Origin of the sequence: Sneathiella sp., from assembly GCF_002694385.1 — a bacterium.
Lineage (GTDB): Bacteria > Pseudomonadota > Alphaproteobacteria > Sneathiellales > Sneathiellaceae > Sneathiella.
This window is the reverse complement of record NZ_NZMB01000012.1, coordinates 516,755-631,504: the sequence shown is the minus strand read 5'-3', so window position 1 is coordinate 631,504 and position 114,750 is coordinate 516,755. Positions and strand designations below refer to the sequence as shown.

108 protein-coding genes, 1 tRNA gene, 1 pseudogene and 1 riboswitch (2 of these 111 only partly in view) are annotated in these 114,750 nt (G+C 57.7%); of the genes and pseudogenes, 42 read left to right on the top strand and 68 right to left on the bottom strand.

Translation table 11 applies throughout. The features are described from left to right. Together CMN55_RS09680 and ccrA are read right to left on the bottom strand one after the other, a co-directional pair. Positions 1-94 carry the start of an acyl-CoA dehydrogenase family protein gene (locus tag CMN55_RS09680; protein ID WP_293949588.1) on the bottom strand. 1,601 nt of this gene lie to the left of the window's left edge, so only the first 94 of its 1,695 coding nucleotides appear in the window; its start codon is at positions 92-94; the stop codon falls past the left edge of the window. Between the two features lie 29 nt (positions 95-123). After that, on the bottom strand, positions 124-1,428 hold the full coding sequence (ccrA, locus tag CMN55_RS09675) for a crotonyl-CoA carboxylase/reductase (RefSeq protein ID WP_293949587.1): 1,305 nt from the start codon (positions 1,426-1,428) through the stop codon (positions 124-126). Positions 1,429-1,696: 268 nt separating this feature from the next. Here ccrA and CMN55_RS09670 point away from each other — a divergent pair, with 268 nt between their 5' ends. After that, a complete protein-coding gene (locus CMN55_RS09670) occupies positions 1,697-3,709 on the top strand; it encodes a protein meaA (RefSeq protein ID WP_293949586.1) in 2,013 nt (670 codons plus the stop codon). 41 nt (positions 3,710-3,750) lie between these two features. On the opposite strand, the gene gluQRS is transcribed toward CMN55_RS09670, so the two are convergent. Then, entirely contained in the window at positions 3,751-4,596 is an 846-nt protein-coding gene (gluQRS, locus tag CMN55_RS09665) for a tRNA glutamyl-Q(34) synthetase GluQRS (RefSeq protein ID WP_293949585.1), read from the bottom strand. 140 nt (positions 4,597-4,736) lie between these two features. Between gluQRS and CMN55_RS09660 the strand changes: the two genes are divergently transcribed. The 4 genes from CMN55_RS09660 to CMN55_RS09645 all read left to right on the top strand — a co-directional run bounded on the left by CMN55_RS09660 (position 4,737) and on the right by CMN55_RS09645 (position 8,187). Continuing rightward, a complete protein-coding gene (locus tag CMN55_RS09660; RefSeq protein WP_293949584.1) occupies positions 4,737-6,029 on the top strand; it encodes a S41 family peptidase in 1,293 nt (430 codons plus the stop codon). Next, positions 6,026-6,664: a DNA-3-methyladenine glycosylase family protein gene (locus tag CMN55_RS09655; protein WP_293949583.1), complete on the top strand. Its 639-nt coding sequence runs from the start codon at positions 6,026-6,028 to the stop codon at positions 6,662-6,664. The genes CMN55_RS09660 and CMN55_RS09655 overlap by 4 nt, the downstream gene beginning before the upstream one ends. 148 nt (positions 6,665-6,812) lie before the next feature. Then, positions 6,813-7,364: an HNH endonuclease gene (locus CMN55_RS09650; RefSeq protein WP_293949582.1), complete on the top strand. Its 552-nt coding sequence runs from the start codon at positions 6,813-6,815 to the stop codon at positions 7,362-7,364. A 94-nt stretch (positions 7,365-7,458) separates the two neighbouring features. Beyond that, the gene (locus CMN55_RS09645; protein ID WP_293949581.1) at positions 7,459-8,187 is read left to right on the top strand and encodes a hypothetical protein; all 729 of its coding nucleotides are present in this window, start codon (positions 7,459-7,461) and stop codon (positions 8,185-8,187) included. Between the two features lie 19 nt (positions 8,188-8,206). Here the strand turns inward: CMN55_RS09645 and CMN55_RS09640 are convergent, their stop codons facing one another. Genes CMN55_RS09640 through CMN55_RS09630 form a run of 3 tightly spaced genes read right to left on the bottom strand, consistent with a single transcriptional unit; the run spans position 8,207 to position 9,896 of the window. After that, entirely contained in the window at positions 8,207-8,779 is a 573-nt protein-coding gene (locus CMN55_RS09640) for a demethoxyubiquinone hydroxylase family protein (RefSeq protein ID WP_293949580.1), read from the bottom strand. A gap of 9 nt (positions 8,780-8,788) precedes the next feature. Further along, positions 8,789-9,277, bottom strand: coding sequence for a disulfide bond formation protein B (locus CMN55_RS09635; protein WP_459253651.1), 489 nt, complete (start codon positions 9,275-9,277; stop codon positions 8,789-8,791). 37 nt (positions 9,278-9,314) lie between these two features. Next, complete coding sequence (locus CMN55_RS09630) at positions 9,315-9,896, bottom strand: YqaA family protein (protein ID WP_366931999.1); 582 nt, start codon at positions 9,894-9,896, stop codon at positions 9,315-9,317. A gap of 161 nt (positions 9,897-10,057) precedes the next feature. Here CMN55_RS09630 and CMN55_RS09625 point away from each other — a divergent pair. Both CMN55_RS09625 and CMN55_RS09620 read left to right on the top strand, forming a co-directional pair. Further along, positions 10,058-10,143 (top strand) — tRNA-Leu (locus CMN55_RS09625). 111 nt (positions 10,144-10,254) lie between these two features. Continuing rightward, positions 10,255-10,776 carry an A24 family peptidase gene (locus tag CMN55_RS09620; protein ID WP_293949577.1) on the top strand — a complete coding sequence of 174 codons (522 nt, stop codon included), beginning with the start codon at positions 10,255-10,257 and terminating at the stop codon, positions 10,774-10,776. 22 nt (positions 10,777-10,798) lie between these two features. On the opposite strand, the gene CMN55_RS09615 is transcribed toward CMN55_RS09620, so the two are convergent. From CMN55_RS09615 to CMN55_RS09605, 3 genes are read right to left on the bottom strand one after another with little or no spacing between them, the layout of a single operon-like run. Continuing rightward, complete coding sequence (locus CMN55_RS09615) at positions 10,799-11,230, bottom strand: response regulator (RefSeq protein WP_293949576.1); 432 nt, start codon at positions 11,228-11,230, stop codon at positions 10,799-10,801. Between the two features lie 13 nt (positions 11,231-11,243). Next, a complete protein-coding gene (gene hpt / locus CMN55_RS09610; RefSeq protein ID WP_293949575.1) occupies positions 11,244-11,789 on the bottom strand; it encodes a hypoxanthine phosphoribosyltransferase in 546 nt (181 codons plus the stop codon). Between the two features lie 54 nt (positions 11,790-11,843). After that, positions 11,844-12,530, bottom strand: a complete 687-nt coding sequence (locus tag CMN55_RS09605) for a DUF3426 domain-containing protein (RefSeq protein ID WP_293949574.1) — start codon at positions 12,528-12,530, stop codon at positions 11,844-11,846. Between the two features lie 123 nt (positions 12,531-12,653). On the opposite strand from CMN55_RS09605, the gene ftsE reads away from it, so the two are divergent. The 5 genes and pseudogenes from ftsE to CMN55_RS09595 all read left to right on the top strand — a co-directional run bounded on the left by ftsE (position 12,654) and on the right by CMN55_RS09595 (position 18,534). After that, the gene (gene ftsE, locus CMN55_RS09600; protein WP_293949573.1) at positions 12,654-13,352 is read left to right on the top strand and encodes a cell division ATP-binding protein FtsE; all 699 of its coding nucleotides are present in this window, start codon (positions 12,654-12,656) and stop codon (positions 13,350-13,352) included. Positions 13,353-14,235: 883 nt separating this feature from the next. Then, a complete protein-coding gene (locus CMN55_RS17200; protein ID WP_366931998.1) occupies positions 14,236-14,781 on the top strand; it encodes a D-glycero-alpha-D-manno-heptose-1,7-bisphosphate 7-phosphatase in 546 nt (181 codons plus the stop codon). Next, a pseudogene (locus CMN55_RS17195) lies at positions 14,726-15,388 on the top strand (YdcF family protein). The gene CMN55_RS17200 and the pseudogene CMN55_RS17195 overlap by 56 nt, the downstream one beginning before the upstream one ends. 53 nt (positions 15,389-15,441) lie before the next feature. Continuing rightward, positions 15,442-16,113: a lysophospholipid acyltransferase family protein gene (locus CMN55_RS17190; protein ID WP_366932020.1), complete on the top strand. Its 672-nt coding sequence runs from the start codon at positions 15,442-15,444 to the stop codon at positions 16,111-16,113. Between the two features lie 87 nt (positions 16,114-16,200). After that, on the top strand, positions 16,201-18,534 hold the full coding sequence (locus CMN55_RS09595; RefSeq protein ID WP_293949572.1) for an adenosylcobalamin-dependent ribonucleoside-diphosphate reductase: 2,334 nt from the start codon (positions 16,201-16,203) through the stop codon (positions 18,532-18,534). Between the two features lie 6 nt (positions 18,535-18,540). Here the strand turns inward: CMN55_RS09595 and CMN55_RS09590 are convergent, their stop codons facing one another. Together CMN55_RS09590 and CMN55_RS09585 are read right to left on the bottom strand one after the other, a co-directional pair. Further along, on the bottom strand, positions 18,541-19,140 hold the full coding sequence (locus tag CMN55_RS09590; RefSeq protein ID WP_293949571.1) for a gamma-glutamylcyclotransferase: 600 nt from the start codon (positions 19,138-19,140) through the stop codon (positions 18,541-18,543). Continuing rightward, entirely contained in the window at positions 19,140-20,048 is a 909-nt protein-coding gene (locus CMN55_RS09585) for a DMT family transporter (protein ID WP_293949570.1), read from the bottom strand. The genes CMN55_RS09590 and CMN55_RS09585 overlap by 1 nt, the downstream gene beginning before the upstream one ends. A gap of 97 nt (positions 20,049-20,145) precedes the next feature. Between CMN55_RS09585 and CMN55_RS09580 the strand changes: the two genes are divergently transcribed. Next, a complete protein-coding gene (locus CMN55_RS09580; protein ID WP_293949569.1) occupies positions 20,146-21,189 on the top strand; it encodes a DUF2125 domain-containing protein in 1,044 nt (347 codons plus the stop codon). Positions 21,190-21,212: 23 nt separating this feature from the next. On the opposite strand, the gene CMN55_RS09575 is transcribed toward CMN55_RS09580, so the two are convergent. From CMN55_RS09575 to CMN55_RS09565, 3 genes are read right to left on the bottom strand one after another with little or no spacing between them, the layout of a single operon-like run. Continuing rightward, positions 21,213-22,139 (bottom strand): prephenate/arogenate dehydrogenase family protein, encoded by a 927-nt coding sequence (locus tag CMN55_RS09575; RefSeq protein WP_293949568.1) that lies wholly within the window; start codon positions 22,137-22,139, stop codon positions 21,213-21,215. Positions 22,140-22,147: 8 nt separating this feature from the next. Further along, positions 22,148-23,236, bottom strand: a complete 1,089-nt coding sequence (hisC, locus tag CMN55_RS09570) for a histidinol-phosphate transaminase (protein WP_293949567.1) — start codon at positions 23,234-23,236, stop codon at positions 22,148-22,150. Positions 23,237-23,264: 28 nt separating this feature from the next. Further along, positions 23,265-24,122: a chorismate mutase gene (locus tag CMN55_RS09565; protein WP_293949566.1), complete on the bottom strand. Its 858-nt coding sequence runs from the start codon at positions 24,120-24,122 to the stop codon at positions 23,265-23,267. A 161-nt stretch (positions 24,123-24,283) separates the two neighbouring features. Here CMN55_RS09565 and metX point away from each other — a divergent pair, with 161 nt between their 5' ends. Beyond that, positions 24,284-25,429, top strand: a complete 1,146-nt coding sequence (gene metX / locus CMN55_RS09560; RefSeq protein ID WP_293949565.1) for a homoserine O-acetyltransferase MetX — start codon at positions 24,284-24,286, stop codon at positions 25,427-25,429. After that, entirely contained in the window at positions 25,426-26,064 is a 639-nt protein-coding gene (gene metW / locus CMN55_RS09555) for a methionine biosynthesis protein MetW (protein ID WP_293949564.1), read from the top strand. The genes metX and metW overlap by 4 nt, the downstream gene beginning before the upstream one ends. An 8-nt stretch (positions 26,065-26,072) precedes the next feature. On the opposite strand, the gene CMN55_RS09550 is transcribed toward metW, so the two are convergent. Next, positions 26,073-26,837, bottom strand: a complete 765-nt coding sequence (locus CMN55_RS09550) for a class I SAM-dependent methyltransferase (protein WP_293949563.1) — start codon at positions 26,835-26,837, stop codon at positions 26,073-26,075. 69 nt (positions 26,838-26,906) lie between these two features. On the opposite strand from CMN55_RS09550, the gene gloB reads away from it, so the two are divergent. Both gloB and CMN55_RS09540 read left to right on the top strand, forming a co-directional pair. Beyond that, the gene (gene gloB / locus CMN55_RS09545; RefSeq protein ID WP_293949562.1) at positions 26,907-27,677 is read left to right on the top strand and encodes a hydroxyacylglutathione hydrolase; all 771 of its coding nucleotides are present in this window, start codon (positions 26,907-26,909) and stop codon (positions 27,675-27,677) included. 2 nt (positions 27,678-27,679) lie between these two features. Beyond that, entirely contained in the window at positions 27,680-28,123 is a 444-nt protein-coding gene (locus tag CMN55_RS09540; protein ID WP_293949561.1) for a cupin domain-containing protein, read from the top strand. Here CMN55_RS09540 and yddG read toward each other — a convergent pair. The 4 genes from yddG to CMN55_RS09520 all read right to left on the bottom strand — a co-directional run bounded on the left by yddG (position 28,120) and on the right by CMN55_RS09520 (position 32,420). Then, a complete protein-coding gene (gene yddG, locus CMN55_RS09535) occupies positions 28,120-29,028 on the bottom strand; it encodes an aromatic amino acid exporter YddG (protein ID WP_293949560.1) in 909 nt (302 codons plus the stop codon). The genes CMN55_RS09540 and yddG overlap by 4 nt on opposite strands. A gap of 80 nt (positions 29,029-29,108) precedes the next feature. Then, a complete protein-coding gene (phbB, locus tag CMN55_RS09530) occupies positions 29,109-29,831 on the bottom strand; it encodes an acetoacetyl-CoA reductase (RefSeq protein ID WP_293949559.1) in 723 nt (240 codons plus the stop codon). Between the two features lie 29 nt (positions 29,832-29,860). Further along, positions 29,861-31,030, bottom strand: coding sequence for an acetyl-CoA C-acetyltransferase (locus tag CMN55_RS09525; protein WP_293949558.1), 1,170 nt, complete (start codon positions 31,028-31,030; stop codon positions 29,861-29,863). 142 nt (positions 31,031-31,172) lie between these two features. After that, a complete protein-coding gene (locus CMN55_RS09520) occupies positions 31,173-32,420 on the bottom strand; it encodes an alpha/beta fold hydrolase (protein WP_293949557.1) in 1,248 nt (415 codons plus the stop codon). 242 nt (positions 32,421-32,662) lie between these two features. On the opposite strand from CMN55_RS09520, the gene phaR reads away from it, so the two are divergent. Beyond that, complete coding sequence (gene phaR / locus CMN55_RS09515) at positions 32,663-33,280, top strand: polyhydroxyalkanoate synthesis repressor PhaR (RefSeq protein ID WP_293949556.1); 618 nt, start codon at positions 32,663-32,665, stop codon at positions 33,278-33,280. A gap of 105 nt (positions 33,281-33,385) precedes the next feature. On the opposite strand, the gene msrA is transcribed toward phaR, so the two are convergent. After that, positions 33,386-33,868, bottom strand: coding sequence for a peptide-methionine (S)-S-oxide reductase MsrA (msrA, locus tag CMN55_RS09510; RefSeq protein ID WP_293949555.1), 483 nt, complete (start codon positions 33,866-33,868; stop codon positions 33,386-33,388). A 174-nt stretch (positions 33,869-34,042) separates the two neighbouring features. Here msrA and pdxR point away from each other — a divergent pair, with 174 nt between their 5' ends. Together pdxR and CMN55_RS09500 are read left to right on the top strand one after the other, a co-directional pair. Continuing rightward, positions 34,043-35,524 (top strand): MocR-like pyridoxine biosynthesis transcription factor PdxR, encoded by a 1,482-nt coding sequence (pdxR, locus tag CMN55_RS09505; protein WP_293949554.1) that lies wholly within the window; start codon positions 34,043-34,045, stop codon positions 35,522-35,524. 12 nt (positions 35,525-35,536) lie between these two features. Continuing rightward, positions 35,537-37,324 (top strand): extracellular solute-binding protein, encoded by a 1,788-nt coding sequence (locus CMN55_RS09500; protein WP_293949553.1) that lies wholly within the window; start codon positions 35,537-35,539, stop codon positions 37,322-37,324. Positions 37,325-37,335: 11 nt separating this feature from the next. Here CMN55_RS09500 and CMN55_RS09495 read toward each other — a convergent pair whose 3' ends face one another. The 4 genes from CMN55_RS09495 to argH form a co-directional block, all read right to left on the bottom strand. Beyond that, positions 37,336-38,334 carry a glycosyl transferase family protein gene (locus tag CMN55_RS09495; protein ID WP_293949552.1) on the bottom strand — a complete coding sequence of 333 codons (999 nt, stop codon included), beginning with the start codon at positions 38,332-38,334 and terminating at the stop codon, positions 37,336-37,338. Between the two features lie 33 nt (positions 38,335-38,367). After that, positions 38,368-40,860: a TIGR02302 family protein gene (locus CMN55_RS09490; RefSeq protein WP_293949551.1), complete on the bottom strand. Its 2,493-nt coding sequence runs from the start codon at positions 40,858-40,860 to the stop codon at positions 38,368-38,370. Next, complete coding sequence (gene lysA / locus CMN55_RS09485) at positions 40,861-42,138, bottom strand: diaminopimelate decarboxylase (RefSeq protein WP_293949550.1); 1,278 nt, start codon at positions 42,136-42,138, stop codon at positions 40,861-40,863. A gap of 143 nt (positions 42,139-42,281) precedes the next feature. Continuing rightward, entirely contained in the window at positions 42,282-43,682 is a 1,401-nt protein-coding gene (gene argH, locus CMN55_RS09475) for an argininosuccinate lyase (RefSeq protein ID WP_293949548.1), read from the bottom strand. A gap of 54 nt (positions 43,683-43,736) precedes the next feature. On the opposite strand from argH, the gene CMN55_RS09470 reads away from it, so the two are divergent. After that, positions 43,737-44,294: a TlpA family protein disulfide reductase gene (locus tag CMN55_RS09470; RefSeq protein ID WP_293949547.1), complete on the top strand. Its 558-nt coding sequence runs from the start codon at positions 43,737-43,739 to the stop codon at positions 44,292-44,294. On the opposite strand, the gene CMN55_RS09465 is transcribed toward CMN55_RS09470, so the two are convergent. From CMN55_RS09465 to CMN55_RS09450, 4 genes are read right to left on the bottom strand one after another with little or no spacing between them, the layout of a single operon-like run. Beyond that, entirely contained in the window at positions 44,289-44,603 is a 315-nt protein-coding gene (locus tag CMN55_RS09465) for a hypothetical protein (protein ID WP_293949546.1), read from the bottom strand. The two genes, CMN55_RS09470 and CMN55_RS09465, sit on opposite strands and share 6 nt — an antisense overlap. Beyond that, positions 44,600-45,184: a TetR/AcrR family transcriptional regulator gene (locus CMN55_RS09460; protein ID WP_293949545.1), complete on the bottom strand. Its 585-nt coding sequence runs from the start codon at positions 45,182-45,184 to the stop codon at positions 44,600-44,602. Before CMN55_RS09460 ends, CMN55_RS09465 begins: the two co-directional genes overlap by 4 nt. 41 nt (positions 45,185-45,225) lie before the next feature. Beyond that, a complete protein-coding gene (locus CMN55_RS09455) occupies positions 45,226-46,101 on the bottom strand; it encodes an SDR family oxidoreductase (RefSeq protein ID WP_293949544.1) in 876 nt (291 codons plus the stop codon). After that, positions 46,094-46,825 carry a hypothetical protein gene (locus tag CMN55_RS09450; protein WP_293949543.1) on the bottom strand — a complete coding sequence of 244 codons (732 nt, stop codon included), beginning with the start codon at positions 46,823-46,825 and terminating at the stop codon, positions 46,094-46,096. The genes CMN55_RS09455 and CMN55_RS09450 overlap by 8 nt, the downstream gene beginning before the upstream one ends. 71 nt (positions 46,826-46,896) lie before the next feature. Here CMN55_RS09450 and CMN55_RS09445 point away from each other — a divergent pair, with 71 nt between their 5' ends. Next, positions 46,897-47,679 (top strand): tetratricopeptide repeat protein, encoded by a 783-nt coding sequence (locus CMN55_RS09445; RefSeq protein ID WP_293949542.1) that lies wholly within the window; start codon positions 46,897-46,899, stop codon positions 47,677-47,679. Between the two features lie 12 nt (positions 47,680-47,691). Here the strand turns inward: CMN55_RS09445 and CMN55_RS09440 are convergent, their stop codons facing one another. The 4 genes from CMN55_RS09440 to CMN55_RS09425 form a co-directional block, all read right to left on the bottom strand. Further along, on the bottom strand, positions 47,692-49,215 hold the full coding sequence (locus tag CMN55_RS09440) for a YifB family Mg chelatase-like AAA ATPase (protein ID WP_293949541.1): 1,524 nt from the start codon (positions 49,213-49,215) through the stop codon (positions 47,692-47,694). A gap of 88 nt (positions 49,216-49,303) precedes the next feature. Continuing rightward, complete coding sequence (gene gshB, locus CMN55_RS09435; protein ID WP_293949540.1) at positions 49,304-50,260, bottom strand: glutathione synthase; 957 nt, start codon at positions 50,258-50,260, stop codon at positions 49,304-49,306. Positions 50,261-50,345: 85 nt separating this feature from the next. Continuing rightward, positions 50,346-50,930: a BON domain-containing protein gene (locus tag CMN55_RS09430; protein WP_293949539.1), complete on the bottom strand. Its 585-nt coding sequence runs from the start codon at positions 50,928-50,930 to the stop codon at positions 50,346-50,348. A gap of 74 nt (positions 50,931-51,004) precedes the next feature. Further along, positions 51,005-51,388: a YraN family protein gene (locus CMN55_RS09425; RefSeq protein ID WP_293949538.1), complete on the bottom strand. Its 384-nt coding sequence runs from the start codon at positions 51,386-51,388 to the stop codon at positions 51,005-51,007. A 136-nt stretch (positions 51,389-51,524) separates the two neighbouring features. On the opposite strand from CMN55_RS09425, the gene CMN55_RS09420 reads away from it, so the two are divergent. After that, positions 51,525-52,970: a penicillin-binding protein activator gene (locus CMN55_RS09420; protein WP_293949537.1), complete on the top strand. Its 1,446-nt coding sequence runs from the start codon at positions 51,525-51,527 to the stop codon at positions 52,968-52,970. On the opposite strand, the gene hemW is transcribed toward CMN55_RS09420, so the two are convergent. Genes hemW through rph form a run of 3 tightly spaced genes read right to left on the bottom strand, consistent with a single transcriptional unit; the run spans position 52,967 to position 55,462 of the window. Next, positions 52,967-54,148: a radical SAM family heme chaperone HemW gene (gene hemW / locus CMN55_RS09415; protein ID WP_293949536.1), complete on the bottom strand. Its 1,182-nt coding sequence runs from the start codon at positions 54,146-54,148 to the stop codon at positions 52,967-52,969. The genes CMN55_RS09420 and hemW overlap by 4 nt on opposite strands. Further along, positions 54,126-54,749, bottom strand: coding sequence for an RdgB/HAM1 family non-canonical purine NTP pyrophosphatase (gene rdgB, locus CMN55_RS09410; protein WP_293949535.1), 624 nt, complete (start codon positions 54,747-54,749; stop codon positions 54,126-54,128). The genes hemW and rdgB overlap by 23 nt, the downstream gene beginning before the upstream one ends. Then, positions 54,746-55,462: a ribonuclease PH gene (gene rph / locus CMN55_RS09405; RefSeq protein ID WP_293949534.1), complete on the bottom strand. Its 717-nt coding sequence runs from the start codon at positions 55,460-55,462 to the stop codon at positions 54,746-54,748. Before rph ends, rdgB begins: the two co-directional genes overlap by 4 nt. A 124-nt stretch (positions 55,463-55,586) precedes the next feature. On the opposite strand from rph, the gene hrcA reads away from it, so the two are divergent. Both hrcA and grpE read left to right on the top strand, forming a co-directional pair. Further along, on the top strand, positions 55,587-56,615 hold the full coding sequence (gene hrcA / locus CMN55_RS09400) for a heat-inducible transcriptional repressor HrcA (RefSeq protein WP_293949533.1): 1,029 nt from the start codon (positions 55,587-55,589) through the stop codon (positions 56,613-56,615). Between the two features lie 24 nt (positions 56,616-56,639). Then, positions 56,640-57,266 (top strand): nucleotide exchange factor GrpE, encoded by a 627-nt coding sequence (gene grpE / locus CMN55_RS09395; RefSeq protein WP_293949532.1) that lies wholly within the window; start codon positions 56,640-56,642, stop codon positions 57,264-57,266. 13 nt (positions 57,267-57,279) lie between these two features. On the opposite strand, the gene rarD is transcribed toward grpE, so the two are convergent. Then, positions 57,280-58,257 (bottom strand): EamA family transporter RarD, encoded by a 978-nt coding sequence (gene rarD, locus CMN55_RS09390; RefSeq protein WP_293949531.1) that lies wholly within the window; start codon positions 58,255-58,257, stop codon positions 57,280-57,282. 279 nt (positions 58,258-58,536) lie between these two features. Between rarD and dnaK the strand changes: the two genes are divergently transcribed. The 3 genes from dnaK to dapB all read left to right on the top strand — a co-directional run bounded on the left by dnaK (position 58,537) and on the right by dapB (position 62,586). Beyond that, a complete protein-coding gene (gene dnaK, locus CMN55_RS09385; RefSeq protein ID WP_293949643.1) occupies positions 58,537-60,456 on the top strand; it encodes a molecular chaperone DnaK in 1,920 nt (639 codons plus the stop codon). A 98-nt stretch (positions 60,457-60,554) separates the two neighbouring features. Then, the gene (dnaJ, locus tag CMN55_RS09380) at positions 60,555-61,691 is read left to right on the top strand and encodes a molecular chaperone DnaJ (RefSeq protein ID WP_293949530.1); all 1,137 of its coding nucleotides are present in this window, start codon (positions 60,555-60,557) and stop codon (positions 61,689-61,691) included. A gap of 91 nt (positions 61,692-61,782) precedes the next feature. After that, positions 61,783-62,586 (top strand): 4-hydroxy-tetrahydrodipicolinate reductase, encoded by an 804-nt coding sequence (gene dapB, locus CMN55_RS09375; protein WP_366932018.1) that lies wholly within the window; start codon positions 61,783-61,785, stop codon positions 62,584-62,586. Here dapB and CMN55_RS09370 read toward each other — a convergent pair. After that, positions 62,550-63,059 carry a DUF2244 domain-containing protein gene (locus CMN55_RS09370; RefSeq protein ID WP_293949528.1) on the bottom strand — a complete coding sequence of 170 codons (510 nt, stop codon included), beginning with the start codon at positions 63,057-63,059 and terminating at the stop codon, positions 62,550-62,552. The genes dapB and CMN55_RS09370 overlap by 37 nt on opposite strands. 84 nt (positions 63,060-63,143) lie before the next feature. Between CMN55_RS09370 and nth the strand changes: the two genes are divergently transcribed. Further along, positions 63,144-63,779, top strand: coding sequence for an endonuclease III (nth, locus tag CMN55_RS09365; protein WP_293949527.1), 636 nt, complete (start codon positions 63,144-63,146; stop codon positions 63,777-63,779). A gap of 27 nt (positions 63,780-63,806) precedes the next feature. Here nth and CMN55_RS09360 read toward each other — a convergent pair whose 3' ends face one another. From CMN55_RS09360 to CMN55_RS09350, 3 genes are all read right to left on the bottom strand, one after another. Continuing rightward, positions 63,807-64,307 (bottom strand): hypothetical protein, encoded by a 501-nt coding sequence (locus CMN55_RS09360; RefSeq protein WP_293949526.1) that lies wholly within the window; start codon positions 64,305-64,307, stop codon positions 63,807-63,809. Next, positions 64,304-64,993: an EI24 domain-containing protein gene (locus CMN55_RS09355; protein WP_293949525.1), complete on the bottom strand. Its 690-nt coding sequence runs from the start codon at positions 64,991-64,993 to the stop codon at positions 64,304-64,306. The genes CMN55_RS09360 and CMN55_RS09355 overlap by 4 nt, the downstream gene beginning before the upstream one ends. A gap of 72 nt (positions 64,994-65,065) precedes the next feature. Further along, a complete protein-coding gene (locus CMN55_RS09350; protein ID WP_293949524.1) occupies positions 65,066-66,493 on the bottom strand; it encodes an amidase in 1,428 nt (475 codons plus the stop codon). Between the two features lie 96 nt (positions 66,494-66,589). On the opposite strand from CMN55_RS09350, the gene CMN55_RS09345 reads away from it, so the two are divergent. Both CMN55_RS09345 and CMN55_RS09340 read left to right on the top strand, forming a co-directional pair. Further along, a complete protein-coding gene (locus CMN55_RS09345; protein WP_293949523.1) occupies positions 66,590-67,594 on the top strand; it encodes an adenosine kinase in 1,005 nt (334 codons plus the stop codon). Between the two features lie 52 nt (positions 67,595-67,646). Beyond that, entirely contained in the window at positions 67,647-69,320 is a 1,674-nt protein-coding gene (locus tag CMN55_RS09340) for an adenylate/guanylate cyclase domain-containing protein (protein WP_293949522.1), read from the top strand. Between the two features lie 19 nt (positions 69,321-69,339). On the opposite strand, the gene CMN55_RS09335 is transcribed toward CMN55_RS09340, so the two are convergent. The 8 genes from CMN55_RS09335 to CMN55_RS09300 all read right to left on the bottom strand — a co-directional run bounded on the left by CMN55_RS09335 (position 69,340) and on the right by CMN55_RS09300 (position 73,759). Beyond that, positions 69,340-69,708, bottom strand: coding sequence for a histidine triad nucleotide-binding protein (locus tag CMN55_RS09335; protein ID WP_293949521.1), 369 nt, complete (start codon positions 69,706-69,708; stop codon positions 69,340-69,342). A gap of 2 nt (positions 69,709-69,710) precedes the next feature. Next, on the bottom strand, positions 69,711-70,052 hold the full coding sequence (locus tag CMN55_RS09330) for a phosphoribosyl-ATP diphosphatase (RefSeq protein WP_293949520.1): 342 nt from the start codon (positions 70,050-70,052) through the stop codon (positions 69,711-69,713). Beyond that, positions 70,049-70,822, bottom strand: coding sequence for an imidazole glycerol phosphate synthase subunit HisF (gene hisF, locus CMN55_RS09325; RefSeq protein WP_293949519.1), 774 nt, complete (start codon positions 70,820-70,822; stop codon positions 70,049-70,051). Before hisF ends, CMN55_RS09330 begins: the two co-directional genes overlap by 4 nt. Next, positions 70,815-71,549 (bottom strand): 1-(5-phosphoribosyl)-5-[(5-phosphoribosylamino)methylideneamino]imidazole-4-carboxamide isomerase, encoded by a 735-nt coding sequence (gene hisA, locus CMN55_RS09320; RefSeq protein ID WP_293949518.1) that lies wholly within the window; start codon positions 71,547-71,549, stop codon positions 70,815-70,817. Before hisA ends, hisF begins: the two co-directional genes overlap by 8 nt. A 5-nt stretch (positions 71,550-71,554) precedes the next feature. After that, positions 71,555-72,100 (bottom strand): GNAT family N-acetyltransferase, encoded by a 546-nt coding sequence (locus tag CMN55_RS09315; protein WP_293949517.1) that lies wholly within the window; start codon positions 72,098-72,100, stop codon positions 71,555-71,557. Further along, positions 72,100-72,741, bottom strand: a complete 642-nt coding sequence (hisH, locus tag CMN55_RS09310) for an imidazole glycerol phosphate synthase subunit HisH (protein WP_293949516.1) — start codon at positions 72,739-72,741, stop codon at positions 72,100-72,102. Before hisH ends, CMN55_RS09315 begins: the two co-directional genes overlap by 1 nt. A gap of 41 nt (positions 72,742-72,782) precedes the next feature. After that, a complete protein-coding gene (gene hisB, locus CMN55_RS09305; RefSeq protein WP_293949515.1) occupies positions 72,783-73,382 on the bottom strand; it encodes an imidazoleglycerol-phosphate dehydratase HisB in 600 nt (199 codons plus the stop codon). A gap of 110 nt (positions 73,383-73,492) precedes the next feature. Next, positions 73,493-73,759 carry a hypothetical protein gene (locus CMN55_RS09300; protein WP_293949514.1) on the bottom strand — a complete coding sequence of 89 codons (267 nt, stop codon included), beginning with the start codon at positions 73,757-73,759 and terminating at the stop codon, positions 73,493-73,495. A gap of 173 nt (positions 73,760-73,932) precedes the next feature. Here CMN55_RS09300 and hslV point away from each other — a divergent pair, with 173 nt between their 5' ends. After that, the gene (hslV, locus tag CMN55_RS09295; RefSeq protein WP_293949513.1) at positions 73,933-74,493 is read left to right on the top strand and encodes an ATP-dependent protease subunit HslV; all 561 of its coding nucleotides are present in this window, start codon (positions 73,933-73,935) and stop codon (positions 74,491-74,493) included. Further along, positions 74,486-75,796, top strand: coding sequence for an ATP-dependent protease ATPase subunit HslU (hslU, locus tag CMN55_RS09290; protein ID WP_293949512.1), 1,311 nt, complete (start codon positions 74,486-74,488; stop codon positions 75,794-75,796). Before hslV ends, hslU begins: the two co-directional genes overlap by 8 nt. A gap of 18 nt (positions 75,797-75,814) precedes the next feature. Here hslU and CMN55_RS09285 read toward each other — a convergent pair whose 3' ends face one another. After that, positions 75,815-76,570 carry an enoyl-CoA hydratase/isomerase family protein gene (locus CMN55_RS09285; RefSeq protein WP_293949511.1) on the bottom strand — a complete coding sequence of 252 codons (756 nt, stop codon included), beginning with the start codon at positions 76,568-76,570 and terminating at the stop codon, positions 75,815-75,817. Between the two features lie 107 nt (positions 76,571-76,677). On the opposite strand from CMN55_RS09285, the gene CMN55_RS09280 reads away from it, so the two are divergent. Then, complete coding sequence (locus CMN55_RS09280; RefSeq protein WP_293949510.1) at positions 76,678-77,532, top strand: class I SAM-dependent methyltransferase; 855 nt, start codon at positions 76,678-76,680, stop codon at positions 77,530-77,532. Between the two features lie 16 nt (positions 77,533-77,548). Here CMN55_RS09280 and CMN55_RS09275 read toward each other — a convergent pair whose 3' ends face one another. The 10 genes from CMN55_RS09275 to CMN55_RS09230 all read right to left on the bottom strand — a co-directional run bounded on the left by CMN55_RS09275 (position 77,549) and on the right by CMN55_RS09230 (position 89,157). Beyond that, entirely contained in the window at positions 77,549-78,733 is a 1,185-nt protein-coding gene (locus CMN55_RS09275) for an ABC transporter permease (protein ID WP_293949509.1), read from the bottom strand. Beyond that, positions 78,730-79,758 carry an ABC transporter permease gene (locus CMN55_RS09270; protein ID WP_293949508.1) on the bottom strand — a complete coding sequence of 343 codons (1,029 nt, stop codon included), beginning with the start codon at positions 79,756-79,758 and terminating at the stop codon, positions 78,730-78,732. The genes CMN55_RS09275 and CMN55_RS09270 overlap by 4 nt, the downstream gene beginning before the upstream one ends. 152 nt (positions 79,759-79,910) lie before the next feature. After that, positions 79,911-81,800 carry an ABC transporter substrate-binding protein gene (locus CMN55_RS09265; protein WP_293949507.1) on the bottom strand — a complete coding sequence of 630 codons (1,890 nt, stop codon included), beginning with the start codon at positions 81,798-81,800 and terminating at the stop codon, positions 79,911-79,913. Beyond that, complete coding sequence (locus CMN55_RS09260) at positions 81,800-83,692, bottom strand: ABC transporter ATP-binding protein (protein WP_293949506.1); 1,893 nt, start codon at positions 83,690-83,692, stop codon at positions 81,800-81,802. Before CMN55_RS09260 ends, CMN55_RS09265 begins: the two co-directional genes overlap by 1 nt. Next, a complete protein-coding gene (locus tag CMN55_RS09255) occupies positions 83,689-84,183 on the bottom strand; it encodes a hypothetical protein (RefSeq protein WP_293949505.1) in 495 nt (164 codons plus the stop codon). The genes CMN55_RS09260 and CMN55_RS09255 overlap by 4 nt, the downstream gene beginning before the upstream one ends. 23 nt (positions 84,184-84,206) lie before the next feature. Then, on the bottom strand, positions 84,207-85,016 hold the full coding sequence (locus tag CMN55_RS09250; protein WP_293949504.1) for a polysaccharide deacetylase family protein: 810 nt from the start codon (positions 85,014-85,016) through the stop codon (positions 84,207-84,209). Beyond that, on the bottom strand, positions 85,009-86,175 hold the full coding sequence (locus CMN55_RS09245; RefSeq protein WP_293949503.1) for a glycosyltransferase family protein: 1,167 nt from the start codon (positions 86,173-86,175) through the stop codon (positions 85,009-85,011). The genes CMN55_RS09250 and CMN55_RS09245 overlap by 8 nt, the downstream gene beginning before the upstream one ends. Then, a complete protein-coding gene (locus CMN55_RS09240) occupies positions 86,172-86,753 on the bottom strand; it encodes a histidine phosphatase family protein (RefSeq protein WP_293949502.1) in 582 nt (193 codons plus the stop codon). Before CMN55_RS09240 ends, CMN55_RS09245 begins: the two co-directional genes overlap by 4 nt. Beyond that, complete coding sequence (locus CMN55_RS09235; protein WP_293949501.1) at positions 86,753-87,880, bottom strand: glycosyltransferase family 4 protein; 1,128 nt, start codon at positions 87,878-87,880, stop codon at positions 86,753-86,755. The genes CMN55_RS09240 and CMN55_RS09235 overlap by 1 nt, the downstream gene beginning before the upstream one ends. Next, complete coding sequence (locus CMN55_RS09230) at positions 87,877-89,157, bottom strand: glycosyltransferase family 4 protein (RefSeq protein WP_293949500.1); 1,281 nt, start codon at positions 89,155-89,157, stop codon at positions 87,877-87,879. Before CMN55_RS09230 ends, CMN55_RS09235 begins: the two co-directional genes overlap by 4 nt. 196 nt (positions 89,158-89,353) lie before the next feature. Here CMN55_RS09230 and CMN55_RS09225 point away from each other — a divergent pair, with 196 nt between their 5' ends. The 4 genes from CMN55_RS09225 to CMN55_RS09210 are packed head-to-tail and all read left to right on the top strand — an operon-like array spanning position 89,354 to position 95,395. Then, on the top strand, positions 89,354-92,008 hold the full coding sequence (locus CMN55_RS09225; RefSeq protein WP_293949499.1) for an ABC transporter ATP-binding protein/permease: 2,655 nt from the start codon (positions 89,354-89,356) through the stop codon (positions 92,006-92,008). A 21-nt stretch (positions 92,009-92,029) separates the two neighbouring features. Continuing rightward, positions 92,030-92,491, top strand: coding sequence for a cyclic nucleotide-binding domain-containing protein (locus CMN55_RS09220; protein WP_293949498.1), 462 nt, complete (start codon positions 92,030-92,032; stop codon positions 92,489-92,491). A 48-nt stretch (positions 92,492-92,539) separates the two neighbouring features. Further along, the gene (locus CMN55_RS09215; RefSeq protein WP_293949497.1) at positions 92,540-93,838 is read left to right on the top strand and encodes an AmpG family muropeptide MFS transporter; all 1,299 of its coding nucleotides are present in this window, start codon (positions 92,540-92,542) and stop codon (positions 93,836-93,838) included. 21 nt (positions 93,839-93,859) lie between these two features. Beyond that, a complete protein-coding gene (locus CMN55_RS09210; RefSeq protein ID WP_293949496.1) occupies positions 93,860-95,395 on the top strand; it encodes an acyl-CoA synthetase in 1,536 nt (511 codons plus the stop codon). Here the strand turns inward: CMN55_RS09210 and CMN55_RS09205 are convergent. From CMN55_RS09205 to CMN55_RS09190, 4 genes are all read right to left on the bottom strand, one after another. Beyond that, the gene (locus CMN55_RS09205) at positions 95,381-96,007 is read right to left on the bottom strand and encodes a hypothetical protein (protein ID WP_293949495.1); all 627 of its coding nucleotides are present in this window, start codon (positions 96,005-96,007) and stop codon (positions 95,381-95,383) included. The genes CMN55_RS09210 and CMN55_RS09205 overlap by 15 nt on opposite strands. A 36-nt stretch (positions 96,008-96,043) precedes the next feature. Next, positions 96,044-96,508 carry a MarR family winged helix-turn-helix transcriptional regulator gene (locus tag CMN55_RS09200; RefSeq protein ID WP_293949494.1) on the bottom strand — a complete coding sequence of 155 codons (465 nt, stop codon included), beginning with the start codon at positions 96,506-96,508 and terminating at the stop codon, positions 96,044-96,046. Positions 96,509-96,647: 139 nt separating this feature from the next. Next, positions 96,648-97,244: a DedA family protein gene (locus CMN55_RS09195; RefSeq protein ID WP_293949493.1), complete on the bottom strand. Its 597-nt coding sequence runs from the start codon at positions 97,242-97,244 to the stop codon at positions 96,648-96,650. A 278-nt stretch (positions 97,245-97,522) separates the two neighbouring features. After that, positions 97,523-100,117, bottom strand: a complete 2,595-nt coding sequence (locus CMN55_RS09190) for a CHASE2 domain-containing protein (RefSeq protein ID WP_293949492.1) — start codon at positions 100,115-100,117, stop codon at positions 97,523-97,525. A 229-nt stretch (positions 100,118-100,346) separates the two neighbouring features. Here CMN55_RS09190 and CMN55_RS09185 point away from each other — a divergent pair, with 229 nt between their 5' ends. After that, positions 100,347-101,126, top strand: coding sequence for a VOC family protein (locus tag CMN55_RS09185; protein ID WP_293949491.1), 780 nt, complete (start codon positions 100,347-100,349; stop codon positions 101,124-101,126). A 44-nt stretch (positions 101,127-101,170) separates the two neighbouring features. Here the strand turns inward: CMN55_RS09185 and CMN55_RS09180 are convergent, their stop codons facing one another. From CMN55_RS09180 to CMN55_RS09170, 3 genes are all read right to left on the bottom strand, one after another. Then, positions 101,171-101,521, bottom strand: coding sequence for a VOC family protein (locus CMN55_RS09180; protein WP_293949490.1), 351 nt, complete (start codon positions 101,519-101,521; stop codon positions 101,171-101,173). A gap of 47 nt (positions 101,522-101,568) precedes the next feature. Next, positions 101,569-102,519, bottom strand: a complete 951-nt coding sequence (locus CMN55_RS09175; protein WP_293949489.1) for a hypothetical protein — start codon at positions 102,517-102,519, stop codon at positions 101,569-101,571. A gap of 73 nt (positions 102,520-102,592) precedes the next feature. Then, a complete protein-coding gene (locus tag CMN55_RS09170; RefSeq protein WP_293949488.1) occupies positions 102,593-103,813 on the bottom strand; it encodes an MFS transporter in 1,221 nt (406 codons plus the stop codon). Positions 103,814-103,985: 172 nt separating this feature from the next. After that, positions 103,986-104,085: riboswitch (TPP riboswitch) on the top strand. Between the two features lie 50 nt (positions 104,086-104,135). Between CMN55_RS09170 and CMN55_RS09165 the strand changes: the two genes are divergently transcribed. The 3 genes from CMN55_RS09165 to CMN55_RS09155 all read left to right on the top strand — a co-directional run bounded on the left by CMN55_RS09165 (position 104,136) and on the right by CMN55_RS09155 (position 106,988). Continuing rightward, on the top strand, positions 104,136-104,870 hold the full coding sequence (locus CMN55_RS09165; RefSeq protein ID WP_293949487.1) for a hydroxyethylthiazole kinase: 735 nt from the start codon (positions 104,136-104,138) through the stop codon (positions 104,868-104,870). Next, complete coding sequence (locus tag CMN55_RS09160; protein WP_293949486.1) at positions 104,870-105,958, top strand: TRAP transporter substrate-binding protein; 1,089 nt, start codon at positions 104,870-104,872, stop codon at positions 105,956-105,958. Before CMN55_RS09165 ends, CMN55_RS09160 begins: the two co-directional genes overlap by 1 nt. Before the next feature lie 187 nt (positions 105,959-106,145). Beyond that, on the top strand, positions 106,146-106,988 hold the full coding sequence (locus CMN55_RS09155) for an alpha/beta hydrolase (RefSeq protein ID WP_293949485.1): 843 nt from the start codon (positions 106,146-106,148) through the stop codon (positions 106,986-106,988). On the opposite strand, the gene CMN55_RS09150 is transcribed toward CMN55_RS09155, so the two are convergent. Together CMN55_RS09150 and CMN55_RS09145 are read right to left on the bottom strand one after the other, a co-directional pair. After that, positions 106,978-113,160, bottom strand: coding sequence for a type I polyketide synthase (locus CMN55_RS09150; protein ID WP_293949484.1), 6,183 nt, complete (start codon positions 113,158-113,160; stop codon positions 106,978-106,980). The two genes, CMN55_RS09155 and CMN55_RS09150, sit on opposite strands and share 11 nt — an antisense overlap. Before the next feature lie 89 nt (positions 113,161-113,249). After that, positions 113,250-114,750: the final stretch of a MupA/Atu3671 family FMN-dependent luciferase-like monooxygenase gene (locus CMN55_RS09145; protein ID WP_293949483.1), read on the bottom strand. It continues 3,008 nt past the right edge of the window; only the last 1,501 of its 4,509 coding nucleotides appear in the window; its start codon lies off the right edge, out of view; its stop codon occupies positions 113,250-113,252.

Below are 114,750 nucleotides of genomic sequence, written 5' to 3'. Positions count from 1 at the left end.
AGGATTCGGCAGCGTTCAGCGCCTTTTCACAAAGATCGTCCAGCCCGTCCAGAACCAAGGCTCCGGACGCCGCAACCATTTCAGATGTTGTCATTCTTGTTCTTCCTTTTGGGGTCTGGCTGATTACTCGTTGCCTGCCTCGATCGCATCCTCAATCGTCCGCATCCCCGGATATTTGGCAGAAACCAGCACGGCCATATTGCCCGGCTTATGTTCATTGTTCATCATTTTTGTATGAGCGCGTGGAATATCATCCCAGGAGAATACTTCCGACATGCACGGATCAATACGCCGTTCCACAACCAGATTATTCGCCTGTGACGCCTGTTTCAGGTTGGCGAAATGGCTTCCCTGAATACGCTTCTGCCGCATCCAGACAAAACGCGCGTCCATTGTCAAGTTAAAGCCGGTTGTTCCGGCGCAGAAAACGACCATGCCGCCGCGCTTCACGATGTTACAAGACACGGGGAAGGTCGCCTCTCCGGGATGTTCGAACACGAAATCGACGTCATTGCCCTTGCCGGTGATCTCCCAGATCGCCTTGCCGAATTCGCGGGTCTTTTTCATATAGTCGCCAAAACCTTCGCCATTGACCGTCGGCAGTTGGCCCCAACAATCAAAATCCTTGCGATTAAGCACGCCCTTGGCGCCGAGAGACATCACAAAGTCCCGCTTGCTTTCATCGGAGATCACGCCGATGGCGTTGGCGCCGGCCGCCGCGCAAATCTGGATGGCCATCGAACCAAGTCCGCCTGACGCGCCCCAGATGAGAACATTATGACCGGGCCGCAGGATGTGCGGGCGATGACCGAACAGCATGCGATAGGCTGTCGCAAGCGTCAGAGTGTAGCAGGCGCTTTCTTCCCACGTCAGATGTTTGGGGCGCGGCATCAGCTGGCGGTCCTGCACCCGGGCGAACTGAGCAAACGAGCCGTCTGGCGTCTCATATCCCCAAATCCGCTGGGACGGGGAGAACATCGGATCGCCGCCGTTACATTCCTCATCATCACCATCATCCTGGTTGCAATGCACGACAACCTCGTCACCGATCTTGAAGCGCTTGACCTTGTTGCCAACGGCATAGACAACCCCGGACGCATCGGATCCGGCAATGTGGTATGGCTGCTTGTGATAGTCAAAAGGGGAAATGGGCTCGCCAAGCGCCGCCCAAACGCCATTATAGTTGACGCCGGCCGCCATGACCAGAATCAGAACATCGTGACTGTCGAGCTCGGGCGTATCTACAATCTCGACCTGCATTGCCTTTTCCGGGACGCCATGGCGTTCCTTGCGGATTGCCCAGGCATACATTTTGGAGGGCACATGACCGAGAGGCGGAATTTCTCCTACCTCATACAGGTCCTTGATTTCGCCAGCCGGTAGGGTGGTGCCTGTTTCCGACAGGGCTGCAGCGTGCGTATTTGACATCAAAACATCCTTCGCATTTTGTGGGGTTTCTATATTATAGGGCGTAGATATTTAGAATTTACAAATTCCCGATTCTCGCCATGATATATCGCATTGCATCAAAAATTGGAACTGAGACCTTTACTTTGGCCCACTTTGTGAGAAGATTACTGACCTTTGAGCAGATAACAAGTATTTTTTGCATTGCAGCACGACGATATGTTATTACGCATGGCAATTACGCCGCGTAACAACTGGTCAGTTTTGAGCTGAAAAACGAAAGAAAATTATGAAGAAAGACGACAAGGAAGCCCGAAATTCCGCCGCTTCAAAGAAAGACCGGCCTTGGCTTTTCCGCACCTATTCGGGCCATTCTTCGGCCAGCGCATCGAATGAGCTGTATAAGACAAACCTTGCGCGGGGTCAGACGGGACTGTCTGTCGCTTTCGATCTGCCAACACAAACCGGCTATGATTCGGATCATATTCTCGCCCGCGGCGAAGTCGGAAAGGTGGGTGTTCCCATCTGTCATCTGGGGGACATGCGTACTCTTTTCGAGGGAATACCGCTCGAAAAGATGAATACTTCCATGACGATAAACGCCACATCGGCATGGCTGCTCGCGCTTTACATTGCTGTCGCAGAGGAACAGAACGCCGATATTTCTGCCCTGCAGGGGACGGTCCAGAACGATATCATCAAGGAATATCTCTCGCGCGGGACCTATATTTTCCCGCCGCGACCGAGCATGCGGCTGATCACCGATGTTGTCAGCTATACCTATCGTGAAATGCCGAAATGGAATCCGACCAACGTCTGCTCCTATCACCTTCAGGAAGCGGGCGCGACGCCGGTGCAGGAACTTTCCTTCGCACTTGCAACCGCCATCGCGGTGCTGGATGCGGTAAAGGAAGGCGGGCAGATTTCCCCCGAAGATTTCCCGGAAGCCACCGGGCGGATCAGCTTTTTTGTGAATGCAGGCATCCGATTCATCACTGAAATGTGCAAAATGCGCGCCTTTGTCGATCTATGGGACGAAATTCTGCTGGAACGCTATGGCGTTCAGGACGAAAAATTCCGCCGCTTCCGCTATGGCGTGCAGGTCAATTCCCTCGGCCTGACCGAGCAGCAGCCGGAGAACAATGTCTATCGTATCCTGCTGGAAATGCTGGCCGTGGTCCTGTCCAAAAAGGCGCGCGCGCGGGCCGTCCAGCTTCCTGCCTGGAACGAAGCTCTCGGTCTGCCGCGCCCGTGGGATCAGCAATGGTCCCTGCGCCTGCAACAGATCGTCGCCTATGAGACCGACCTGCTGGAATTCGGCGATATTTTCGAAGGCTCCATTGAGATTGACCGCAAGGTGGAAGAGTTGAAGGCCGCCGCGCGCGAGGAACTCCGCCTGATCGAGGAAATGGGCGGCGCCATCGCCGCTGTCGATACGGGCTACTTGAAAGAATCCCTCGTCAACTCCAACACGGCGCGGGTGCAATCCGTCATCGCCGGTGAATTGCCCGTCATCGGCGTCAATCGCTTTACAGAGTCCGCCCCCTCCCCGCTGACGCAGGAGGCTGACGGTGGTATCATGACCGTTGATGAGGCGGCAGAGGCCGAACAGATTGCAGGGCTGAAAGCCTGGCGCGCTAGCCGCGATGACGCGGCCGTCCGCCGCGCCCTGGACGCCCTGTCCAAGGCAGCCCGCGATGGCAGCAATATCATGCCTCCCTCCATCGCTGCGGCAAAGGCCGGTGTCACCACCGGTGAATGGTCCGAAGCCCTCCGTCAGGTATATGGGGAATATCGTGCGCCCACCGGGGTCGGCATTGCCGTCTCCAACGCCGAAAATGATATTCTGGAGCCCGCCCGCGAAAAAGTTGCTATCGCCGCCGGAGAGCTGGGCCGTCCGCTGAAGGTGCTGGTTGGCAAGCCCGGCCTTGATGGCCATTCCAACGGGGCGGAGCAGATCGCCGTCGCCGCGCGCGATAGCGGCATGCAGGTTGTATATGAAGGCATCCGCCTGACCCCGGAGCAGATTGTCACCGCCGCCAAGGCGGGTACCGTTGATCTTGTCGGGCTATCGATTTTGTCCGGATCGCACATTCCGCTGGCCACCGAAGTCTGTGAACGCCTGAAAGACGCGGGGCTGTCGCACATCCCCGTCGTTGTCGGCGGGATTATTCCCCAGGAAGATGCCGTCCGGCTCAAAAATGCCGGGGTCAGCGCGGTCTACACACCGAAGGACTTCAACATGTCCGGGATCATTATAGATATGGTGGATATTATCATGAAATATGAGGATGTCGCCTGATGTCCTCATCCCGTTAAAGATTCGCGCCTTCGTGCTGAATGTTAACTATAATCCACCATTTTCAGCACTTCTTCAGGAGAATATCCCTCTTCACGGAGGGATCTGACCGTTGCTGCCTTATCGCGTTTTGAGAGCCGTTTTCCCTGCGGATCGGAGATCAGGCCATGATGCATGTAACGCGGCGTTGGCAATTCCAGCAGCGCCTGCAATAGACGATGAATATGGGTCGCCGCGAACAGATCCTGCCCCCGCACGACAAGATTGACCCCCTGCAACGCATCATCAAAGGTAACCGCCAAATGATAGCTTGTCGGCGTCTCCTTGCGGGCCAGAACAATATCCCCAAAAGGCGCCGGATCACACTGTATGATCCCCTTGCCCACCTCCTCGAACCGCAGGCTTGAAAGCGGCACGGACGCCATCGCCTTAACCATATCCAGACGTAATGCATATGCATCGCCCCGGGTAAATCGCTCCTGCCTCTGCAGATCGCTCAAATGTCGGCAAATGCCCGGATAGATGGGGCCTTCGGGGCCCTGGGGGGCGCTATTGCTGCGGGTGATTTCCGCCGCAATTTCCTTGCGTGTGCAGAAACAGGGGTAGATCAGATCACGATCACCAAGCTTCTCCAGCAGCGCCGCATAATCATCGAAATGATCGCTCTGCCGGCGGATGGGATAATCCCATTCCAATCCCAGCCAACGCAGGTCTTCAATGATCCCTTCCTCAAATTCGGGGCGACATCGGGTGGTGTCAATATCTTCAATCCGCAGCAGAAAATGCCCGCCCTCCTCCCGCGCCGCCTTTCGGGCGAGCCTTGCGGAATAGACATGTCCCAGATGCAGAAATCCGGTTGGGCTGGGCGCAAAACGCGTTATAGTTACCATATCGTTAACAAGGAACGGGTTCGGAAAAAATTATCAAAATACACCTAAAATTTTATCTGTTTTTCTTGTCAGTCATCCGGCCCGACGCTAGCCTTTGTTAACAGTTTTTTAATTATAAAAAAGATCAACGGGCGAGACAAATGTTTAGACGGATATTGATCGCGTTGAATATTCTGATGCTGGTGACGGCTTGCGCCATTCCGATTACCCGCAATCACGATATAAATGTGGCAATGGAACGTTACGAGGCCGCCTATCGCGAGATTGTCAGAAATGACCCTCTGATGGCGCAGAATATTGGCGTTATGGCCGATGTCCTGGAAACAGTTGATCGCCGTTATGTAGATAACGTCAATCCGGAACGGCTTGTCGACAAAGCGATAGAGGCGCTGCAAGCGACTGCCGATGATAGTGACGGCCCGTTTGAAAAAGATCCGACCACCCGTGCGTTGAACGCCATGCTGTCCTCCATGGACCGTTTTACCGGCTATATGGCGCCGCAGAGCTTTTCGAGCTATCGGGAAAGTCTGGACGGGCATTTCATCGGCCTTGGCGTGCATATCCGGATGATTGACGACAGCCTCACCATCATGGATCTGCTGAAAGGCTCCGGCGCAGAAGCGGCGGATCTTCGCAAGCAGGACATTATCACTCATGTCGATGGCGCCCCCATCAAAGGCTTGACCCTGCACGAAGCCCGGGCATTGTTACGCGGACCGGAAAATAGCGTCGCCAGCCTAACCATCCGTCGTCCGTCCATGAACGAGCCGCTGCAAATTGCCGTGACCCGCAAAGAGGTGGACATCACCTCTGTTGCCCATCATGTGGAAGGCAATATCGGCTATATCCGGATTTATTCCTTCACCCGCAAGACAGGCCCCGGCGTCACCGTCGCGCTTAAAGATATTGACCGGCAGCTCGGGGACGGCCTTTGCGGCATCGTCCTTGACATGCGCGACAATCCGGGCGGGCTGGTCTCTGCGGCGGAGATTGTTGCCGATGCCTTTCTGGATGGCGGCAATATTTACGCCGTCGAAAATCGCGGTCATATGATGATTGCGCGCGATGCAGACCGGGGCGATGAAGCACGGGGAACGCCCATTGTTGTCATGTTGAACAAGAAATCCGCCTCCTCCTCCGAAATTGTCGCCGGGGCACTGAAATATCAGGCTCGCGCGAAGCTGTTTGGCGAACAGAGTTTTGGTAAAGGGCTCATGCAGTCTCTCATGCCGCTACGCAATGGTGGCGGGCTCAGGCTGACGACAGGCCGGTTTACTACGGGTGGCGGCCCCACTTTCCACGGAGTCGGATTAACACCGGATATTCCCCATAAGGATGTTGTGGGGGAAAGCGATGCCTATCAGATTTCCCTCGCCGCCAAGAGCCTGAACTGTAACACAAGCCTGACAACCGCGCTTAACACGGCACAATGACAAGCGGCGGCAATATCAACGACGCCCTCGCCTTCATAACTGCGCAGGACCCGGATTTTGCCCGCGCCCTCCCGCTTATAAAACCTCTGCCGGACCGGGGCCGACCCGCCGGCTTTGAACATCTGTCCAAAATCATCGTCGAGCAGCAAGTCTCCCTCGCCAGCGCGGAAGCCATCTGGAAACGCCTTTCTGAAGCGGTCGCGCCTTTTACGCCGGAGATGATGGTCACTTTTGATGAGGCCGGCCTCCGCAGCCTCGGCCTCAGCCGCCAGAAAGCCCGGTACTGCCGCGCCCTTGCCATAGATATTGTTGAAGGCCGGTTATTGCTTGACCGGCTGCATGAAGAAGAGGATGCAGCCGTGCTGGAGCAGTTGACGCAGGTCAAGGGTATCGGCCGCTGGACTGCCGAAATCTATATGATCTCCTGCCTTGGCAGGGCCGATGTCTGGCCTGCCGGGGATATTGCCCTGCAGAACGCCCTCGGCCATCTGAAAAATCTGCCGCAGCGGCCCGATGCAAAGGCGATGGACCTGCTTGGCGAACCGCTGCGCCCCCATCGCACTCTCGCCGCCCGGATCCTTTGGCGCTATTATGCCGATGTGGTTCAGGCCGCAACGCGCAAAAGCGGGAAATAGCATCCCGCCACAGAATTATGCGGCCATTTCATCAAGATACGGTGGTGTAATATTTATTTCACACAAAATAATGTAATAGCATTTGCAATTTCACGGAGGAAGCGCCACACTTTATGAGCGGAGATCGCTTCGGGAGAGTGAAAAGCCAGTGCATGCATCCGTTGAAAAATATCCGGCCCTCGTGCTGAATGCCGATTACAGGCCGCTCAGCTATTTTCCCCTGTCGCTGTGGTCCTGGCAGGACGCCCTTAAGTCTGTGTTTCTGGAACGCGTCAATATTGTTTCGGAATATGACCGGGTTATCCGTTCCCCCAGCTTCGAAATGCGCCTGCCGAGCGTGATCTGCCTGAAACAGTATGTTCGGCAAAGCAAACAGCCTGCTTTCACCCGCTTTAACCTGTTCCTGCGTGACGGATTTCGCTGCCAGTATTGCGGATCGGCGGAGGAGCTGACCTTTGATCATGTCCTGCCGCGCCGTCTCGGCGGCCGGACGAACTGGGAAAACATCACCACGGCCTGCGCCCCGTGCAATATGAAAAAAGGCGGCCGCCTGCCGCGTGAGGCGAATATGTTTCCTGAAATAAAACCTTATATCCCGACCCCGCAAATGCTCAACCGGCAGGGCCGCGCCTTTCCGCCAAACTATCTTCATGAAAGCTGGCGCGACTATCTCTATTGGGATACCGAGCTGGAACATTAAGGATTTTCCCGCACCCACTTGCCTTACCCGCCCGTCGCCGTCTATATAGGAACCGGTTTCATTTGAACGGTTTCAAGTCGAGATGTGATGTAAAATGAGTTACGGTCTTGGTCTTTCGGAGAAAAAGCAGGCGCGGCAACGGCGTAACCGCTTTTTCAAGATTATTTTCTATATCGCCCTGATCGCCGGTGCGGGGATGTATGGCTATTATGAAGGGCAGGCCACCGCAGAGCGCCGCATCGCCGATATCGAAGGTCAGGTTATCGCCCTGACAAGTGAGAACGACCGGCTGAACGATCAGGCGCGCGCGGCGCTGGACAAACAAAGTGCCGCCCTTGCGGAAGCCCGCGCCTGGCGCGACAAGTTCGAAAATGAAATTCCAACGGGGCCTGTCCGGGATATTTTGACCCTGGTCCAGCAGCGGATCGCCGACGGGCTGGAGCCGGAACGGCTGAATTCCCTGATCACCCTCGCCCAGAACAGCCAAAATTGTGATCCGGCCCCGGAAACCAAACGTTTCATTGTTAATACGCCGATTTTCTCAAGCCCCGGCAATTCGGTCAGTCTCGGCAATGGAACCATCACTGTCACCGGTAACGGGAAATCCGTTGTCAACGAGCAGAACAAGGTAGAAGCCTGGTATGATCCGAACGAAGAGGTGGAAATCACCTTTACCCAGCTCGGCGGCCAGACGGAAAAAATGACCGGCGTCCTGCCGCTTCACAAAAGCGTTGTATTCGGCGCAAATGAATATCGCTTCAGCATTCTTGCCGGAAAACAGAGCTTCGCAACCATTTCGGCGACCCGCTGCGATTTTCCGTAAAGTCAGCGACTGGCTGCCTTCAGATGCGTGATGACAGCCAGATAGCCAGCTTTGATCCGGCCTTGACCGCCGTCGTCAGCAACTCATAGGCCGGCGCCTCACTGGCGCCTGCCTCGCGCGCGGTATCGCGATGCTCGATTTCCTCATCGCGAAAGCGGGAAATTGTTTCTTTGAGCTCGGTTTCATCTTCGCCGAGCGTGTCGAGCTGCTCACGGTAATGGGCATCAATCACTTCTTCGACCGCCTCGGTGCAGGCCATTGCCGCTTCCTTGCCGAGCAGGGCCGTCCCGGCGCCGAGCGCAAAACCCGCCACATGCCAAACCGGGCCGAGCAATGTCGGCCGCACACGCCGCTCAGCAAGAAGCTGCTCGAATTTCTCGCGATGAACGAGTTCCTGATCTCTCATATGACGAAGGGTCTCACCGGATTCCGTCTTGCCCAGAACCGCAAGCTGTCCTTCATATATCCGGACGGCGCCAAACTCTCCCGCATGATCAACCCGGATAATCCGTTCAAGCTGCTCTCGCGGATTGAGATCGCCAGGCTGGCGGCCAAAGGGTGGCTTGTCGTCTTGCGAAGATTTGTCGATCATAAACGTCTCCTACTTGCGCTTCCCTGAACCTAGCGCAGCGATGAGACAAAAGACAGCCATAACTACCGCCAGCATGACATTGTAGCCAGCCATGGAGATGCCGAAAAGAGACCAGGCCACCTCGTTACAGCGAACAATCGGTGTCGACATGATCCTGGCTTTCAGATCCTCAATATTCGAGACAGCGCCGGTATCCCCGACGCATTCGGCCGTGCCTTCCCACCACCCCTGCTCCACCCCGACGTGATAGCCGCCAATGGCCGCCGTTGTGAGAAAAGCAAAAGCACAAAAAAGCAGGAAAGGGGTCGCGCCAAACCGTTTGCTCAACGCAATTCCGGCAAGCGCAATTGCAATGACCGCCGCATAGGGCCAGCGCTGATATAGGCAGAGAACACAGGGCCAGAGGCCGAAGACATACTGAGATGTGAACGCAAAAACGAGCGCCCCCGCGGCGGCGGCAAGGGCAATCCACAAAGCATTCTTGTATAACAAGACCATGTTCCCTTGCTTTTATCCGACAATATTTCCCTGATGATTACAGCAGATACTTAATCGCCACAAAACCACCAATCAACAGGACAAAGAAAAGAATGGTGAGCAAGCCGAGATATTTCTCGATAAAGACCTGGATTGGCGCGCCAAATTTCCACAACAGTCCGGCAACAATGAAGAAACGCAGGCTGCGGGACATGACAGAAGCGAAAATGAACACAAATATATCCAGATGCGTCACGCCGCTGGCAATCGTAATCACCTTGTAGGGAAAGGGCGTTAGCCCGAAAAAGGCAACAATCCAGCCCCCCCATTCGTTATAGGCGGCACTGAATTCGATGAATTTGTCTGCGTAACCGTAAAAATCAATGATGGGCGCGCCAATCAGCTCGAAAAAGAAAGCGCCCACCAGATATCCGAACATCCCGCCAAGCACCGATGTCACACTACAAATGAAGGCAAGCCGCCAGGCTTCCGCCCGGTTGGCGAGGACCATGGGAATGAGCAGGACATCAGGCGGAATCGGGAAGAAGGAGCTTTCAATAAAGGAAACCCCACCAAGAAACCATTTTGCCCGCGGCTTCGCCGCCAGACTCATCGTAAAATCATACAAACGTCGAAGCATAATCGGGCCAGAAAATGTAATATTACCATGTTGAGATTTGGCTTTTTAGCCGCTTTCCCCCATTTCTACAATCGCTATCCTTAAAATTTGATAAACTGGGGTCTGAAGAAGTTCTATTGACCGGCTTAAAATCATCGCTATAGTGCGCATTTTCCACACTGGCCCCTGTGGCGGAATTGGTAGACGCGACAGACTCAAAATCTGTTGTCCTCAGGGCGTGCCTGTTCGAGTCAGGCCAGGGGCACCATCAAATATGCGGCGAATTATCGGATAATCCCGCCCTTTTCATTAACGCATTGATAAGACCTTGCGCGTAGAATTTTCCCAGACCTGACCACGCTGTTGATGGGGAAACGATATGCCAATTCTGATGATGTCGGCCGGCGGCCTGATGGTGGTTGCGGCCATATGGGATGTCTTCTCGCGGCGTATTCCGAATTTGCTTCCTGTCATCATTGCGCTGCTGTATTTCGTCAGCGCCGGAGCTATCGGCGACTGGGCGTCGATTCCCTGGCACCTGCTTTGTGGTCTGGGCGTTCTTGTTGTCGGGATTTTCATCTTCGCACTGGGATGGCTTGGCGGCGGTGATGTCAAGCTGCTGGCAGCCCTGGCTCTCTGGGCCGGGCCGGATCAGCTTCTTCTGTTGCTGCTGATGACCTGTCTTGCCGGCGGCGCGCTGGCGCTGGCTTTTGTTCTGCCTGTTCTGATCCTGCGTAAGCCCGCCCTCTCCGGCCTGATCGACTGGTTCTTTGTGAAAGTCCTGAAACAACCGGCGCCCATGCTGCAAACCGTCAGGAGTATGGGATTACAACTCCCCTATGGCGTCGCCATTGCCATTGCCGGGGCGGTTGTCTTTTACCAGTATTTCAAGGTCCTGTAGTCGGCCAGCCCTGCAAAGGCCGTCAGCTTTTATCCCGCTTCTGTCGTTGCAATCCCTCATCCGACGTGGTTGCGGGGCGTAACGGGCTGCGGTCACTCGTCAGCGCCTCATTCACCTTCTCGCAGATTTCATCAAGCGTGAAGGGCTTGGCAATCACGTCATGGATCAGCATGTCAAGATTATAGGCGCGCTGTCGTTCCGCCGCATAGCCGGTCATCATCAGAATGCGAAGATCGGGAAAATCCTTCGAGACTTTGAGAGCAAGCGCAATTCCGTCCATCACCGGCATCACGATATCGGTCAGCAGCAGATCGAATGGCTGGCCTTTCTGCAAGGTGACAAGCGCGGCGGCGCCATCATTAACGGTAACCACCTCATGGCCATGATATGTCAGGGCGCGGCTGATAAATTCCCGAAGCGCGGCCTCATCCTCAGCAATCAGTATGCGCGCCATTCATGCCCTCCGTTCAGTGCCTGACAATATAACCGATATAGGGCAGTTCGCGAAAATAATGCGCATAATCGAGGCCATAGCCGACGACAAACAGATCCGGGCAGTCAAACCCGACGAAATCCGCCTCGAAATCTGCGACCCGTTTGCCTTTCTTGTCGAGCATCAGGCAGGTCTTGACCATGGCGGCCCCGCGCGCGTAAAGCTCTTTTCTGGCGAAGGCCATGGTTCGGCCCGATTCCAGAATATCATCAATCAACAGAACCTTGCGTCCCTTCACCGTATCAACAATATCCCGGGTGATGACAACATTGCCGCTGCTGACCGTCTTGTCGCCATAGGAAGAGAGCGCCATAAAATCAATCTGCGGATTGACCCCGGCATGGTGCAGCGCGCGGATCAGGTCCGCCGCAAAAACAAAACTGCCTTTCAGAACCGCAATTACCAGAATATCCGACCCCATGGTCGCCGCAATTTCTTCCGCGAGCTCCTGATTGCGCCGTGAAATATCCGCGCTGGCAAAAAGGATTTCAATATCCGGTTTCGTCTCGCCCGCGTTCATCTCGACCCTTCCTTTATGGCAGCGATTAACGTCATCGCCAATACAATCCGACGGTCATCTCTCAGGGTCAATCAGATCGACCTTGACATTTTTTGCCTCCTCGGGCGGCTGATTCATGCTGCTGGAAAACTCCACCTGCCCCCATGGCATGACTTGCGGTTCCTCAACCGTCGTCGTCCAGCTATACACCGTCTGCCCGTCTCCATCGATTAACGCGATCCTGATCCGCGGCAAAGGCTGCGGACTGGCCGTCACATTCTTGATAATGCCGGAGACCGTCAGCGTGGTCACGTCATTTTGCAAAATGGAGCGTGTTTTCAGATCATGAATTTCAAGTCCCAGCATATTGCGGGTTTCCACATCAATGCGCAGGGACTGATAGAGAGGGGCGCTGCCAGGCCAGAGCTGTACGACGATATTGCGGGCAAAATAGGCGCCCGCAACAAGAAGCATTACCAACAGCAGTAGCAGAAACCAGCCGATCCAGCTCCGCTTGCCCTTTTTCTGTGGCGGCGCAGGCGCCTTGCGTGGCGCCGTCATCTGTTCGATACTCAGGCCTTCTTCGGGCTGCGGCTCTGGTTGCGCCGGTTCTGCCGCAGCAACCGGTTTTGGCATGTCATCGGGCTGAAATTCACGCCATTTATGGCCGCATTTGGCGCATTTGACGGCGCGGCCTTCCGGCCCAATGGTAACCGGATCGATGGAATAACGGGTTGCGCAACTGGGACAGGTTAAAATCATCGGCGAGAGTCACCATCTCACGAATTAAAGTTTCTTTTTTATAGGCGTTTGCTTGCACATGCACAAGACTGGCTGATAAATCTATCATAGTTTATGCTCAGACGCGTTTTGCCCGGAGGACGAATGGTCAGGTTTGAAAATGTCGGAATGCGATATGGCCTCGGACCGGAGGTGCTGCGCGATGTCAGTTTTGACCTGCAACCCGGATCCTTTCATTTTCTCACCGGCCCGACGGGCGCGGGGAAAAGTTCCCTGCTCAAACTGCTCGCCCTTTCCCATCGGCCAAGCCGAGGCCTGATTACGTTGTTCAACAAGGAAGTTTCGGGCATTCCGCGCGATGATCTGCCTGCCATGCGCCGCAAGATCGGCGTCGTGTTTCAGGATTTCCGCCTGCTTGATCATCTCTCCGCCCTTGAAAATGTGGCGCTGCCGCTGAAAATCGCCGGGGCGAAGAATGACCAGATTTACAAACATGTGGCGGAACTACTGGAATGGGTCGGTCTTGGCCGCCAGGTGGATGCCAAACCACCGACGCTATCAGGCGGGGAGAAACAGCGTGTCGCCATCGCCCGCGCCGTCATCAACCGTCCGCAATTGCTGATCGCCGACGAACCCACGGGCAGCATGGACTGGGAAATGGGCCTGCGTCTCATGTATCTTTTTCAGGAACTCAACAAAATCGGCACAACCGTTGTCGTCGCGACCCACGATCTCGAACTGATCAAACGCTTTGGCAATCCGGTCATGTATCTGAAAGACGGCCTTCTCGCCATGCGTCGTCAGAATGAGGTGCCCAGTCAGTTCAGCGGGGAAGGATCATGATTCCTTTTTTCGACAAAACCGCAGAACTGCAACTGGAAAAGGATGTCTCCACCCGCTATCTGCCCGTGGTTATTTCCGCCATGATCTTCTTGGCTGCCCTGGCAATCGGCGGGCTGTTTTCCTTCAACAACGCCATCGGCATCTGGTCACAAACCCTGACCGGTAATCTCACCGTGGAAATCGCGCATGACCCGGCGTCTGATCTCGATAAAAAAGTTGCCGATGCCATTGCGCTTTTGACTGCAACGCCCGGGGTCTCCTCTGCGCGGGCTATTGAACAGGCGGAAACATTGAAGCTGCTGGAGCCTTTCCTTGGGCGCAATGCCGCCCTAGGCGAGCTCCCTATTCCCCGCCTGATTGAAGTGGTGATCGCAAAGGGCAGCGCGGTTGATCTGGCCGCCCTCAATGAGAAGTTGGGAGCGGCGGTGCCTGGCGCAAGGATGGATATCTATCGGCCGTGGCTCGATAAAATGGTGCTGCTGGGTCGCTCGGTCCAGCTCCTTGCGGGAGGGATCATGCTGCTGATCGGCGCGGTCACCGTTATCATCGTCATCTTTGCCGTCCGCACCGGTCTGATCATGCATTCGGGAGTCATACAGGTGCTGCATCTGATTGGCGCGCGCGACAGCTATATTGCCGAGCAGTTTCAGAATTACTTTGCCCGACTCAGCTTTCTCGGCTCCCTGCCGGGCCTGATCGTCGCCATCATTGTCATGTTTATCTTCAACTTTCTCGTCGGTTCTCTGGAGGCCTCAATGCTGCCGCCCATGACCATTGGCATTGAAGGGATTGTCGCGCTTCTGCTGCTGCCGGTTNTGGTGGCGCTGCTGACAAGGTTTACCGTGCGCAGGGTCGTGATGCGAACATTGAGCCGGATGATGTAATGCTTGTGATACTGGACAGNGATGGCGTCATAAATGAGGACCGCGCGGATTTCGTNAANACNCCGGNGGAACTTGTCTTCATCCCGAACGCCCTTGANGCNGTNGCCCGGCTGAACAGCCGGGGNCANAGGNTGGTGGTGGCNACCAACCAGTCCTGCGTTGGNCGNGGNATTATCACCGANGAACAGCTTGCCGTCATTCATGGCAAGCTGCTTGATGCTCTGGCCAGNGTTTCCGGACGGCTCGANGACATCATTGTTGCCCCCGACGCNCCTTGGGAAGCCAGTGACAGACGCAAGCCCGGTCCCGGCATGCTGATCGANGCCATGCGNAAGTTTGGGCAGCGCCCCGGGGANACCGTCTTTATCGGCGACAGCCTGCGGGATTTGCAAGCCGCCCATGCGGCAGGGTGCCATCGCATTCTGGTGCAGACNGGCAAGGGTCACAAAACCCTCTCGGCNGGAATTGANCGTAAATTGCTGCCCGTNCATGTNGCGCGCGATCTTGATGAGGCCGCCGACTATATTCTGGACGGGAGATTNTAACATGTTCCGCCAGATCAANCCGNTNCTGATATTNNTTTTNCTGCTNACCTNTATCTGGATCGGNGGCTTCCTCACCTATATGTCGGATGTTGAGGGCCCGCCGCCTGCGCCATCGCNCAAGCTGGACGGCATCGTCATCCTGACGGGAACGCCCGCACGGCTGACCGCCGGATTTGATCTGNTGAAGNAAAATGAGGGCGCGCGGNTGCTNGTCTCCGGCGTCAATTCAAANGTNACNCGNGAGANGCTTCGNCANGCNATGGGCCAGAGTGAGCGGCTGATGGATTGCTGCGTCGATCTCGGGCGACTTGCGCGGAATACGGAAGGCAATGCCTATGANACATATCTCTGGGCGAAAACGAACAATTATAGCAATCTTGCCATTGTCACCAGCGCNTACCATATGCCAAGAAGCCTGATCGAGCTGAAACGCTATATGCCNGNTGTAANGNTGNNTGCCTATCCGGTGGCGAATGATACNCTGGGCTTNGAGGATTGGTGGAAAANNCCGAAATCTTTCCTGATTGTCGCNGGAGAGTTCAATAAATATGTTTTCAGCCTNNTCCGGGCANGTCTGGATGACTGGCAGCAAGAGAGAGATGCGTGACAGCAATAAGATCCNTAGGTTTTTTCATCTGTTTTTTTGTCTGGTCCGTGATCATGAATCTGGTCTTTATTCCNGCGCTGCTGCTGGATAAGAAATGGATCGTGCTGGGTCAGCGGATCTGGTCNNGNGGCATCATCTTCCTGNTGCAAACCATTTGCGGCCTGCGGCTTGAAATTCGCGGGCGCGAATATATCCCCAATGGTGCAGGNATTATNGCGGCCAANCATCAATCNGCGTTCGAGACAATGGTCTTTCACGAAATTACCGACGACCCNGCCATCATCCTCAAGAAAGAGCTGCTCAATATCCCTGTCTATGGCTGGTATTGCCGCAAGACNGAAATGATCGCNGTNGATCGCAAGGGCCATGCCGCCGCCCTCAAATCCATGCTCGCGCANGCCGGAAAGGCAATCGCGAATAACCGGCCGATNATCATTTTNCCGGAAGGCACCCGCTCTCCTCTCGATCAGGACCTGCCNTTTCAGCCGGGAATCGCCGCGCTTTATTCAAAGCTGGATCAGCCGGTGACGCCGGTTGCCCTCAACACCGGGCTTTTCTGGCCCCGCAAAAGCTTNTTCTGCCGTCCNGGCGTGATGGTCATGGAATTNCTGCCGCCNATCGAGCCGGGNCTGGACCGCAAGACCTTCATGGCCGAGCTGAAATNNCGNATTGAAGCGAAAACNGANGAACTGGTTGCGGANGNGCGCGCGAAATACCTCTCGTAACCNNNCNCAATNACAGATAAAATTTTGCGTCCANCCCCTTTCGNCTTATATTCAAAGANTAAGNTANATTTGACAGAAGGTGCCCNCATGTCNCCCGTTGCCCCNATATCGCAACAAATCTGGGACATGAAATACCGNTTCCGCTCNCCGGACGGCGGCGCGAANGAGCGCTCGATCGAGGAAAGCTGGCGGCGGGTCGCCCGCGCCGTTGCCGCGGCTGAGCCGGAAAAGTCCCGCAAAAAATGGGAAGACCGCTTCTATGCATTGCTGGAGGATTACAAATTCCTGCCGGCAGGGCGCATTCTTTCGGGCGCCGGAACGGACCGCAAGGTCACCCTGTTCAACTGCTTCGTCATGGGCGATATCGGCGATGACATGGCGTCCATCTTCGAAAATCTGAAAGAGGCGGCCCTCACCATGCAGCAGGGCGGCGGGATCGGCTATAACTTCTCCACCCTCCGGCCCAAGGGCGCACCTGTCAAGGCGCTCGGCTCCGACGCTTCCGGCCCGCTCAGCTTTATGGATGTCTGGGACAGCATGTGCCGCACGATCATGAGCGCCGGCTCCCGCCGCGGTGCCATGATGGCGACGTTACGCTGTGATCATCCGGATATCCTCAGCTTTATCCGGGCGAAGCAGGATCCGGGCCGTCTTCGCATGTTCAACCTGTCCGTCCTTGTCACCGACGCCTTTATGGAGGCGGTGAAACGCGATGATAACTGGGAACTGCGCTTTGATGGCACCCTGTACAAGACGATCCGGGCGCGTGATCTGTGGGATGAGATCATGCGCGCCACCTACGCCTTTGCGGAGCCCGGCGTCATCTTCATTGACCGCATCAACAACCGCAACAATCTTTATTATGCGGAAACCATTACCGGGACAAACCCTTGCGGCGAACAACCCCTGCCCGCCTACGGGGCCTGCCTGCTCGGCTCCGTCAATCTCACCCGCCTGATCCGCGATCCGTTTGGCAAGAACCCGACCATGGATGTGAAGAAGCTGGATGCGGTGGTGCGCGATGCCGTCCGGCTGATGGACAATGTTATCGATATTTCCGGCTATCCGCTGCCGGAACAGGCCAATGAGGCCCGCACCAAACGGCGGATCGGACTTGGTATCACCGGTCTTGCCGATGCGCTGATCATGTGCGGGGTCCGGTATGGCTCGGACAGGGCGCTCACCCTGACCCGCAAATGGATGGCTGAAATCCAGCGATCTGCCTATCTGGCCTCCACCGACATTGCCGCCGAGAAAGGCAGTTTCCCTCTTTTTGATAGGGAAAAATATCTTGCCGGTGAAACCGTTCAATCGCTGCCCGAAGAGGTACAGCGAGCCATCGCGGAGAAAGGCATTCGCAACGCGCTGCTGACCTCTGTCGCGCCGACCGGAACCATCTCCCTGCTCGCCGATAATATCTCCAGCGGGATCGAGCCTGTTTTCAGCTTTTCCTATACCCGCAATGTGCTGATGCCGGACGATACGCGCAAGGCCGAAGAAGTGACGGATTATGCGCTGCGGCTTTATCGCCGCCTGAAGGGAGAAGACGCGCCGCTGCCCGATTATTTCGTCGATGCACAGGTTCTGACACCACCGGATCATGTCAAAATGCAGGCGGTGGTGCAGGAATTTATCGACAGCTCCATTTCAAAAACCATCAACTGCCCCGAAGATATCAGCTTCGAGAATTTCAAGGATATCTACCTGCAGGCCTATGAGCAGGGCTGCAAGGGCTGCACCACCTATCGTCCCAATGATGTGACCGGCGCGGTGCTGGAGGTGAGCAAGAAATCAGGAGAGGGAGCGGACCCGCAACCCGCCCTGCCACTGGAGGAACCCTATAGCAAACCATCCGACAGTTTCGAGGCCGGTGGCATCGTCTATATGACCAAACCGCTGGACCGGCCCGGCACCCTGCCCGGGCAGACCTACAAGCTCCGCTGGCCCGAAAGCAACCACGCCATATATATAACAATCAATGACATCATTCAGGATGGCCGACGCCGTCCTTTCGAGATTTTCATCAACTCGAAGAATGTCGAGCATTTCGCCTGGACCGTCGCCCTCACCCGCATGATTTCCGCCGTTTTCCGCCGCGGCGGCGATGTCAGCTTCGTGGTGGGTGAGTTGAAAGCCGTGTTTGATCCGCGCGGCGGCGCCTGGGTGCAGGGCAAATATGTCCCCTCCCTTCTTGCCGCCATCGGCGAAGTCATCGAAACCCATATGATCCAGATCGGCTTTCTCCCTGTCCCGGCGGAAAAGGGAGGAGAGCGCGACGCGGTGGCAAAAGTCCGGATGCAGGGGGACGGCAAGCCAATCGAAGGACTGTTGCGTCAATGTCCACAATGCGGGGAGGCCGGGCTGATCCGTCTGGAAGGCTGCGATACCTGCACCACCTGCGGCTATTCCAAATGCAGTTAAGGCGCATCAGCCGCCTGCTTCAATCTTCTGCATGATACGGTGAAGCGGCCCATCGGCAATGCCGAAGGCGTCAAGATGTTCCAGCGTGCTTTTCAGATACTCCACATTCGGCCCGCCGCGCCCGTGCGCGCGGGCGATGATGCGCGCCGCATCTTCCTCGGCCGGTTTGCCGCAATATTGCTCATGCAGCGGATCGGCAACGAAAGTAAGGGCAGAGGCCATGATACCCGTCTGTAAAAGCCGGATACGCACCATTTTCGGACGGTAGACGCTGGTCACCATTTCCCGGCGGTAGAGATAGTCGATCACCGGTTCGCGAATATCGGCCGGGCAGAGGATGCCCTTGCCCCGGCAGGAGCCCCCCCGATCCAGCCCGAGCACGAGCCCCGGATTTTCATGCGTTCCCCGATGCACCACGGATGTCACGCAAAAGGCCCGGTGATAACCGTAAAGCTGCGCATCCTCTATTCCGAGATGTTCGAACCCCGGCCGCCACATCAGCGAACCGTATCCGAAGATCCAGAGATCCTCCCCCTCCGGCAAGTCTGGCAGGGGGTAATCGACAGGCGGCAGATCCGGTTCCAATACAAGGTCGTATTTTCGCATTATACCTTCTTCACTCCGCCTTTTTTGTAATTCACAAGCGCAACGCCGATGGCCGCAATTGCCATCCCGATAAGAGCCAACGTCCCCAGCTGCTCGTCAAACAGCACAAAGGCGACAATCGCCGTACAGGGCGGTGTCAGATAAAAAAGGCTCGACACATTGGCGGCCGCACCGCTTCGCAACAGCAGGTAAAGAAGCGTCATGGCGCCAAGGGAGAGCACAATGACCAACCAGCCGAGAGCAAAAAGCAGCTCACCGGACCAGATAATCTCCCGCGTCTCAAAAAAGAACGACATCGCCGTGAAATAGATTGCCGCCACAGCAAACTGGATCAGGTTACCGCTCTTGATATTCATATCGGAACAGAATTTCTTCTGATACAGCGTGCCCGCCGAAATGCTGATCAGGGCGATAAAGGACAGCCCCATGCCAAAGAATGTTCCCTCACCGATGGCAAGTTTGTTGAACACCACCAGAAACACTCCGGAAAGGCCCAGCAGCAGACCGATCCATTTTTGCAGCGATACCCGCTCCTGCAGCAGGAAGCCCGCGAGCGCGGCAACGATCAGCGGCTGGATTCCGACAATCAGCGCGGACACACCCGCCGAAGTGCCCGCTGCGATCGACATGAAAACAAAGCCGAGATACCCGCCATGCATCAGCAGGCCGCCGATGGAAATATGCAGATAATCACGCTTGCGCACCGGCCAGTGAGTTCGGGTCAGCAGAACCACCGGCAGCATAAGTATCACACAAAGAATGAAGCGGACGGCCAGAAATGTCAGCGGCTCGATATAGGGAAGGCCGAGCTTCGCCCCGATGAAGCCGGTGCTCCACAGAAAGACGAAAACTGCAGGCATTGCCTTGAGAGAGACCGTCTCCGATACCGATGGTGATTTCCCGGTCATGTGACTGAAGGCCCTTTGTCATGAAAATTTGTGACATCCGCCCCTCTTTCTATATAGTCTGCCGGGCAGTGACACAAGCAACCAGCGCGGATTGATAATGCGTATTCTCTACGGCGGAATTCTGGCCCTGATCCTCTTTGTCGGAGGCTATGTTTTCTGGTGGAATCATGTGGCCGAGCAGATGCTTATCCAGGCGGAAAGATGGCAGGCCGCGCGGGTGGCAGAAGGATATGAAATCAGCCACAAGCCCCTCACCACCTCCGGTTTCCCCTATCGAGTTGCGGTAACGGCGGAAGACCTTTCCATCGCCAACCCCGGCCATGAATATGCACCGCGCATGGAGATCCTGCGCTTCTGGGCGATAGTACAGCCGTGGCGGATCAATCATGTGATCTACGGGATTGAAGGAACGGGCAAAGCCGTCTGGCAGGAAAAGGGCGCGACGAGAGAGGTAACCTTCACGGCGGCCTCTATTCTCGGCAGTGCGACCTTCAACCTCCAGGGGCGTATGCAGACCGCCGCCCTCGATATCAAGGAACTGAACGCAACGCCTTCCTGGCGGCCGCCTGTCAGCGCCGGGCGTGTACAGCTTCATGGCCGTCCAAGGCACCCGGAGACGGAGGAAAAATCCGCGCCAGAAAAAGCAGGCGGACAGCAGATCGCCCTCCGGATCCATAATCTTGTTATCGACGGGATGGAGGATTTCCCGCTCGGATCACAAATTGAGGATTTTTCGATTTCCAGCACCCTCCATGGCACCATCCGGCGCTTGCCCGCAAAAGACACACTGGCCGAATGGCGCGATGCGGGCGGATATGTCGATATCGAGGCATTGCAAATAAACTGGGGCCAGGGCTCCCTTCAGGGAGAAGGCCGCGTTACGCTGGATGAACTGTTGCGCCCGCAAGGAACCATCAATGCCCGTATCGCAGGCTACCGGGAAATTTTGGCGGCACTGATATCCACTGGACAGATCAACCCCGATGCCGGTGTCACAATCGGTTTCGGCCTTGATCTTCTGGCTCGGGAAGATGACAGCGGCAGGCGCTTTATCGGCTTGCCGTTATCATCTCAGAACGGCCGTCTCTATCTCGGCCCCGTTTACCTGATGAATGTCCCTGCCGTTACGGGCGCAAGCTGACCGGACCGAAGCGCCCTATCAAGCTATTCTTCCGATTTATGGGTTCGGCCGAAGTCCGGCTCCGGCGTTTCCTGCCCGGCATCGATAATCTGGCGGCGGATCGCCCGCGTGCGCGAGAAAATCTTAAACAGAGTCTCCCCGTCCTCCCAGCGGATCGCGCGCTGCAACTGCGCCAGATCTTCGGTAAACCGGCCGAGCATTTCCAGAACTGCCTCCTTGTTATGCAGGAAGACATCCCGCCACATGGTCGGATCAGAGGCCGCAATGCGGGTGAAATCCCGAAAACCACCGGCGGAGTATTTGATCACTTCCGATTGCGTGACATCTTCCAGATCATCCGCGGTGCCAACGATGTTATAGGCAATCAGATGCGGAATATGTGAAGTGATGGCGAGCACCAGATCGTGATGCGCGGGATCCATCGTCTCAACCTTGCTGCCCATCGCCGCCCAGAACGCGCCCAGCTTCTCGACTGCCGCCTCGCTTGCCTGATCGCAAGGGGTCAGGATACACCAGCGATTGATGAACAATTCGGCAAAACCGGCGGCCGGGCCCGATTTTTCGGTTCCCGCCACCGGGTGTCCCGGAATGAAATCGACGCCCTCCGGAATATGCGGCCCGATCGCCTTGACAACCGCGCCTTTGACGGAGCCCACATCGGTCACAATCGCGCCTTGTTCAAGGTGCGGCGCAATCTGTTCGGCAATCGCCGCATAGGTTCCGACCGGAGTGCAGAGAACAACCAGATCCGCGCCCTTTACCGCCTCAACCGGGCTTTCATAGGCCGCATCGACAACGCCAAGCTCCTTGGCGATGCGACGGCTGTCAGCCGTGCGCGCCGCACAGACGATTTCCTCCGCCAGGCCTTGTTTGCGCGCCGCGCGTGCGATGGACGAGCCGATCAGACCGATGCCGATCAGCGCCAGCCGTTTGAATTTAACTTCCGTCATAACCTTGTCTATGTGCCGAGGAAATCCCTCAGCGCCTCTGTTACCGCGTGGTTTTCATCATCAAGCCCGATGCTCATACGCAGGCAGGTGGCCAGGCCATAGCCCGCAACAGAGCGCAGCAGAAGGCCGCGTTCCGCCAGATAGCTTTCGGCCTCAGCGGCGGTTTTACCACTATCCTCAAAATCAATCAGCAGGAAATTGCCAACACTCGGCGTGACACCAAGGCCCATCCCGCGAAATGCCTGCGTCAGGATCGGCAGCCATTTATCATTATGACGGCGGGCGGTTTCGATATGTGCCTGATCCCTGACCGCTTCAACGCCCCCCGCCTGGGCGAGGCTATTGACATTGAAGGGCCCGCGCACCCGTTGCAGGACATCAATAACGCCCGGCGGACAATAAGCCCAGCCAAGACGCAGCGCCGCCAGACCATAAATCTTGGAAAAGGTCCGCGTCATGACCACATTGTCATGGGCCTCAACCAGTTCGGCGCCCGCCGAATAATCGTTATTGGATACATATTCCGCATAGGCGGCATCCAGTACCAGCAGGATATCATCGCGAAGATGCGCACGCAGGCGCACCACCTCGGCATGCGGAAGATAGGTGCCTGTCGGGTTGTTGGGGTTGGCGAGAAAGACAATCTTCGTCCGGTCCGTGACCGCCGCCAGCAGATTATCGACACTGACCGTCCGGTCAACCTCCGGCGCCTTTACCGGCGTCGCGCCCGCGACCTTGGCCGAAATGGCATACATAAGGAAGCCATATTCGCTGAACAGAACCTCATCACCCGGCCCGACATAAGCGGTATTGAGCAGCGAGATAATCTCATCCGATCCATTACCGCAGACGATGCGTGATGCATCAAGCCCATGCATCTGTGCAATCGCCTCAATCAGTTCATGGGCCCCGCCATCGGGATAGCGATGTGCGGCCACCGCCGCCGCCCGGATCGCCTCAACCGCCTTCGGGCTGGGGCCAAGCGGTGATTCATTGGAGGAAAGCTTCGCCACCTTCTGGTTTTCGCCCGCCTTCGACTTGCCGCCGACATAGGGCGAAATAGTAAGAATGGCAGGTTGCGGAACCGGTGTTGTCATGGATGTTCTCTTGTCTGGGATCGATCAGTTATTTTATCGGCACAGCATAGGCGCCCAGCAGGACAGCCTTGATAAAAACCTCGCCGCTGATACGGCCCAGATCTTCAAGACGTGAATCCCCTTTCGCCACGAATTCCGGCATTTCAATCAGATGCAGCCAGTCCCCGTCATTGCCATCGGGCTGACGGGAATCCACGCAATGACCTTTTAGCCCGGCTTTGCCAAGGTTTTCATTAAGACGCGCCCGGCTGACTTCTTCGCGCGTGATGATGACCATCACCGTCACATCATCGCCCGAGGGCTCCGGTTCCGCCTGACCGATGACAAGGGAGTTGAGATCCTCGAACTCACCCGATGGATTGTCAAGAAACGGCAGGGCGGCGAGGATTTTCGGCACATTCTCCCCCCCTTGCGCAAGATGCGTCCACCAGCTATCCCGCTCCCGCGTCAGCCACGGCAGAACGCCGAGCGTTGACGGGTTGTCATACACTTCCCGCAACACATTGGTCGGGCTCTGATGCAGTTTCATCGGTGTGGCCGAGCCAAAATGAAACCGCGCCAAATCCCAGTATCCTACGGATTTATCAGGCGCGGTTATCGAGACCGAGTAGGGCTTCTGCATCCAGCCCACGGCAGCAATCAATTCACGCCAGATCGCGGCGACCACGGTGTCGGAAAGTTTGCTGGAATGTTTCTCAAGAATTTTGCGCAGGATGATAGCCTCACGGCCGGGACGAAAGGCCAGCGGCTTGCCATCTTCCTTCTTCGCGGACGCAATATCGCCGACGATTGCAATCCGCTTTTCCAGCACTGATAATAGCTCTTCATCCAGACGGTCAATTTCAGCCCGGAGAGCCTCCAATTTAGTATTTTTTATTGTCACCATTGCTACCCGAACTAACAGACAGTTGCGTCAAAATTGGAGCATAAACCCCGCAGTTTGGCAAAGAATATATTGACAGACCTCGCCCCGCCGCACTAGCTAACAGCAAAGTCATCCAAAACAAAGATTTTTCTAATCCAATTGTTACGAAAAGAGAAATAAAAGTGTCCGCAAGCTCTCCAGGATCGGATAGCCATTCCGTCCTTCTCGGAACGGAAACGCCGTTGCAACTTGATTGCGGCGTGACTTTGGGTGCCATCCGGATGGCCTATTGCACATATGGCAGCCTCAATGCGGACAAATCTAACGCCATTCTGATCTGTCATGCGCTGACGGGGGATCAGTTCGCCGCCAGCCGCCAGCCCCTCACCGGCAAGGATGGCTGGTGGGATTTGATGATCGGGCCCGGCAAAATACTGGATACAGATAAATATTTCATTGTCTGCAGCAACGTTCTCGGCGGTTGCATGGGCACCACGGGGCCGTCGGAAACGGACCCGAAGACCGGCAAACCCTATGGCCTTAACTTCCCCATCATCACGATCGGTGACATGGTCAGGGCACAGGTCCTGTTGCAGGATTACCTCGGCATTGAAAGCTGGTTCAGCGTGATTGGCGGCTCCATGGGCGGCATGCAGACCCTGCAATGGGCCGCAGCATATCCCGAGCGGGTGTTCAGCGCCATCCCCATCGCCTGCGCCGCGCGCCACAGCGCCCAGAATATCGCCTTTCATGAAGTCGGGCGGCAGGCGGTCATGGCCGATCCGAACTGGCAGGGCGGCGACTATTACGCGAGCGGCCGCAAACCGACATCCGGCCTAGCCGTCGCCCGCATGGCGGCGCATATCACCTATCTTTCCGAAGCGGCGCTGCACCGCAAGTTCGGCCGCAACCTGCAGGATCGGGAGAACCTGACCTACGGGTTCGATGCGGATTTTCAGGTGGAAAGCTATCTGCGCTATCAGGGGATCAATTTCGTCGACCGGTTTGACGCCAATTCCTATCTCTACATTACGCGGGCGATGGATTATTTCGATCTTTTTACAGATAACAACGGCAATCTTGCCAGCGCGTTCGAGGGAACGAAAACCCGCTTCTGCGTCGTTTCCTTCAGCAGCGACTGGCTGTTCCCGACATCGGAAAACAAGCAGATCGTCCATGCGCTGATCACGGCGGCGGCCAATGTCAGCTTTGTCGAAGTGGAAACGGACAAAGGTCATGACGCCTTCCTGCTCGACACGCCGGAGATGCTGAAAACCATTGATGGCTTCCTGCAATCAAGCGCCAGAAGCCGGGGCCTGGTATCATGAACGAGACAGCAAAATTCGAGCCCAAACGCGACATCCGCGTTGACTGGCAGCTGATTGCGGAAATCGTCGCGCCGGAAAGCCGCGTTCTTGATGTCGGCTGCGATGACGGGCAGCTTCTCGCGCATCTGACGGAGACAAAAAATGTTGACGGGCGCGGGCTGGAGCTCAGCCAGCAGGGCGTCAATATCTGCGTCTCGAACGGTCTCTCCGTTGTGCAGGGCAATGCGGATACGGATCTGATCTACTATCCCGATGACAGCTTCGATTATGCAATATTAAGCAAAACCCTGCAAACAACCCACCAGCCGCATGTGGTCCTGCAACAGCTGTTGCGGATCGGCCGGAGAGCGATTGTCTCATTCCCCAATTTCGCCTACTGGCGCTGCCGCAGCTATCTGGCGCTCAAAGGGCGTATGCCAATGACCAATTCGCTGGATGTGCCATGGTATGAAACGCCGAATATCCATTTCTGCACTCTGCGCGATTTCACGGCGTTGTGCGCACATCTCGATGTCCATATAGAAAAATCGGTCATTCTGGATGCCTCCGGCAAGGTCATGTCTCAGTCTCACGACAGCGCCTTCGCCAATTTTTTTGGTATTGACTGCATTTTCATCCTGTCCCGAAAGAGCTAAGCCCGTCACTACAAATCTTCGCCCATGCGGGGCAGGTCGCGGCCTGCAATCACCGGGCGGGCCGCCGGCAGGATAACGGGGCGGCGACGCGTTTTGCGTTCAGGAAGTTCAGTCAGGGCATAGACCTGCTTTTCCGCCTCCATGATGCGGACGCCGCTGAAATGCCGCCACCATTTGGCGCCCAGATTTTCCCAAGCCCGCGCCAACCGCAAATTCAGACGCCAGTTGCCAGGCGGCATATAAAGCGCGCCTTGCCTGTCGCCCGGTGTAAAACCATTATCCCGGAGCAGGCGGTTGAGCTGTTTGTCGCTATAGGGATGGCCATAACCAAAGGGCGTGTTTTCCGTTCGCGCCCAGAGGCCGCGCCGTCCCGGCACCACAACCATCAGCTTGCCCGTCGACGTCAGAATACGCCAGAGTTCCTGCAGGATGGGGTCAACATCCGTTGTATTTTCAAGCCCATGCACCCAGATAATCCGGTCAATCGACGCATCGGCAAGCGGCAATGTCCGTTCATCCACAAGGCTGACCAGGCTGCCACCCTCGCGCGGCCATTGGATCACGCCCTGTTCCAGCGGCATGAAGGAGATCACCCGCTCCGCCTCCGAGCGGAAGGTGCTGAGATAAGGCGTGGCATAGCCAAGACCGAGAATACGGAAATTTTTAAGATCCGGCCACATCTGCCGGACCTGCCGGGTAATCGTCCGGCGCACCACCTGCCCGAGAGAGCTGTGGTAAAAATTCCGCAAATCAATAACATCAGGTCTGATCATGGTGCTATACTGTCATATAATACGGAAATGGAAACTTAACAGAAAAACGTGAATGCGAAAGATCCCCTTATGAGCAAACTCGAAATTCACCAGATTCCGGTTCTTAACGACAATTATGTCTATCTGTTCCGCGAAAGCGACAGCGGCAAGGTTGGCGTTGTCGACCCGGCGGTTACCGAGCCGGTACTGGAAAAGCTGGCGGAACTCGGCTGGAAGCTGACCCACATCATCAATACCCACCATCATGGTGACCATACCGGCGGAAATCTGGCGCTGAAGGAAAAAACAGGGTGCACCATTGTGGGGGCGAAAAAGGACGCGGCGCGCATTCCGGGCATTGATATCGGCCTTGAAGATGGCGACATCTTTGAATTTGGCTCCGAAACGGCCCGGGTATTTGAAGTGCCGGGACATACAGTCGGCCATATCGCCTACTGGTTTGAAAATTCCGATGCGCTGTTCTGCGGCGATACGCTGTTCGCGCTCGGCTGCGGTCGGCTTTTTGAAGGCACACCTCAGCAGATGTGGCACAGCCTCGAAAAATTCCGCGCCCTGCCTGACAGCACCCGTGTCTATTGCGCCCATGAATATACGGAGGCAAACGGCCGTTTCGCCCTTTCCGTTGAGCCGGACAACGCAGCATTGAAAGAGCGCTTTGCCGAGATTGTCGAACTTCGCAAACGGAAGAAACCGACAGTCCCTTCCACACTTGGGGAAGAAAAGGCAACGAATCCCTTCCTGCGGGCGGATCAGCCCTCCCTCGCGGCGGAATTGCATCTAAGCGCCCATGATCCTGTCGAGGTTTTTGCGGAAACGCGCCGCCGCAAGGATAGCTTCTGATCATGCCCGCCAGGTATTCTGCCCCCGACATCATTGCGGCGCTCGGCATGTCGCCGCATCCCGAAGGCGGCCATTTTGTCGAGACGTTTCGCGATGATCTCACCCAGCCGGGGCAGACACGCAGCCTTTCCACCGCCATCTATTACCTGCTGCAGGCGGGGGAGCGATCCCACTGGCACCGGGTCGATGCCGTGGAAATCTGGCATTATCACGCAGGCGCACCGCTGTCTCTTGCCATCGCGGCAGACGATACAGCAGAGGGGGAGGAGAATACTCTCGGCCCGGACATACTGGCGGGCGCGCGGCCGCAGATCATTGTCCCGCGCGGGTCTTGGCAATCGGCCTGTACGCTTGGGGATTGGACATTGGTCGGCTGCACCGTCGCGCCGGGGTTTGAATTTTCCGGCTTCGAAATGGCGCCAGAAGGATGGGCGCCCGGCCGTTAGCCGCCTCTGCCGGGCCGCACGATGGCGCGGATCAGCTTGAGTGACCCGAGTGCCGCCCCGCCGGTGATCAGCAGGCAGCCAAACAGCAGCGAATAGGAAAAGGCGGCGACCCCCATCAGCAGCAGGATCAGCGTGGAGAGAAGCGGCGAGAGATAGGAGAGAACGCCGAGGGACTGAATATCGCCATGCTTCATGCCCCGGTCCCAAAGAAAGAATGCCGCCCCGACCGGGCCAAGCCCCAATCCGAGAACGGCCAGCCACTGAAGCACCCCCTCAGGCCAGAGAGTTGTTTCAAATGCAAGATGGCAGACCAGCGCCAATATGGCCGTAATACCGCAAAAGAGACCGATGACATCCGATGAAACCGCTGCATAACGGCGGCTCAATACCGAATAGCCGGACCAGATGAAGGCGCAGCAGATCGCCGCGAGATACCCTTTCAAATATTCCGGCCTGAAATCAAACGCGGTCCCTTTTGAGATCAGCAATCCGGCGCCAAGCAGGCTCAGAACCGCACCGGCAACATGGAACCAGTAGAATCTCTCCCCCGGCAGCAACGCGGAAAAGATCACGATCAGCAACGGCCAGAGATAGGCAATCAGGCTTGCCTCCGCCGCCGGGGCGTTTTTAAGGGCCAGAAAATAAAAGAAATGATAGCCGAACAGCCCCGCAACGCCGAGCAACCAGAGCCCGCCCGGAATGCGGAAAAACGGACGGATATCCTGACGATATAAAACCCATTTCAGCAAGACGCCGACAAAGGCAATACCAAAACTCATGGCGGTGAGCTGAAACGGCGGAATATCCGCCGTGCCGGTCGTGAACAGCGCCAGCAGCGCCCAGAGCAAGATGGCTCCAAGTCCGGAGAGGGTCGCAACCGTTTTTCCCGCTGGCTGAGTATTCATGATTGCTTTTCCGATAAAAAAAGACATGAGCCGGTCTCCCGGCTCATGCCCCAGATCCATACCCTTATCCGGCGTATGGATCAATACATATGCTGGCCGCCGTTGATAGACAGGGTCGAGCCGGTAATGAAACCGGCCTCATCGGCGGCAAGGAAGCAGACGCCACGGGCAATTTCGGACGCCTTGCCGAGCCGCCCGACCGGAATCCCGGCGACAATTTTCGCCAGCACATTTTCCGGCACCGCCGCGACCATATCCGTGTCGATATAACCCGGCGCGATGGCATTCACGGTGATGCCCTGCGCGGCACCTTCCTGCGCCATGGCCTTGGTGAAACCATGGATACCGGATTTCGCCGCCGCATAATTGACCTGACCATACTGGCCGGCCTGACCATTGATGGAACCGATATTGATCACCCGGCCGAACTTGGCCGCGCGCATGTCATCAATGGTCACCCGGCACATGTTGAAGCAGGAGCCAAGGTTGGTATCAATCACCTTCTGCCAGCTTTCATGGCTCATCCGGTGCAGCGTCCCATCCCGGGTGATCCCGGCATTATTGACAAGAATTTCAATCGGCCCGAGTTCGGCTTTGACCCGGGCCACACCTTCCGCACAGGCATCGAAGTCGGAAACATCCCATTTATAGGCGGGAATCCCGGTGCGGTCAGAAAATTCCTTCGCCCGTTCGTCGTTTCCGCCATAGTTTGCTGCGACCTTATAACCTTTGTCCTTCAGCATGATGGAAATGGCTTCGCCAATCCCGCGGGTGCCACCCGTAACGATTGCCACTCTTGACATTCTTTGTCCCCTTTTGGTTTCGAACTGCTCTATCTCTCAACACACATGGCGATACCCATACCGCCTCCAATGCAAAGTGTTGCCAGCCCCTTGTGCACATCCCGCTTCTGCATTTCATGCAGCAACGTGACCAGCACGCGGGCACCCGATGCACCAATCGGATGCCCAATGGCGATGGCGCCGCCATTCACATTGACCTTGCCGGTGTCCCAGCCAAGATCCTTGTTCACCGCGCAGGCCTGCGCGGCAAATGCCTCATTCGCCTCAACAAGATCAAGATCATCGGTTGTCCAGCCCGCCTTGGCGAGGGCCGCCCGGCTGGCCGGAATGGGGCCCGTGCCCATCACCGCCGGATCGACGCCGCTCTGCGCCCAGGAAACAATCCGGGCAAGCGGCTTCAAGCCGCGCTTTTCCGCCTCCGCCGACGTCATCAGCACAACCGCCGCCGCGCCGTCATTGATACCGGACGCATTGCCCGCCGTGACCGAGCCATCCTTGGCGAAGGCCGCGCGCAGGGCGCTCAGCTTTTCAACCGTCGTGCCGCCACGGATATATTCATCCTGATCGACAACCGTATCGCCCTTGCGGCCGGAAATGGTGACCGGAACGATTTCATCCTTGAACCGGCCTGCGGCTTGCGCTTCCGATGCCTTGCGCTGCGATTCTGCGGCAAACTCATCCTGCATCTGGCGTGTGATCTGCCAGCGGGCGGCGACATTTTCCGCCGTATTGCCCATATGATAGCCATGGAAGGCATCCAGCAGCCCGTCCTTCAGCATGCTGTCAATAAACTCGACATTGCCCATTTTTTGGCCGTTGCGCAGATGCGCGCAATGCGGCGCCTGGCTCATGCTTTCCTGACCGCCTGCCACAACAATCTTTGAATCGCCATTGACAATCGCCTGATAACCCAGCGCCACCGCCCGAAGACCCGAGCCGCAGAGCTGGTTGACGCCCCAGGCCGGCACTTCGAAAGGAACGCCGGCATTGACCGATGCCTGCCGCGCCGGGTTCTGGCCCTGACCGGCCGACAGGATTTGACCGAGAATGACTTCCGATACGTCGGACGCTTCCGCCTTTGAGCGAGCCAGTGATTCCTTGATGACAATCTCGCCAAGCTGATGCGCTGTCAGTGACGACAGGGCGCCATTGAAGGAACCGACAGGGGTGCGCACCGCACTGGTTATGACAACATCCATGATTATTTCTCCTGTTTCCCGATGAGTAATTTTAATACAAAAAATATCTCATATGAGAAATAATACATCCGAATTATCCTCTCATACGAAATAACGTTAGTTGCGATCCGCCGCAACCTCTTTTTTCGCGATTGTCCGAAATCTATCGGACTGTCGCAATCCAGTCTCCCGCCTGCCGCCATAATCCTTCTTCCGCCTGCCGCCCGGCCATCATGCCCACATGCCCTGACGGCGACGTGATAACAGTGGGGTCCGGCAGCCTTTCCGCCAGCGCCAGCGCGGAAGGGCGCGGCACGATCTTGTCGGTCTCCGGCACGGCAATAAGCGACGGCAATGCAATATCCTGCGCCCGCACCGCGGCGCCGTCAATCATCCATAGATTACGCTGTATCTCATTGCGACCATACCAGCCGTTCAGGACATCCCCCGCGACGCCCCTGACAAGCGGATGCCCGTCGTTCAGCCAGTCTTCAATGGCGACGAACTCCCGCGCCTGCTCCGATTCCATGTCCATGCGGGCGAATCTGCTGAACTTGCGAAGCCCGAGATTGGGATCAAGGCTGGTAAAGATGGTCTGCAACAGATCAACGGGAAGCTCTCCGAACCCCGTGAGGATGCTGTCCCAAAATTCCGGCTGGTCCAGCAGGTTTCTGGCCTCCCCATCCAATCCCGCATGAAAATCCCACGGCGTCGCAATGGCAATCAGGCTGCTGAGCCGGGCCTGCCGACGTTCCGCAGCGGCAACAGCAAGCGTGCCCCCCATGCAATAACCCGCAAGATGCAGCGGCGCCTTCGGAAAAAGATCCGCCACATAATCGAGCGCCGGAAGAATCCGCTGGCAGATATAGCTGGAGGTGTCGAAGCCGCGCTCCTCCTCCCCCGGCGCTGCCCAGTCAAACATCACGGGATGGAACCCCCGCGCCGCCAGATAATCCACAAAACTGCGGCCCGGCATCAGATCCAGCACATAGGACGGATTGACAAGAGACGGCACCAGCAGAACAAGCGGTGCCTCTGCCGGGGCGGACGGCGCGCCATCCAGCAAAGCCGTCGTTCCCCGCTGCCAGAGGGTTGGCCGGGCCCGGTCCACACGCCGGTAAGGATGCGCGTGATAAGCTCTGATCCCGTCAATCATTTCCTGCATCATTCCACTGCCCTGATCGGCCAGCGCCTGCAACAGCTCCGGCGACGCATCAAGTGACGCGCGGCTCGCCATCTCTTCCAGCTCGGTCGGCAGCGGCACCGGCAGGTCAATACGGCCCCGATCGCGCAGCGGCAGGGTGGCGAAGGAAGAGGCGACGGAGGTTGTCGCAAGACCGAGGTGCAGGGCCAGCGGGCGCGGGCCAAGGCGGCGGATCGTCGGCTTCATATGCGGGGCATCTGTCATCATAGAATTATCGGGTTGCGACAGCCGGGCGCACGCCAACAAAGACAATGCGAAATCCCAAACAGACTGCCTGTAGCCTCATCTCATCATATAGGGTCATGGCCTTGGATGCCACCAGGTCAGGACACTTATTTCGATAATAAAGTGCATTTTTTGGAACGGCATTGCACAATAAACTTGCGCGGCGCAACAATTACAGGCGAAAATGCCAAATCAAATCTCTTACAATCAGGTAAGGAGACATTGTGGTTGAAAAAACGACGGATGACAAAAAACCTGTTGTCATAAAGAAATATGCAAATCGCAGGCTGTATAATACGGCCACGTCGTCTTACGTCACGCTCGATCATCTGAGCCGGATGGTCAAGGATGGAACCGAATTTGTCGTTTATGACGCCAAGACGAACGAAGATATCACGCGCTCGGTACTGACCCAGATCATCTTCGAGGAAGAAGCCAAGGGACAGAATCTTCTACCGATCAGCTTTCTCCGCCAGCTCATCGGCTTTTATGGGGACCGGCTGCAAACGGTGGTGCCGGACTATCTGGAAATGTCCATGCGGTCCTTTGCCGACAATCAGGACAAGATGCGCGACCTGCTGCCCGAAAACCTCACCGCGAACCCGATGTTCAAGCAGTTTGAGGAAATGGGCCGCAAGAACATGGAAATGTTCAGCCAGGCCGTCCGCATGTTCTCTCCGCCCTCCTTCTTTGCCGGGACGGAAAGTGACGCTGATCGCGTGAAACCGGCCGCGGCGAGCGAAAAGGGCGAAGCGTCCGATCAGACCGCCGAGATGATGCGGGAATTGCGGGAACAGCTGCAAAGCATGCAGAAGCGCATCGACGAAATGAGCAAAAAGTAGGCCCCGTCTTCCGCGCCTGGCATCATCAGAAAAACAGCAGAGGCCGGAATGAAGTCCGGCCTCGTTTTATTTACAGCGTTTTAACGGGAAGAAGTCCAGGCGCCGTCAGATGTGACAGGTCGCAAGCCCGCGCTTTTCCAGATATTGCTGATGATAATCTTCCGCCGGGTAGAAATCGAGCGCCGGGGAAACCTCGGTCACGATCGGGCGGCGAAAATGACCGCTTTTTTCCAAGGCCGCTTTCGCGGTTTCGGCAATTTTTTGCTGTCCCTCATCGCGATAAAAGACGGCACTGCGATACTGGGTGCCGATATCCGGGCCCTGCCGGTTCAGCGTTGTCGGATCATGGTTCGCCCAAAAGACATCCAGAAGATCCGCATAGCTGACCTGATCGGGATCAAAGGTGACCCGCACCACCTCCGCATGCTGCGTTTGCCCCGTGCAGACATCTTCATAGTTCGGATTGGCAGTAATGCCGCCCTGATAACCGACAACTGTTTCCTTGACGCCCTTCACCTGCCGGAATGCGGCCTCCACACCCCAGAAGCACCCCGCTGCAAAATAGGCAATTTCCGTTGTAGCCGACATTTTCATCTCCTTGACTGAAGATCAATGATACTGGTTATTTTGTGCTTTTCCTGAAGATTACAACAAGGCTCCGGAAAAGGTGATGGTAATCTTGCCTGACAGCATAAATTCGTATCATTGGCCCTGTTATTTTATGTATTATAACAATCTTTACAGAGCCAGTTAGCCTATTTCATGCCCAACCGGATCAAAAATGCACAGCTAAGCACGCTGACCCTCGATGCGAACAGCGGGATGACCCTGCATCAGCAGCTTTTCCTCGCCCTGCGTCAGGCCATTCTGGAAGGCCGCCTGAAGCCGGGCGTGCGTCTTCCCTCCAGTCGGGCACTCGCGGCTGATCTTGGCATCTCCCGCAACACCGTGCTGGGCGTCTATGATCAGCTCACCGCCGAGGGGTATCTTGCGAGCCGCATCGGCGCGGGCTCCTATGTCTCCGATGAGCTGCCCGATGATCTGCTGCAAAGAAAACGGGAGGGCGACAAACGCCGCACCGCGCCGCGGGATGTCTATCGTTCCAGAATGGCCGCCCCCTATCGGGGCAGACCGATCAAGCCCGCGGTGCGGAGCCTGCCCTTTTCGCCCGGCCTGCCCGCGCTGGAGGTTTTCCCCTTTGATGACTGGGCGCGCCTGCTGGCCCGTCACTGGCGCCGTCCCAGCCGGGAAGCCCTGGTCGATAATCCGATTGGCGGCACCAAAGCTCTGAGGGAGGCAATCGCCGCCTATCTCGGGCAGACGCGGGCCGTGCGCTGCCACGCCGATCAGGTGATTGTCCTGTCCGGCTCGCAGCAGGCGATCCATCTGGTGGTCCGCGCTTTTGCTGAACCGGGCGATGCCATCTGGATGGAAGAACCGGGATATCCCGGCTTTCGTGATTCCATTCTCTCCGCCGGGGCGACGCCGGTTTCCGTGCCCGTGGATGCGGAAGGCTTTTCACTTGAAACCGCGCTTCAGCTTGCCCCCGACGCGCGGCTTGCCTGCATCTCTCCGTCCCATCAATATCCGCTGGGCCAGACCATGTCCCTCGCCCGGCGGCTTGATCTGCTCCGCTGGGCGAAGGAGACGGGGCGCTTTATCCTCGAAGATGACTATGACAGCGAATATCGCTATACGGGACGCCCACTGACCTCGCTACAAGGGCTGGATGACGACAATCGCGTGCTCTATGTCGGCACCATGAGCAAGATCATGTTTTCGGGCCTGCGCGTCGGCTACATGGTGGTGCCGGAGGATCTGGTTGATGTTTTTCTGGCCCTCCGGCGGATCATCGACAGCCATTCCCCTTCGGTGCCGGAGGCAGCTCTCGCCGATTTTATCAATGATGGCTATCTCGCCTCCCATGTCCGCCGCACGCGCCAGCTTTATGAAGCCCGGCAGACACGACTTGTCCGCCTGTTGCAGGAAAAGCTCGGCGATCTTCTTCGGGTGGAGCCGCAGGAATCGGGAATGCATCTTGTTGCCTTCCTGCCGCCGCATATCCGTGATAGGGAGATTGAGCAGGCAGCGGCAGAAAAAGGGATGCTGGTGCGGGCGCTGTCGAGCTTTTACAACCTGCCGACCGATCAGACCGGCCTGATCCTCGGGTTTGCGGGAACACGGGAGGAAGACATGCCCGACCTTGTCGACAGACTCGCGTCAATCATACGAGACAGGGCATAGCCAGGAATATTTATGAAGTATTTCCATCTTTTACTCTTCCTTCTGCTCACGGCAACAACCGGCGCCCTGGCAGGTGAGCCCGCGGAAAGGCACGCCATTGCCATGCATGGCGAGCCGAAATACCCGCCCGGCTTTTCCCACTTCGACTATGCCAACCCCGACGCACCGGTTGGCGGACATCTGCGTCTTGGCGCCATCGGCGGTTTTGACAGCCTCAACCCCTTTATCCTGAAGGGGGTTGCGCCCGATGGGCTCACCAATGTTTATCAACCGCTGCTGGAACGCTCTCGCGATGAGCCCTTTACGCTTTACGCCAACATCGCCAGAACCATTATGGTGGCACCTGACAGAAGCTGGATCACCTTCAACCTCGATCCGGCCGCCCGGTTTTCGGATGGAACCCCCATCACCGCCGAGGATGTCCTCTTTTCGTTTGAAACCCTCCGGGACAAGGGCCGCCCCAATGTGCAGAGCTACTACAAAAAAGTGACGGAGGCGGAAATCCTCTCCCCCACCGCGATCCGCTTCGCATTTGAAGAGGCGGGGCGATATGAAATGCCGCTGATCATGGGCATGATGAGTGTTCTGCCAAAGGCCGCCTTCAAGACGACGGAGTTTGAGAGAAGCACCCTCACGCCTTTTATCGGTTCCGGCCCCTACCTGATCGAAAAAGTCGATGCCGGGCGGCGGATCATCTATCGCCGCAATGAAAATTTCTGGGGCTGGCATCTGCCGCAGAATAAGGGACGTTTCAATTTCGAAACACTCACCTATGACTATTTCCGCGATGACGATATCGCGCTTGAGGCGTTCAAGGCGGGCACGATAGATGCCCGCTTCGAAACCGATGCCGGAAAATGGGCCAATGCCTATGGGCAGGCGGGGCAGAAAGCCCCCTTTCTCAAGTCAACACCGCGCCTCTCCATTCCCGCACCCATGCTGGCGCTCGTTTTCAATACACGCCTTGAGAAATTCCGCGACATCCGTGTCCGCAAGGCGCTGACTTACGCCTTCGATTTTGAATGGATGAACGCCCATATCCTGCACGGCCTTTACAAGCGGACGCAAAGTTTTTTTGAAAATTCGCCGCTGGCCGCGACAGGACCCATCCAGGATGCGGAACGGGAACTGCTCATCCCCTTCGCAGATGAATTGCCACCGGAAATCTTTACCGACAGCTTCCACCTGCCGATAACGGATGGCAGTGGCCGGGCCCGCGACAACCTCCGTATCGCCCAGGAACTGCTGTCCGACGCGGGCTATGAAGTTCGCGGAGGGCAACTCGTAAATACCGTGGACGGTCGACCGTTTGAAATTGAATTTCTTATTAATAACAATGACTTTGTTCGCCTGATCACACCCTTTCAGCGTCATCTCGACACCCTCGGGATCAACAGCAAAATACGGCCCGTGGATACGGCAAGCTATCAGAACCGCCTCAATGACTATGATTTCGATATGATCATCAATAACTGGGGGCAATCCCTGTCACCGGGGAATGAGCAGGCCTTTTACTGGAGCCGTCAGGCCGCCAGGACACCCGGCACCCGCAACTATCCCGGCATCCATCTGGCGGCGGTCGATGCGTTGATCGAACGGATTGCAACGGCGCAGGACCGGATAACCCTTGAAACTGCCGTCAGGGCGCTTGATCGGGTGCTGCTGTTCGGATATTACGCCGTCCCGCTTTATTACACGGACCGGTTATGGCTGGCGCACTGGCCGCAAATCCATCTGCCGCCGACACCGTCTTTCTGGGGCACGACGGCCGATCTGTGGTGGTATGACGCCTCCCCGTAAGGAAGGGTCGGTCAGCCAAAGCGCGCCCGATCGCGGCATTCCCAGATATCGCGGGCGCGGGTATCCGCCGCGCGGAAATCAAGCGACGGCTCCGCCATTTTAAGGGCGATGGCCAATGTGCCGATAATCGCCAGCTCCGGCACCGGCAATGTCAGCTTTCCCTGCCACATTTTGAGAAGCTGCATCGGCGACAGATCCTCTTCCCGCCATTTGTAGGTCGTCTCCTCCGTCAGGGCGGGCCATTCCTGAACGATATGCTCCCCCTCAACAAGCGCATCTGCCAGTGCCGGTTTCATGGGATTGCGCAACACCTCTCCGCCACCGCCCTTGAAGATGGCCGTATTGGGCTGACCCAGTGCCATGGCCGTGCCGAGATGCAGGGCCTTATAGGGCGGATGAAACACCCCCTGAAGCTGGTACGGTGCGCGGAACGGATTAAGATCCCGGGCGAAGGTGTTGACCGCCGTCCGCACCCCCAGCATCGGCCGCAGCTCGAACAGCGTCTGCACAGCGGGGCAGAAATTTTCAAGCCCGAGATAGACGAGATTGCTCTCCTCAAGACCAGCCGCGGCATCGGAGAGGGAATGCGCCTGTTTCACGTGAAACAGCTCAATTCCCGGCCGCGTTGGCGCGTAATTTTCGGAAAACCCCGCGATGCCATGCATCAGCACGCGAAACCCCTGATCGGCGAGCAGAATCGCGGCAAGGATGAACCATGGCTGCTGGCGATGACGGTCCGCATAGGAAGGCCAGTCGAAATCAACGGCCGCCGCGACCCCCTGTTCCAGAAAATGCGCCCGCGCCGCCGCGACCATGCCAGCAAACTCTTCCCCGGTCTCCCCCTTGCGGCGCAGCAGCAGCAGAAAGGCGCCCAGCTGCAATGGATCAACCCGGTCGCCAAGCACCATGTCCATGGCGTCAAAGGCTTCCTCGAAGCTGAGGTCACGCCACATTTTCGGGCCCTTGCCGAGGGCTCTCAGATATTGGGCAAAGGGATGATCTGCTGTCATGGGCGGGACTGTAACAGGATTTTTCCGCCCGTCCTAAAAAATGTCCAGCAACCGGCGCAAATAGTCCTTTTCGATCACCGGACGCGCCGGATCGGACAGCCGCCGCTGCAATTCATTGCGGATATCCCGGCTTTTGCTGAAGGCTTCCGTCTCCCCGCGCATGGTGGCGCTGTCAGACACATTCCCCTGGCTGCCTTCTTCCTCGATCGAGCGGCCGAGGGGGTCGCGCCCCTCACCCGGCTGGCCTTGGCCCGCCTGCTGCGGCCCCTGACCTTCGCCGCTCTCAGCGATCTGCTCGGCAAGGTCCTGTGAGCCCTGACGGAGATTTTCAAGTGCATTGCCTTCCTGCTCAATCGCCGGGCGGCCCTGCCCCTGTTCCAACGCGCGCCGCGCCTCATTCATCGACCGCTCCGCCCGGCCAAGGGCATCCGGAATATCTCCCTGCTCTCCCAGCCGTCCCATCAGATCCCCCAGCATCCGGCGCAGGGCTTCCTGCTGTTCGGCCAGGCCCTGCATATTTCCCTGCTGCCCCGGTTGCTGGCCCGGCTGACCATTCTGCGGCTGTTGTCCTTGCTGGCCCGGCTGTCCTGGCTGATTGGGTTGCAGGCGCTGCCCCTGCTGCTCCCGGAATGTCTGATCCAGCAATTCCTGCTGTCGGCGCATCATCTCGCCCAGTTCATTGAGCATTTCCTGCTGTGCCTGCTGGCCATCGGATGGCGCCTGCGGACGGGCGGTCTGCAGATTTTCCATCATGTCCTGTAGCTGGCTCAACAATTCCCGCGCCGCATCTTTCGCCCCGCCGCGGGCAAATTGCTCAATCCGGTCCAGCATCTGCTGCAAATCCTGCGAGCGGACAATCTGATCCCGGCTGTTGGGATCAATCGGTGGTTGATTGTCCATCGGTTGCTGCTCGGCNAGGGCGCTCAGGAAATTCTCCATNGCTTTNCGNAGCTCATCGACAAGCCGGGCGATTTCNTCATCGCTGGCNTNNCGGTTAAGCGCCTCCATCAGGGCTTCCTGCGCCGCNCGCAAGGCCGCCTCGGCGAGTGACAGGCTGCCATTTTCAAGCCGCAATGCCGTCTCCCAGAGNATATCGGAGGCNTCATCAATGGATTTCTGTCCNNNCCCATTTCTCAGGATCGCCCGCGNNGNCGTAAGCGAGAGCATCACCGTCGTATCATGGCTGTAGCTTTCCGGCAGGCCCGCCAGAGTNTCCAGCACCAGCGCCGCNTTATNCCGGTTTCCCTCCGCATCCGTCGCGAGATATTTCCTTTGTTCGATCAGCACCTTGGCGACCGGATGCGTGAAAGTCCGCTCCGGCAGCGTAAAATTNTGNGCGTCCGAATATCCGCGCTGGCCGGTCTGATCCTCGGCATAGAGACGGAGGGTAACGGNAAGTCCCGCCCAGGGATGCGCCGTCAGATCGTGATAGCTTTTGGAAACCACCTGTTTCGATCCGCGGCCCGGCGTCGGCANGGCAATATCCATGATTTCATCGGTATTTTCNCGCGNAATCTCGCCGCCGATACGNANGACGCCATAGTCATCGGCCGCCCTGTATTGCAGCCGGAAGGCGGANCGCTCCGTCACCTCCGGTTCCGATATCAGCTCGACCGTCGGCGCNTCATCCGGGATGACCGTTACCTGCCAGTTGGCGACCGTCTCNCCCTCCTTCTCGATCTTGACGTTTCGGCTGCTGTCAAAGTCGGTCTCGATCTGGAAATTCCGCCCNTCAACGGCAATAAANTCCTGCCGCAGATCATCCGTCACCAGNACCGGTATACCGGANCCNCCNCCAAAAATATGGGCAATAAAATTGCTGTTTGTCGGCACAACAAAGGTTTTTGGCGNCCCCTTATCCTCTCCCGTTACCGGCAGAAGGATGGGGGCCTGCCCCGTGTAGGCGGGCGGCGTGATCCAGGCCGTCACGTCCGCCGGAGCGGCGGGACTTCCAATGCCGGGCGTCAGGGCGGCATACAGACGCTCACCCGCCCGCGGGCCCGCAATGATCCCCGCCGCCACCAGCAGCAGAATGACGAGCGCGCGAACACCATATCCGTCTCCTGCGCCCATATCGAGGCTTGGCAGACCCACCTTGAGGCCGTTGACATGGCGGCGGAGGGACCGTTGATAAAGCCGCCAAAGCCGTCCCGATGACGAATCCCGGGTGGCCTCCGCCTCTGATCGCGCGCCAAGGGACCGCAAGGGACGGTGGGCCAGCGTATTGCGCCGCTCCAGATAGGCAAGGGCGCGGGCGCGGTCAGGCAGGCGAAAATTCCGCACCGCCCGGTAAAGACCATAAATAGCGGCGACGGCAAAAAGAACCAGAGAAAGAATATGCAGCCAGGAGGGAACAACAGACCAGAGATTCAGGAGAGACAGGCCAATAAACAACCCGATGACACAGAAAAACAGCCGTCCCTCGCGCCAAACCCCTTCCAGCAGGAGATTGGCCCTCGCCAGCAGAATGCGGATTTCAAACCCTAATCCATATCCTCTTTGATCGCTGTCATTGCGGCGCTGCATTCATCCTCGATGTCCGTCCAGCCAGGAAGGTATTATATCAAGTTTGAGCATCTCTTCCAAGCTCGGCCGGGCCCTGATCACCGCATATTGATCACCTTTCACCAGCACCTCCGGCACCAGCGGCCGGGTGTTATAGGTGGAGGCCATCACCGCGCCATAGGCGCCGGCGCTGCGAAAGGCAACGAGGTCGCCCTGCGCCAGCCCTTCGGGCATCTCCCGTTCACGGGCGAAGGTATCGCCGGTTTCACACACCGGCCCAACCACATCGGCGGGCGCATACGGCCCTTTTTTCTGGTCCTCCCGAACCGGATCAATATGATGATAGCCGTCATACATGGCCGGACGGATCAGATCGTTCATGGCGGCATCCAGAATGATGAATTTCCGCGCTGTCGCCTGCTTCACGAAAATTACCTCTGAGACCAGCACCCCGGCATTACCGACAATCAGGCGGCCGGGCTCAAAAATGATCTGGCAGCCAAGATTGCCAATGGCCTCCAGCGCAACCGTGGCATAATCTGTTGGCGAGGGTGGAATAGTCCCGTCATAAGGAATGCCGAGGCCGCCGCCAAGATCGACACGGCTGATGTCATGCCCCTCGGCGCGAAGCTGCTGCACCAGTTCCGCGACGCGGTTGAAAGCATTACGATAAGGCTCCAGATCGGTGAGCTGCGATCCGATATGCACATCGACGCCCTTGATCTCGATCCCGGGCAGCGCCGCCGCCTCGGCATAGATACGCGATACATCCTGCCAGGGCACGCCGAACTTGTTCTCCGCCTTGCCGGTGGAGATTTTCGCATGGGTCTTTGCATCCACATCCGGATTGACCCGGAAGGTGATCGGCGCCCGGACGCCCATGCTGCTTGCGACCTCGCTCAGCTGATGGACTTCGGGCTCGGATTCCACATTGAACTGATGGATGCCCATCTCAAGCGCATAGCGCATTTCCTCCCGCTTTTTGCCGACACCGGAAAAGACGATTTTTTCCGGCGGAATGCCCGCCTCGATCGCGCGGCGCAACTCCCCTTCCGAGACCACATCAGCGCCAGAGCCAAGACTGGCAAGGGTGCGGATCACGGCCTGATTGGAGTTGGCTTTCAGCGCATAGCAGACCAGCGCATTCGCGCCNTCAAACGCGCCGGAGAATACCTTGTANTGGCGTTCCAGCGTCGCGGNGGAATAGCAATAAAAGGGCGTGCCCACCTCTTCGGCAATGCGGCGAAGGGGAACTTCTTCGGCGTACAGCTCGCCGTTCTTATAGGTAAAATGGTCCATTATCTGCCCATCTGAAAAGGATCAGCTTTTCTTCTGTTCGCTGGTCGGCGCGTTTGGTGAATATTTGGGCGGGCTTTTCACGCCGCAGGANGCAAGCGTGAGNGCCGCCACCGCAATCACCAGAAAGGAGGTTATTTTCCGCNTCATTTCNTTTCTCCTTCTCCGGCCCGGAANTGGCGCCAGCGGGCAACCTGCTCTCGCACATTTGAAGGTGCCGTNCCGCCGTAACTCACCCGGCTGGCCACAGAATTCTGCACGCCCAGCACCTTATATATATCCTCCGTGATGCCGCTTTCCACGGATTGCATGTCAGCAATCGGCAGATCTTCAAGCCCACAGCCGTTATTTTCCGCCATCTTCACCAGAGTGCCGGTGACATGATGCGCCTGCCGGAACGGCATGTTCAGCTTTTGCACCAACCAGTCGGCAAGGTCGGTCGCCGTGGTGAAACCGGCGCCGGAGGCCGCCGTCATCACCGCGCCATTGACCTTGATGTCACGGATCATCCCGCTCATCGCGGCAAGGCAGAGCTGAAGATTGTCGGCCGCATCGAACACCGGTTCCTTATCCTCCTGCATGTCCTTGCCATAGGTCATGGGCAGGCCCTTCATCATCATGAGAAGCGAGGTGAAGGCTCCCGCACTGCGCCCCGCTTTACCGCGGATCAACTCCGCCGCATCCGGGTTTTTCTTCTGCGGCATGATGGAGGAACCGGTCGAGAAGCTGTCGGAGCATTCTACGAAACGGAACTGCGCGCTCGACCAGATGACAATTTCCTCGGCCAGCCGCGACAGATGCATGGAGCAGATGGAGGCGAAGCCCAAAAATTCCAGCGCAAAGTCCCGGTCCGACACCCCGTCCAGCGAATTGGCCGTCGGCCGGTCAAAGCCGAGCGCCTTTGCCGTCTGTTCCCGGTTGATGGGAAAAGATGTGCCCGCAAGCGCGGCGGAGCCGAGCGGACTTTCATTGAGGCGCGCCCGCGCATCCTTAAGTCGTCCGCGATCGCGCGCGAACATTTCCACATAGGCCAGCATATGATGGCCGAAGGTCACCGGCTGCGCCGCCTGCAGATGGGTGAAACCCGGCATGACGGTCTCCGCTTCGGCCTCCGCCTGATCGAGGAGGGCGTCCTGCAGATCCGCCAGCTCCCCGTCCAGATGGTCCATCGTGTCACGCACCCAGAGCTTGAAATCCGTCGCCACCTGATCATTACGCGACCGTGCCGTGTGAAGGCGCCCGGCCGCATCGCCGATCAGCTCGCGAAGGCGCGCCTCCACATGCATATGGATATCTTCAAGCGCCCGATCGGTTTTGAAATTGCCGGCCTCGATCTCACGAAGAATTGTCTGCAACCCTTCCTGAATTTTTTCCCCATCGGCGCGCGAAATGATATTGCAATCCATCAACATGCTGGAATGCGCCATGGAACCCGCTATATCCTGGGCATAGAGCCGGCGGTCAAAGTCAATGGAGGCATTGATCCGTTCCATGATTTCGGCGGGGCCTTTGGCGAACCTGCCACCCCAAAGCTCATTTGCGCTCATTTTCGGGCTCACTTTGTAACTATTGGACGTTTATTGATCATGATAACCAGACCGATGAAATTCATAAGCCTGCTGTTGCTGCTTACATTTACAGGGCTTGGTGCAACAACATCAACTGCTTTCTCCGAAAATCTGAGCGCGTTGCTGACCGGCGATATGGCGAAGTTCGCCCCCTATGACGCGCCGCGCCCGGTCAAGGATTTCACCTTCCTGAATGCGCGAGGGGAAGAAGAAAAGCTGTCCGATTATCAGGGCAAGGTCGTTCTTGTGAATTTCTGGGCGACATGGTGCGGCCCCTGCCGCGAGGAAATGCCAAGCCTCGACCGCTTGCAGGCGGAACTTGGCGGGGATGATTTTGTCGTCCTCGCGGTCGGACAGGACCTTCAGGGCATGGAAAAAGTCACGCAATTCTTCGAAAAATACGAAATCCGCCATCTCGCCCCGATCAATGACAAATCCAGCCAGTCAAGCCGCAGCGCGGGCGCCTTCGGCCTCCCCTCCACCCTGATCCTGAACGCAGAAGGCAAGGAAGTGGGCCGTCTTGTCGGTCCGGCGGAGTGGGATTCCCTCGAAGCCAAGGCCCTGATCAAATATTATATGACAGGATCATAGGGGCGGCTCGCCCCGCCCCTTGCGGCGTTTCAGCAGGTAAAGCCGGAACAACCGCTCCACGCCCCAGCTCAGTGCTACATAGAAAATCACATTAACGAGGGTCATCAGCGTCAGGTCAATGCCCAGCCCCATATCATCCTGCTGAACGGCCACGTAAATCTGAAAGGCCAGAATTGTGGCAATACCGATTGTGCCAATAATGGCGACGGCAATGCGTGTCCGGCCATCCGTCCAGGGAATGGCCATCAGGCACAGAAAAGATACCGCCTGAAACACGGCAGACCAAAGGCTGACGCTGTAGTCCGTCATTCCTGATCCAGAACCCTCAGCGCCATATCCACCATGGGACGCAGCACCTCTTCCTCCGGTGTTACCTTGCCAATGACGCGCAGGCCCTGCATGACGCAGACGAAATAAGCGGCGAGATCGGCCGGCTTCTGCCGCGATTTGAACTCGCCCTCCGCCTGGCCGCGGGCGATGAGTTCGCCCAGAATGGTTTCAAGTTCATCGAAAAAATCGCGCACACGTTCCGCGCATTCATCATCGCGGGAGCACAGCTCAACCGCCGCATTGGTCATGAAACAGCCGCGCCGTTTCGGATCGGTCACCTGCTTCTGCATGAAAACATAAAGAAATTCGGTCAGCATCTCGCGCGGGTTGCCGTCGCGGCGCAGGCTGTCGGTACGCAGGATGGCCCCGGTACCATATTGGTCCAGCGCTTCCAGAAACAGACGGCGCTTATCGCCAAAGGTGTCATAAAGACTGCCCCGGTTAATGCCCATGCAGTCAACCAGATCCTGGACCGAGGTCGCTTCATAGCCCTTCGCCCAGAAAGCCTTCATGGCTTTCTCCAGCGCTTCTTCCCGATTAAAGCATTTTGTTCGTGCCATTTACCGATCCATCGGGCTCATCTTCGCCCTTCTGTAAACGGTTATATACCCATTTCAGCCGGAAGCAAAGCCGCCAGACCCTCTCTATAAGTAGGGTATTGCAGGGAAATCCCAAGCTCTGACTTGATTTTTACATTGCTGATGCGCTTGCTGTCGTCATAAAAACTCCGCGCCATGGGCGTGAGGTCCGCCGCGTCGAAATCAATCAGCGGCGGCGGCGGCATCTTGAGAAGGTCCGCCGCGTAAGCAACCACATCCTGCGGCGGCGCGGGTTCATCATCCGCAACATTATAGACGGCGCCAGAGTTCGGCCTGTTCATGGAGGCGACAAGGATGGCGGCCAGATCGGCAACATGGATGCGTGAAAACACCTGCCCCGGCTTGTTGATCCGCCGCGCCTTGCCCGCCTTCAGGGAGACAAGCTGATTGCGGCCCGGCCCATATATGCCGGGAAGGCGGAAGATATGCACCGGCAGGCCCGACTTTTCATAAAGGCCGCGCCAGGCCTGTTCCGCCCGCATCCGGCGAAGCCCCCGCACCCCCGAGGGGTTACAGGGGCTGGTTTCATCCACCCAACCGCCATCGAGATTGCCATAAACCCCCGTTGTGGACAGATATCCCACCCATTCCAGCTTCGGCAGGCGAAGAATTTCCTCCACCATCGTATCAAAGACCGGATCCCCCTCCGCGTCGGGCGGAATGGAGAGCAGAATATGGGTGACATCCGCCGCAAGATCCGCAAAACCGTCAATCCCCGCATCGCGCTGGAAGGGATAGAGCGGCAAGCCGTCCGCCGTCGCCTTGCCCGCCGGAGAGCGGCTGGTGCCGCTCACCCGCAAGGCTGGATGATCCGCCGCAATCTGCCGCCCCGTAAAACCGAGGCCAAAACAGAAAAGATGTTTTCCCCGGTTATTCATTTGGCTGGGCAGGCGTATCCGCACGACCAAGGATGATACGGGCGGAAACCGATTGCTTTACCGAAACCAGCAGCTCCGCGCCACCCGACCCCCCCCCGGATGCTTCGGACGCCATCGCGGTTTTCATCATCGGCTGCGCCATGTCGTAATTACGGCCCTGAACCGGCACAAGCTGAATAAAATCAACCTTCTTCACATGATAATCGGCGCCCGGCATGACTTTGTTGAGGCGTTCCACCTCATCAAGAGCCTGCTGATAGACCTTTTCCCGCAAATCGGCATACAGTTTTTCAAACTCTTCCAGCGACGGGGTAAAATCGACATCGGAAACCGACACCTTGTAGCCGGGCTTGCTGCTTTCCTTGGCGCGATCCTGAAGCCCGTCAATGCCCGCCTCCGGAATGCGCGCCTCCGCCGTTACATACCAGCGGTTGAGACCGGTCTGGTCAAGCTGCTGACGGGACGAGGTAATGCGCCAGTCCACATCCTTTGCCAGCGAGAGAAGCGAGGCGTCAATCTGCTTTTTAAGCTCTTCGGCGCTTTCCTCCTGCTGCACCAGCTCAACAAGAACGGAAACCCGCGCCGTATCTGTCTTGACCCAGCCCTCGCTCGTCAGGTTGAGAACAACCTGATCCTGCATGACGGATGGATGGGGCATCTGTGCAGATGCAGCCGCAGGCGCGACGGCAAGGAAAGCAACGGTGGCGAGGACCAGTCTGTTCATGATAGAACTCCCAATATATTCAATGTGTTTTCGGCATGTAGAGCCGAATAACGACCAATTTAAGGCATTTTATGGTTACGAAAACCCCTTTCCTTCTTCCTGCACTTGCCTGCCTCACTTTCATCGGGGTTTTACCGGCCCTGCCTCCGGTCAGTTCCGCACAGACACGATCACAGGCAAATGAATATGAAGCCTGCCTGATCCTGACCCGGCGAGAGCCGGAAAAGGCGTTTGAATCGGCCCTCGCCTGGCGGGATGCGGGCGGCGGATTTCCCGCCCGGCATTGCGTTGCGCTCGCCCTTGTCGCCATGAAGAAGTATGATCACGCCGCCCTGACGCTGGAGGAACTGGCGGAGGATATGCGAAATGCGGGCTCCCCCCTGCTGGTAACCGTCCTCACCCAGACGGCAAATGCCTGGCTGCTGGGGGAGGAATATGACCGCGCCATTGCGGCCGCCACGGCCGGGCTTAAAATCGAACCCGGCAATGTCGATCTCCTCATTGATCGCAGCCGGATATATGCACAAATCGCCGATTATCAGGCGGCGTTTGATGATCTCGACCTCGCCCTCAGAGCCGACCCGACGCGCGCCGATGCCCTGACATTTCGCGCCGCCGCGCGGCGTCATCTGGGTGATGAGACGCGGGCGCTTGAGGATATCGAACTTGCCCTCTCGCTCAACCCCGATCTGCCCGAAGCCCTGAACGAACGGGGCGTCCTGCTCTCGCGCAAGGGAGATACGGATGCGGCGCGGCAGGACTGGCTGCGCGTGCTGGAACTGGCCAGCAACACCCCCGCGGGAGACGAAGCCCGCCGCCTGCTCGAAGAAATCGACGTCAACAAGGACAAGTAACCTATCCGGGCGCTACCCCGCCATAACGAGGCGGCGGCGATATTCCAGCGCCTCGGCAATATGCAGGCGGTGGACAGTCTCGCTTTCTGCGAGATCGGCAAGCGTGCGGGCGACCTTCAAAACACGGTGATAGCCGCGCGCGGAGAGTTTCAGCTTGCCAATCGCGTCCTGAAGCAGCGCCGTGGCGGAGGCGTCGAGCGTTACAAACCGCTCGAGTATCTCTCCTTCCGCATCCGCATTGGTGCGAATTGTCGTTGGATGATCGAGATCGGCATAGCGCCGCCTTTGTATCTCCCGCGCCCGCAGGATGCGCGCCGCGACGACTTCCGTTGTCTCCTTCGGCGGCGGCAAGGTCAAATCCATCGCCGAAACGGCCGGAACATCCACATGAATGTCGATACGATCCAGCATTGGCCCGGAAATGCGGGAGCGATATTCAATGGCGCATTTGGGCGCGCGAGAGCAGGCCAATGACGCATCATCCAGATGGCCGCAGCGGCAGGGGTTCATGGCCGCGACAAACTGCATGCGCGCCGGATAGGTCACATGCAGGTTGGCGCGCGCCACCACAGCCCGGCCACTTTCCACCGGCTGACGCAGGCTTTCCAGAACCTGCCGGTTAAATTCGGGCAGCTCATCCAGGAACAGCACGCCGAGATGGGCGAGCGAGACTTCCCCCGGTTTTGCCCCGCGCCCGCCGCCCACCATGGCCGCAACCGACGTGGAATGATGTGGATCGCGAAAGGGACGGCGGCGCGTGAGCCGCCCTTCCTGCATTTCACCGGCGATGCTGGCGATCATATTGACCTCCAGCGCCTCCGCCGCATCCAGCGGCGGCAGCAAGCCCGGCAGCCGCGCCGCCAGCATGGATTTCCCGGAGCCCGGCGGCCCCGACATCAGCAGGTTATGTCCGCCTGCCGCCGCCACTTCAAGGGCGCGCTTCGCCATCTCCTGCCCCTTGATATCCTCAAGACGAAGGGTCAGTGTTTCTTCCAGAAGGCCGCCATGCCGGGGCGGGTTTAAAACCTGGGTCCCCTTGAAGTGATTGATCAACGCCAGCAGATTTTCCGGCGCCAGAATTTCAAGATCTCCCGCCCAGGCCGCCTCAGGTCCGGAGGCCGCGGGGCAGATCATATTCCGTCCCTCCCCCACGGCGGCGACGGCGGCGGGCAGAACGCCTGAGACCGGATTGCAGCTTCCGTCCAGCGACAGCTCCCCCATCACATAGTATTCTTCAAGCTCTTCCCCCGGCAGGACGCCCATCGCCGCGAGAATGCCGAGCGCAATAGGCAGGTCGTAATGCGCGCCCTCCTTCGGCAGATCGGCCGGGGCCAGATTGACGGTGATGCGCTTCGGCGGCAGGCCGATCCCGAGGGAGGTGAGCGCGGCGCGCACCCGCTCCCGGCTTTCGGCAATGGATTTGTCGGCAAGCCCAACGATCGTGAAGGCAGGCAGGCCGGACGCCATCATCACCTGCACATCCACCTCGCGCACCTCAAGGCCCTGAAAGGCGACCGTTCTTATTCTTGCCTGCATGTCAAAATTCTGAAGAATATTCCCCCACCCGCATGACGATAGCATGCAGAGAAAAATTCTTCATGGTTAAAATTGACAGCCGTTAGGGCTATTCTACCGCGCGATTCCCGACCTTCTCTTCAAGGCAGTCCCAGATCTGCGCTTCCAGCTTGGCATCGTTGAAGCGGTTGATTTCCTGAATACCGGTGGGAGAGGTCACGTTAATCTCGGTCAGATAGTTACCGATCACATCAATACCGACGAAAATCAGCCCCTGTTCCTTCAATGCCGGGCCAATAATACGGCAAATCTCCTCTTCCCGCGTTGTCAGGGACGATTTGACCGCTTTCCCGCCCACATGCATGTTGGAACGGACTTCTCCCTGTTGCGGCACGCGGTTGATGGCGCCCGCCGCCTCACCATCGATCAGGATGATCCGCTTGTCCCCCTGACGCACTTCGGGGAGATATTTCTGCACGATCATCGGCTCACGATAAAATTGGGTGAACATCTCGCACAGCGCGCTCAGATTCTCGTCTTCCGGCTTGATATGGAAAATGCCCGCACCGCCGTTGCCATAGAGCGGCTTGACAATGATATCCTTAAACTCCGCTCGGAATTCACGGATTTCCTGTAGATTGGAGGAGATCAGCGTCGGCGGCATCAGCCCGTCGAAATGGGTGACGAACAGTTTTTCCGGCGCATTGCGCACGCTGACCGGATCATTGACAACAAGCGTTTGCGGATGGATATGCTCCAGCAAATGGGTTGCGGTAATGTAGGACATGTCAAAGGGCGGATCCTGCCGCATCAGGACCACATCCATGGTGGCAAGGTCAATCCGTTCCGCCGCGCCCGCCGTGAAGTGATTGCCCTTTTCGCGGCGGAGCGTGATGGGCCGGGCATTCGCGACAAGACGCCCCTGCGAGAAGGACATATCCTGTGGCCCATAATGATACAGGCCGTGGCCGCGCGCCTGCGCTTCCAGACCCAGGACAAAACTGCTGTCCCCGTTGATATCAATATTTTCAATGGGATCCATCTGGATGGCAACGGCAAGACTCATTATTCCCGACCTTTTCATTTCAAGTGATGCGCCGCTTTTTGTGATGCGCGAGCCTACCTTGCTCGCCCTGCCGGTTCAAGGCAGGTTATGTATCGGACTTCATTTTGACATAGCTGACGATGCTGCGAACTCCTGAAATATCCTTGGCATGTGCTTTGACGCGGTTCAGCTCCGCTTCATTCTGGGCAATCCCCATCAGATAGACCGTCGCATTCACCGTTTCGACCGAATAGTTGATGTTGTAAACCTGCGGGTCACGCAGAAGCTGCAGTTTCAGTTTGGTCGTGATCAGGCTGTCAGAGGCGAAGCTTGAACTGTTCTCACTTCCCGCAACGGTTATTTCATTATGCACTTCCTTGACACCCGTGACGCCCCAGATAAGCCGCGAGATGGTCACCCGGTCTTCCGGGTTTGGCACCTCTCCCGTCACCAGAACCGTACCTGCAATCACCGTGGTGGAGGTGGAGGTAAAGAGAGGCTCGCTTTCCTGGAAAATTGCGTTCATGACCTGCACCTTTATGGTGGCGTCATCCACCACGGTGCCAACGGACCGTTCTTCGGCGACGGCAACACCGCCGATGGCCGCGCCGCCAAGTATCACCGTCGGAGTACAACCGCTTAGCAGAAAAAGGGATGAAAGGGCAAAGAGAAGAGAAGCAACAAGTTTCATTGGGCACGCCTTTAACCATGATGTTCAGACTAATATAGAGTCAAACGCCGATGGTTGAAAGCCTCTGTTCCGTCTTACTCCCACGCCGCCTCAATATGCCGCGGCAAGTGACGGAACGAGGTGACAAGAAGCACATCGAAGCGCAAGTCCAGCCCTTGAAGATCAGGCCGCTCCTGCAGGAAGGCTTGCAGTGCCCGGGCAATACGGCGGCGCTGCTTCGGGCTGATCGCTTCCAGCGCATCAACGAATCGCTCGCGGGATTTGACCTCTATGGCAACCAGCACATGGCCCCGGCGGGCAATGATATCCACTTCCCCCACCGGTTTGCGATAGCCCCTGGCAAGGATTTGATAGCCCTTTGCCCGGAGCAGGAGCCCCGCCACCATTTCCGCCCATCGGCCACGGAAATAGGCGCGGCGGCGTTTGCGCTTCAGCGCAAGTTTCGATGCATGTGCCAAAATGTCGCCTCCCGAAACTGTTTTATACCCTGCACCCATAATTTGCTTGCCCGCCTATCGGGCGTTACCTAGTCTTTTGATCAGGACTGCCAGAAAACATGAACGGAGTGGATCTTTGTTTCCCGCAAAAACTGACATGGCCGCATCTTCCAAACCGGGTCGGAATTTTTTCCGTCTGATTTGCCTTGCCGGGGTCACCCTGCTGTTTCTGTCCGCCTGTCAGCCCGCCAACATCAGTGAAACAGAGCAAACTGACATTGCCAAGGATAGCACAAAATCCGGCGATGCAGATAGCAAGGATGATGCGCTCGCAGGCCAGACATCCCCGTTTGATGACATGTCGGGAACGCCGGGCGTTGATCCACTCAGCCGCCTGATCGCCCCCGCACCGCCGGTCGTGGGCCTGCGCGCACCGAAAGACCCGGCCAAACCGGAACCGGTCAAGATTGCCATTCTGCTGCCGCTGTCCGGGCAGGCGGCGGCTGTGGGTCAGGATTTGCTCAATGCCGCGAATATGGCGCTTTTCGATCTTGGCAACCCCGGCGTCCAGCTTATGCCCTTTGATACAGCGGGAACGCCACGCGGGGCGGAAAGCGCCGCTGCAGAAGCTCTCGTCGCCGGGGCAGAGCTTATTCTGGGGCCGCTTTTTTCATCCTCCGTCGGTACCGTCAAGCCACTCGCCAGGGAGCGCGGCGTCAACGTCATCACCTTTTCAACCGACACAACCGTCGCCGGGGAGGGGGTTTATGTCATGGGGCTGACGGTCGGGCAGCAGATCCAGCGCGCTATGGAATTCGCCTATCGGCAGGGGTTGCTGAAATTTGCCGTTCTGGCGCCGCAGTCCGCCTATGGCGATGCCGTCATCAATAATGTCACACAGACAAGCGATGCGCTTAACCTGGTTCTTGAGCGAACCGTGCGCTACCCGGCCAATCTGCCGCCCGGCTCCCCGGAGCTTCATGAATATGCCAAAATCCTTGGTGATTACGCCCGGCGTCAGCGTGACCTGGCCCGGGAAATCGCCATCAACAAAGAAAAAACTGACGACGAATCAAAGGCCTATGTCAGGCGCCTGCAAAGGCTCGATACCTTTGGCGATGTCCCGTTCGAGGCGCTGATCATTCCCGAAGGCGGCGCCCGGCTGAAGGAACTGGCCTCCCTCCTCTCCTACTATGACATTGATCCGGAAATCGTCCAGTTTATCGGCACGGGCCTGTGGGAAGACCCCTCCCTCTCGGCGGAACCGGCGCTGGTGGGCGGCTGGTTTTCTGCCCCCTCCCCCCAAAAGGCAGCCGGGTTCAGGTCAAGATTCGCCTCCGTCTATGGCTATCAGCCCGCCCGCATTGCCAGCCTTGCTTATGATGCCATGGCGCTTGCCGGGATCATGGCGCAACAACCCCCGGAGAGCCGCTTCACCCGCGATGCCATTGAAAACCCGGACGGATTTACCGGCTATGACGGCATTTTCCGCTTTCCCGAAAATGGCGTTGCGGAGCGAGGGCTTGCCGTTCTTGAAGTCGGACCAAAACAGCAGATGGTGCTGGAACCTGCACCGGAAAGCTTCGCTCCGGCCCTGAACTAAAGCAGGATCTCGGCCAGCAGGCTATTGAGAACAAAGCGCCCTTTTTGGGTCGCGCGAAGGCGTCGGTCGTCCCTTTCCATCAGGCCTGCCTCCATCAATCGCCGCAATCGCACCGTGTGAATAAATTCATCCATCGGCGCACCGATCAGGCGGGTGAAATTGTCAAACCAGACCCCTTCTTCCAGCCGAAGACCCATGAGAAGGAGTTCCTCCCCCCGCTCCAGCCTGTCGGGCAGCGGGGTTTCCATCTCTGTTGCGTGGCCTCGCTGTTCCAGCTCGACCAGCCAGCTTTCCGGGCGCTTTTTCTGCTGGAAGGCTGTCCGCAGGCCATTTTGCACCAGCCTGCCATGGGCCCCTGGGCCAACGCCGATATATTCGCCATAACGCCAGTAGGTGAGGTTATGCCGGCATTCAAATCCGGGCCGGGCATGATTTGAAATCTCGTAGGCGGGCAGCCCCGCCGATGTACAAATTTCCTGTGTCAGCTCAAACAGTTCTTCCGCATTTTCTTCATCCGGCAGGAAAAACTCCCCGCGCCGGACAGCACCGGCAAAGCCGGTATTGGGTTCAATCGTGAGCTGGTAAAGCGACAGATGATCCCCGGCAAGCGCAAGCGCCTGCTCCAAATCCTGTCGCCAGTCATGGGCGCTCTGTCCCGGCAGGGCATAAATCAGATCGAAGGAGATATTGGGAAACAGCCCCCGCGCCAGCTCGATCGCTGCCAGCGCCTCCCGCACCGAATGCTCCCGCCCGAGGAATTTAAGCGCCTCATCGCGCAGGGACTGAACCCCCAGGGAAAGCCGCGTCACCCCCGCATCGGCATACCCCGCGAAAGAGGTCGCCTCGGCTGAGGTGGGATTGGCTTCCAGTGTAATTTCAATGCCTTGCGCAAAATCGACGCGCTCTCTTGCCCCTTCAATCAAACGACCGACCGTCTCCGGGCTCATCAGGGAAGGCGTGCCGCCGCCAAAGAAAATGCTGGTCAACTGGCGCTGATCCGTGCGGGATGCGAAATAATCAAGCTCCGTCAGCAGCGCCTTCGTCCAGCGCGCCTGATCCACCGTGTCCCGCACATGGCTGTTGAAGTCGCAATAGGGGCATTTCTTCCGGCAGAAGGGCCAGTGGATATAGAGGCCGAAGCCCGGCTCCGGCGCTCTATTTTTCGGTGAAGCAGGCATTGATAAGCTGCCTGAACGCATCGGCGCGATGGCTCATGGCATGTTTTGCCGCCGCGTCCATCTCCCCGAATGTGAGGTCATACCCATCGGGCAGGAAAACCGGATCATAGCCAAACCCGTTTTCACCGCGCGGTGGCCAGACGGCTGTGCCGGTAACCGTGCCTTCAAAACTTTCCACATGCCCATCCGGCCAGGCGAGCGTCAGGGCGCAGATAAAGCGGGCCCGGCGCGCATCCGGCGTCATGGCGCCCGCTTTTTGCAACTCGTCTTCCACCTTCTGCATGGCGATGGTAAAATCCTTCGACGGCCCGGCCCAGCGGGCGGAATAGATGCCGGGCGCCCCATCCAGTGCCTCCAGCGCGAAGCCGGAATCATCGCTAAGCGCAATCATGTTCGCCCCGCGGGCCGCCGCCAGGGCCTTGATCTCTGCATTGGCGATGAAACTGTCACCATCCTCCACAGGTTCAGGCAGGCCGAGACTGCCTGCCGAAACAGGCTCGACATCAAAGGCGGCCAACAGCTCGCCGATCTCGCGGATCTTGCCGGGATTGTGGCTCGCCACCACCAGCTTGCGGCCGGTGAATTTGCGGTGTCCGCTCACAGCCCGAGTGCCTGACGCTGCAACTCACACAGCTCCTTCACGCCTTTTTTGGCGAGGGTAAAGAGATTGGCAAACTCGGTCTCGGAGAAGGGATGTTCCTCCGCGGTGCCCTGAATTTCAATAATCCGGCCATCGGATGTGAGAACAAAATTGGCGTCGGCCTGTGCATTGCTGTCTTCCGGGTAGTCGAGATCGAGGACCGGCGCCCCCTGATAAATCCCGCAGGAGACGGCGGCGACCTGCCCCTTCATCGGGACTTCCAGAATCTTGCCATTCTCCACCAGCTTCTCAAACGCCTGATAAAGCGCGACATAGGCGCCGGTGATGGACGCCGTGCGCGTCCCGCCATCGGCCTGGATGACATCGCAATCGACCGTGATCTGCCGCTCGCCAAAACCTTCGAAATTCACGAGTGCCCGCAAGGAACGACCGATGAGGCGCTGGATTTCCACCGTCCGGCCCTGCTGCTTTCCGCGCGCCGCCTCCCGCGCCATACGCGATCCGGTGGAGCGGGGCAGCATACCATATTCCGCCGTCACCCAGCCTTTGCCCGTATTGCGCAGGAAAGGCGGCACCCGATCCTCGACACTTGCCGTACAGAGCACATGGGTATCGCCGAATTTGACGAGGCAGGAGCCTTCGGCATTTTTTGCAAATCCGGGTTCCAGAATGACGTTTCTGAGCTGGTCGGGCGCTCTGCCGGAGGGGCGCATGGAATTTCCTTTGTCTGAGATGAAATATGGCGCCTGTTGTAGCCGTTGCGCCTGATTGACGCAAGCCTTCCGCGTCACTACATTCATGCCGGTATGCGTAAATGACCCAGCATTCGGAAACGCAATGACGATACAGGAGCTAAATGAGCGGAGCCGTCTGGTTTTCCGGCATATAGTCGAAGCCTATATGCAAACCGGGGAACCGGTGGGATCGCGCACGCTTTCGCGCATCAGCGAGCTGGATCTGTCCCCGGCCTCCATCCGCAATGTCATGGCGGATCTGGCCGACCTCGGGCTGCTGTATTCCCCCCATACCTCCGCCGGGCGACTGCCGACGCAGCAGGGCCTGCGCCTTTTTGTCGATGGCATTCTGGAACTTGGCAACCTGACGGAGCAGGAACGCACCGATATCAAGTCCCGCTGCGCCGTGGAAGGCCGCACCATGGAAGAGATGCTGACCGAGGCATCGACCATGCTCTCCGGCTTGTCGAACTGTGCCTCCCTCGTCATCGCGCCGAAAACCGACAGCGCCATCAAGCAGATCGAGTTTGTCCGCCTTGGGGTTGACCGGGCGCTGGTGATCATCGTCTCCGCCAACGGCATGGTGGAAAACCGGGCGATCGACCTGCCGCCCGGATTGAGCGATTCCGCCCTGCGCGAAGCCTCCAACTATCTCAATGCCAAACTGACCGGTCGCACCCTGCAACAGACCCGGCAGGAAATCCAGGACGAGCTTGATAACCATCAGGCGCAGCTCGACGCGCTGACGCAGGATTTGATTGCTCATGACATTGCCAGCTGGGGCGGCGGGGAAACGCTGATTGTCCGCGGCCATGCCAATCTGCTGCAGAATATTCAGGCGCTTGAGGATCTTGAAAAAATCCGCGAACTGTTCGATACCCTTGAAGTGAAGAGAGAACGGATTAAATTGCTGGAACTGACCGAAAAGGGCCGGGGCGTCAAAATATTTATCGGTTCGGAGAATAATCTTTTCTCGCTTTCCGGGACATCAATGATTATCTCTCCCTATCAGAACAGTCAGGAGCAGATCATTGGCGCCATCGGCGTCATCGGTCCGACCCGGCTCAACTATGCCCGTATCGTTCCTATGGTCGATTATACGGCGAAAGTGATCGGTAAATTGCTGGACTAAGGTCGAGAACAGGAAGCAGACAGAATGAGTGACCCGAAAGAGACGCCTGTCAATGAGCAGGTGGAAAATGAAGATTTGAGAAATCCGGCTGATGAAGCCCCTCGGGAAGCCGCAGAAGCAGCAACGGCAGAAGAATCCGGGCAGCAGGCGGATATCATTGCCGAAAAAGATGCCGAAATTGCCGACCTGAAAGACAAGCTCCTCCGGGCCATGGCAGAAGTTGAAAACATGCGCCGCCGGGCCGAGCGGGAAAAACAGGATGCGCATAATTATGCGGTCACGAAATTCGCCCGCGATGTCCTGAGCGTCGCCGACAATCTGCGCCGGGCCATCGACAGTGTGCCGGAGGCCGCCCGTGAAAGCGGTGATGTGAAAAATATCCTGACCGGGGTGGAGCTGACGGAATCCGAACTGCTCAATACCATGGAAAAGCACCAGATCCGCAAGATCGATCCGAAAGGCGAAAAGTTCGATCCCAATATGCATCAGGCGATGTTCGAGATTGAGGATCCGTCTGTTGAGCCCGGAACCGTCCTGCAGGTGGTGCAGGCAGGCTATAGCATTGCGGACCGGCTGCTGCGCCCGGCCATGGTCGGGGTTGCCAAAGGCGGGCAGAAACGCAGCGAAACGCGCATCGACGAAAAAGTATAATCACCCTGGCGCCTCATGGCGCCTTACCGGCCATGGCGGCGGCATGCCGCCGCCGGTACCCATCCACACTATAGATAATCAGGCCGATCCAGATCAGGCCGAAAGCCAGCATCCGGGGTTCGCCGAACGGCTCGTGATAGAGAAACACGGCGAGCAGGGCCTGCAGGGTTGGCGACATATACTGCAGCAGCCCGAGGGTGGTGAGTGTCAGATGTCGCGCCGCCGTTGCGAACAGAATCAGTGGCACGGCCGTCACAATCCCCGTACCCGCCAGCAGAACAAGTGTCCAGGCATCGTGATGAAAGCCGACCGGCGCCGCGCCCGGCGACATGGGCTGCACCGCAAATGTCAGATACAACAGAAAACCGAGCGCGAGCGGAAACATCAGAATGGTTTCCACCGTCAGCCCGACCGTGCTGTCCACCGCAACTTTCTTGCGGAACAGCCCGTAAAATCCGAATGAAAAGGCCAGATATAAGGATACCCAGGGCAGAAAGCCAAGCTGCATTGTCATAATCGCGACAGCAACGACCGCGAACAGAATGGCGACGCCCTGCCAGCGGTTGAGCCGCTCCCCCAGAAACAGCAACCCAAGCAGTACATTCACCAGCGGGTTGATGTAATACCCCAGGCTGCCTTCCAGAATACGCTCATTGGCGATGGCCCAGATGTAGAGCATCCAGTTGCTGCCGATCAGCAGGGTTGTCACAACAAAGACTGCAAGCGTACGCGGCGCGCGGAAAATTTCCGCAATCTGCCGTCCCCGTCCCGTCATCATGACAATGATTGCCACAAACAGCAGCGACCAGACGGCGCGATGGGCGGCAATTTCGATGGGGGAAACATGAGACAGCCATTTGAAATAGACCGGCGCACAGCCCCAGATGAAAAAGGCGCCAACACCACTGAGCAGACCGCGCGCCTCATCCGTCGCGAAACGGGCCAGATAGGGGACATTGCCCTGACGGGGCGGCTCGGCAGAAACAGTCATCCCTCACTCCGGGCTGAATATGGTTATCTTTCTCGTATCAGAGCAATCCGGGCCCGTAAAGCGGGATTGAAGCATGCCTGCCATGCTGTTTATACGCGTCATCCGGACACCTGTTTAAGGCGGCGTCCGCCGTCAATCTGTCCCCCTGCACAGATTCATGCCCTTGCACTGCAAATATTTCGAACTTATATACACGGCAACAGACTTAAACTTGACTCCCGGGGGTTACCGTGGTGCATGAAGTGGCCACGCTGATCTGCCAATATTGAAGAGGATATGATGGCTAAAGTAATCGGAATTGACTTGGGAACGACCAACTCCTGCATCGCCGTAATGGACGGCAAGAATGCAAAGGTCATTGAAAATTCGGAAGGGGCAAGAACCACCCCGTCCATGGTCGCCTTCACGGAAGACGGAGAACGACTCGTCGGCCAATCGGCCAAGCGTCAGGGCGTCACCAATCCGCAGAACACATTTTTTGCGATCAAGCGCCTTATCGGGCGGCGGTTTGATGACAAGACCACCCAAAAAGATCGGGAAATGGTCCCCTATGACATCATCAAGGCGGATAATGGTGACGCCTGGGTCCAGTCCCGCGGCGAAAAATATTCCCCGAGCCAGATTTCCGCTTTCATCCTTCAGAAAATGAAGGAAACCGCCGAAAGCTATCTCGGCGAGACCGTCACACAGGCCGTTATCACAGTTCCTGCCTACTTTAACGACGCACAGCGCCAGGCAACCAAGGACGCCGGCAAGATCGCCGGGCTTGAAGTCCTCCGCATTATTAACGAGCCGACGGCCGCTGCCCTTGCCTATGGTATGGACAAGGCGAACCAGACCGTTGCCGTATATGACCTTGGCGGTGGTACGTTCGACGTTTCCATCCTTGAAATCGGCGATGGCGTCTTCGAGGTCCGCTCCACCAACGGCGATACTTTCCTCGGCGGTGAAGACTTCGATTTGAAACTCGTCGATTATCTGGCGGATGAATTCAAGAAGGAACAGGGCATTGACCTGCGCGGCGACAAGATGGCGCTGCAACGCCTGAAGGAAGCCGCGGAAAAGGCGAAGATCGAGCTGTCTTCTTCCCAATCGACGGAAATCAACCTGCCGTTCATTACGGCGGATGCAAGCGGCCCCAAGCATATGCAACTGAAGCTGACCCGCTCGCAGTTCGAACATCTTGTCGAAGATCTGATCAAGCGCACGCTCGCGCCTTGTGAAAAGGCTCTGAAGGATGCCGGGTTGCAAAAAGGCGAAATCGACGAGGTAATCCTTGTCGGCGGTATGAGCCGTATGCCCAAGGTGATCGAAGCGGTGAAGACCTTCTTCGGCCGCGATCCGCACAAGGGCGTCAATCCGGATGAAGTCGTCGCCATCGGCGCCGCCATTCAGGCCGGTGTCCTGCAGGGTGACGTGAAGGACGTTCTGCTTCTCGACGTGACGCCGCTGTCACTTGGTATTGAGACACTGGGCGGTGTCTTTACCCGTCTCATCGACCGCAACACGACGATCCCGACGAAGAAGAGCCAGACCTTCTCGACCGCAGAGGACAATCAGCAGGCCGTGACGATCCGCGTTTTCCAGGGGGAACGCGAGATGGCGGCGGACAACAAGCTGCTCGGCAATTTCGACCTGACGGAAATTCCGTCCGCTCCGCGCGGTGTACCGCAGATCGAGGTGACCTTCGATATTGATGCCAACGGCATTGTCAATGTGTCCGCAAAGGACAAGGGCACGGGCCGCGAACAGAAGATCCAGATCCAGGCTTCCAGCGGTCTCAGCGAGGCCGACATCGAAAAGATGGTCAAGGATGCCGAGGAACATGCGGCTGAGGACAAGGTCCGCAAGGAAAAGGTCGAGGTCCAGAATCAGGCCGACAGCCTGGTCCATGCAACCGAAAAGACACTGGCGGAAGCCGGTGACAAGGTTGGCGACGATGTAAAGGGGCCGATTGAAGCCGCCCTTGGTGAACTCAAGGAAGTCAAGGAAAATGGCGATGTTGAGACCATCAAGGCAAAGATGGAAGCCCTGCAGGGCGCGTCCATGAAGCTTGGGGAAGCCCTCTACGCCCAGTCCCAGGGGGAGGCGCAGGCTGATGGCAACGCCGACGCTGCCGGGCCTGAAGGCAAGACAACGGATGATGATGTGGTCGATGCCGACTTCGAGGAAGTCGACGACGACAAGAAAGACAAGTAAGGATTTTAAAGGGATTTCCCGATAAGATCGCCCTTCTCATACACCGCCTCGGCACCGGAAATCCGGGCCGGGGCGGCATCCGTTAAGTGATACTGGCAATGGCAAAACGCGACTACTACGAAATTCTAGAGGTGGAACGCACTGCGGAAGCCGCCGTAATCAAAAGCGCCTATCGCAAGAAGGCGATGCAGTACCATCCGGACCGTAACCCCGATAATCCGGAGGCGGAAACGGCTTTCAAGGAAGTCAACGAAGCTTATGAGATCCTGAAAGACCCGCAGAAACGCGGCGCCTATGATCGTTATGGCCATGCGGCGTTTGAAAATGGCGGCGGCGGGGGCGCCGGTGCCCGCGGCTTTGGCGGCATGGGCGGCTTCAGCGATATTTTTGAAGATCTGTTCGGCGATTTCATGGGCGGCGGCGGCGGTGGCGGCCGTACCCGCGCGCCGCGCGGATCAGATTTGCGCTACAATCTTGAGATTTCGCTGGAAGACGCCTATCACGGCAAGAAGATGGAACTTAAAATTCCGACCACGGCACCGTGCGAAAGTTGCGACGGGACAGGGGCGGAAGCGGGTTCGGAGCCTGTCACCTGCGACAGTTGCCATGGCGCCGGAAAAATCCGCGCCCAGCAGGGCTTTTTCACCATCGAACGCACCTGCCCTGTCTGTCAGGGGCAGGGGCAGGTTATCAAGAACCCCTGCAAGACCTGTCGCGGGGAAGGCCGGGTCCATAAGGAAAAGACCCTCTCCGTCAATATCCCCGCCGGGGTTGATGACGGCAACCGCATCCGTCTTTCGGGTGAGGGCGAAGCAGGGATGCGCGGCGGACCGCCTGGCGATCTCTATATTTTCCTCACCATTGCCGATCACCGCATTTTTCAGCGGGATGGCCAAAATATCCATTGCCGGGTACCCATTCCGATGATGACGGCGGCCCTTGGCGGCGATATCGAGGTGCCGACCCTTGACGGCGCGCGCGCCAAGGTCAGCATCACCGCCGGTACCCAGTCGGGCCGAAAATTCCGCCTGCGCGGCAAGGGCATGCCGATTATGAATTCCCACAGCCACGGCGATATGTATATTCATACCATCGTTGAGACGCCGGTTAACCTGACGAAACGCCAGAAGGAACTGCTGAAAGAATTCGACGCCGCCGGTAAGGGAGCGCACAGTCCCGAATCAGAAGGCTTCTTCGCCCGCGTGAAAGACTTTCTCGCCGATCTGAAAGACTGAACGGACCGGGTAAAATTCCTGTCTCGCCTCCTCCGCCCGTCTGTGCTACATCCTGAAGCGCAAGAATTCAGGATATTGTGACATGAGCGATTTGAAGATTGGCATTGTCGGCGCCGCCGGCCGCATGGGGCGGATGCTTGTAAAGCAGGTCAGCGAAACGGCCGGATGCGTTATCAGCGGCGGGACGGAACCTGCCGGATCCCCTTTTGCAGGCAAAGATATCACGGCCCTTGCCGGGCTGGACGCATCGGGCATCCTGATCGGCGAAGATCCGGCAGCTTTGTTTGAGACTGCCGATGCCGTCATTGACTTCACCGCGCCCGAAGCAACCATCGCTCATGCCCGCCTTGCCGCCGAAAAGGGCAAAATTCATATTATCGGCACCACCGGCCTTACCAACGAACAACAGGCGCAGGTGACAGCCTGCGGCGACAGGGCCGTGATTGTCCAGGGCGCGAATATGAGCCTGGGTGTCAATCTTCTGGCGCAACTCACCCGCAAGGTCGCACATATTCTTGATGATGAGTTCGACATCGAAATCCTTGAAATGCATCATCATCACAAGGTGGATGCCCCCTCCGGCACGGCGCTGCTGCTCGGCAAGGCCGCGGCAGCGGGACGCGGAGTCGATCATGACCAGGTTGCGGATCGCGGGCGGGATGGCATAACCGGCGCCCGCAAGCGCGGTGATATTGGCTATGCGGTCCTGCGCGGTGGTAATGTGGTCGGCGATCACACCGTTATCTTCGCGGCAGAAAATGAGCGGATCGAACTGACCCACAAGGCCGGGGATCGTTCCATTTTTGCGCGCGGCGCCGTGCGTGCGGCCCTCTGGGCAAGGGGAAAAGCGCCCGGAAATTACGATATGATGGACGTACTCGGCCTCGGGGACTGAAACATCTCCCCGCTTCGGTAACGGTGGAGGGCGGCGGTAATAACCTCTCCCACCTCCTGCTTCTCCTCTTCCCCCAGGAAATTGCCAATCTCGAAACTCTGCCCGCGGTTGACCAGTTGAAGTCGGCCGTCCGAAATCAGCGCGCGTGCCCAATAGGCGTTAAATCTTTCCACCCGCCGCTCGCCGCCCGGCGCGATGCGGGTGATGGTCACCATATCATCGCCAATCTCGACCGTTTCGAAACGCCGTGCCGCGCGAAAGCTGAAACGGAAGGCGATATAGACGAGCAGCACATCCAGCCCGAAAAATCCGAATATGGGCCAGGCGCCAAGTGAGAAGAAATACAGGCCATACATAAAACTGACCCCGGCAATCAGGCTCATCAGGATAATGAAACCGGTTCGGGAAAGGCTGTTATTGGGGTGAAGAGACAGGAAGAATGTCCCGGCGTCTGACCACGTCGGGTTTTGCATTTCTGTCTGTTCCTGAGCCTCTGGCATACTGCCCCTTTCATATTGATTATTGCGCAGAAAACAGGCCTGTGCCAATAAGATAAGATGAAAAAAGCCGATATCAGCGAATTTTTTCGCCGTCTTCACGAAAATGATCCCGAGCCCAAGGGCGAACTGGACTATGTGAACCCCTTCACCCTGCTTGTCGCCGTGGTCCTGTCGGCGCAGGCAACCGATGTCGGCGTCAACAAGGCAACGGGCCCGCTATTTGCCATTGCGGACACACCGGAAAAGATGCTCGCCCTCGGCGAAGACACATTGCGGGACTATATCAAAACCATTGGCCTTTACAAAACCAAGGCCAAGAATGTCATCAAGCTGTGCGAGGCGTTGATACGCGATCATAACAGCACCGTCCCGCAAACCCGGGAAGAGCTGGAAAAGCTTGCCGGTGTCGGCCGGAAAACGGCAAATGTCGTCCTCAACATCGCTTTCGGACAGCCGACAATCGCCGTTGATACCCATCTTTTCCGCGTTGGCAACAGAACCAGGATCGCGCCCGGGAAAACCCCGCTTGAAGTGGAAAAAAAGCTGGAGAAACGAATCCCGAAGGAATATCTCCGCCATGCGCATCACTGGCTGATCCTGCACGGGCGCTATGTCTGCAAGGCCCGCAAACCGGAATGCTTTCGCTGCATCGTCGCCGATCTCTGTGAATTCAAAGGAAAAGTCGCCCTCTGAAATGCCCTGCCCGTTTCACGGGCGTTCTTACGATGTTTTGGCAGTTAAAAACACTTCCTCCGCCCCGATCGCGCGCAGATAATCATTGAAGCATTGCCGACGGTCAAGGGTTGAGAAATTCTCCAGATTCCGCCCATTGATGGCAATATGGCGAACCACTCCCGCCGCCTTTTCATCCGGATAGAAAAAGACATGCACGGCACAGTCGGCTGTCAGATACTGCCAGACTTCCGCCGGACTTTCCTGCCGCCGGAGAACCGGCTCCCCAAAAACCTCGGCAATCTCCGCCTCTGTTTTTCCAATCAGTATTTCGGGCTCCAGCAGAACACGGGGCTTTACAGCGCTGCTGGCGGGCGGCGGTGCAGAAGCCCGCTGCGACGGCATGGTTGCTGGTGCCGCTGGTACCGGACTGCTCGCCACCGCGCCCGTGGAAACCGGCTTGCCGGTGGTCACCGTAATCTGATGCGACGGCGCACAACCTGTTATCCCGACTGCCAGCGCGGCAAGAACAGCGGCAACGCGCATCATGGCACGACCAGCTCCCGTTTTTTGGCAATACTGCCGATCCGTTTCTTGTACAGATGAACCATCGCCGCCGTCGCCACAATCGGCGCGACAAGATTGACAATCGGTATCGTCAGAGAAAAGGCAATGACAATCCCCATCATATAGAGTTCGCTTCCGTTTCGCTTGCGCAGGCGCGTCACCTCCTCCACGGGATGATGACGGATCGCCACCATATGGAAATATTCACGGGAGATCAGATAGCCATTCAGCAGATAATAGACAAACAGATTGATCACCGGCACGAAATAAAGTGGCAGGACAAGAATATTACAGCCAACGACAAGCGCGAGAAACTTGAGGGCATCCCAGATACTGTCCATCAGGGAAAGGCTTTTGCCCGGAGGGTCCGTCGCATAATATTGCCGTTCCACGGCGTCGGAAATATCATCGAGGAAGATACCGATCAGGGCGCTGATAATCAGCGGAAACAGGAAAAAACCGCCCAGCAGAAAGCCCAGCCCCGCCAAAATGCCAATGGCCGTATTGATCCATTGATAGTCAAACGTCGGAACGAAGGAAAAGGCCTGCGTCGCGCCAAACCCCACAAGAATATAGATCACCAGCGTCAGGCCCAGCGCCTTGAAAAGGACCGAACGGAACGCGGGATCCCCGAGCTGTGTAATAGCCCTGTTAATTGCCGAAATCAAATCGCATTCCTTCGCCTGTCACACTGAAACCGCCTGCACATGTATGCATTAATAGGCCGTCCTGCAACATATTTAGCTGTTACGGGGCGGGCGGGGATCAATCGGCAGGCGCGCGGCGAAATCATGATCGCGTTCAAATGCGTAGGCTGCCTGCAGCACCCGGTCTTCCCGCGCATTCGGCCCCATGATCTGCAAACCGACCGGCAGGCCGCTTTTTGTAAAGCCGCACGGGATCGAAATGACCGGACAGCAAGTGACCGTCAGCATGGAGGGCAGCGCCAGCCAGGACATATAATTGTCGAACTTGACGCCGTTGACCTCCTCCACATAACGCTTGTCATGGGTGAAGGCCGGGACAATCGCGGCAGGCGCCAGCAGGAAGTCATATTTTGAGAAAAACTCCACCACGCGAACATAAAGCTCCCCCTGCGCCCGCTGCGCCGCGCCGATTTCATCCGCCGTGAGCCGCGCGCCCTTCTCCACATTCCAGATAACCTCCGGTTTCAGCTTGTCCCGATGGGCCGCCAGCAACGGGGCGTGATTGGCGATAAACATCTGCGCCCGCAGCGTCTGGAAAATCTCCTCCGCGTCGTGCAGGTCGGGGCAGGCCTCCTCCACCCCATCGCAATAACGGGTAAAATCCGCCGCCGCTCTGGCGCAGATTTCCGCCACCTCCGGATCAACCGGGCATTGTCCGAGATCAGGGCTGTAGGCGATGCGGCTGAATTTTGGAATATTCTTGAGCGCATCAACATAGGAAACCTCAGGCGCGGGCAGGCTTCCCGGATCGAGAATATGCGATCCCGCCATCATATCCAGAAACAGCGCCGTATCCGCCACATTACGGGCCATCGGCCCTTCCACCGGATAGGTGGAGAACGGCAGTCGCAACGGGCCATGTGCCACCCGCTTTGGCGAGGGTCGCAGCCCGACAACACTGGTAAAGCTCGCCGGGGTGCGCAGACTGCCGCCGAGATCGCTTCCCTGCGCCAGCCAGACATGACCCGCCGCCAGTGCCGCAGCCGCGCCGCCTGACGATCCGCCAGGCGTCCGGCTGATATCCCACGGGTTTGTTGTTGTGCCGAAAACCTCGTTAAAGGTCTGGCCGCCGGCGCCAAATTCCGGTGTGTTCGATTTCCCGACAACAATGCCGCCGCGCGTCTCCAGCCGCTCGACCATCATATCAGAGTATGTCGCGACCTGATCGGCGAAAATGGGCGAGCCCAAAGTGAACCGCACATCTTTCACCGGAGTAAGATCCTTGATGGCAATCGGTAAGCCATGCAGGTGCGGACCCTGACGATCCGCCGCTCGCTCTTTTGCGAGTTCTGCCGCATGCGCGCGGGCGCGGTCAAAACAGAGAGTCGGCAAGGCATTGACGGCATCATCCGTCTCGCGGATGCGCGCTTCCGATGCGTCGAGAAGCTCATTCGGGGAGACCTTTCCGGTCTTGAGCAGATCCACGACCTCTGTCGCGGTCATTTTGATCAGATCGTTCATTGTCTTCCCCAAAATCCCGTGATGACGTAAAGCCTTCTTGCCCCGGCGGATGCAGCGACTATACTCGCCGGAGCCGGAGTAACTGTTGGGAATATTATGACAGAGCGACTATTTGACACAACCTGTATTGGCAATGCCATCGTCGATGTAATCAGCAAGGCCGATGACGCCTTCCTTGCGGCCGAAGGGCTGACCAAAAGCGCCATGATGCTAATCGATATGGAACGGGCGGAAGAACTCTATGCCAGAATGCAGCCCGGCATCGAAATGTCCGGCGGATCGGCAGGCAACACAGCGGCGGGCATTGCCTCCCTCGGCGGTAAATGTGCCTATATCGGCAAAGTCCGCGATGACCAGCTCGGCAGTATTTTTACCCATGATATCCGGGCGGGGGGCGTGACCTTTGAAACCGTAAAGTCCACGAATGGCGCCGCGACGGCCCGCTGTCTTATTCTGGTTACCCCCGATGCCCATCGCACCATGAATACCTACCTCGGCGCCTGTATCGAACTTGGACCCGAAGACATTGATCCCGATATCATTGCCGCCTCCAAAGTCACCTATATGGAAGGCTATCTGTGGGATCCCGAAAATGGCAAGCAGGCCTTCCGAAAAGCGGCGGATATTGCCCATGCGGCAGGCCGCCAGGTTTCCCTCACCCTCTCTGACAGTTTCTGCGTGAACAGATATCGTGAGGAATTTCAGGAGTTTATAAAATCCGGTGTGGATATCCTTTTTGCCAATGAAGAGGAAATCAAATCCCTGTATCAAACGACCGATTTTGAATCTGCGCTGGCCGCCGTCCGCGATCAGGTGGACATCGCCTGCCTGACACGCAGCGAAAAAGGCGCGGTCATTGTCAGAGGATCAGAAGTTCACGCCGTTCCGGCAGAGACGAACATCAATGTCGTGGATACGACGGGCGCGGGCGATCTTTTTGCGACGGGCTTCCTCTATGGTCATACCAACGGGCATGATCTGACCTCCAGCGGGCGGATCGGTGTCATGGCCGCCGCCGAAGTGATCAGCCATTATGGCGCCCGGCCTGCCGTAAGCCTGAAAGAGCTGATGCAGAAAAAGCTGGCCGTTTCCCCGTCGTAACGAACATAACAATATGTCAACGGGCCCCGGAAAGTCATTGCAGGAGATACGGATGGCCCTTCGGCCGGAACGACTCCGGCTGGTCAGCGGGATCATTCTGTTCCTCTTTCTGACCGGCCATTTGCTCAATCATTCCCTTGGCCTGATTTCCATTGAGGCGATGGAGGCAGGACGCGAAGTCTTCATTTTTATCTGGCGCAGCTTGCCGGGAACGATCCTGCTGCTGGGTGCCCTGACGCTGCATATCCTGCTTGTCTTTGTGAAGCTGTTGCGACATCGGGCGTATCGACGCCTGCCCGGACGCGATATCCTGCAAATCGTTCTGGGGCTGATGATCCCGCCACTTCTCATTCTGCATGTCATCGGAACGCGCATCACCCATGAAGTTTATGGCCTTGATGACAGCTACCGCTATGTCCTTTACAGCATCTGGGTGGCGACGCCGCTCCTCGGTCTTCTGCAAAGTATCGGACTGGTGGTTGCCTGGCTACATGGGTGTCTTGGGCTGCATTTCTGGTTGCGATTAAAATCCTGGTATAAAAAATACCTCCCCTCTCTTTACAGCCTCGCCCTCGCGCTTCCGCTTCTGGCGCTCAGCGGCTTTATCAACGCGGCGAACGAAGTAGAGAGAATGTTCGAGAATGCGGCATGGCGCGCCGATTTCTTCGCTCGCCTCAATATCTCACCGGATATGATAAGCTGGGCCTACGGGCTGCGGGATACGGGCTATGTCCTGATGTTTGCGGCGCTCGCCCTTCTCGCCATCAGCCGCATATACTGGCTGATCCGCTTCCGGCAGCGTAAGCTGAATGTCGTCAGCTATCCCGATGAGAAGCTGGTTCTCACTCCGCCCGGCCTCACTTTGCTGGAGGCCAGCCAGCTTGGCGGAATTCCCCATGCCCATGTGTGCGGCGGGCGGGGCCGCTGTTCTACCTGCCGCGTCCGGGTTCTGGAGGGGGCGGACAATTTAAATCCGCCCGGTGACAAGGAAATCGCCGTTCTGCGCCGGGTTGGCGCCCCGGAGGGAACCCGACTCGCCTGTCAGAGCATTCCGACAGGTGATGTGTCCATCATTCCCCTGCTGCCCGCCAGTGCAACGGTCGTGCAGGCGTTCAACCAGCCGGGATATCTGCAGGGGCAGGAACGCGAGATTGCCATCCTTTTCGCCGATCTGCGCGCCTTCACCAAATTTTCAGAGCAGAAACTCCCTTATGATGTGGTGTTTGTCATCAACCAGTATTTCCGCCATATGGGCGAAGCCATCGAGGCGAATGGTGGGCATCTCGACAAATTCATCGGCGATGGCGTCATGGCGCTGTTCGGTCTTAACGAAAGCGCGGAGACAGCGAGCCGACGCGCCCTCAATGCCGCGCGCGCCATGGCCATGGAACTGGATATGATGAACCGCAACCTGGCGTCGGATTTGTCCAGTCCGCTGAAAATCGGTATCGGCATCCATATCGGGCAAGTCATTGTCGGCCAGATGGGCTATGGCAACGCCACCTCCGTCACGGCCATTGGCGATCCGGTCAATACGGCAAGCCGTCTTGAGGCCCTGACCAAAGAATATTCCAGCCAGCTTATTTTCTCGGACCGCGTCGCCACGCGCGCGGCGGGGGCCTTCTCCACTCTCCGTCATGAAAGCGTGGAAATTCGCGGCCGGATGGAACCGCTCGGCATCTATATCGTTGAGGATGCGCGCGACCTGCAGGAATTTTCTGTTTGAGGAGACGTGGGAACGAGAGCTACATCCCCCGCGCCATGCCGCCTTCTTTTATTTTACGGCCGCCCAGAATATGGACATGAAAATGCGGAACATGCTGCCCGGCATTTTCCCCATTGTTGCTGACAACCCGATATCCATCCTCATCCAGCCCCAGAGATCTGGCGATCTCGCCAACTTTCGCAAAAAAGTTCCCGATCTCCTCAATCGTGCCGTTCGCTGAAAAGTCATTAATATCAATATAGGGACGTTTCGGAATCACCAGCACATGGACCGGCATTTGCGGCGCGATATCATTGAAGGCGAGAATGCTTTCATCTTCATAGACGGTGGCGTTGGGAAGCTCGCCCCGCAGAATTTTCGCAAACACATTTTCATTATCATAAGCCATGGCTATTCCCCTTCTTCAGATGTACGCGACGCCTTCTCCGCAAGGCCGGACTGGCCCTCCCGCGCGGCCAGCTTTTCATAAATTTCGGACGGATCAACATCCGCATCCGCCCACAGGACCGCCAGATGATAAAGCAGGTCGGCGCTTTCAGAAATGATTTCCTCGCGTTTGCCGAGGGAGGCCGCAATGGCAAGCTCTACCGCTTCTTCCCCCAGTTTCTGGGCAATTTTTACGCTCCCCTTCGCATAGAGCGTTGCGGTGTAGGAACTTTTTGCATCCGCGCCCTTGCGCGCCGCAACCGTCTCAAAAAGCCGGTCAAGACCGGACCGCGTCTTCTCATTCATGCCGCCTTCTCCTCCAGCCGGACGGGGATACCGGCATTGCGCATGGCCTCTTTCGCCTCGCGGATCGTGAATTCCCCGAAATGGAAAATGGACGCGGCAAGAACCGCTGTCGCATGACCATCGCGGATACCTTCCGCCAGATGATCCAGTGTTCCAACACCGCCCGAAGCGATCACCGGCACCCTGACCGCATCGGCCACCGCCCGGGTCAGCGGAATATTGAACCCCGATCTGGTGCCGTCCCGATCCATGGAGGTGAGCAGGATTTCTCCCGCGCCATATTCCGTCATCCGCCCGGCCCATTCGACGGCATCTATGCCCGTCGGCTCCCGTCCACCATGAGTAAAAATCTCGAATTTATCCGGCCCGGTCTGCTTCGCGTCAATGGCAACCACAATGCACTGGCTGCCGAACTGTTCCGCCGCCTCGCGAACAAATTCGGGTCGCTTTACAGCGGCGCTGTTGATCGACACCTTGTCCGCGCCCGCCAGCAGCAGTTTGCGCACATCCTCCACCTGCCGGACGCCGCCGCCAACGGTCAGCGGCATGAAGCATTGCTCCGCCGTGCGGCGGACCACGTCATAGATAGTCTCGCGATTGTCCGATGTCGCGGTGATGTCGAGAAAACACAGCTCATCCGCCCCTTGCGCGTCATAAATCCGCGCCTGCTCTACCGGATCGCCCGCGTCGATCAGGTCCACAAAATTGACGCCCTTGACGACACGGCCGTCCTTCACATCGAGACAGGGGATGATACGCGCCTTAAGCATTTTCGCGCCTCACCAGATCCAGAGCCGCCACAGGGTCGATCCGCCCGTCATACAGCGCGCGGCCGATAATCACCCCTTCAATGCCGCTTGACTGCACAGCCAGCAGATTCTCAACATCCTTGATGGAGGCCACGCCGCCGGAGGCAATCACCGGGATGGAGATGGCGGCGGCAAGATCCCGCGTGGCCTCCACATTCACGCCCTGAAGCGCGCCGTCCCGGTCAATATCCGTGTAGATGATGGCTTCAACCCCGGCATCCTCGAATTTCCGGGCAAGGTCAAGCGCCGATGTCTCGCTTGTTTCCGCCCAACCTTCCACGGCCACCATCCCGCCCCGCGCATCAATGCCAACGGCAATATGACCGGGAAACATCTTGCAGGCCTCGATGACCAGAGCCGGGTCCCGCAGCGCAACGGTGCCAAGGATCACCCGGCTGAGCCCCTTGGAGAGCCACATCTCGATCGTGGCAAGATCGCGGATGCCGCCGCCAAGCTGGGTCGGGACATCCGTGGCTGCCAGAATGCTCTCCACCGCCGCCGCATTTACCGGACGCCCTTCAAACGCGCCGTTCAGATCGACAAGATGCAGCCGTTCGAAGCCGGCCGTCTTGAAAGCCTGGGCCTGCGCGGCCGGATCGGTATTAAAAACGGTTGCCGCCGCCATTTCACCGCGCAGCAGGCGCACACAGTTGCCATCCTTCAGATCAATCGCCGGATACAAATTCATTGCCGTTACAAGTCCGCCAGTTGTTTTTTATAATAATAGCCATCGACATAGCGTTCGCCGTTCCAGGCATAATTCTGTTTTACGGCCCATTTCTCATATCCATTTGATTCGAGAATTGAAATCGCCGCCGCCTGTGTTTCCCGGACATCCACCTCCAGAAATTTAAACCCCTGTTCCCGCGCGCTGTTCTCCAAAACCGCGAGAAGGCCGATGGCGAGCCCGTGCCCGCGCGCATATGGCGCGATGAAAAAAGTGGCGAGCTGCGCAATATGACCGCCCGCCTCATTATTTGCAAAGGGTTTGACCAGCTGGGCGGAGCCGACAATCCGCCCTTCGAACCGGGCGCAGTAAAGCTCCCGCACCGGCACCATCAGGACGCCCTTCCAAAAACTTTCCTGAACAGAGCGGCGCGGCGGCGTGAGCCAGCCAAAGCCATTGCCATCGATGATGGCCTCTTCCGCCGCTTCGCACAGATCGTCAAGATCGGCGGAAGTGAACTCCTTGACAGCCTCTATCACCGGTTGCTGAATATGTCTGGAATTATCCGTCATCAGGGTTTCCATTTCAAAAAATTTGCAATCAGTTTAAGGCCCGTTTCCTGGCTTTTCTCCGGATGAAACTGCGTTCCGATCATGTTGTCACGACCAACCATAGCCGTCACCGGTCCGCCATAATCAACGGTGCACAGCACATGTGCCGGNTCCTGNGCCGCCAGGTGGTAGCTATGGACGAAATAGGCATGCTGCCCGCTTTCAATCCCGTCAAAAAGCGGATGATGCGTGCGCAGCTCCAGCTCGTTCCAACCCATATGCGGAATTTTCAGGTCCGGATCCGATGGCTCCAGCCCGACAACATCGCCCTCGATCCAGCCAAACCCTTCCGTCACGCCATGCTCGATCCCCTTGCCCGCCATAAGCTGCATGCCGACGCAGATACCGAAAAACGGCCGTCCTTTACCGATGACCGCCTCCGTCAAGGCCTCGACCATGCCGTCAATTGCAGCAAGGCCCAGCTTGCAAGCCCGAAACGCCCCGACGCCGGGCAGGACAATCCGGTCGGCCGTCACGACATCTTCGGGACGGCTCGTCACCTTAATGGTCATGGCCAGGCCGCTTTCCCGGCTGGACCGCTCAAACGCCTTGGCGGCGGAGCGCAAATTCCCCGAACCGTAATCAATAATCGCTGTTTTCATAGCCGAACATTTTCCCTGCCCCGGCGGGCGGACTTCATGGATTACAGGCTGCCGCCCAGCGTTCCCTTGGTGGAAGGAACCGCATCGGCGCGGCGCGGATCAATTTCGGTCGCATCTCGCAAGGCACGGGCCAGCGCCTTGAAGCAGCTTTCCACGATATGATGATTATTGGTTCCGTAAAGATTTTCCACATGCAGCGTGATTCCGGCCGCCTGCGCAAACGCCTGGAACCACTCCTTGAACAATTCCGTGTCCATTTCGCCCAGCTTGTCGCGGCTGAATTCAACCTTCCAGATCAGATAAGGGCGATTGGAAATATCAAGGGCGACACGGGTCAGCGTCTCATCCATGGGAATATGGGCGGACGCATAACGGCGGATGCCCTTCAAATCGCCCAGCGCCTTGGCAAAGNCTTCCCCGATGGCGATGCCGGTATCTTCTGTCGTGTGGTGAAAATCGATATGCAGATCGCCTTTGGCGCGGAGCTTTAGATCCATCAGGCTGTGTCGGGAAAGCTGTTCCAGCATATGATCGAGAAAACCGATGCCTGTCTTGACGTCATAAACGCCCGTGCCGTCGAGATTGATTTCAACCTCGATTTCGGTCTCTTTCGTCTTGCGCTTCACCGTTCCTGCACGCATGAATTTTCCTTCCAGACTGATGTCTTACCGTATAGGTATCTGGCGAGGATATAGCAGGAACGGCGCAGAAAACCAAGCCTTTGCAATCAGCTTGATGCGGAAAGCCCGGCTTAATAAAAGCTTGTCGTTGCCGGTTCGCTCTCCTTGTCCGGGACAGAGGCAGCAGAAGCCGCTTCCCCGCCCTCTGTCTTGGCGGCGCTACGGTTCTTACGCACCAGCATTTCCGCAAGATTGAGGGCAAATTCGATACGATCCGCCAGCTCCTTAAAATCATCCTTCACCGCATCCGCATGGATATAGCTCAGAATTTTAAAGATCGCCCTAAGATTGGACGCCTTTTCAGTATCGGCAACATTATCCTGATTTTGGGGGGGCATCGGTTTCTCCTCCTGATCGCATGTCATTCGTGCAGAAGACGCCGCCCGGCGCGGATTGTGAAACCCGGTATCAGCAAAAATACATGCGTAATCAAGGACAAGGGCCATTGCACCTTGACCCGTCGCGGAAAATGGTTACATCGTCATGGCAACCCCAAAGAGAGATGTGTTTTATGTCCGATAAAATTGAAAGCTGGCACGGCACCACAATCCTGTCCGTACGCAAGAATGGAACCGTCGTCGTCGCCGGTGACGGACAGGTCTCGCTTGGCCAGACAGTCATCAAATCCAACGCCCGCAAGGTGCGCCGGATCGGGCCGCGCAATGATGTGATTGTCGGTTTCGCGGGGGCAACCGCCGATGCCTTTACCCTGTTTGAACGGCTGGAATCCAAGCTGGAGCAGCATCCGGGCAACCTNACCCGCGCCTGTGTCGAGCTTGCAAANGACTGGCGNACCGACAAATATCTTCGCAGGCTGGAAGCCATGATGGCCGTCGCCAATGCCGATGTGTCGCTGATCCTGACGGGTACCGGCGATGTNNTGGAGCCNGAAGANGGNATCATCGCCATCGGATCGGGCGGCAACTNCGCCCTNGCCGCCGCCCGCGCGCTGATTGATCGCGAGGATATGGAGGCCACCGANATCGCNANNAAGGCNATGGANATTGCGGGCCAGATCTGCGTCTACACCAATGGAAATGTNANCATCGAAAGTATCGGTAAAAATGACTAACNTATCCCCCCGGGAAATNGTNTATGAGCTGGACCGTTTCATCATCGGCCAGGCGGAAGCCAAAAAGTCGGTGGCAATTGCCCTGCGNAACCGCTGGCGGCGTCAACAACTGCCCGAAGAAATGCGCGAAGAGGTNCTGCCGAANAATATCCTGATGATCGGCCCGACCGGCGTCGGCAAGACGGAAATNTCCCGNCGCCTCGCNAAGCTCGCCAANGCGCCNTTCCTGAAAGTGGAAGCCACCAAATTCACGGAAGTCGGCTATGTCGGCCGCGATGTGGAACAGATTATCCGCGATCTTGTGGAAATCGCCATCAATATGGAACGGGAAAAGCAACGCCAGCAGGTCATTGCCAAGGCAGAGCTTGCGGCGGAGGAACGGGTTCTCGATGCGCTGGTTGGGGCCAAAGCCTCCACCGAGACGCGTCAGAAATTCCGCAAGATGCTGCGCGAGGGGCAGCTTGACGACAAGGAAGTCGAGCTGGAAGTAATCGACACCGGCGGCGCGGGCATGCCCACCTTTGATATTCCCGGAATGCCCGGCGCCCAGATGGGTATGCTCAACCTTAACGACATGCTTGGCAAGCTGGGCGGACCGCGCACAAAACCCCGCAAGATGCTGGTGAAGGACAGCTACAAGATTTTGATTGGCGAAGAGAGCGACAAGCTGCTCGATGAGGATGCGGTGGTGCGCAACGCCATCAAACTGGTGGAAAATCACGGCATTGTTTTCCTGGATGAAATTGACAAGATTTGCGCCCGCAGCGACCGCCAGGGCGCCGACATTTCCCGCGAAGGGGTGCAGCGCGACCTGCTGCCCCTGATCGAGGGAACCATCGTCAGCACCAAATACGGAACCGTGCGCACGGACCATGTGCTGTTCATCGCCTCCGGCGCGTTCCATATTGCCAAGCCGTCAGACCTGTTGCCCGAATTGCAGGGCCGCCTGCCGATCCGGGTTGAACTCCGGGCGCTGACCAAGGATGACTTCAAGCGCATCCTGACCGAACCGGAAGCCAGCCTGATCAAGCAATATGTCGCCCTGATGGAGACGGAGGGAGTGCATCTCAACTTCGCCGAAGACGCAATTGACGCCATCGCCACCATCTCCGCCGATGTCAATGCGGCCGTGGAGAATATCGGCGCCCGCCGCCTGCATACCGTGCTGGAGCGCGTGCTGGAAGAGATCAGCTTTCAGGCCACCGACAAGGGCGGATCGGTCATCAATATTGATGATGAGTATGTCCGCGAGCATCTTGGCGAGCTGGCGACCAACATGGATCTGTCGAAATTTATTCTCTGATCCCGCCGGAAACCGCGCTCAGGCCCCGTTGAAACGGGCCGGGCGCTTCTCCGCGAGGGCCGCCTTGCCTTCCTTGAAATCGTCCGATTGCAGGCATTGCATCTGGAAGCGGCGGGCCTTGGCAATGTCCAGTTCCCCGCGGGCGATATCGTTCAGCGTTTCCTTCATCCCCCGGAGGGAAAGCGGCGCCAGAGCCGCAATGTCTGCGGCAAGCGCATTGGTCCGCGCCTCCAGCTCTTCCGGCGCGACAAGATAATCAAGGAAACCGATCGCCTTCAGCTCTTCCGCCGACATTCTCTCCACTGTCAGGAACAGCCGCTTCGCCGGACCAAGGCCGAGGCGGGCGACGGCGCGCGCAAGTCCCGCAGGCGGATAGTGAATGCCGATGCGGGCCGGCGGGATAAAGGCCCTCATGGTCGTGATGCCAATACGGAAATCACAGGATAACGCCAGATCGGCCCCGCCGCCATAGACCCCGCCATTCAGGGCGCAAATGGTCGGAAAGGGCAGCCGTTCGACAACATCCGTCAGCTTTTCCAGCGGATTTTCATCGAAATTATACCGGCCAAGCTCCCCAAGATCCGCCCCCGCGCAAAAGCTTTTCCCGGTCCCCGTCAGGACCATCACCCGGAGGGAGGTATCCACTGCCTTTTCCTCCAGCGCCTCGCGCAGGGCTGCCATGGTTGCAGGCGTCAGCTTATTATGCTGCGCCGGATTGTCGAGGCGAACGCTTAAGGTGGCATTTTCGATTGTGATATGAAAAGATGCGTCCATCCTGAAATCCTTTTTCTTGCTTTTGTTGAATAGGTCCGAGATTAGAGGGATTAGGATAAAAATGCCAAGCAAAACAAGACCGCCGCCGCAAAAGAGATAATTCTGCCATGAACATTCGCCGCCTTCGCATGGGGCTGAAAACCGTTCTCGGGATCGCCAAAGAGGGCTTTTTCATCCCCTATCGCTATGCGGCGAGCCTGCCCGGCCCGGAAGACCGCAAACCCTATGCCGCCATTGAAAAAGTGATGACGGCTCATGAAGACCGGTTTACCGAGATGCTGGACAGCCTTGCGGCGTTTGAGACGGAATTTGAGAGCATTGGCACCGCCCCGCCACCCGAACCCCGGTTCGAACAGGACTGGTTTCCCCGCCTTGACGCCGCCGTCGCCTATGCCATGGTGCGGATGCAAAAGCCCACCCGCATTATTGAGGTGGGATCAGGACATTCCACCCGCTTCATGGCCCGCGCCATCCGCGATGGCAAACTCGCAACGGAATTTATCGCCATAGACCCCGCGCCGCGCGCCAGCATCGAAACACTGCCCATCACCTTTGTACGCCGGACTTTACATGACGCGGAAACGGAGATTTTCAACAGCCTTGAGCCCGGCGATATCCTGTTCATCGATTCCAGCCATATCGCCATGCCGGGCACTGATGTTGACGACCTGTTTCTCAATGTCATTCCGGCCCTTCCCGATGGGGTGATTATCCATATCCATGACATTTTCCTGCCCGATGACTACCCGGAAGGCTGGGACTGGCGCGGCTACAATGAACAGCAGATGATCGCCCCGATGTTTCTCTATGGCGGGTTCGATATCCTGTTCTCAAGCGCCTATGTCAGGAGCCGAATGAGGAAACGGCTGGATCACTCCTTCTGTGGCCGTCTGCCCCTACCGGAGGGCGCCTATGAAACCAGCCTGTGGCTAATGAAGGGTTCCGCCCGGCAGAAGCCGTGACAGAACGGACGACACCCTATTTATAGGGGTCCGCCGCATCCCTGAGGCCGTCGCCCAGAAAGTTAAACGCCAGCACGACAAGGATCACCGGCACCACCGGATAGATCAGCCACGGCGTTGTCGCCACCGCATTGATATTGGTGGTTTCATTCAGCAGGACGCCCCAGGATGTGATCGGCGGCCTGAGGCCGAGACCGAGGAATGAGAGCGCCGTTTCCCCGAGGATCATGCTCGGGATTGCAAGGCTGGCGCTGGCGATCAGATGGCTGGCGAAAGACGGCAGCAAATGCCGCCCGATAATGCGTTTGGGCGACGCCCCCATCAGCTGCGCTGCCGTCACGAAATCCTCCTCCCGGAGCGAAAGGAATTTCGATCTGACCGCACGGGCAAGCCCCGGCCAGTCAAGCAGGCCGAGAATAACGGTGAGGCCGAAAAAGACAAGGATGGGCGACCATGTGACAGGGAGCGCCGCCGAGAGCGCCAGCCAGAGCGGAAGCTGCGGCAGGGATTTCAGAAGCTCAATCGTCCGCTGGATGATATTATCGACCCAGCCGCCATAATAGCCGGAAATACCGCCGAGCACGATGCCAAGCGTAAAGCTGATGATAATGCCGATCAGGCCGATGGATAGCGAAATCCGCGCCCCGTAAATAATCCGTGACAGGATATCGCGACCCAGCCGGTCCGTCCCCAGCCAGAAAAAGCTCGCAAGGTTCTTGTCGTCCGGGCAGATGAGATGCAGATCCCCTTTAACCAGCCCCCAGAATTCATATTCATCCCCCTGGCAGAAAAACCGCAAGGGATAGGGCTTATCCGTATTCACCACATATTCGCGCTTCAGCGTCTCGCGGTTGAGCGTCTGCTTGTAGCCATACACAAAGGGACCAACGAATTCCCCCTCATGGAACAGATGAATGGATTGCGGCGGGGCGAAAATATATTTCGTATGTCGCGTATGCAGGTTATAGGGCGCCAGGAATTCCGATATCAGGATCGAGAAATAGAAAAGCAGCAGCACAAGCCCGCTTATCACAGCGAGTTTGTGACGGCGAAATTTCCACCACACCATCTGCCATTGCGACGCCATGTAAAAGCGTTCCTGCTCTGGCGTGAATTTCTCGACCGAATAGGGGTCAAACGGCTCTTTCGAATGCCAGTGCTCAAGCGGCAGATCGCGATTTGATCCGTTGGTCTCCGTCATTTCGTCGCCCCCCCGGAAAGCCGGATGCGCGGATCCAGAACGGCGAGCAGAAGATCAGACAGGAACATGCCGACCACCGTTAGCAACGCCAGAAACATCAGCAATGATCCCGCCATATACTGATCCTGATTACGCAAGGCCTCCAGCAGCAGCGGCCCCACCGTCGGCAGACTCAGCACCATACTGACAATAACCGAGCCGGAAATGACATCCGGCAGCAGACTGCCGATATCCGCAACAAACGGGTTGAGGGACATGCGGATCGGATATTTGATGAGCGCCCTGAGGCGCGGCACGCCTTTCGCCCGCGCCGTCGTCACATACTGCTTTTGTAACTCATCCAACAGGTTCGCGCGCAGACGGCGGATCATCGACGCAGTGCCGCTGGTCCCGATCACAATCACCGGCACCAGCATATGATCGAAAACCGACATCGCCTTGTCAAAACTCCAGGGCTGATTGATATATTCATCATCCATCAACCCGCCGATAGAAATACCGAAATAGACATTGGCGTAATAGAGCAGCACCATGGCGAGCAGGAAATTGGGCGTCGCGAGGCCAAGATAGCCGATCAGCGTGAAGCCATAATCGCCAATGGAATATTGCCGCGTCGCCGAATAGACGCCGATGGGAAAGGCGACAATGTAAATGAACAGGATGGTTGCGAAATTGATCAGGAAAGAGAGGCCAAGCCGGTCTCCGACCACTTCTTTTACCGGCAGGTTATAGGCAAAAGACTGGCCCCAATCCCCCTGCAACAGGCCGGAAAAACCGTTTGGCCCCGGCCAAAACCCCATCCAGCGGGCATATTGCTCCAGTGGCGATTTATCGAGAGCATATTGTTCGCGGTAAAATTCGATCCGGGCCATCGCCGATGCCGACTCGCCCTGTGATCTAAGCTCCTCCATATGATTGGAAAGGTAATCTCCGGGGGGAAGCTGGATGATCACAAAGGTCAGGATGCTGATCACCAGCAGGGTGGGAATCATCACCAGAACTCTGTGTACAAAATAAGTAAGCATTCACCCCTGTCCTGCCAGAGCATGGCCGCGTTTCAGGCCCCACCCCTTCCTCTTTTCGCATTGTTCGCTGAAAAGCGGCGCGCCGTCAACATGCCCGCCCGAAATATCGCTTGAAAGTCCGGCTCTACGGACGCGGATGCGCATTCCCGCGCTTACCTGTCGAACCAGAAAAGATCGGGCCGGTACATGCCGAAAAGCCCGCCGGGATCCCAGTTGTAAAGGCCCGCTTCCGGAACATTGCGAAGATCGTCCGACACAACGACCGGCTGCAGAATGGCGCCCACAACTCCAATGGTAAACTGCTGATCTACATGGATTTTCAACATTTCCCGCCAGATCGCGGCCTTCTCATCATCATCCATTGTTATGTGCCACCGCTCATACAGATCGAACAAATGCTGCGCCACGGGCATATCAACCGGCTCACCGGATTTCCCTTTGGTTTCATAATACTGGCCCCATTTAGGCCATTGATAGCTGATCTGGCTGGTCGGGGCGCGGCTCGCCGGGCTCGACTGCGCATTGGGAATACCATCTTCGAAGCCGCCCCATACAGACATTATCGTCTCGCCGGAGAAGATGCGATTGCGGAAAACCTCGCGCTGCGACGGCTTGGTGAAAAGCTCGACCCCGATTTTCGCCCAGCTATCCCGGATCAGTTCCAGAATATCGGATTGCTCCGTCTCCTCACCCGCCGTTTCGACAATAACCGTCAGCGGTCTGCCATCGGGCATCAGGCGTATGCCGTCCTTGTTTCGCTCAACAAGGCCGATTTCGTCGAGAAGCGCGTTGGCCCGGTCAATATCATAACTCGCCCATTTCGTCCCCAGCTCTTCCGTATAGAAAGGGCTTTGCTTCTGCACAGCATTGTTGCCTTCCACCGCCAGGCCGAAGAACAGGATATCGTTGATTTCTTCCCGGTTGATGCCAAGCGACAGAGCGCGACGGAACCGCACATCCCGCAACAGCTTGCGCCATTCCGGGTCTTCGGCATTCAGATTGGGATACAGGGTGAAATGCGATCCGCGCGCCGTTTCCCAGAGATAAACCTTGTATCCGGATCGCTCCTCATTCTCTTTGAGAAACGTCGCATCCTGCAAGCGGAGGCCGCGCGCCTGTAAATCCACATCACCCGATGCCGTCTTTGCCGGGATCAGCTTGCCTTCCGACACCGTATAGATGATCCGGTCGATATAGGGAAGCTGGTTACCTTCCGGATCAACCCGGTGAAAATAGGCGTTCCGCTCCCCTAAAAACCGGGTCGCAGGGGACGCGGTTACATTTTGCCAGGGCTGCAATGTGGGCAAATCGGGGTTGTTAAACTGATACAGATTATCAAGCCGGTTGTGATTGGCCGCCCATGATTTCATCATGATTTTCTGCTTTGGAGTCATTTTTGACATATCCATATGATCTTCATGGTGCGCTTTCAGATAATGCGCAGGCCGATAGATCAGCAGCGGCGCCGCCCCGGCGAGGGCGGGAAGGAAGTTGGGGTTCGGCACCGACCATGAATAAATCACAGTAAGCGGATCGGGAAATTCAACTTTCGGCAGTTCATCATGAACCAGCAGGGCGGCCGGCGGCCCGGCTGGCGATAATTTCGGATTATTTGCAATGTCTTCCCACCAGTAACGGAAGTCCTCTGACGTGAAGGGCTTCCCATCAGACCATTTATGGCCTTCACGCAGCTTCATGGTGAAAACCCGGCCCTCTTCAACCTCCACGGATTGCAGGATATCCGGAACGATTTCCAGACTGGCGTTATATCCCACCAATCGCGCATAGCCATTGACAAACATCAGCTTCACATCCGACGGATTGCCGATCAACGACCGCAAGTCACCGCCGTAGTGGCCGATGCTCTGCCCCTCCGCCAGTTTGGAAACCAGGGGATTTTCCGGCAATCTTTCTTTCATGGGCGGCAGTGTGCCTGCGGCAACCGCATCTTCAAAATAGGGAATTTCCGCCCGCGCCGCCGGGATTAGCAGCAGCATGAGGACAAGCGGCAAAAGGCCCGACCAGAATATGCGCTGTTTCATCACTGCTGAAACTCCTTCATATCCGTCTCTTCATGAACACGGACATAATGTCCGCCGCCAACATCCATCATGACCGGACTGCGCCGGGAATCCACCGTGAATGGGGCGGGCCAAAGCTCGGGGTTGGACGCTTTCTCCTCAACCAGATTGGCAAAATCCAGCCGATTATCGGGGTCCGGTTCCGGCACGGCGGCCAGCAGCCGCTTGGTATAGGGGTGAATGGGGTTATTGAACAGAAGCTCTTTCGGCGCCGTCTCCACAAGACGCCCCTTGCACATGACGGCAATGCGGTCAGCAATATAATCCACCACCGCCAGATTATGGGAAATAAACAGATAGGTGAGGCCCAGCTCCGCCTGTAGATCCTTCAACAGATTGAGGATTTGCGCCTGAATGGACACATCAAGGGCGGAAACCGGCTCATCACAGATCAGCAGGTCGGGTTTCAGCGCCAGCGCCCGGGCAATGCCGATCCTTTGCCGCTGTCCACCGGAGAAAGAATGCGGATATCGTCGCAGGTGCCGGATATCCAGCCCGACCAGCGTCATCAGCTCGCGAACCGTTTCCTCCCGCTCCGCCGTGGTTCCCACATTGTGAATGACCAGCGGCTCGGAAATGATATCGAAAACGGTCATGCGCGGGTTGAGAGATGAAAAGGGATCCTGAAAGATAAACTGCACCTTCTTGCGATAATCGAACAGCGCCTGCCCTTTTAGCGCCAGAACATCAATATCCTGTCCGCGATCATTATAGGTCACTCCCCCGCTTGTCGCGCTCAAGGCCCGCAGGATCAACTTGGAAAGCGTCGTCTTGCCGCAACCGCTTTCCCCGACAAGACCAAGGCATTCTCCGGGTTGGATAAAGAAGCTGACATTATCCACCGCCAGCACTTCGCCCGCCGGTTTCGTCCCGAACAGAGAGGTTTTGCGCGTCGTAAATCTCTTTGTCAGATGCTTGACATCCAGTATGGGCTTCTCGGCGCCGCCCGACATGGGGCGCGGATCGGCCTGCTCCAGAAACTTGCTGTCCGCTTCGCGGCGGATTTCACGGATCGGCGTCAATCGTTCCCCCGGCGCCATATTAAAACGCGGGATGGCGTGCATCAGCGCCTTGAGATAGGGGTGCTGCGGATTGCGGAAAATATCTTCGAGCGTGCCCTGCTCCATCACCTTGCCATGATACATGACAATGATTTCATCGGTCATGCTGGCGACAACGCCGAGATCATGGGTGATCAGCAGGATCGCCATGCCGAGCTGCTTTTGCAGGCTTTGCATGAGATCAAGGATTTGCGCCTGTATGGTCACATCAAGCGCGGTGGTCGGCTCATCGGCAATCAGCAGCGCCGGCTTGCAGATCATCGCCATGGCGATCATCGCCCTCTGACGCAATCCGCCCGACAACTCGAAAGGATAGGTATGAAACGCCGCGTCGGGATCCGGAAAACCGACAAGCCGGAGCATGTCAACCGTCAGGCGGACGCCTTCTTCACGACTTTTCTTGTGGTGCAGATGCAACGCTTCCGATATTTGATCGCCGATGGTATGCAACGGCGAGAGAGACGTCATGGGCTCCTGAAAGATAATGGAGATACGGCCGCCCCGGATATTTCGCATTTCCCGGCTGCCTGGTTTCAGCTTCGCAATATCATAAAAGACACCGGGCTTGTCGGGCTCGAAAAACAAAATTTCGCCCCCGGTGATATGGGCCGCTTTCGGAAGGATCGACATAATCGCCTGACTGATGACCGACTTGCCGGAGCCGGATTCCCCCACCAGCGCCACTGTCTTGCCATCGGGAACGCGAAAGCTGACCCCGTCCACGGCCTTAACCGTGCCTTCGGCAACGCGGAACTCGACCCGGAGATCCCTGACCAGCAGCACATTGGTCATGGGCCAGATCCCTTGCCGGGGGTCGCTGCGTCGGCAGATAACGGCAGAATGCGGAGGGTCAACAAGTTGGCATGGGTCGTCGGATCGATGCTCACGCCATTCCGCTCCGCCATGCCATAGGTCAGACGCAGCAGTCTGTGGAATTCATGAATTGTTGAATCAATACTCAACCTCACGTCCCCGCCTTTCAGTTTGAGCTGCATCCAGCCCGCCTCACGATCCCGCCGTGTGGAAAAATACTTGAGGGAATATCCGTCAAGCTCCTCCCATTTGATATGCCGGTTGATCGGCCCGACCATGTAAATTCCGTCATCCGTCACATTAAAGCGGGTAAATTGCCGAATAACTGTCCGAATGCCGTAGCCGATGAACAAAATCAGCAGAAAAACCAGCAGATAAAGAATGACAGATATCGGGTTTAACAACAAGAGCGGAACGGCCGTGAGAAGGATGCCAAAAACGGCGCGCGCATAGCTTCCGAACAGGCTCATAGGGGGATATCTGAAAACTGCGGTCATGCGATATCGCCGTTGTCGCCGGGGCCGGACAGATGTTCCGGCAGGCCGTCAATCAGGGCAAGCGCCCCCTGAACACTCACAAAGCGCACGGCCGCATGTCCGCAGAGGACGGAAAGCAGCCTGTAAAGTGCCGCCCATATCTCTTCATCATGAACCAGATGATGGCTGAGCAAACCCGTCGGTTCCAGCGGATCAGCGACCCCTTCGCGGCGGGCCGAGAGATGACCACAGATAAGGTCAACAAGCATTTCGTCCCTGACGGCCGATCTATTGCCGCGCCAGTCGATCAGATCAACATGGGTGTTAAGCTCGGCCAGCAGGGGGGCGGCCAGCGCCTCTTTCCGGGCCTTGTATCGGGACAGCCCGATAAAGCCGAGGGAGGGCAAGGCACCAATATGGTTGTCTGCAATGCGGTTCCAGGGAGGCACCATGATGGGGACGAACTGATCAGTGAACACCCGGCCAAGCAGCTCTTTTCCCGCCCGCAGCTCATCCGCAATCTCGCCTGCCGCACGATTTTCCGGAAATTCGGACTTCTTCGCCCCTTCCGGCGCAAAATTCTGATGCACATAGCCATGCTGCAAAATCGTGCAATAGGGATCAACGGCCCCCGCCAGATCCGGATCGAGGCGCGATGGGATAACCGCCGAGGCCAGCGGAATATCAAAATGCGCCCGCAAATCCAGCAACCGCCGAAAGGCGAGCGTTTCTTCTGACAGATCGTCATCCCGCCACCAGAAAGTCGCGATCTTCCCGGCCTGATGCCAGCGGTCCAGCTCCGCCGTCAGTTGGCCCCATTCATCCATGCCGCTTGCCCGCCCAGTCCTTCAGGAGTTCAACGCTCGCCCTTGCGCCATTTACGTCAATCGCGGCCTCCGCCGGTGGGCCCAGCAAGGCCTCATCCACTTTCGATGCCAGAATTTCCGATGTCAGCCCCTCTTCATCGGCGATTTTGAGCACGCCTTTTTCGGCCAACAGCCGGGCGCGCAATGTCTGTTCCGTCTCCAGCCCGCCCGCATAGGGCACAATCACCGCCCGGCATTTGGCGTAAAGCACCTCCATCACCGTGTTATAACCGCCCTGGCTGATGGACAGGGCGCAGTTCATCAACAAGGTCGTGAAATCGGGCCGGGCGCGTTCAATGATGACCCCTTCGGCCGCGAGGGCGGTAAGCTCATCGAATATTTCCGCCTCAACCGTAACCCCCACCATCATCCGCCATGTCAGCGCCTTCGCCGATGACAACGCTCGCGCCTCGATGGCCGTTTTAAGAAGATTGGTGCCGACCGCGCCGCCGCCACTGGAAACAATAACCTCACCCGCGCCGGGTGCCTCCGCCCCGCCCTTGACGCCCGTATGATCGACGACATAGCCCGTATAAAAGATCTTTTCACGAATGCGCGCCGTATGGGGGAAGGTTTTATCAAGCGAAATCAGCGCCGGATCACCATGCACCATGACATAATCGAAATAGCGTTCCACCAGGTCCAGCATTTCCTCATTGCGGCCCGGCTTGCTCTGCGCCACCAGGATATCGCGCACCGATGAAATGACCAGCGGGCGGGGCGTATCGGAGCGCGCTGCGCCCAGCAGCGGCAGAAGCTCGAACCGCATCTGGCGGCGGCCGAAAGGAAACAGCTCGGTAATCAGTATATCCGGCCGGATCTGCTGATAGATTTCCAACAGCCTGTCGGCCCGGCGCTGCCGCCACTCATCGTCAATCTGCTGTCCCTCCTCATCCACCAGTACCTTGAAATAGAGATCGGTCGCCCGCGTCGCCGGAAGCTGGATCAACCGCGCGCCGCCCAAATCCACATCAATTTCATGACCGCCGGAGACAACCGTCACATCAAATCCGGCCCGCATCATGTTGCGCGCCAGGGTCGCCGTGCGCTTCAGATGCCCGATGCCGAGCAGATGCTGCACATAAAAGAGGATTTTCACCGGTTCCTGCTGTTCCATCATACCTCTTTCATTGCGATATTGATCCGAAGCGGGCGAACGGCGCCCTCCTCTGTTACGTCGAACAGATGACCCGTCGCCCAGTCGAACCGGACCGGCGCCCGGTCCGTCATATCCCATTCATAAGCCATTGATTGCAGCGCCCGGATCACACCCTTGTGGGTGATCGCAATGGTATCGCGGCGCAGGCTTTTGAGGAAGGGTTGCAGCCGCGCCACCACATCGGCCGGGCTTTCCCCGCCCGGCGGCGTCATATTAAGGCCAAGGGATTCATTATATCTGAATTCCTCTCCATACTTTTGCCGAAGGTCGGGAATTGTCTCGCCCTCCCAGTCGCCCCAATGCATCTCGATGATGGCCGGTTCCAGCCTGACATTGCGCCCGCCCAGCAATTCGGCTGTCTGCCGCGTGCGGGTGAGCGGGCTGCTGACCCAGTCGAAATCGGCGAATTCATCGGGTACACGGCTATTTTCAAGCTCCGCCCGCCCGATGTCGGACAGCGCAATATCCGTCCGCCCCTGTATCCGTCTTTCCAGATTCCACCCTGTCTTGCCATGCCGGATGACCAGCAGTTTCACCATCAGAGGATCCTTTCAATATGCGATTTCAGGAGGCTGGCGGCATGCGCGATGCTGCGTTCCTCCGCCACGAAGGCGCGGGCCCGCTCCCCCATGCTTTGACGCCGTGCCGGATCAGACAGCAGGTCATCAATGGCTGTCGCAAAGGCCGCGTTGTCCCCCGGCGATGTCAGGATACCCGTCACCCCCCGCAACACCACATCGGGAACGCCGCGCAGATCCCCCGCCACCACCGGCAGGCCATATCCTTGCGCTTCCAGAAACGCCATGCCGTAAGCCTCCCCATGCGCGGGCCAGACATAAAGATCGGCGAACTCATACCATGCGGGCAACGCCTCTGGCGCCATGGCGCCAAGATAGACCGCCCGATCACCGATTGGAGACAGCGCCTTCTCCACGGTGGCGCGCATCTCCCCTTCGCCGATGACAAGAAGCTGCCAGTCATCGCGCGCCAGCAAGGCAAGGCCCTGCCCAAGCTGACGATAGCTTTCCATCTTATCCCCATCGCGCATCATGGCGACGCATAGCAGATTTTGTACATCGCTCCTGCCTCCAGCGCGGGCTATCTCCGCCGCAACATCAACCGGCGCGGCATTCTTGCGAAACATTTCCATATCAATAAAGGGGGGCAGCAGGATAAGCTCATGCCCCGGCGGGATGATCGGCTTCAGGCATTCTCCATCCAGCCGTGTCATATGAAACACCGCCCGGGCGGAGCGTATGGCCCTTTCCGCCGCGGCATATCCACTTTCCCAAGGCCCTGCGGCGCGCTTTGGCGCGTGACTTGCCTCCGCCACCATATAGGGGATCTGCAAAGCCTCACACACAAGGGGGCCAATCCAGTCCGGCGCCTTGTGATACAGGTGATAGGTAAACCAGCCCCTGGGTGCCTCGGCGGGACGGGCGCGCCATTTCGCGATCAGCCGCACCGCCTCCCGCCGCCCTTCTTCCTGCATCGCAGCCTGAAAGGCGGCATCGCCAGCTTTATCAAAACTCCGCAATTTCGAGGCAAGCTCGACCTCAAACCCCGCCCGTTCCAATGCCGCCCATAAGAGCCGCCCCATACGCCGATCCCCGGAGGGAACCGGATGGTCCGGCGATTTCATCGGCGCATAGAAAGCCAGCTTCATGATCCGCCGGTTCCGTCCCGCAATTCGGAAGTATGAGGGGCGCCCAGCCCTTCCGCCAGTTTCCCGACCCATTTTTGAACATCGAAGAGATCACGCAGCCGTGCATTTCCCGCATTGGAGAGCTTTGTGCGCAAGTCCGGGTTCCGGATCAGCCTTTCAAGAGCCGCCGCCATTGCGTCCGGATTCTGCGGCTCGACCAGCAGGCCCGTCTCCCCATCCATAATCAGCTCCGGTATGGCGGAAACATCAGTGGCGACGGTCGCGAGCTTCTGGCTTTGCGCCTCCATCAAAACATTGGGCAATCCGTCACGATCGCCATCCTCCGCAATGCGGCTCGCCAGCACAAAGATATCCGCCGATTTCAACGCGTCCAGCACCTCGCTTTGCGCCAGGGCGCCACGCCAGTCGATCCTGTCTGCTAACCCAAGATCTGCCGCCTGTTCTTTCAAGTCCTTCAGAAGCGGACCGCCGCCGATATGGGTAAAGTGCCAGTGAATATCTCCCGGCAGAGCCGCCAGCGCGTTCAGCAGATCATCATAGCCTTTCTTCGCGACCGCCCGACCGACAGAGAGGATTTCCACCGGCGCCTCGGCTTGCGATCCGTCCCGGACATGCCGCCGCGCGGCAAAATCCGGAAACCGGGCGAGATCAAGCCCATGATACATCAGCGAGACTTTCTTAGGGTCGGCGGCCAGACCGGACAGATACGCCGCATTGACAGACGTGCAGGTCACCAGCCAATCAAGATCCTCCAGCTTTTCGCGAAGTTCCCATTCCGGCGTTGTCCAGATGTCCTTGGCATGGGCGGAGCAGGCCCATTTCTGATCCGTCATCATCGCCGCATACCGTCCGACAGAGGCGGGCGTATGCAGAAAATGGACATAGATCATTGCCGTTTCTGTCGGCATCTCGGCCGCCAGGACCAGCGCCTGCCCGAAACGGCGAATGCGATTGGGAGTCAAATCCCGCCGCAGATCCTTAAGCCAGACGGCCCGTGCCGCCCGATATCCGGGAAGCCGCCGCGCCTTCCGCCATGAGCTGAAAACCCGCCGCGGTTCCTGATAAAGATATTCCGGCAGATAGTTGACAGTGGAAACTATCTCCTGATGGATCGGATGTGTGGATTTATCGGTCGGATGACGCAGTGAGACAAGCTGCAATCGGAGACCCGATTTTTCCAGCGCCCGCAGCTCCTGCGCAATGAAAGTTTCCGACAGGCGCGGATAGCCTTTCAGCACCACGACAACAAGCGGAAATTCAGTCTCTGGGTTGGACATGGCGCTCCGGTCCGGGTTTAACGTCCCGCATTGTTAAGGGCGATTGCGCGAAATAGCAACCGGCAATGAGGCAAAGCTGCCATGGGGCCAAAGGCGGGTAATTTCCTCCTTGCGGCAGGCGCGCGATTTATGAAACACTACCGGCGCGGAGGGTAGGCCTGTCTTCACGGGCCAATGGAGTGGACGGGTCGCGTTGATGGAACACAGCATATATAAGTATATTCTGCGCTACAGCATGAAACAGCAGGTTATACTCACCGTGCTGTCCGTCCTGTCCTTTCCCGCCCTTTATTATTATCTCGAACTGCCGAAGCTGATCATCAATCAGGCCATTCAGGCAAATGACATCTCCTTTCCCGTTGAATATATCGGATTTGAGTTTGACCAGACCGCGTTCCTGTATCTGACGGTCGGGCTGTTCCTGTTGATGGTGGTCATCAACCAGGCTTTCAAATATGTGATCAATGTCTATCAGGGGATCACCGGGGAACGGATGCTGCGCCGGCTGAGATATGAGCTGTATTGCCGCATCCTGCGCTTTCCGCTGCCGACATTCCGCAAGAAAAGCGCGGGCGAGATTATTCCCATGATCACGGGAGAGGTGGAACCGCTTGGCGGCTTTATCGGCGAGGCCTTTGCCCTGCCGATCTTTCAGGGCGGCTATCTGGTCGTCATTATGAGTTTTCTGGTCATCCAGAACTGGGTGATGGCGCTGGCGGCTATTGCCCTTTATCCGTTACAGGCTTATTTCATCCCGAAATTGCAGAAAAAGGTCAACCTGCTCGGCAAAGAACGGGTTCGTCTTGTCCGTTACCTTTCCGACCAGCTCGGCGAGAGTGTCAGCGGCGTCGAGGAAGTGCATGCCCATGACGGCTCCAACTACATGCGGGCCATGTTCTCAAACCAGCTCGGCAAGATATATGATGTCCGTTATCGCATCTATCTGCTTAAATTTGTTATCAAATTCCTGAATAACTTCATCCAGCAACTGGGTCCTTTTTTCTTTTACGCCATCGGCGGCACGATGGTCATCAACGGATCGCTGGAAGTCGGGACGCTGGTGGCCGCCATCGGCGCACATAAGGAAATGGCGGCACCCTGGAAAGAGCTCCTCGCCTATTATCAGCGGCGCGAGGATGCGCGGATCAAATATGAACAGGTGGTGGAACAGTTCGAACCCGTCGGAATGCGCGATGAGGACAACCAGCTGATCGAGCCCGAGGAAATCCCGCGCCTGACGGGTGAGCTGATCGCCAGCAATCTGGAGCTGTCCGACGATACCGGCAACCGCATCCTCGACGGGCTCAGTGCCCGCCTGAAGCTTAATCAGCGGATTGCCATCATCGGCCCCGCCGGTTCGGGGCGGGAGGCGCTGACACAGGTGCTGGCGCGGCTGATCGACCCGGATCGCGGGCGGCTGATTGTTGGTGACCTCAACCTTGTCACCGTCCCCGAAGCCATTGTCGGCCGACGGATTGCCTATGTGGGGCAGCATGGCTATGTGTTCAACGCCAGTCTCGGTGATAATCTTTTTTACGGGCTAAGACATCGGCCGCTCCATGAGGTCAACTATACAGGCGAAGCGGAAGCGGCGCGCCTTGCGTATATCCGCAATGCCGAACTGAGCGGCAATTCCACAGATGACGTTGATGCCGATTGGCAGGATTATGCGCTTGCCGGGGTTGAGGATCAGGAGACACTCCGGGATCGGGCTCTGGAAGTCCTCGAAATGGTCGATCTCGGCGACGATGTTTACAGGCTGGGTCTGCGCAGCACAATTGATCCGGATCAGGAACCGGAGACGGCGGAACTGGTTCTGGCCGCCCGCCGCCTGTTTTTTGACAAGGTCGAGGCGGACCCCAGTCTCAAGAATATGATAGAGGCATTCGATCAGCATACATACAATACCAACGCGTCGGTTGCGGAAAACCTGCTGTTCGGGACGCCCGTAGGCGATGCCTTCGATCTTGATCGCATGGCGGAAAACCGCTATGTCCGCAAAATCATCGAGGAAGCTGGTCTCACCGAAACCTTCCTGAGCATGGGGTACCAGGTGGCGACGCTGATGATTGAACTGTTCGCCGGATTGCCGCCGGATCACGAGTTCTTCCAGCTTTACAGCTTTATTTCTTCCGAGGATCTGCCTGATTATCAGGCCCTGCTTGGGCGTATTGATGCCGATCGTCTTGATACGCTGCGCGAAGAAGACCGCCTGCGCCTCATGTCGCTGCCGTTCAAGGTCATTCCCTCCCGCCATCGTCTTGGCGTCCTGACCGACGATATCGAGGAGAAGATTGTCGCCGCCCGCCAGCGCTTTGCCGAGGAACTGCCCGCTCACCTCAAATCCAGCATCGCCTTCTTCGATGCCGAGGCCTACAACCCGGCAACCAATCTGCAGGACAATATCCTGTTCGGCAAGATCGCCTTCGGCTATGCGCAGGCGGCGGAGAAAATCGGCACCGTCCTGTCACAGGTCGTTGCAGAAATGTCCCTGCGCGGCACCATCATCGAGGTCGGGCTGAATTTCCAGGTTGGCTCCGCCGGGGGACGGTTAAGCGCCAGCCAGCGCCAGAAACTCTGCATTGCCCGTGCCATCATCAAGCATCCGGATATCATTGTTCTCAATCAGGCGACATCCTCACTCGATCTTTCAACCCAGGTGCGGCTGATGAAGAATATTCTGGAGGAATTCAGCGACCGGGCGGTCATCTGGTCGCTTGATCATGCCGACAAGACGCTCGATTTTGATTGTGTCATGATCCTGAAGAGCGGGCGGGTCGCCGAACAGGGTGAACCGGCGAAGTTAAAAGAAACAAGCACCCTGTATAAAGAGATGTTGGCGGCCTCCTGAGGCTGAAAAAGGAGAAAACGCGTGAGTCTGAAAGAAGAAGTCGAAATCCTCCGGCAAATCCCCCTGTTTGCAAAGATTGATCCCTCGCGGATCAAACTGCTGGCCTTCACGTCTGAACGGCTGACATTTCAGCCGGATGACATTGTCTGCAAACAGGGCGATATCGGTGATGCCGCCTATTTTATCATGGCGGGTGAGGCGGATGTTATCGTCGATACGCCTTCAGGGCCGCTGACCGTTGCGACCCTCGGCAAGAATGACGTGGTCGGCGAAATCGCCATCCTGATTGATATTCCGCGCACCGCCACCATCAAGGCGAAAACCGAACTCACCACGCTGAAAATCACCAAGGACGTGTTTTTCCGCATGGTCACCGAATTTCCCGAAATGGCCGTGGAGATGATGCGGGTACTGGCCGAACGGCTGGTGCGGACGACGGATGATCTGCAGAAAGCGCAGGAACGGATCCGTAACGGATCATGAGGGCGTCATGGCGCCATTGTAAATGTAGCGTATGAGTGAGGCTTGATAATGGAAAACGGCTGGTTCTCCGCCCTGTCCGTCTATTGCGACCCCCGCATCCTCGGCATCACGCTGCTTGGCTTCTCCTCCGGTGTTCCGCTGCTGCTGACCGGCAGCATCCTGCAGGCCTGGCTGACGCAGGAACAGATCGATCTCACCTCCATCGGCCTTTTTACCCTTGTCGGGCTGCCCTATACCCTCAAATTTCTCTGGGCGCCGGTGATCGACAGCATTCGCCTGCCGCTTCTCTCCCGCCTGTTCGGCAGACGGCGGAGCTGGCTGCTATTGCTTCAGGCGCTGCTGATGGCGGCGACGCTCCTGCTCGGCTTTTCCGACCCCCGGTCCGATCTTCTCTACATCAGCGTGATGGCGGTGGCCGTCGCCTTTACCTCCGCCTCCTATGACATCATTGTCGATGCTTTCCGGATTGAGCTTTGCAACGAGAAGAATATGGCCGCAGGCGCTGCCACTTTCGTTTACGGCTATCGCATCGCCATGTGGCTGACCGGCTTTTCCAGTTTCATCATCGCCGATTATTTCGGCTGGACCGTCAGCTATATGGTCATGGCCGGATTTATCCTGGTGGGTGTGGTGACGGTTCTACTGACGCCGGAGCCCAGGGCCTCGGAAACTCTCCCCACCGACACGCGGGAAGGGGGGGAAAACGCCTATCTTGGCTGGCTGAAAACCTCCGTCATCGACCCGTTCATTGATTTCATGAAACGACCCGACTGGCTGGTCATCCTGCTGTTTACCGTTCTCTACAAATTCGGCGACAGCCTGGCAGGCGCCATGTCCAACCCCTTTTACCTGCAAACCGGCTTTAGCCTGACCGAGATTGCCCAGGTCGTCAAAACCTTTGGCACCGTGGCGACATTCGGTGGGCTTTTCATTGGCGGCTGGCTGCTCGCCGCGACCAGCATGTATCGCGCGCTCTGGGTCTGTGGCATCCTGCAAATGGCCTCCAACCTGATGTTCGCGGCGCTGGCAGCCATTGGTCCGGATATCTCCTTCCTCGCCCTCACCATCGGGCTTGAAAATCTCTCGGGCGGCATGGGCACGGCGGTTTTTGTCGCCTATCTTTCCAGCCTCTGCAATGTCGCCTATACGGCAACGCAATATGCCCTGCTCTCTTCCCTGATGGCCGTGGCGCGCACCGTACTGGTCTCGCCCGCCGGATGGCTGGTGGAGAGGCTCGGCTGGATGGAGTTTTTCATTCTCACTACCGTTGCGGCCTTGCCGGGGCTCCTGCTGCTCTGGTATCTCTCAAAGCGACAACCTGTTGAACAGACAAGCGGGATATCATAAAGAAACCTGCGGGAGGAACGCATGAATATTGCCCGGCTGCTTGGGCGCACCGCCGCCACATATCCGGACCAGCCCGCCCTCGCCCATGGCAAGAATATCGTCGCCAGCTATCAGGAGTTCGACGATCAAGCGGCGGGGCTCGCGGGCGCGTTACGCGGAAAGCTTGGCCTGAAGGCCGGAGACCGTGTTGCCCTCATCATGAAGAACCACCCCGAATACTGGATTGCGCTGTTCGCCGTGTGGCGGGCCGGCCTTGTCGCCGTGCCGGTCAATGCCAAGCTGCATATCAATGAATTCCGCTATATTCTGGAAGATTCCGGCAGCCGCCTTGCCTTCGCAACGCCGGAGCTGGCCACCGACCTTACCCCGCTGACCGGCGAGCTGCCCGATCTTGACGCTGTCATTTCCATTTATGATGATGGTTTCCAGGCTCTCAAAAAAGAACCGGCGATCGAATGTCAGGACGCCTCAGGCGATGATCTCGCCTGGCTCTTCTATACCTCCGGCACCACGGGAAAGCCGAAGGGCGCCATGCTCAGCCATCGCAACCTGCTGGCCGCGACACTCAGCTATTTCGCCGATGTCACGTCTCATGATCCCGGCGATTGCATGATCCACGCCGCACCGCAAACCCATGGATCGGGCCTCTATGGCCTGCCGCTCATTGCCAAGGGGGGCATTCAGGTGACGCCCCAAAGCGGCGGCTTTGATCCCGCCGAAACGCTGGATCTGATCGCCCATTACCCCAACTGCTGCTTTTTCTTCGCCCCGACGATGGTGCATCGGCTGATCTCCAGCCCCGCTTTTGAGAAAGCCGACACCCGTAACCTGAAGATCATCGTCTATGGCGGCGGGCCCATGTATGAAGCGGATATCCGCCGCGCGATCACAGCCCTCGGCCCCCGTTTTGCGCAGATTTACGGTCAGGGCGAAAGCCCGATGACCATAACCGGCCTGACCCTGGCGATGATCCGCGATGAAAATCACCCAAGACGCAGCCAGCTTCTGGCTTCCGTCGGGGTGGAGCGAACGGATGTCGAGGTGCGCGTGGTCGATGAAAATGATACGCCACTGCCAACCGGCGACATTGGCGAGATTGTCGTGCGCGGCGATGTGGTCATGCAGGGCTACTGGAAAAACCCGGAAGCCACCAAAGAGGCCTTGCGCGGCGGATGGCTACATACCGGCGATATGGGATGTTTCGATGCGGACGGCTTTCTCACGCTCAAAGATCGTTCAAAGGACCTGATCATCTCGGGCGGTACGAATATTTACCCCCGCGAGATTGAGGAAGCCCTGCTCACCCATCCCGATGTCGCGGAAATCTCGGTCGTCGGCCGCCCCCATGCGGACTGGGGGGAGGAGGTCATCGCCTTTATCGTGCCTCGTCGCGGTACGCAGCCCACAATAGACGAGCTGGACAGGCATTGTACCGCGCAGATTGCCCGGTTCAAACGACCGAAAGAATATATTTTCATCGACGAGCTGCCGAAGAATAACTACGGGAAAGTTCTGAAAACCGAGCTGAGAGCGCGCTTTACGTCACCTTCGGGGTAGCGGCGCATCCCGTTTCATCCTGTCGATTGCCGCCACGGCGCCGGACAGAGTGTCGATGCCCCACAGCCCGTCCGAATAGAGGGCGAACGGTGCCGATCCGGACCAGGAAACAAGCGTCCTGCTTTTCTCCGGCAACCATTTCATCTTGTCATCCTGATAGGGATTTGCCGCCGCCGAACGGCTGAGACGCAGCCGGATATCACCGCGATCATAGGGGCGCCGTCTGATGTGATAATCGGTAATTTGATCTGCGGTATATTCCGTTTGATGCAGGCGAAAAAAGCCTTTTCGTAACAGGACCGCCCGTTCATTTGTCAGAAAATAGGCGGATTGCCACGCCCGCCAGCCGTATCGCAGCGGACCGGTCAACAGCCAGAGCGATCCTGCTATCAAGGCTATCTCCGGCAGCCGGATATCTCCCGGCTCCTCCGATTTCCACCAGATCATGAACAGGAGAGCGCATAAAAACACTCCAATCGGAAAATACCAGAAGTTAAACAGCATCGAGCGCAAGACCCCCGGTCGCCCCGCCCAGAGGAGGGTTTCATCGGGCCGGACAACATGACTATGAAACCAGTTCGCAAGGGGGCCGCCCATCCCGGCAGACGTCATGTCAGCTCCTTGTCCTCACGCCTGCGGGCCGGAAGGCTATTCTGCACCTTCCGTTTCCGTCGGCACCTTCGGTTCCAGATATATTTCTTCAAGCGCCGCAAGACCTTTTTGCAAAGCCTTGCTGTTTTCTGCGCCAAGGCGGGCCATCAGCTTGGCCTCTTCGGCCTGCATCATCGGCACCAGCTTGTCATAGGCCCGGCGGCCCTGCTGCGTCAGGGAAATCCGTTCAAGCCGACGGTCCTTCTCATCCACATCCCGCCGGACCCAGCGACGTTTCTCCAGCGTCAGGATGGCCCGGCTGACCTTCGTCTTGTGCATGGTGGAGTAATAGGAAATATCCGTCGCGGTCATGGCCTGCGCCTGACCGAGCAGCGCAAAGGCCCGCCATTCCGCGCGCGACAGATCATATTCCGCCTTGTAGGCAAGGCTGACACGATGGCTCAGCGCCTCTGTCAGGCGGTTGAGGCGATAAGGCAAAAACTGTTCCAATATCAAGGTCATAGAGGACTTTCGGCCAGTGACAACGGGATTGTTACAAATGTTACCAATATGCAGGACGTAATTCAACCGGCAACACAACCCGTTCTCGCCGTTGTGATTTGGCTCACAATCCGGACGCGGAACGCCTCAAAGAGGCCGCTTAATGATCGCCCGCAGTCTCCTTGCGGTTTTTTCTGCCGCGAAGATATCCGTTTACAAGTTTGAACAGGATATAGGCAACTACACCGGCCAGCAGCGCCCCGAAAATCTTGTGCTGAACCCCCGCCATCTGGCCGATAAACCGTTCCGCCGCCTCTCCAAACAGATAGCCGATCGTCGTAAAACAGGTGGCCCAAACGCTGGCCGCGATCATGTTGAAGATCAGGTATTTAGCCGCCGGAACATTGGAAAGGCCAAGCGCAACCGGCGCTATATTGCGAATTCCATAAATAAATCGAAACGAGATTATGAATTTGATCGGATGCCGTTCGATCATCCCAAGCACGCGGGCAAAGGACGAATACCCCCTGATTTTCTGGACAATTTTATAATCAGCATGACGACGGCCAAGGTAGAACCAGAGCTGATCTCCTGCAAAGGTTCCAAGAAAGGCGCAAAGGCCTAACAGATACGGGTTGAAATATCCCTGATGCGCCAGAAAGGCTCCGATGATGACAACCGTCTCGCCTTCGAAAAACGTCAGTATGATAATCGCCAGCAACCCGTAATCCGCCAGAAGTGCTTCAAATGACGGCATGGCAAGGCCTCTTCCGCTGCATCGGATGTCTTTCTTGTTGAGCGTGCGGATATTCTCTGTCAATCCGCCACGCGCGATTGGAAATATGCAAAAATGTCTGTCGCTGATCCGCCCGGCGCAGCATATCCCGGCCCTCCAACACAAAGTCCTGTGCAGCCCTTTTATGGCACACTACACTCCTCTCAGGGTCGGTCGTTTGATCCTGTAATAGCAGGGAGTGTTGCAACATTGAATTCTCGTCTGTATCGCGCGGGCCGGAGGCCGAGTATCTTTCCGCGTCAGGCATCGGCGCTGATAACGGCCCGCCACAGGCCTGTCATTTCGGCGGCCCCGGGAATCTGCTGCATGGGCTGTTCGACAAAGCCGGTCTTGAGCTCACCGGTCAGGTCCGTCTCCCTCACCTTCGCCATCAGCTTTTCAGAAACAACCACATTTGCTCCTTCTGCGGCGGCTGATTTATCCATGCGGCTGACACGTCCGATGGCATATCCGCCAAGGCTGATGTCGGGCGCCTCCGCCGAACCGCCCGCCGTGACCCGCACGGTTCCGAAATCCGCGCAAACGCAGAAATCGGCAGCCTCACTCGACATCTCCTGCCGCACGACCCATCCGGCGAGTGCCGCCGCCAGCTCCCGCGCCGCACGGAGGCAGTTCTCCGCATCCCGCGCATCGCCATCGGGAAGCCCGAAGATGGCCATCACATCTTCATCCCCGAACTGTTCCAGATAGCCGGCATTGCGCACAACCGTCTTGTCAATCAGCTGATACACCGAATGGAGGAGTTGAACCGACCGCGTTGGGCCAAAACGCTTTACGGCCCGGCGGAAGCCGCGCATCCTGACAAACAGCGTCGCCACGCCCGCCTCATCACGCCCGCCGGACCGGACATCCCGCCCTGTCGGCGCCGACAATGTTATCTTTTCCCGCCGCAGGGAGGATTCCATAACCGGGATCAGTGATGCCGGTTTTTTATTTTTTTGGCCCGCGGTTCCACTTTCCCGCCTGTCCTTCTCGCGGATCGACTGTTCACCGGACTTTTCTTCCGCAGCCGTAGCCGGAGCAGCCGGCAGGACGGGCGCCGAAGGAAGATCCGGTTCGGGACGAGAGGGCGCATCGATCGCAGGCCGCGCAGCCGGCGCGGGAAGTTCGGGCTCCACACGGGCGGGCGCTTCTTCGGTGTCCGGCTTTCTATCCTCTTGCTCACTCTCACTCTGAGGAGTTTCCGTTATCTCATCATTCTCCCCGATGTCTGCCGCGTCATCCGGCTCCTCCGACAGGGGCGCCGCCTCCGCACCGAGGACCGGTTTGCTTTTTTTCTCATCTTCGCGAACGTCGGACGGCGAAGGACCAGACACAGCCCCCGTATGCGGTCTGTCTGTTGCAGGCTTTTTTATCACCGGCTCTGGTTTTTCAGCCGCCGCAACCGTCTGCAAGTCCGTTTCTTCATCGGCCGTGTCAAGGGTCAGCAGATCGTCCTCGGGCTGTGGCTCGTCTTCCGCGTCAATCACCGTCTCACGGACCGGCGCAGCCGCGGCAACGCGATCAAATGTCCAGGGCGCACTATACTCCGCATCTGCCGCCTCCTGTGCCGCTTGCAACGCCGCCGCCCGCCGGGTGGAAAGCTGCTTCGCCACCACCAGAACCACGGCACAGAGAATGAGGGCAAGCAATGGAAACGTTAGGCCGAGCCACAGGTTAAACGCAATAAATGCCTGAATATTGGCGGCCACGAACAAACCCGCCGCAATGACCGACAACAGAATAACCGTCCAAATGCGTCTGGCTGCCGCGAGCAGGGCGAAAAACAGCCCGATCAGCGCCAGCAGCAGGATATCCAGTACAATCACCTGCTGTGATCGAATCAGGGGATTGGAGCGTTTCAGATTATCAATCACATTGGCGAGAAATTCCGCTTCCGACAGGGCCGGATCATAGGGTGTTGCAAAGGCTCCGTTCCTTGCCGTGGGAGCAAAACCCAGCACGATCAGCTTGCCCTGGAGGCCGCTTGCCTCCGGTGCGCCATCAAGCAGGTCCGCAAATCGCGTCTGCCGATAGCTGCCGCCCGGACCATGATAATTGACCGCAAGCCGCATCTGGCTGTCCATCGGCAGATGTTCACTGTCAATTCGCAGCCCTTCCCCGAAATTCACCTCGACATTCGCAACGCTGAGGCCTGCGGCCCTCAAAAACGCCTGCATCGCAAGTGAGGGATAATACGCCCCGCCATAACCGACAACCGGATAGGCATACTGGCGCGACCGGGAGAACTGACGCGCATAGGTCACATGCCCCGGGGTCCCGGTGGACAAAATGGCCTCATCCGGCGCCTGATACCCGCCTGCCTCGACCGGGCGTTTGACGGCGGAGGAATCACGGGTTTTAAAAAGGCTGTAGGCGGTTCGCTGGACCGGAGTGGGCAAGGCCGCCCTGCTGCCCGCGGCCGGGGTCAGAGAAAAAACATAGGGAATAATGACATTGCCGCCAGTTGAGACAGCCGCGGCCATCGCTGTATAATCTGCAGCCTCCGCCGGTTTATTGCCGGGCGCGCTCTGTTTCATAAGCCGGGGATCAAGAACAACCGCCTTCGCCCCAAGACGGGACAGCGTCGCCATCCCCTCTCTCAGACGGGCGACGGAAAGCCCGCCGCTATCCGTCTCCATGTCCGCGTCCTCGATCAGGACCAGCTCAATCTCCGGATCTGCCGCAACAGGACCCCGCAGAAAAAAGCGGATATCAAGCAGTTCCCCTTCGGCAAACTGGATAATGGGTTTGTCCCGCAGGTTAACAAACGCGACAATCAGTGCCGCACAGATACCCAGAACGATCATCGCCTGGCTCATTCTGGTAATCGGGGAAGGAAGGCTTTTCGTCATTCTGTGCTACGCGAACCCGTCGGCGATAGGATTATCATTACTCGAAAATGTCCGGCTGATCGAAGGACTAGCCTAATCAGCATCCGACCTTTTGACTACTGTTTTTTCGCCCCTTAGCCGATTGACAATACCGACAGGAAGCCTTTACCGCAGCCCGCAAATTTGAAATACTGCGAAAGTCGGCAGATAACAAGCAACAACCGCCGACATCCCGCGGGAGGGGGACAAGATGACATCAGAAAATTACGTCCGGCTGCGACAGATTTGCCTTGCCGCCGCAAATATCGGCGAAGCGGAAGGGGCATTGACTGACATTCTCGGTCTTGAGGTCTGTCACCGGTCGCAACTTGACCAGTTCGGCCTTGAAAATATCATGTATGCCATCAACGGCAGTTTTCTGGAGGTCGTCGCCCCGACACGGGACAACACCGCCGTCGATCGTTTTCTCGCCCGCAATCAGGGCCGGGGCGGTTATATGGCTATCTTCGACAGCGCCAATGTCGCTCGGCACAAAGCGCTTGCAGAAGCCTCGGGCGTTGCCCCCATTTTCGAACGCTATGATGACCGGGCCGATCTTCTGCAATTGAACCCCAAAGCAACCGGCGCCACCATGCTGGAGTTTGATCACCATAAGGGGGGCGATGACATGATGGCAAAATATCACTGGGCCGGAGAGGGCTGGCAGGAGTATGTCAATACGGATGTGACCGGCGAAATTACCGGGATTGAAATTGCCGGACCCGAGACGGCCGCCCGCGCAAAACTATGGGCGCAGATTTGCGACCGTCCGGTATCTCAGGAAAACGGAGTGGCGCAAATCACCCTCGATTATGGAAGGCTGCGCTTTGTCCATAATCCCGGTGAAAAGCAGGATCTGTTTACCGCCATCGACCTGACGGCTAAAGACCCCACCGCCATGCGCGCCCGGGCGAAAAAAGCAGGCTGCACGGAGACGGAGCGCGGCTTCATCTGTTACGGCGTCGAATTTCGTCCCGTCAGGGCAGACTGATCCAACGGCGGCAATATGGTCGGATAACGTCGCCGCGAACAGGCTTATTCATGCACCAGAATATTCACAAGCCTGTTGAATGGATCGCGCGTGAACAGGCGGCGCACCCCCCATGGCTCATTGACCGGGCCATAAAGAATGGGAAAGCCCGCCGCGATGAGCTTGTCGTGAGTGGCATCAAGATCGTCCACCTCGATAGAGATATCCGGAACATCCGTGCCAGATCCGCCCTCTGTCGCAAAGCTGACCTGCGCCCGGGCAGTCCCCTCCCCGGCATAGGTGGCGATCCAGCCGAGATCCATCGCTTTGTCCAGCCCCAGCACATCGCCATAAAAGGCGGCGGCCTTTTGCGGGCTGCCCGTTGCAATATTAAGAACTATGCGTTTGACTGTCATGACATCCCTTCCCGTGCGCCGTCCGGCAGTTTTGCACCGGCCCCAGCCTAATAGCCGGACGGGGGGCCGTAAACAGTTGTAATCGTTTCTTTCCAGCCCGCATCAGTCCAGAAATCCTCCGGCCGTTTCACCTGTATGCCCCGCGCCGCCAGATCACTCCGGAAGATATCAATGATCAGGTCTGTTGTCAGATCTCGGCTGTGATCGTCATAGGCGGCCGCCTCCGCCCCGTCACGGAAACAATAACCCTTCCAGAGAACGGAAAGGCGTACTTTCGAATATTCGAGTTCGGCAACAATCCGCCCCTCATCCTCGACCTGCCAATGCCCCGCCTCCGTCAGGATCAGCCGGGCATGATGACCAAGGCCGGTATAAAGATCATGCTCCGCTTCCGGGCCGACGGCACCAACGCGATGGAACATATATTCATTATCCGCAAGGACGCAGCAATTGCTGTAGGGCGGACGCTCGGTCTTCGATGGCGCCTCAAACCCGTCCGGCCAGTATTCAAACTCTCCGCCTTCGCCGTCATAAAACCAGGTGATGGCCGACGCGACGGGAATGGCCCAGTCATGAAACAGGGTGGAATATCCCATGGGCGCCAGCATCCAGCTCGGCACCTCCCGGTTCTGCGCGCCGCGAAAGAACGGCAGATCCTGGTGCGGGGGCAGGCCGGCGGCGGGCAGGTTCAGATTTGTCATCATGGCGACAGGGCGAATGACTTCGGCATTAAAGGACTGCTGCGCGGCGGCGATAAATTCGGGGTTATGAAAGAACGGTTCCGCCCCGGCAAACACAACCTTGCCGCCCAGCGCCCAGAAGTTGCGGAACCACCCCCCGGAGGTTTCCCCCGTATTCTTGTGCACGGCGGAAAGCGTCTTGTAAGGGCTTCCTTTTTCTATCAGATCGACCACCGCTTCCGGATCGGAAAAAGCAGGGTCGAGACGAACCGGCGGGGCGAGCTGTTGTCTGGGCCGGACGATGGTGGCGGTTTGCATAGTGCCTCCCTTACTTATGGTTTTTCTAAACTATGCCAAAAACAATCGCGTCCGGCAATTGCCTCGATCCCGGTTATTCCGCCGCCGCCAATGCGCCCGGCGTCGGCGGTACATCCCGCCGGATACGCCCGGGCAGGATGAGCGCGGCAAGGGAGATGAAGACGGCCACAATGGCGACAACGGAAATAATGCCGGAAAACCCGGCCCCCGCCTCCAGAATATAACGGGCCGCCATCAGGGACAGCGCACCGATCACCAGATTGAGCATCAGCTTCACCGCCATTACCTTGGCCCGCCAGGCATCCGGCACATAATGGGAAATGACCGTATCGGTGATCGGTATCTGGCCGAACACGAAGCTCATCGCGACAAGGGTTGCAAAGAACAGCGCATAATCCGTTTGCATCGCCATGATGCCGATCAGGACCGGCTGCGCAAGGGCAATGAAAAACAGCACAGGCTTGATCCGATAGCTGTCAATCAAACGACCGACCAAAAGCTGCGCGAAAGCCGCAATAGCGTATACGAGCGCGGCCAGCAGCCCGGTTGTCGCCACATCCGAGGTCACGCCAGGCAGGCTGACCTCAAACATCCGCGGGATGATGAAGGTCATGGTTCCGAACACAAATCCGCCCGCCGAGGTAACCAGCATGATGGCGGCCAGCGCCCGCTTCCAGCCCGGACGGAAGCCGATGGTTTCTTTTTTCCCCGTCGTATAGGCGGGCACTTTCATGCCGCCCCGCCGGGCAAAAAAGAAAAAGGTTATCCCTGTCAGAACGGCCGCAATGCCGGGAATGATAAAGGCAAGCTGCCAGCTATAGCTGGCCAGGATAAAGCCGGTGATCAGTGGCGCGGCGGCAACGCCCATGTTGCCCCAGACTCCGTTGATGCCGATGCGCCAGCCGACCCGTCCACCGCCCTGCGCAATCATGGCGATGCCAACCGGATGATAGATGGAGGCAAACAGTCCAATCGCCGCAAGCCCGAGGGCAATCTGCAATGGCGATGTGGCGAAGCCGGTGACGATTGCAGACAGCCCCATACCGACAAAAAAGACTGTCATCATGTTGATGCGGCTCCATTTATCCGCAAGATACGCCGCCAGGGGCGCACCGGCACCGAACAGAATCAACGACGGGATGCCATAGGGAATCATGTCCGCATAGGCCCCATCTTCCGCAAGGCCGAACGCGATCCCGGCGCTGAACGCCGCCTTTGCGAAAATCAGCATGAAAAGATGGTCAAGAAAATGGCCAAAATTGAGATAGGTAAAGCGGAGTTTTTCTTGTGTCACGGGGATTTCCTGTCCGATATTGCGGCGTTTCCCTGGCCGGTTGCTGGCTGTTATTATGCTCTAAACTACCATGAAGGGAAATAAAGTGTCACAATAGTTTTGTTGTCCTTATGGATTAGTTTTTCTAATTCCAAAATTCCATTGCAAATCCGCGTCCGGGCCTTAAGATGTAAATTACTCATCGGGGTGCCATGATGGCTGAGAGGCAAATCGCCGACCCGCAGAACCTGATCCGGTTAGAACCGGCGGAGGGAATTGAGGCCGGTTCATCGTCATACCATGTAATTCGCGCCCCTTTCCCCGTAAAATGGAAGGAAAGAAGATGCGTGATGACAAGATACTGGCGCTATTGAAAGAGGTCGGCACGCAGCAGCCGAAGGTGCATTGTCTCACCAATACCGTTGTCCAGGCCCTGACCGCCAATACGCTTCTCGCGATCAACGCCATCCCGTCAATGTCCTCGGATGTCACAGAAGTCGCCGGTTTCACGAAAAGCGCGGATGCGCTTCTTGTCAATATCGGCACCCTTGACGGCGATTTAAAAACTTCGATCAAAGTGGCGATCGAGGCCGCGCGGGAGATTGGAGTGCCATGGATCTTCGATCCCGTATTCATAGACCGGTCAGCACCGCGCGCCACTTACGCGAAGAAACTGCTCGCGCTTGGTCCGGCGCTGATCCGCGGCAATGCGGGGGAAATCGCAACGCTTGGCTTGCCGCCCGTTGAACTCGCCCGGGAAACCGGCGCCATAGTCGCCATGACCGGCGTCACTGATCTTGTCACCGACGGAAGCGTGGAAGTCACCGTTGAAGGCGGCCATAAGCTGATGAGCCAGGTGACCGGTATCGGCTGCGCGGGAACAGCACTGCTGGCCGCCTGCCTCGCTGTCAGCAAACCGGACAAGCGGCTTCAGGCTGTAACGACCGGCCTTGAACTGTTTGGCAAAGCGGGAGAGCGGGCAGCATGTGAGAGCTCCGGCCCCGGAAGCTTCGCCTTTGCTCTTCTCGATCATCTCTATCAATTCAGTCAGACCAGCCTTCAGGAAAGGAAGGATTAATGACCTTAAAAACTGTTTCACGCCGGAATTTTCTTGCCACCAGCGCCGCAGGCCTCACCGCCGCGGGGAGCTTTGCAAGCCCCGCCCTCGCCAGCGGTGTGCGGGAATGGAAAATGGTCACCTCCTGGCCTAAAAACGCACCCGGAGTTGGCGTGACGGCAGAACGGCTTGCGCGGCGCATCACCGAGATGAGCGGCGGCAAACTTGCCGTCAAGCTTTATGCCGCCAATGAAATTGTGCCGCCCCTTGAAGTTTTCGATGCTGTTGGCCGGGGCACGGCGGAGCTTGCCCATACGGCCTCTTTCTTCTGGCAGGGCAAGGCGAAAGCCAGCGTTTTCTTCACCACCCTCCCCTTCGGCCTCGCCCCCCATGAGCATATGGCCTGGATTTATCAGGGCGGCGGGCAGGAGCTTTGGGACAGGCTCTATCAACCTTTTGATATCAAACCCTTTATGGCGGGAAATTCGGGCAGCCAGATGGGTGGCTGGTTCAAGGACGAAATCAATTCTCTTGCCGACATGCGGGGCGTCAAAATCCGCAGCGCCGGTCTCGGCGGCGATCTTTTCGAACAGCTCGGCGCGACCAGCGTGCTCCTCGCGCCCGGAGATATCTACCCCGGCCTGCAAAGCGGGCTGGTCGATGCGGTGGAATATCTTGGTCCCTGGAGTGACCGGGCCTTCGGCTTCTTCAAGGCCGCGCCCAATTACTACTGGCCGTCCTTCAACAAACCGAACGGCACGGCGGAATGCCTGGTCAACCGGACGGCCTATGACGGGCTTGAGGAGGATTTGAAGGCCGTCGTTGCCAATGCCTGTGCGGCGGAAAATGCCTTCGGACTGTCGGAGGCGGATTGGGAAAATGCCCGCGCTCTTCGCGAACTCGCCGGTAATGAGACGGTAAAAATTCGCGAATTCCCTGCCGACCTTCTGAAACGGGCCGCCGAAATCGCGCCCGATCTTATTCGCGGCTTTGTTACCGGAGATCCACTTGCCGAGGATATCCTCGCCTCCTACGAACAGGCCCGCACATTGTCGCGGGGCTGGTCGAAGGTCGGGCGGCAGGCATTTTTCGCCGCGCGGGATCTGTAAGGACAGGTAACCATTATGGTAAATATTCCGCTAAGCTGTAACCATTATGGTGTTTTTTCCACCCGCACCTTGTCAGAACGGCACCATAATGGTTGTTTTATATGGAATTCCGCCTTGACCCGCCTCTGCCCGCCGCTCACAATCCCGATCCCGACCAGGCGGACCGGGAAGAGGAGGAACAACATTCATGACGATCCAGAACGGCCTGATCATTCTTGGCGCCGTCATTCTCCTGCTCATTATTGCGGGCTATGGCGCACTGCATCTTTTCTACGGTTCCATTTACAGGTTCGATCAGACGGCAGATGGTCCTGAAAAGTACAATCTCGATGGTGTGCGCGAAGTGACATTTGCCTCCGAAGATGGTCAGCGCGTTGCCGCCTGGATCAAGCCGCCAACCGGAAATGCGCCGGTTATTCTCTATTTTATGGGGAATTTCACATCCATCGGCCCGTCTGTCGGTCGTCTGGCGCCCTTTCTGGATCAGGGATATGGCCTTGCCGCCCTCGTTTATCGCGGCTCCAGCGGGCAAGACGGCACCCCGTCGGAAGAAAATTTCGCCGCCGACGCCCGCGCCCTCTATGATCAGCTTGATGCGCTGATGGGCACCCCCGTGCCGTCGCAAAGCCGTATTGCCCATGGCTATAGCCTGGGAAGCGGCATCGCTGTCCGGCTCGCCACGGAACGTCAGATCGCCGCCCTCACGCTGGAGGCCGCCTATGCCCGTTTCTGCGATTATTTCACGGACAGATATTACGGCCTGCCCTTCTGTTGCCTCATGACACGGGAACGCTATGACTCCATGGATCGCATTGCCCGTATCAATGCGCCCCTCATCCAGTTTCACGGAGAGCAGGACAGTGCCATTTCAATGGCGTCGGGGGAGCGTTTGTTTGAGGCCGCGGTTCAGCCGAAGGAATTTCATGCCTATCCGCAGGGAACGCATGTGAACCTGGGAGAAGCCGGTCTATATCGGGATGCGGTGGCCTTCTATCGCACACATGTCACGCATGGCCGCCTCACCGATTGAGCAAAAGCTCGTTCACGATCTTGCCAATCTCGCCAATCGTCGGATCAATCATCATATTGAAGTGATCACAGTCAAAGACCATCACATCGATATTGCCTGAAATATATCTGTCCCAGCCGAGATAGGTCCCCGCACGGAGAAATTCGACACTCGCCTCGCTTCCCTTGAAGAGCAGCACATCCTCTGGATAGTCTTCAGGGCGATATCGACCTTCCGCTTCAAGATAGGCCTGGGTCATCCGTCTGCCGATCAATTCGTCAGGGATATGCTTCCCCTCTGCAAGCAGGGCCGAGATTTGCGCCATTTCATGCCGGGCGGCGCGGCTCTGCCATTTACGCAGAGGCCAGCGCAGCGCGAAGCCAAGACTCCAGTGGCGGGCCATCCAGATTTTTTCCAGCAGGCTGATACGGTGCGGTTCGATTTCCGGCGCCAGCGTGTCAAAGAAGATCAGATGGCCAACCTCATGCCCGGCACGGCGCAGCTGCTGCGCCATTTCAAAGGCAATCACGCCACCACCCGAATAACCGGCGAGATGATACGGCCCTTCCGGCTGGTTTTTGAGAACCGCCTCCACATAACAGCTTGCCATCTCTTCAATGGTTTGATGAATCTCCGCGCCCCCGTCCGAGCCGAGTGCCCGCAGCGCATAGAACGGCACGCGCGGATCGAGATAGCCGGAAAGAGAGCGGAAATTGAGCACATTACCACCCGCGCCATGCACCAGATACAGAGGTTTTATTTCTGCCGCCCCTGCCTTGATACGGACCAGCGGCGACCAGGCTTCTTCCTCCGTCGCCAGAGCGTCATCGGCCACGGCAACCTTCGTCACTTCCAGATTTCCTTTCTGGATCACCATATTGGACAGCAGTCGCAGTGTCGGCGCCTGGAACAGGGTGGCAAGCGGCAGATCGGTCGCATATTCCTTACGGATTTTCGCAAAGAGCCGCACGGCGGCCAGCGAATGCCCGCCAAGATCAAAAAAGTCCGCTTCTGGCTCCGGCCGGTTGACCCCCAGAAGCTCTGACCAGAAGGCTGCGATTTTCTCTTCCACCGTGTTGGCATAAACGGCCGAGGGGGCGCCATCTTCCACGGCTGCCCGCGCCGTCTTCTTTTTGCGGTTCGCACCAATGCGGGCCATTTCGCGCGCAATATCTGCCATGGAGGTCGGAGAGACAACCAGAGAGTTCGCATCGGAATTGAACAGGCGGTCAAAGACGGCCGCCGCCTCTGTTATGCCAATGCCTTGCGCGATCAGCACATCGACAAGCTGCTCGGACGTGCTGGCCTCATCAAACGACTCTCCCTCGATACGGCTGAGCGCGAACCCTTCCCAGATCATCAGCACCGTGCCGAGATCATCTGTGAAGATGACATCGAAGCTGGCATACCGGCCGGGCGTTTCCGCGACCAGCCGCGCGCGGGTTTTAAACCAGCGCGGCAGGGAGCCGAAAATGCGCAAGCGGTCAATGGACATGGGCGCATAAAACGCCCCTTTCCGGCCGATATCGGAGAGAAGATACAGCCCGATTGTCGCCGCCGTATCGGTCAAACCCGGATGCGCCGAATAATCTTTCAGGTCTGATGCGAAAGCCTCTGGCAAGGTAAAATCGGCTTCGATTTCGCCCCTGCCTGTGCGAATTTCCCCGATATTGTCCCAGCGAGGGCCAAAGTCGATCAATTCTCCTTGCGAATCCCGGCCACTGTAATCTGCAATGGCAAGAGGGCCCGTCGCTTGTAACGAACGGGGCGGGCGGCGGTCATAAAGCCGTTTCAGAATGATTTGCGCGCGGGCATGCTCTACCAGCGGCGCCTCCGCCGACTTGCTGCTCATCACCTGGAATTCAAATCCGCGTTCAGTGGGGGTCAGGGTCACAACAACCCGCATCCGCGCACCGTCCGGAAACACCATCGGACTCATCAGCGACAGGGAATGCAGTTCCCATTTTCGGCCCGCCGCCGCTGCGCTCATCGCGGCGCAGGCGATTTCCACATAGGCCGTTCCGGGCAGGACGGGCACCCCGCCGACCGCATGTTCATTCAGCACCCAAAGCGCCGCCGGATCATAATAGGACGTAAAGGAAAGTACCCCCTTTTCCTGTGTTTCCATCGGACCGAGCAGGGGATGCGGCCCTGCGGCAGTCTCATCCATATGACGATAGGCACGCGCCGCCATGCCGACATCGCGCCAAACGCCCCATGAAATGGCCAGCCCGTCACGACGCGCGGCGGCCAGGCTTTCAAGATAACTGTTCGCAGCCACATAATCGACCTGCCCCGGTGGCGCCGTGACAACGGAGGTCGAGGAGAAAACGGCAAAGAAATCCAGAGATCCGTCGGGGAGAAGCGCCGCCAGGTTGGCGCCGCCCGTCACCTTTGGCGCAAGCACGCGATGCGTATCCTTCAGGCCTTTGCCCAGCATGGGCGCATCATCCATAAGGCCCGCGCCATGGAACAGCCCGTCAATGCCTCCAAAGGCCTCCCGAATGGTCTCAAGAGCCGATTTGAGCGCCTGCCTGTCCGTTACATCGGCGGGAACAAACAACACCTCGCCGCCCGCCGCCTCAATCTCACGGATGGCCTGAATGGCAACGGACTGCGGTGAGACCGGAGACCGGGCCAGCAGTCCCTCCCATTCCGAACGAGGTGGGAAGGTCGAACGACCGATCAGGGCAATTTTCGCCCGCACCCGGACGCCCAGATAGCGGGCCAGCGTTATGCCAATACCACCCGCGCCGCCGGTAATCACATAGCGCCCGTTTTCTTTCAGGCGTTTCGGCACCTCATCTGCCGGGGATACGGGAAGCTTTTCAAGAGCCTGCGCATAGCGTTGCCGCCCCCGGAAAGCAATCAAATCATCGGATGTCGCGCCATCCTGTTCATCCAGAATGGCTTTGGCCAGCCAGAGCGGATCTTCCCCCGCTTCAATATCCACATACTGGCCATGCAGGCCCGGCACTTCGCGCGGCGCAACCCGGACCGGGCCGATCAGGGTGGCAAGGGCAGGATAGGGAACATCCTCTCCTTTTACGGAAACGCCGCCACTGCCAATAAAGGTAACCCGCACATCCTCCGCCGGATCAACGGACTGAATTGTCCGGACAAGACAGAACGCCGCATCAAACAACCCCGCCTGCCCGTCCACGGCAGACGCCATGGGCCAGCCATTGAGGATATGAACAGGCATCTCCCCAAGGGTTTCAAACAGGGTTTCGAAATCTTCAACGCTATCGGGCGCCACGCGGTATTCATTGTTTTCTTTGGAAAAACTGTCCCCCGGCCGGACAATGGCGACGCTCTCCCGTCGCTCCGCCAGCAACCGGGCCAGCGCTTCCGACACCGGATCCCCGCCATGAAACAGCAGCCACAGCCCGCCATGACGCACTTCCGCAGGAGGCACCGGCGCCAGATTCCAGCGCTTGGTAACAAACCAGTCATCCAGATTTTCACTCCGGGTCAGGTGAATGGCGCTGTCGGCCTCCACTTCGGCTGTCTCGGCCAACAGGCCTTTTCCGGGCTCGATCCAGTGACGCTCCTTGGCAAAGGAATAGGTCGGGAGGGACACCCGGCGGCCCTCTGTACCGGGAAGGGCATCCCAGTCAATCTCCCCGCCCGCCGTCCAGATGCGTCCCGCCGCCGCAAGAGCGCGCGCCATATCCTCATCCGCCTCTTTCGGTGGGCGACCGGCGGAAATGACGGCAAGCGGATCATATTTCCCGGCAGTCATCTCGGCGAGCGGCCCAAGTGTCTGCCCCGGCCCGACTTCCAGCAGGATACGGCCCGGTTTTTCCAGAACGGTTTCTACGGCATCGGCGAACAGCACCGTCTGCCGCAGATGCCTGACCCAATAGTCAATGGTCGAGAAATCCCCGGCCTCCGGCCAGCCGCCCCGCAAGGAAGAGACAAAGGGAATCTCCGGGTCTTGCAGATGAATTCCCTGAATGCCATTCCGGAAATTATCAAGCTGATCATCCAGAATACGGCTGTGGGCGGCGACATTGATACGCACCCGTGTCGCCTCATACTCCGTGCCCTTCAACCGGGTTTCGAGGGCCGCGACCTCCGCGACCTCCCCCGAAACGACGCACAGGTCCGGCGCATTCAACGCCGCGATATCCAGGGCATCACCGATCATTTCCCGCACTTTCTGATGCGGGGCGGGGATAATGCTCATGGCGCCCGCAGCGGCGGCATCCATCACCTTGCCACGCCAGACAACGACTTTCAGCGCATCGGCAAGCGACATCACCCCGGCGATGACCGCACCCGCATATTCCCCGGCGCTATGACCGAGAACGGCGGCGGGCTCGATCCCCCAACTCTGGAACATTCGGACATAAGCATATTCGAGGATAAAAAGGGCGGGAATGGCATAGCCGGACATTTCCATCCGCCCCCGCGCCTCCGCATCCTCCAGTGTTCTTTCAAACATGATTTCCCGCAAATCGGCCGGAGCATCCAGCGGAATTTGCGCAAAACAGTCATCAACGGCCGCACGGAAGGCGTCCGAAGTGGCCAGCAGCCCGGCCCCTGCCCCCGGATATTGCGCACCGCCGCCCGGAAACATGAACACAACTTCCGCCGGGCCTTTTTCCGCCATGCCATTCATCACATGAGCCGGCGCCTCCCCCCACAGCGCCGCCTTCAGATCATCTTGCGTTTTCGCGACAACGGCGCGGCGCGCCGAAAATTCCCGACGGCCGTGCCGCAGGGTATAGGCAGCATCGGCAAGGTCCGGCATGCCGGGCGTGTTGACAAACTCCCGCCATTTATCCCGCAATCCATCCAGCGCCGCCACATTGCGCGCCGAAAAGGGAAACAGTCGCCAGCTTTCCTCCCGCTGTATGGCAGGACGCAGCGGCGCCTCTTCAATAATCGCATGGGCGTTTGTCCCGCCAACGCCGAGGGAGTTGATCCCCGCCCGGCGGGGGACGGCGCCGCGCGGCCAGGGGCGGCGTTCCGACACCACATAAAAGGGGCTGTTCGCAATATCAAAGCGGCTGTTCGGTGTTTTGTAATGAAGCGATGCAGGAATGACCTCGTGACGCAGTGCCTCCACCACCTTGATCAGGCTGGTCGCGCCCGCCGCCGTATCCAGATGGCCAATATTGCTTTTGACCGAGCCGATGCCGCAAAAGCCTGTGCCGCCCGCCCCATAGACCTGCGACAGACCGGCCAGTTCGATCGGATCACCCACCGGCGTGCCCGTGCCATGCGCCTCCACATAGCTGACCGTTTCCGCGGGCACATTGGCAATGGCCAGCGCTTCGGCCGCCGCTTCGGCCTGCCCATCCACACTGGGCGCGAGATATCCGGCCTTCTGCGCCCCATCGTTATTGACAGCGGAGCCGATCAGCACCGCCTTGATATCATCCCCGTCGGCAAGCGCATCTTCCAGACGCCGCAGCACCACAAGCGCCGCGCCGGAGCCGAACACGGTTCCCTCGCTGTCATTATCGAACGGGCGGCACAGCCCGTCCGGTGACTGGATTTCGCCACCCGCGAATTTATAGCCATGACGATGCGGCAGCTCGACCGAGACTCCGCCCGCAATCGCCATGTCGCATTCCATGGAGAGAAGACTGGCCGCCGCGTGATGCACCGCCACAAGCGAGGTCGAACAGGCCGTCTGAATGGCAACCGACGGGCCCTGAAGGTTCAGGATATAAGATAGCCGAGTGGTGAGGAAATCCTTGTCATTGCCCGTGTGCCGCAACAGGAACATACCGATTTCCGCCACTAGATCGGGGTTGGTCAGCAGGTTGAACGGGAGATAGGCCTGCATGCCGGATCCGGCGAACACACCGATGCGCCCATCGAAATGCTCCGGCATATGACCGGCATCTTCAAGCGCTTCCCAGGCGCATTCCAAAAAATGCCGATGCTGCGGATCAAGAATGGAGGCTTCCCGCGGCGAAAACCCGAAAAACCCGGCATCAAAGCATTCCATGTCGGAAAGATAATTCGCCGCCCGCACATAAGCAGGGTCAGCCAGCTCTTTCGGGCTCACCCCGTTCGCAAGCATCTCTTCATCGGTGAACCAGCGCGTCCCGATGCGCCCTTCCGAGAGCAGATTCCAGAGTTGCGAGACAGTGCGGGCAGAGGGAAACCGTCCCGCCATTCCCACAATGGCGATCCGGTCAGATGCCTCTGCTGTCCCTGTATTATCTGTCATATCCTGCTTTTACCATGTCCGGATGATCCGCCCCCCTGACGGGATTCATCCTGCCAAAGATATTTCTCAATGTATAGCCACCGCTGTTTCTATTGTGCGGCTGTCCCGCTTCGTGCCGCGAGCCGGGCCCGCCGGGCGGCCGCCCGCTGCGCGCCGCGCATGGCTGCGGTCGTCTCTCCTTCTGCCGTCCCGCCGTCAATATGCCGGGCCAGCGCCTGAATGGTCGAGAAACGGAACATATCGGTGATGGCAACTTCCTTGTCGAACAGCTCCTTCAGTCGGCGCTGCACCTGCACAACCAGCAATGAATGGCCGCCAAGATCAAAGAAATTGTCGCTGACCCCGACTTCGCCAAGGCCCAGCGCCTCGCACCAGATTTTGGCGATGGCCGCTTCCGTATCACTTTGCGCCGCTTCCGTCGCCGCGGATGTCTTGCCTTGCGGTTTCGGCAGGGCCTTGCGATCAATCTTGCCGTTTGGCGTTTGCGGCATCTTGTCGAGGACAACAACCTGCGACGGCGTCATGAATTCTGGCAACACCTCTCCCAGTTTCTTGCGCACTCCTTGCGGATCAATCGTATAACCCGGCGCAGCCGTCGCAAAGGCGACCAGCCGCTTATCGCTGTCTCCCGTCTCGAACACGGTTACCGCCGCATCCTTGACTTCTTCCAGCGCGCCCAGCTTCGCCTCGATCTCGCCAAGTTCGATCCGGTGACCGCGCACCTTCACCTGATTGTCCATCCGCCCATGAAACTCAAGCCGCCCGTCCGGCATATGCCGGACCAGATCACCGGTCCGGTAATAACGTCCCTCGGATGTCTCAAGAAAACGCTGCGCCGTCAGCTCCTCACGGTTCCAGTAGCCTCTCGCCACGCCGTCGCCGCCAATCCAGAGTTCCCCGGCAACGCCGCTCGGCAAGGCCTGACCGAATTCATTCCGGACGGAATAAATGGTGTTGGCCATGGCCTCTCCCAGCGGGATGGTGTCGCCGATTGCTTTCAAATCGGCAACGGAGGACCAGACGGCCGTTTCCGTCGTGCCATACATATTGAGCAGCGATCCTTTCAGATGCGTGCGCAGGTTACGCGCCAGTTCCGGCGGGAAACCTTCGCCGCCCACCATCATCACCTGAAGCCTGCCAAGCGCCGTCCGGCCCGCCGCTTCCGCAACCAGAAAAGACGCCATCGACGGCGTGCACTGGAAATGGGTGATATCATGCTCGGCGATCTGCTCGGCGACCGATGCCTGACGGGCGACGCCGCCCTCGGCAATCAGGTTGTTTTTCAGGTCATTGATATAGGTGAGATGCTGCAGCACCAGATCCGTATCAACGCCGAAGTCGATCAGGCAGGCAATTTCGTCAACGCCCATGCGGGCAATCTCGCGCACCAGCTCCTGACAGCTTTCCGGCGTTCCAAACAAACCGCTTGTCTCGTAATAACGCTCAAACGCATGGGTCAGGAGCGCATCCATCTCTTCTTCTGTAAGCTCCTGTTTTTCAAACACTTCCTGCGGCGTGACCCCGGTNGCNTCGGCCTTCTGCTTGAAGGTCGGTGAACTCCAGGACGCGCGGCGNAGCAGATCAACAGAG

What these genes read in the sequence shown, in the direction of transcription:
- CMN55_RS09565 (WP_293949566.1), bottom strand. Translation starts at nt 24,122, where the DNA reads ATGGTGACAATAAAAAATACTAAATTGGAGGCTCTCCGGGCTGAAATT.
- msrA (WP_293949555.1), bottom strand. Translation starts at nt 33,868, where the DNA reads ATGTCGGCTACAACGGAAATTGCCTATTTTGCAGCGGGGTGCTTCTGG.
- CMN55_RS09350 (WP_293949524.1), bottom strand. Translation starts at nt 66,493, where the DNA reads ATGAACGATCTGATCAAAATGACCGCGACAGAGGTCGTGGATCTGCTC.
- CMN55_RS09455 (WP_293949544.1), bottom strand. Translation starts at nt 46,101, where the DNA reads ATGAATAACCGGGGAAAACATCTTTTCTGTTTTGGCCTCGGTTTTACG.
- CMN55_RS09615 (WP_293949576.1), bottom strand. Translation starts at nt 11,230, where the DNA reads ATGGCGCGCATACTGATTGCTGAGGATGAGGCCGCGCTTCGGGAATTT.
- CMN55_RS09670 (WP_293949586.1), top strand. Translation starts at nt 1,697, where the DNA reads ATGAAGAAAGACGACAAGGAAGCCCGAAATTCCGCCGCTTCAAAGAAA.
- CMN55_RS09525 (WP_293949558.1), bottom strand. Translation starts at nt 31,030, where the DNA reads ATGGATGTTGTCATAACCAGTGCGGTGCGCACCCCTGTCGGTTCCTTC.
- CMN55_RS09175 (WP_293949489.1), bottom strand. Translation starts at nt 102,519, where the DNA reads ATGCAAACCGCCACCATCGTCCGGCCCAGACAACAGCTCGCCCCGCCG.
- hpt (WP_293949575.1), bottom strand. Translation starts at nt 11,789, where the DNA reads ATGAACGCGGGCGAGACGAAACCGGATATTGAAATCCTTTTTGCCAGC.
- CMN55_RS09445 (WP_293949542.1), top strand. Translation starts at nt 46,897, where the DNA reads ATGGTTACGAAAACCCCTTTCCTTCTTCCTGCACTTGCCTGCCTCACT.
- CMN55_RS09255 (WP_293949505.1), bottom strand. Translation starts at nt 84,183, where the DNA reads ATGAGCCTGTTCGGAAGCTATGCGCGCGCCGTTTTTGGCATCCTTCTC.
- CMN55_RS09270 (WP_293949508.1), bottom strand. Translation starts at nt 79,758, where the DNA reads ATGCTTACTTATTTTGTACACAGAGTTCTGGTGATGATTCCCACCCTG.
- CMN55_RS09655 (WP_293949583.1), top strand. Translation starts at nt 6,026, where the DNA reads ATGACAAGCGGCGGCAATATCAACGACGCCCTCGCCTTCATAACTGCG.
- CMN55_RS09240 (WP_293949502.1), bottom strand. Translation starts at nt 86,753, where the DNA reads ATGGTGAAACTGCTGGTCATCCGGCATGGCAAGACAGGGTGGAATCTG.
- gshB (WP_293949540.1), bottom strand. Translation starts at nt 50,260, where the DNA reads ATGAGTCTTGCCGTTGCCATCCAGATGGATCCCATTGAAAATATTGAT.
- CMN55_RS09150 (WP_293949484.1), bottom strand. Translation starts at nt 113,160, where the DNA reads ATGACAGATAATACAGGGACAGCAGAGGCATCTGACCGGATCGCCATT.
- CMN55_RS09195 (WP_293949493.1), bottom strand. Translation starts at nt 97,244, where the DNA reads ATGCCGTCATTTGAAGCACTTCTGGCGGATTACGGGTTGCTGGCGATT.
- CMN55_RS09520 (WP_293949557.1), bottom strand. Translation starts at nt 32,420, where the DNA reads ATGATGACAGATGCCCCGCATATGAAGCCGACGATCCGCCGCCTTGGC.
- yddG (WP_293949560.1), bottom strand. Translation starts at nt 29,028, where the DNA reads ATGAATACTCAGCCAGCGGGAAAAACGGTTGCGACCCTCTCCGGACTT.
- CMN55_RS09450 (WP_293949543.1), bottom strand. Translation starts at nt 46,825, where the DNA reads ATGAACAGACTGGTCCTCGCCACCGTTGCTTTCCTTGCCGTCGCGCCT.
- metW (WP_293949564.1), top strand. Translation starts at nt 25,426, where the DNA reads ATGAACGAGACAGCAAAATTCGAGCCCAAACGCGACATCCGCGTTGAC.
- CMN55_RS09605 (WP_293949574.1), bottom strand. Translation starts at nt 12,530, where the DNA reads ATGATTTTAACCTGTCCCAGTTGCGCAACCCGTTATTCCATCGATCCG.
- CMN55_RS09275 (WP_293949509.1), bottom strand. Translation starts at nt 78,733, where the DNA reads ATGACGGAGACCAACGGATCAAATCGCGATCTGCCGCTTGAGCACTGG.
- CMN55_RS09245 (WP_293949503.1), bottom strand. Translation starts at nt 86,175, where the DNA reads ATGATGGAACAGCAGGAACCGGTGAAAATCCTCTTTTATGTGCAGCAT.
- CMN55_RS09215 (WP_293949497.1), top strand. Translation starts at nt 92,540, where the DNA reads ATGGAAAACGGCTGGTTCTCCGCCCTGTCCGTCTATTGCGACCCCCGC.
- CMN55_RS09280 (WP_293949510.1), top strand. Translation starts at nt 76,678, where the DNA reads ATGAACATTCGCCGCCTTCGCATGGGGCTGAAAACCGTTCTCGGGATC.
- CMN55_RS09335 (WP_293949521.1), bottom strand. Translation starts at nt 69,708, where the DNA reads ATGGCTTATGATAATGAAAATGTGTTTGCGAAAATTCTGCGGGGCGAG.
- CMN55_RS09180 (WP_293949490.1), bottom strand. Translation starts at nt 101,521, where the DNA reads ATGACAGTCAAACGCATAGTTCTTAATATTGCAACGGGCAGCCCGCAA.
- CMN55_RS09630 (WP_366931999.1), bottom strand. Translation starts at nt 9,896, where the DNA reads ATGCTTCGACGTTTGTATGATTTTACGATGAGTCTGGCGGCGAAGCCG.
- hisA (WP_293949518.1), bottom strand. Translation starts at nt 71,549, where the DNA reads ATGAATTTGTATCCGGCGATTGATCTGAAGGATGGCAACTGTGTGCGC.
- dnaK (WP_293949643.1), top strand. Translation starts at nt 58,537, where the DNA reads ATGGCTAAAGTAATCGGAATTGACTTGGGAACGACCAACTCCTGCATC.
- CMN55_RS09635 (WP_459253651.1), bottom strand. Translation starts at nt 9,277, where the DNA reads ATGGTCTTGTTATACAAGAATGCTTTGTGGATTGCCCTTGCCGCCGCC.
- CMN55_RS09500 (WP_293949553.1), top strand. Translation starts at nt 35,537, where the DNA reads ATGAAGTATTTCCATCTTTTACTCTTCCTTCTGCTCACGGCAACAACC.
- CMN55_RS09210 (WP_293949496.1), top strand. Translation starts at nt 93,860, where the DNA reads ATGAATATTGCCCGGCTGCTTGGGCGCACCGCCGCCACATATCCGGAC.
- CMN55_RS09225 (WP_293949499.1), top strand. Translation starts at nt 89,354, where the DNA reads ATGGAACACAGCATATATAAGTATATTCTGCGCTACAGCATGAAACAG.
- grpE (WP_293949532.1), top strand. Translation starts at nt 56,640, where the DNA reads ATGAGTGACCCGAAAGAGACGCCTGTCAATGAGCAGGTGGAAAATGAA.
- hrcA (WP_293949533.1), top strand. Translation starts at nt 55,587, where the DNA reads ATGACGATACAGGAGCTAAATGAGCGGAGCCGTCTGGTTTTCCGGCAT.
- CMN55_RS09585 (WP_293949570.1), bottom strand. Translation starts at nt 20,048, where the DNA reads ATGACCGGGAAATCACCATCGGTATCGGAGACGGTCTCTCTCAAGGCA.
- rph (WP_293949534.1), bottom strand. Translation starts at nt 55,462, where the DNA reads ATGCGCCCCTCCGGCAGAGCGCCCGACCAGCTCAGAAACGTCATTCTG.
- CMN55_RS09660 (WP_293949584.1), top strand. Translation starts at nt 4,737, where the DNA reads ATGTTTAGACGGATATTGATCGCGTTGAATATTCTGATGCTGGTGACG.
- CMN55_RS09620 (WP_293949577.1), top strand. Translation starts at nt 10,255, where the DNA reads ATGCCAATTCTGATGATGTCGGCCGGCGGCCTGATGGTGGTTGCGGCC.
- CMN55_RS09315 (WP_293949517.1), bottom strand. Translation starts at nt 72,100, where the DNA reads ATGACGGATAATTCCAGACATATTCAGCAACCGGTGATAGAGGCTGTC.
- gloB (WP_293949562.1), top strand. Translation starts at nt 26,907, where the DNA reads ATGAGCAAACTCGAAATTCACCAGATTCCGGTTCTTAACGACAATTAT.
- hisF (WP_293949519.1), bottom strand. Translation starts at nt 70,822, where the DNA reads ATGCTTAAGGCGCGTATCATCCCCTGTCTCGATGTGAAGGACGGCCGT.
- CMN55_RS09250 (WP_293949504.1), bottom strand. Translation starts at nt 85,016, where the DNA reads ATGGATGAATGGGGCCAACTGACGGCGGAGCTGGACCGCTGGCATCAG.
- CMN55_RS09440 (WP_293949541.1), bottom strand. Translation starts at nt 49,215, where the DNA reads ATGCAGGCAAGAATAAGAACGGTCGCCTTTCAGGGCCTTGAGGTGCGC.
- CMN55_RS09300 (WP_293949514.1), bottom strand. Translation starts at nt 73,759, where the DNA reads ATGCCCCCCCAAAATCAGGATAATGTTGCCGATACTGAAAAGGCGTCC.
- CMN55_RS09340 (WP_293949522.1), top strand. Translation starts at nt 67,647, where the DNA reads ATGGCCCTTCGGCCGGAACGACTCCGGCTGGTCAGCGGGATCATTCTG.
- hemW (WP_293949536.1), bottom strand. Translation starts at nt 54,148, where the DNA reads ATGCCTGCTTCACCGAAAAATAGAGCGCCGGAGCCGGGCTTCGGCCTC.
- CMN55_RS09200 (WP_293949494.1), bottom strand. Translation starts at nt 96,508, where the DNA reads ATGACCTTGATATTGGAACAGTTTTTGCCTTATCGCCTCAACCGCCTG.
- ccrA (WP_293949587.1), bottom strand. Translation starts at nt 1,428, where the DNA reads ATGTCAAATACGCACGCTGCAGCCCTGTCGGAAACAGGCACCACCCTA.
- CMN55_RS09550 (WP_293949563.1), bottom strand. Translation starts at nt 26,837, where the DNA reads ATGATCAGACCTGATGTTATTGATTTGCGGAATTTTTACCACAGCTCT.
- dnaJ (WP_293949530.1), top strand. Translation starts at nt 60,555, where the DNA reads ATGGCAAAACGCGACTACTACGAAATTCTAGAGGTGGAACGCACTGCG.
- pdxR (WP_293949554.1), top strand. Translation starts at nt 34,043, where the DNA reads ATGCCCAACCGGATCAAAAATGCACAGCTAAGCACGCTGACCCTCGAT.
- rarD (WP_293949531.1), bottom strand. Translation starts at nt 58,257, where the DNA reads ATGACTGTTTCTGCCGAGCCGCCCCGTCAGGGCAATGTCCCCTATCTG.
- CMN55_RS09265 (WP_293949507.1), bottom strand. Translation starts at nt 81,800, where the DNA reads ATGAAACAGCGCATATTCTGGTCGGGCCTTTTGCCGCTTGTCCTCATG.
- CMN55_RS09470 (WP_293949547.1), top strand. Translation starts at nt 43,737, where the DNA reads ATGAAATTCATAAGCCTGCTGTTGCTGCTTACATTTACAGGGCTTGGT.
- CMN55_RS09155 (WP_293949485.1), top strand. Translation starts at nt 106,146, where the DNA reads ATGACGATCCAGAACGGCCTGATCATTCTTGGCGCCGTCATTCTCCTG.
- CMN55_RS09580 (WP_293949569.1), top strand. Translation starts at nt 20,146, where the DNA reads ATGCGTATTCTCTACGGCGGAATTCTGGCCCTGATCCTCTTTGTCGGA.
- CMN55_RS09430 (WP_293949539.1), bottom strand. Translation starts at nt 50,930, where the DNA reads ATGAAACTTGTTGCTTCTCTTCTCTTTGCCCTTTCATCCCTTTTTCTG.
- hisC (WP_293949567.1), bottom strand. Translation starts at nt 23,236, where the DNA reads ATGACAACACCGGTTCCGCAACCTGCCATTCTTACTATTTCGCCCTAT.
- CMN55_RS09205 (WP_293949495.1), bottom strand. Translation starts at nt 96,007, where the DNA reads ATGACGTCTGCCGGGATGGGCGGCCCCCTTGCGAACTGGTTTCATAGT.
- CMN55_RS09645 (WP_293949581.1), top strand. Translation starts at nt 7,459, where the DNA reads ATGAGTTACGGTCTTGGTCTTTCGGAGAAAAAGCAGGCGCGGCAACGG.
- phbB (WP_293949559.1), bottom strand. Translation starts at nt 29,831, where the DNA reads ATGTCAAGAGTGGCAATCGTTACGGGTGGCACCCGCGGGATTGGCGAA.
- CMN55_RS09590 (WP_293949571.1), bottom strand. Translation starts at nt 19,140, where the DNA reads ATGCGAAAATACGACCTTGTATTGGAACCGGATCTGCCGCCTGTCGAT.
- CMN55_RS09235 (WP_293949501.1), bottom strand. Translation starts at nt 87,880, where the DNA reads ATGAAGCTGGCTTTCTATGCGCCGATGAAATCGCCGGACCATCCGGTT.
- CMN55_RS09640 (WP_293949580.1), bottom strand. Translation starts at nt 8,779, where the DNA reads ATGATCGACAAATCTTCGCAAGACGACAAGCCACCCTTTGGCCGCCAG.
- CMN55_RS09165 (WP_293949487.1), top strand. Translation starts at nt 104,136, where the DNA reads ATGCGTGATGACAAGATACTGGCGCTATTGAAAGAGGTCGGCACGCAG.
- ftsE (WP_293949573.1), top strand. Translation starts at nt 12,654, where the DNA reads ATGGTCAGGTTTGAAAATGTCGGAATGCGATATGGCCTCGGACCGGAG.
- CMN55_RS09230 (WP_293949500.1), bottom strand. Translation starts at nt 89,157, where the DNA reads ATGTCCAACCCAGAGACTGAATTTCCGCTTGTTGTCGTGGTGCTGAAA.
- CMN55_RS09190 (WP_293949492.1), bottom strand. Translation starts at nt 100,117, where the DNA reads ATGACGAAAAGCCTTCCTTCCCCGATTACCAGAATGAGCCAGGCGATG.
- CMN55_RS09540 (WP_293949561.1), top strand. Translation starts at nt 27,680, where the DNA reads ATGCCCGCCAGGTATTCTGCCCCCGACATCATTGCGGCGCTCGGCATG.
- CMN55_RS09185 (WP_293949491.1), top strand. Translation starts at nt 100,347, where the DNA reads ATGACATCAGAAAATTACGTCCGGCTGCGACAGATTTGCCTTGCCGCC.
- CMN55_RS09345 (WP_293949523.1), top strand. Translation starts at nt 66,590, where the DNA reads ATGACAGAGCGACTATTTGACACAACCTGTATTGGCAATGCCATCGTC.
- CMN55_RS09460 (WP_293949545.1), bottom strand. Translation starts at nt 45,184, where the DNA reads ATGGCACGAACAAAATGCTTTAATCGGGAAGAAGCGCTGGAGAAAGCC.
- CMN55_RS09285 (WP_293949511.1), bottom strand. Translation starts at nt 76,570, where the DNA reads ATGGACGCATCTTTTCATATCACAATCGAAAATGCCACCTTAAGCGTT.
- CMN55_RS09575 (WP_293949568.1), bottom strand. Translation starts at nt 22,139, where the DNA reads ATGACGGAAGTTAAATTCAAACGGCTGGCGCTGATCGGCATCGGTCTG.
- CMN55_RS09420 (WP_293949537.1), top strand. Translation starts at nt 51,525, where the DNA reads ATGGCCGCATCTTCCAAACCGGGTCGGAATTTTTTCCGTCTGATTTGC.
- CMN55_RS09370 (WP_293949528.1), bottom strand. Translation starts at nt 63,059, where the DNA reads ATGCAAAACCCGACGTGGTCAGACGCCGGGACATTCTTCCTGTCTCTT.
- CMN55_RS09330 (WP_293949520.1), bottom strand. Translation starts at nt 70,052, where the DNA reads ATGAATGAGAAGACGCGGTCCGGTCTTGACCGGCTTTTTGAGACGGTT.
- CMN55_RS09260 (WP_293949506.1), bottom strand. Translation starts at nt 83,692, where the DNA reads ATGACCAATGTGCTGCTGGTCAGGGATCTCCGGGTCGAGTTCCGCGTT.
- nth (WP_293949527.1), top strand. Translation starts at nt 63,144, where the DNA reads ATGAAAAAAGCCGATATCAGCGAATTTTTTCGCCGTCTTCACGAAAAT.
- CMN55_RS09360 (WP_293949526.1), bottom strand. Translation starts at nt 64,307, where the DNA reads ATGATGCGCGTTGCCGCTGTTCTTGCCGCGCTGGCAGTCGGGATAACA.
- CMN55_RS09465 (WP_293949546.1), bottom strand. Translation starts at nt 44,603, where the DNA reads ATGACGGACTACAGCGTCAGCCTTTGGTCTGCCGTGTTTCAGGCGGTA.
- CMN55_RS09495 (WP_293949552.1), bottom strand. Translation starts at nt 38,334, where the DNA reads ATGACAGCAGATCATCCCTTTGCCCAATATCTGAGAGCCCTCGGCAAG.
- CMN55_RS09160 (WP_293949486.1), top strand. Translation starts at nt 104,870, where the DNA reads ATGACCTTAAAAACTGTTTCACGCCGGAATTTTCTTGCCACCAGCGCC.
- gluQRS (WP_293949585.1), bottom strand. Translation starts at nt 4,596, where the DNA reads ATGGTAACTATAACGCGTTTTGCGCCCAGCCCAACCGGATTTCTGCAT.